The following is a 115,252-nucleotide window of genomic DNA, read 5'->3' on the forward strand; positions in this document are numbered from 1 at the left end:
GCTCTAGTCTCGACGGGCTAGTCAGAAGGTTGTAGTCTGTGTCCATGAGCTCGCAGTCGCGCAGGTCGAATTCGAACCCGTCGGGCAGATTGCTAACTCATATTGCCTCTGCATCGGTGTTAGCTGCCACACTGATATTTGAAATCAAATCGTCAGCCTATATTGGGCAAGGCGCCAGTTTTCTGGAATTTATTCCGGCTATTATTATTATCGCCTATCTCGAAGACCGCGTGGCAGCGCTTGCTGCGACCATTCTGATGGTGACTGTCGGCCTGTGGGCGCGAGGACACGATCACATTTCAAATGGAGATTGGGCACGCGCAATCCTGCTTCTGGTTTCGGGCGGGGTAATTGCCATGACGTTCCATCGCCTTCGGCAGGACTTGCGTGAGTTGCTGGAAGTCGCGGAGGCCAGGCTAGCTGCCGTCGAAGCGACAGAAAGCCGCTATCGTTGGGCCTTCGAACGTGCTGCCCTGGGATTCGCGAACACCAACGAGAAAGGTGAGTTGCTTCAGTCCAACAAACGCCTTTGCGAGATGACCGGGTACAAGGAGGAGGAGCTTGCCCAATTGCGGCTCGATACGCTCGCCCATCCGAACGACCGGCATACCTTGGCGCAATTGTTGGCAAGGCTGGGCAATGACATCTCTTCGTTCGTTTCCGAGGTCCGTCTGTTAAGAAAGGACGGTATGGCATTCTGGGCTCGGCTAACGCTTTCTTCGTCCGTGCCCAAGGGGGGACTCTCGGAGAGCATCTTCGTGGTGGTCGACGATATTTCGGAACGACGCGCTGTTCACGAAGCGCTTCGGGCTCAGAAGGAATGGCTGGACCTCGCTCTGTCTGCTGGACGCTTGGGCACGTGGCGCATCGACCTTAAAGACGGGACAGTCACGGGCTCGGACACGTTCTGGGACATTCTCGGCCTGGCCCAGGCCAATAGCCGCAGTTTGGAGGAACTGTCAGCTGTCGTCCATCCGGCGGACTGGCCAAAGCTGGCGGCATCGAGAAAGGCCGCACCATCGGTCACGAATTACGATGTTGAGATACGTGTCCGCCGACCGGACGGACATATCCGCTGGGTTGCGCTGCGCGGAAGGGAGGAAAGACATGATGATGGTGGACAGCGGCTTGGAGTGGCTGCCGACCTGAGCGAGAGACGACAAACCACGCTGCTGCGTGCCGCGGCAAAGAAGCGGGAGCGCATCATGCTCGAACAGCGTCATAGATTCGGCAATGTTTTCGCGGTGATCACGGCGCTCGTGAAGATGGTCGATGTTCCCGGAAACAACGTCGCCAAATACAAGGAAATGCTGATCGATCGGATACGCGCGCTCGAGGCAACCCATTTGCTTCTTTCACGCAACGGCAGCGTATCGGGGGCGATAAACGATCTCGTTGCGCAAGAGTTGCACCCTTATATGGGGACACGCGCCATATCGGTCAGCGGTCCGTCCGTGGCGATATCGGGAGGCGCCGCCGAGAGTTTTGCAATGATCGTTCACGAGCTTGCCACCAATTCCATGAAATACGGAGCGCTTGGCGATTCAAAAGGCCGGATCGACGTAAGCTGGACGTTCGCAGCTGAAGACACAGGCAGCGATGTCGTGTTCGAGTGGGTGGAATCGGGGCGGCGGCGGACCTCAAGTGTAGTCCGTCATGGGTTCGGTTCCATGATAATCGGAGTGGATGGAGCGCCGCTTGTCGGTCACTCTCCCAGGCTGGAAATATCGGACCAAGGGTTGCGGTATTCGCTGCGGCTGTCGCGCAAGGAAATCGGATTGTAGTGCAGTGCTACAATCGGAAGCAGATATCTAAAGGCGGGTGGCGCTGAGCGGCCTTTGAGATGGGCAGTGTTCTTTCCAAGAATGTCGTTGGCCCAAAGCTGCGCCGTGGCTTTGGGATATGCAGTAATATGCGTGAGGAGTCATGGGATGCCGTTGCACGTCCAAAAGGACGCGCGGCGCTCTAGCTGGCATGTCTCGAAAGCCAAGTCTTCAGCATAACGGCAGCCTCGGTCCGATTGCGTACCCCCAATTCACGCAGAACCGCAGCAGCGTGGATTTTCGTGGTCGCCTCCGCGATTTCCAGATCGCGCGCAATTTCCTTGTTTGAATAGCCTTCCGCCATCAGCTTGAGGACTTCCTTTTGCCTCGAGGTCAGCCTGCCAAGGTTGACGCCAGCGGTACGTCGCTGTGGGCCCTTCTCGGAGTGGGTATGCGCGTGGGTTGCTTGCGTTGCACCCGAGCGTGACAGAAGTGCGGGAACATAGATGCGCCCGGAGAGGATTTCATTGACGGCCAAAACAACCTCTTCGTCCGTCTGCGACTTTACGATGTAACCGTGAAGCCCGATCGACAGAGCCGTGAGTATTTCCGAGCGTGAATCGTTACCGGAAACGATCGCAAATCGCGTATCCGGATAGGCGGACAGGATCCCGCCGAGCACTTCTTGATTGAACAGGCCTGGCATATTCAGATCCAGGATCGCGAGATCCACGAACGATTGCTCCGCCAGCAAACTGAGCACCGCGTCGAAACAAGACGCTTCAAATATCTCTACACCTGGAATGCCTGCGGTCAGTGCCAATCGCAAGCCGCGACGATACAAGCCGTGATCGTCGGCGATGACGATTCGATACATTGAACTACCCCAACGCGTATCTGAATGGATTGAACGGTAATGGGCCTGAAGTCGTAGCCATTCACTCGTCGATTCATCCAGCCGACGCCGCGGCACCCCCAACACCACAAACGCCGAATTTCTAATATAATCTTAAATAACGGGAAACGCTCCTCTTTTTTTTGCCCCTTGTGAGCGAACCCGCCGAACGTCGTCGAACATACGTTCTGACCTTTTGGAAAGCTGACAGACCGGCTGGTCGTTCAGCACTGCCATAGATCCAAAGATATAGAACAGCAAAACGGCCGAATTGTTACCATTCGAATGCACGACGACATCCACCCCGACGGCCACATACCATCCAGATGCAATGTCCGGATCAGGGATCGGCGGGGAAATCTCACCGGTCTTCTACGGGAAATCTCACCGGTTCTTCGGAGGGGCAAAGAACGTGTTTCCCGGGTGCTGACCAAGGCAGGATAGCCGGCCCGTGACGATAGCGTTCAGGCCGAATGAACAAGGGAGGACCAGGATGAAAGCGGTGATTCAATGTGGAGGAATGGGAACACGCCTCCGCCCCTTCACATCGGTCTTGCCGAAGCCGCTCATGCCGATCGGCGCACGGCCGGTTCTCGAGATGCTTCTGAAATGGTTGCGACGCAACGGTATTCAGGAAGTCTATATTACAACCGGGTATCTCGGCCACTTGATCCGCACCGTGTGTGGAGATGGCTCGCAGTGGAACCTGAAGATTCGATATACGCAGGAGATGGAGCCGCTTGGCACCATCGGGCCACTGTCTTTGATCAGGGATGAACTGACGGAGCCGTTTATCGTTCTCAATGGCGACGTCCTTACGGATCTAAGCCTCAGTCGATTTGTAGCAGCGCACCGTAAGCACACCGATCCGGTGACGATCGCAACAGCCTGTCGTCTGATCAAGATGGATTTCGGCGTCATCGACGAAGTCGACAATACCGTGCAGGTCTTTCGCGAGAAGCCGACCCTCTCGCATCTGGTCAGCATGGGAATTTACTGCATGAACCCGGACGTTCTGCAGTTTATCCCATCCGGCATACCCTTTGGATTCGACGACCTGATGCTGCAGATGATGCAGAACGGCACAACCGTGCACGTTTACAAGCATGAGGGTCTCTGGCTCGATATCGGGCGCGTCGACGACTTCCAGAACGCACAGACCATTTCCTGGGAAGACCAGTCGGCCTCGATCGAGGTCACCGCGACGGCTGCATGATGAAGTCACGAGCTCGGTTCCCACAATTATCAGTCTAGGAGGTTGTGATGCTCTTGGTCAGTGCCCCGATCCTGGGTGTGCCGGAAAAGACTGCTTTGACCAAGGTCATCGACAGCGGCTGGCTGACGATGGGGGAGCAGGTACGAGCCTTCGAACAAGCTTTTGCCGACGTCCATGGTGCGGAGGATTGCGTCGCGGTCGGTTCTTGTACGGCAGCGCTTCATCTCATTTTGCACGCTCTTGGCATCGGACCGGGCGACGAGGTGCTGGTGCCATCCTTGACTTTCGTGGCGACCGCAAATGCGGTCCTCTATGTCGGTGCGACGCCGGTCTTCGTCGACATCGAGTCAGCCGACGTGCCGCTGATGTCGATCGTGGAAGCCGAAGCGAAATGCACGACCCGCACCAAGGCAATCATTCTCGTCCATTTCGCCGGCTATCTCGCCGATCGGGAACAATGGCAGAGGTTCGCCCGTGCCCGGGGGCTGCATATCGTCGAGGACGCGGCGCATGCACCGGGCTTGAAGGAGGTGGGGACATTTGGTGCCGCGGCCGCCTTCAGCTTCTACGGCAACAAGAACATGACCACGGCGGAAGGCGGGGCTGTGATCGCCAGGGATGCCGGTCTGCTCGAGACAATCCGCCAGGCGCGTGGACATGGGATGACCACCGGGACACGTCAAAGGCTGAACAGCCGCACCCCTCAGTATGATGTCACCATGCTCGGATTCAACTATCGCATGGATGAATTGCGGGCTGCGATCGGACTCGTCCAGCTGCAAAATTTGCAGGAGTGGAATGAGATCAGGCGTATCCTGGTCATGCTGTATCGCCGTCTCATAGCCAAGCATTGTCCGGCCGTGACCATCCCGTTCCACGAGCCGCGGACGTCGGCCTACCACATCATGCCTATCCTTTTGCCACGTTACGCCGACAGGCAAGACGTCATCGACGCACTGCGCGCGCAAGGGATACAAACCACTATCCACTACCCGCCGGTGCACCAGATGACGCTCTATCGTGAGCTTATCCCCGATACTCATTTGCCGCGCACCGAAGATTTCGCGCAGCGCGAGCTGACGGTACCGCTGCATCCGCAGGTCACGGCACCTTTGGTCGAAACGGTGGTTGTCGCTCTTGCCGCAGCGGTTAGCGGTTGCGCTCAGACAGGAACAGCCGCATGAATGCCCTGGACCTAGCCATTCACCGGCCTAACGTCTCAAGTGCCGCCCATGGGACTGTGAGACGAGCAATTGATCTCGTCATTGCTGCGGCCGCGGCGATCGTCTTTGCTCCGCTGATGTTGCTGATTGCCGTGGCGCTGCTGCTGGAAGGCGGTCGGCCCATCTTCTTTACGCAGACCCGCGTCGGGGCCGGTGCTCGCCCATTCCGCATGTACAAGTTCCGCAAGTTCAGCGTAAAATGCGATCCCGGTGGCTTGGCGCTGACCATGGCCGATGACAGCCGCATGACGCCGGTAGGACGGTTCCTCGCCGTCACCAAGTTCGACGAGCTGCCGCAGCTTTGGAACGTCTTCAGGGGCGAGATGGCAATCGTCGGGCCGCGCCCGGAGAGCCTTGTCTTCGCCGATTGTTTTCGCGGGGGCTTCGAGGGTATTTTACAATACAAGCCAGGCTTGCTTGGTCCAGCCCAGGTTCTCTTCCGGAATGAAGCGCATTTTTATCCGCGATCCGTGGACCCGTTACTGTTCTACCGCGAGGTCTTGTTTCCGGCCAAAGCCAGGCTTGACCTTTCCTATTATCCGCAACGCACGATCGTCTCCGATGTCGTCTGGATGGTGCGCGGCCTGCTGGCGGTGCTTGGCGTCGTTTCGCCGCCGCCGATCGGAACTTGAGAGCAGGTGGGACATCGGCGCTCTCGTGGATTTGCAAAGTCAGTGCCTCACGTCATAGGGGGAACGCTTGGGTCATGGCATACAAGGGCAGGAAAGTTCTGGTTACGGGTGCCGATGGGTTCATCGGTTCGCATCTCACCGAGGCGCTCGTCCGTAGCGGTGCCGACGTCACCGCGGTGGCTCTCTACAATTCCTTCGACAGCCACGGCTGGCTGGACGATTTACCGGACACTATACGAAGCCAGTTGAACCTCATCCGCGGCGATGTTCGCGACAGCGCGTTCGTTAATCGGATCGTGCGCGGCCAGGCGGTCGTGTTTCATCTCGCCGCACTGATCGCTATCCCGTATTCGTATGCCGCCGCCCAGTCCTATGTGGAAACCAACATCCTGGGCACGGTCAACGTCCTCGAAGCGGCGCGCCAATGGGAGACTGAGCGTGTGGTGCACACCTCGACAAGCGAGGTTTATGGCACCGCGCTGACAATGCCTATCAGCGAGTCCCACCCATTGCAGGGACAGTCACCGTATTCGGCATCCAAGATCGGTGCGGACATGATGGCGGAGTCCTACGCCAGATCGTTCGACATTCCCGTGGTTATCATGCGGCCCTTCAATACGTACGGCCCACGCCAAAGTGAGCGGGCCATCGTACCGACCATCATACGTCAGGCTCTCGATAAAAAATGCCCTGCGATCATGGTGGGAGACACAAGCCCGATCCGCGACCTTACTTTCGTGGAAGACACCGCGGCGGCGTTTTTGACCGCAGGTTCGGCCGAGCTCGAATTTGGCCATGCCTACAACGCCGGAAGCCAGCGCGCTGTGACGATCTCGGACATATTGGATCTGGTGATCGAGTTGAGTGGCTGCAAGAAACCAATTCACCGCGACGAGCGCCGGCTGCGGCCGCAGAATTCCGAGGTGCGTGCCTTGCTGGCCGATTCTTCGCTCCTCGAAAGCAAGACTGGATGGCGCGCCCAGACCAGCCTGCGCGAAGGCTTGGAGCGGACCATCGGATGGTGGCAAGGGCGCCTCAGCGAAGGCCGGGTGCGACACGAAATGGGCTACATGACATGACCTTTCGCCCGCGTGGGTTGGCTCCGCTGTTGATTGCGGCTGCCTTGTCGTTGGATTTGTCCACGGCCAGCGGCCGGCAAGACAGCGCGCCGACACAGTTTGTCGCGCCAGTGATGATGGATCTGCCCGATTATCTTCAACCCGCGACGGATCCAGCCTTCGGGACAGTTTTCATGCGCATCACCAAGCCTGGCGCTCTTGGCAATGGCGTCGTATGCGAGAAGAAATTTTGCAGCCACCGTTATTCCAGCTCCCAGGCATGGAATTCAGACCAGAGCCTCCTCGTCATCACCAACGGCTGCAATGGCATGTGCTTTTTCGACGGGCACACCTATGTCCCGCTTTTCCGTCGCGCTCGATCGGCTGAATGCGAATGGCATCCGCAAAATCCCGATCTGATGATTTGCGTTCAGGACCGGAAAATTTCGACCTGGGCGCCACGGACCAATCGCGAAGACGTGCTGTTCGTGTCGCCGAATTACCATGATCTTCAGTTCGGTCCGTCCAAAGGCAATCCTAGCCGCGACGGCGATCGCATAGCAGTGCGCGCGATCCGTGGGGATGGTGCGATGGTTGCCTTTGCCTATGATCTCAAGCAGCGCCGGAAATTTCCTGACATCGATCTTGCCCAGCTTGCCGGAACGGTCAGCGCCTGCTCGATCTCCCCGCTGGGAGCGAACATCCTGTGCTTTCAGAACGTGAACGAAGACACAGAACAGCGAGCTATTTTCTCCGTCGACGGGACGTTGCGGCAGAGGTGGACGGACCATCATCGGCCCGGCCATGGCGATATGACGGTCGATGACGACGGTAGCGAAGTTTTCGTGGGCATCAGCAAATCCGACCCTGACAAATATCACGTCATCAAAAGGAGACTGATCGACGGGAAGGTCACCTCGCTTATGAAATTTGGCGAAGCGGAGCATGCGTCCGCGCGGGCACTGGACAGGAGCGGCTGGGTGTTCGTGAGCTATGGCGGCAATCCCGATGAGATATCTGCCAATCGCGACTGGGCGCCATATGCGCGAGAGGTGATCGCGCTGCGCCTCGACGGCAGCGGTGAGGTTCGACGAGTTACGCAAACCCACAACGTCTCGTCCGACTATTGGAGCGAAACCCATGCCTCGCCGTCCCCCGACGGCTCACAGGTGATCTGGTCGAGCAACTGGGGCGTGCCTGGCGGGCCAGTCTACGAATTCATCACCCGTCTCGATTGGCCGGAAGAGTCGCGGTCGAACCAGAAGGAGATTGCCGCCAATGGTCCTCGTTAATCGAATCCTTCTTGTCGTGCTCGGCATGCTAGCCGCGATGGAAACGGCCGCTGCGGCGGAAGCACGGGTTCCTTATCGACTTTCCGCCGGCGATACCGTCGAGATAGGAATTGCCTCCATCTCTGAGCGAACGCAACGTGCGGTGGTCCAGATGGACGGCACGATCGCGCTTCCCGAAGTCGGGATGGTTTCGGTTGGCGGCCTGACTCCGGCCGAACTGCAGACACGCATGCAGACGATCTTGCCAACCAAGATATTCCACCAGCGGCTGCCTGACGGGCGGGAGCAAATGATCGTCATCAAGCCGACAGACGTGACCGCCGTGGTTGCAGAGTACAGGCCGATCTATGTGACTGGCGACGTGCTCACTCCCGGACAGCAGGCCTATCGCCCGCTGATGACCGTGCGGCAGGCGATTGCCGTGTCAGGTGGCTTCAGCCTTTTGCGGTCCCGGGCAAACCAGGTTGGCCCCGATCCGGTGGATCTGCGGCGCGATTATGAGTCGCTTTGGGGGGAATACACGAGAGACTATTTTCACAGCGCCCGTCTCCGCGCCGAACTTCAGGGTAAGTCGACTTTCGACATGCAGCCACCACAAGGGTCGCCCTTGTCGGCAGGTTTTGCGTCGGCGATCGCGCAGGCCGAAGCAGAAGGGCTGAAGCTCTCGTTGGACAATTTCCAGAAAGAGCAGAGCTTTCTCGACAAAAGTGGCAAGGATGCTGCAGCGCAAACCGAGACCTTGCTCGAGCGCGAGCGGGCCGAAGCGGATGGGGTGAAGGCGGACGAAGACGAACTGGCGCGCGTAAGGAAAGCGTTTGAGTCGGGAAATCTAACCAATACCCGGCTCGCCGACGTCCGGCGCGCTTTGGTGCTCTCTTCCAGCCGGGCACTCGAAACCTCGGTTGAACTTATGAGAGCACGACGTCAGCAGGACGATTTTGCCAGACAGCGCGAACGCAATGACAACCAAAGAAGGATCGGTCTGCTGACCGAGCTGAAGGATACCAACGTGCGCCTTGCCGATGTTAGCGCAAGACTTCGCGCCGCCAGCCAGAAGTTGCAGCCCACGGGAGCGGCCGCCCTGCCGTTGCCGGTTGCCGGCGAAAGGATCCAGGCCGAGGTTACGATCATTCGCAAGCTCGGCGAAGAATGGCGGAAACAGCTTGCCCAAGAAGACACCGAGGTCATGCCGGGAGACACGATCGAGGTCAGGTTCAGCAGCGCTCTCGAAAATGCGGCGACCCGATGAACCGGCCGGGCTGCCGGTTGAGAGTGTGGCAGCCCCCTTACTGCCTGAAGGCCCTGGAGAACTGGTCGGTAAGAGGCTTCATCAAGTAGGACCAGACACTGCGCTCGTCGGTTCTTATGTGGACTTCGGCGGGCATGCCAGGTTTGAGTATTTTCTCTCCAGTCAGGCAGGTCGCTTCATTCTCGACGTCGATGCGAGCCGAAAAATAGGAAAGCTGGCGTTGCTGATCCTTGATCAGATCCGCTGAGACGCGCTTGACCGAGCCTTCGCAAGCAGGTGTGGTGCCGGCGTCGAACGCCGGAAAGCGGATCGATACCTGCTGTCCGGGATGAATCTCATCGATACGCGACGGAGGAATGGAAGCGTCGACAACAAGGTTGTCGGAATCGGGCACAATCATCATGAGCACCTCTCCGGCGCCAATTACGCCTCCGACGGTGTGGACCGAGGATTCTTGTACCGTGCCCGACTGCGGGGCACGAATGTCTGTCCTGCCGAGTTCGTCTTCGGCCACCACCTTGCGCTCACTGAGTTCGGTCTGCTTGGCTTCCGTTTCGCGAAGTTCGTTGGTCACGTCGCTCCGCATTTGTTCGTCGAGCTGAAGCACCTGCAGGTCCGTTTCACTGATGTGAGCCTGTACCTCCGCTATCGCCGCGACAAGGCGTCCCGATTCGCCGCGAGTCCGGGTCTTCTCCAGGCTGACATTGCTCAACCTCTCCTTGGACACCAACTTCTTTGCATAGAGAGATTCGACATCTGCAAGGTTCTTGGTCAGCAGATCCAGAGACTCGTCGGTCGCAGACTGCTGCGATTTGAGGCCATCGATCTGACGTTCCAGCTGCTTCGAGCGGCTTTGCAATTGGGCTTTCTGGCCAGCCAGCGCCGCAGCACGGCTTTCAAACAAGGCACGCTCGCCACTGACAAGTGCCGCCACTTGCGGATCACCCATTTGAGCGCGAAGGTCGGGCGGGATCTGCATTTCCGGCAGACCCTGGCGCTCGGCCTCCAGTCGGGCCAGACGAATGGTGGCGCGATTGAGGTCCTCGGTGATTATCTGCAGGTTTGCTCGGGTCAAGGTGTTGTCCAGCCTGACCAACACGTCGCCGGCCTTCACATGATCGCCGTCCTGCGCGAAGATTCCGCCGATGGTGCCGCCGGTTTGATGCTGCACTTTTTTTATGTTGCTTTCGACCACCACAGTCGCAGGCGCAATCACCGCGCCGGCAATCTTGGTCAATCCCAACCAGAGCCCTCCGCCAAAGACCAACAGCAAGCTGGTTGCCAGGCCCAGGAGCAGATTGGCCCGGATGCCATCCGGATCTGGCTTCGTCTCCAACGAACGGCTCTCACCGCCGGCGGCGACGTATGACGACACGGTAACAGTGGAGCGATACCTCGCATATGCTCGGCCGCACCTTTGCGCGGCGGAACGACAATTTGTTGCCAGGCTCCGGACCAGATTACCCCAGGGTAGATTGGCTCGAATGCCATCCGACTCCGGCTTCGCCCCGGTCGGCTGGCCTTCGCCGCCAACCGCAGCATATGACGACATGGTCACGTTAGACACTAAGCAATACCTCACGCATGCCCGCTTGCACCGTGCTGCAGCGGAACGACAATGTTTGGCTTGTCCGGACGCGGGAAGGGCCGGACCACATTTGCCAGAACGTCTTCGCGCGAGCCGAACGAATGGAGCATCCCGTTCGACAGGACGAGTACCTGATCGATGTTGACGAGAGCGGAGGGGCGATGCGCAACGACGATCACGATACCGCCGCGCTGACGCACAGCCAGGATTGCGCCGGCCAAAGCAGCATCGCCGTCTGCGTCCAGATTGGAATTTGGTTCGTCAAGAACGACGAGGAAGGGATCGCCGTAAAGTGCCCTGGCAAGCCCGACGAGCTGCCTCTGCCCAGCCGAAAGGGCCGCGCCGCCTTCTCCGATGCGTGTTTGAAAACCCTGCGGAAGACGCATGATCATCTTGTCCACGCCCGCAGCCTTGGCAGCTGCCAGCACGCCTTTTGCGTCGCTTTTGCCACCGAACCTCGAAATGTTATCGGCGATCGTCCCGTCGAACAGCTCAACGTCCTGTGGCAGGTAGCCAATATGAATGCCGAGCAGTTCTGAGTTCCACTGATCGAGCGAGGCGCCGTCCAATCTTACCGTGCCACGAAGCGGCTTCCACGCCCCGACCAAAGCGCGCACGAGCGTGGTCTTGCCGGAGCCGCTCGGGCCGACGACCGCCAACCCTGCGCCTCTTGCCAAGCGGAAGCTTACATTGAAGATGGTTGGCTTCTGCAGGCTTGGTGGCGCGACAGTCAAATCTTCGACCGCAAGCTCCGCCTTTGGGCGCGGCAGTTCCATTGTCTCTTGCTGGCTAACAAAGGCATCCAGCGCTGCCGCCAGCTCGGAATAGCTCTTGCGGGTTGCCAGAAACCCTCTCCAGTTTGCGATGGCCACATCGACCGGCGCTAGTGAGCGGCCCAGCAAAATGGACGATGCAATGATCACGCCGGGCGAGGCCTCGCCCCCGATCACAAGGTAGGCACCAAGCCCCAGCACACATGATTGCAAGGCCATTCGCAGCGTCTTCGACAGTGAGCTCGCTGCGCCGACGACGTCCGAAAGCCGTTCCTGGTTCTTCAGATAAAGATGACTGACCTCGTTCCAGCGCCGGCTAAGCGGAGCAGACAGGCCCATCGCCTGAACGACCTCTGCATTGCGGCGGCCGGAATCGGCCAGCAGCCGCTGCGCGACGAGTGTTTCAGATGCACGAGCCGCAGGTTTGCGGCCGATGATCTCGGCAACCACCGTCAAAAAAACAACGGCGCATGCACCGAGCGTTGCCAGCACGCCAAGGGCGGGGTGCAGCAGATAGATGACCACCATATAAAATGGTATCCAGGGAGCATCGAATAAGACCGTCGGCCCCAGCCCGGAAAGAAAGCCACGTAGCTGGTCCAGATCACGAAGCGGGTGTATCCGGTTCGCATCCGGCCCGGCGACCAGGGGCAGGGAAAGCGAGGCTGCAAACGCCTTTTGCTGCAGATTTTTATGCAGGCGGCTGCCGATGCGGACCAACAGGCGAAGCCTCACGAAATCGAGGAGCCCATAGGCCGCGTAAAGTCCCAGCATCCCGACGGTAAATCCGATAAGAGTCGGCACGCTCTGCGAAGGCAGCACGCGGTCGTAGACCTGGAGCATGTAGACGGAGCCGGTCAAGGCGAGGATATTTATCAATGCGGAGAAAACGCCTACGCCGACGAGGCCGTGCACACAGCCAAACATTGCGGAGCGTAGATCGAGCGAGCGCTCTTTGGTCGACTTCATGATGCGCGCTCGTTGACGCGAAATTGCCGCGCAATCTCGTCGATTCTTTCGATGAGGGACAAACTTTAACCTTCCGGGAAGCAGCAGCTCCGCCCCGCTGCTGGAACATTACGAATTGCTTACATATGTGCCTTCTTTGATTAAAATGTAGCAAAATCGTGACGCCAGGCTGAGAATTCGGCAACTGGCTCGCCAGCCTGGGGATAACCGGCTCGAGTAAGGAGATATTCCTAATCATGACACGGCGCAGAAGCTTATGGTCATCTTTGTAGCATCAGGGCTTCAAAGCGTCTGAGGCGGGATTGGGTTTTGATTTTGTCGATCGAGAGTTAAGCGGTTTTAAGATACACTTTATCGGTGCGCCATTGTCGGCCACCAACGCCGGATAAAACGGGAGGTGAGTGTCGTGAGCGAAGAGATCAATGTCGCCGATGCCTATGGCAGGGGCCGCAGCACCTTCATGGGACTGCAGCTGCTCGTCTCGCCCGGTGCGCTTGTTCCTCGACCGGAAACGGAACTGCTCGGCAACGCCGCTCTCGATGTTCTGAGCCAACTGAACTTGCCGGTACCTCGCGTTGTCGACATGTGCTGTGGGGCGGGCAATCTGGCATGCGCCATCGCGCACCACGCCCCCACCGCGCGCGTGTGGGCAAGCGATCTTACCGACGGATGCGTGCAGGTCGCGCGCCGCAACGTCATCCATCTTGATATGGAGGAGCGGGTAACAGTGCTTCAGGGCGACTTGTTCAGCGCCTTCTCCGGCCTGGAGCTTGACGGGACGATCGATGTGGTCGTTTGCAACCCGCCCTACATTTCGGAAAAACGGCTCGAGGGCGACCGTTCGCATCTGGTCGAACTCGAGCCGCGTGAAGCATTCGCAGCCGGCCCCTACGGCCTGAGCATCCACATGCGGGTGCTGAAGGAGGCGCCGCGTTATTTGCGGCGCGGAGGCATCCTGCTTTTCGAGGTCGGCCTTGGCCAGGACCGGCAGGTCATGAGTTTGCTCGAGCGTTCCAAGGTCTATGAGAGTATCCGGGCAGTCACCAATCCAGCCGGCGAGGGCCGGGTGGTTGTGGCACATACAAAGGCGCAGGCATAAGCGCCACAGTCGCGGCAGGCTTCAGACGCGCTGTCGCGGCTTAAAACAGCCGGGGATTTGAAACAGAGCTGCGGGCTTTCGGCAATCAGTTTCTCTTGCGCATGACGTATCGCGCAATTCCCTGGATGGAATCGAGGTTCTCGGGCAGCAGCTCGCTGTCTTCGACCGTGATGCCGAAGGTCTCCTCGATGAAGCCGATAACCTCGAGCACCCCCGTCGAGTCCACGATGCCCTGGTCGAGAAGCGAGGTGTCGCTCTCCAGACTGTCCGGATCGGCTATATAGAAATTCGAGGCCAGGAAAGCGCGAATTTGTTCACTGAAGGTATCGGTTCTATCCTTGGTAGATAACATTGATTTCGCCTCCGGTACAAAAGATGAATGCTGATCAACTTCGCTTTGGTGCCGACTCATGACAGGGCCGTTTTTTTGAGTTTGCCCGTGTCGGTCATCGGCAGACTGGGTACGATGACGATGGACTTCGGAACCATGAAGTTTTCCAGCCGTCTCTGGCACTCTTTCTGCAACTGCTTTTCGCCGAGCATGCTTCCCTGCTCCATCACGACAAACGCCTTCACTGCTTGCCCGAGCATCTCGTCCGGAACGCCGATGACCGCGGCTTCCCGTACGCCGGCAATGTTCATCAACGCGTTTTCCACCTCCTTCGGCGCTATCTTCTCTCCGCGCGATTTTATGATCTCGTCGCCGCGACCGACAAAGTAGAGATAGCCCTCGGCGTCCATCCGGCAGTAGTCGCCGGTGTACAGGACCTGCTCACCCGGCAGCGGTCCGGGTTTGAGCTTTCTGGCTGTCGCCTCCGGCTTGCCCCAATAGCCCTTCATCACCGTCGCTCCGCGGATGACGAGCTGACCAACGACGCCGGGTCCGACCCGCCTGTCATGCTCGTCGACAATCCACATTTCCGTGTTGGGGATGGCGATGCCGACGCTCAACGGCTTTCGCTCCAGATCGTCCGGCGGCAGGTAGGTGCAGCGCTTGCATTCGGTAAGGCCGTACATCGAATAGATACGGGCGCCAGAAAACAGCTCCTGCAGCAGGAGAATGTGCTTGAGCGGCAGGGCGGCCGCAGTGTTGGTGACATAGCGAATGCTCGAAAAATCCTGATCCCTCAGAGACTTGAGCTCCCCGAGTGCGGCAAAGATGGTCGGTACGCCGGGAAAGCCCGTCACCCTTTCTTGCTTGATCAGCCCAAGGATCTGCGCCGGGAAGGCGAACGAGCGCTCAAGCACCAGCCGGGCGCCCGCGCCGAACGCCATGATCATCTGGTAAAGACCGTAGTCGAAGGCGAGCGGCAGGACATTGAGGATCACCTCGTCTTCGGCAAGCGCCAGGTACGAGGAAATCGAGGCGCATGCGGCGATCATGTTTCGATGCGTCAGCATCACGCCCTTGGGCTCGCCCGTCGAGCCGGACGTATAAATGATCGCAGCGAGATCGATGTCGATGCAGCGGCGCGCGGGCGGCGTGCTGCGGGCTGCCGCGACCGCAGTATCCCAGCGCACAGCATGCGGAAGTTCTTGCAGGTCGTTGCGTTCGATCGGCCCGGAGACGATCATGCGGCGCAACGATGGGCAATTCCGCGCCGGATCCCTGAAAATCGAGTGCAGGTGTTTGTCGGTGATCAGTGCCGTCGGGCGGCAATCGTTGAGCAAATAATCGAGCTTGTCGCTTTTGGTGAGCGGATTGACGATGCACACCACGGCGTTGGCCTTGAGCACCGCCCAGAAAGCGACGACGGCCTCGACAGTGTTGTCGGCGAAGATCACCACTCGATCGCCACGCGCAATTCCAGCCTCGGTCAAATGGTGCGCTATGGCGTTCGAGCGCATGTCGAGATCGCCATAGGTGACACGTTGATTGCCGCACACCAGGGCCACCTTGGCGCCGAGCCGGCTGGCAGAGTTGGTGAGATAGTCGTGCAGGAGGGGTACGGCGCCATGCATCATGCGAGCACCTCTTCACGATGCTCGCGGTCGATATCGATGCTGAGCTTGAGCGTGCGAGCCCCACTTGGACGGCTCGCGATAAATTGCCGATGGAGAAGCTGCGTCGACAGCACTCCGACCAGCGCCATATTGTCGGAGTTGGACAGGTCGCCGCCGCCGGCGCTGGCTTGGCACTTGCTCAGGAGCCGGGTAACCGATTTGGGATCGAAGACGTTCGCTTCGCGCAGCGCCGCCTCCGAAAGTGCTTCGCGAATGTAGACCGGAGCGCCATCTGCGACGAAGCAAAGCGCGTTGGGGGCCCGGTAAGGCTGTTTCTTGCGGGTGACGATTTCCGACGGCACGATCGGTTGCGCTACACGTTTCAGCACATGCTTTTCGTCGAGCACGCGCAGCTTGTAGGCGGCCGGAAGCGAATTCGCGAGCCTCACGAGTTCATGGTCGAGGAACGGGAAGCGCCCCTCGACGGAATGAGCCATGAGCATCCTGTCCCCTTGTGAGGACAGCAGGTAGCCCGACATCAGCGTCTGGATCTCGATATACTGGTCCTGCGCAAGAGAGCCCCATCGCGAAAACTCCGACGGCAGGCGGGCAAGCAGCTCGGACACGGCGTTATGGCGCTCCGTTTGGGCGCGCATGTCTGGCGAAAACAGCCGCTTGATGGCGCTTGTGGTACGCCAGCGCGTGCCATGCGCAAAACCAGGCGCACCACAGGCGTGGATGTCGCGCCCGAAGAACTGGCGTGCCATAGCTTGCTGCTGTACCGGCGAGCGGCTGAGATAGGGATAGAGGCGCTCCAGCAAACGGGAGCGTCGCTTCGAGGCGGGCTGGCGTCCCCAGAAGCGGCGGACCTTGCCTTCGCGGAACAAATCGTAGCCGGCGAACATTTCGTCGGCCCCTTCGCCGGTCAGCACGACCTTGATGCCATGCTGGCGCACCAGTCTCGAGAGCAGGAACAGCGGCGCCGGCGCGGTTCTTAGGATTGGCCGCTCGGCATGGTAGATAACCTCAGGGAAGATGCCAGCGATATCGCTGCGCGAAACAACCACCTCATGATGGTCGCTGCCGGCCACGCCGGCAACCAGGCGCTGGAAATGCGTCTCATCATATTCGGCGTCGGCAAAACGCAGCGAGAAAGTCTGGAAGCGCTCGCCCGCGAAGCGTCTCCCCAGCGTGGCGACCAGTGAGCTGTCGAGCCCGCCGGACAAATAGCAGCCAACCGGCACGTCGGCGCGTACTATCCTGAGCGCCGTCGCGGTCTCCAAGGCGCTGCGCACTTCCTCCACCGCGTCATCAAGCGAGCCGCTGAATTCATCATCGCCAGGCCCGTCAACCTCTGGATAGGCAGGCTTCCAAAAAGCCCGCTCGCGAACGACGCCGCGGTCATAAATGCGGACATGCCCAGGCGTGAGTTCGCTTACTCCTCCAAACACGCCTTGTGGCGGCGCGACAGTCCAAAGAGTAAAAGTCTGATCGATGCCGGCTGGATCGAACGCGCGGGGTATGTCCGCATCGGCCGCGAAAATGGCCTTCACCTCGCTGGCGAAGTAAAGCCGTCCGCCATGCTCGCAAAAGTGCAGCGGGCAGATGCCGAACCGATCCCGCGACAAGACGAGACGACCAGCCACGGAGTCCCAGATGGCGACTGCCCACTGCCCATTCATTCGCTCGAAGGCGGCCTCGCCCCAGGCATGATAGGCATGGACGATGACCTCGGTGTCGCTGCGTGTGCGGAAGCGATAACCGAGCGCGGCCAGGTCTTGTCGCAGCTCGACGTAATTGAAGATTTCGCCGTTGAAGACGATCCACATTGTGTCGTCCGCGCCGGCGAGTGGCTGCTGGCCGCTTGCGAGATCGATGACGGACAGGCGGGCATGCGCCAATCCTGCACGTCTGTCCCGGTAAAGGCCGCGCTCGTCCGGGCCGCGATGCGCCAGCGCGCCCGCCATACGTATCAGCGCATCCCGGGAAGGGGACGCCGCTGCGGCGCTCAGCGACACAATTCCGGCGATGCCGCACATCGCCTAGCCCTCGCCCATTGAAGAGGACACCAACGGCCGCGCGTGAAGATAACGTGCGGCGCGCCGCTTGCTGTCGATATCCTTGAAAACCTTCTGGACCTGCGCCTCGGTGAGGCCGGTTGCCTCAGCGATCTCTTCGCTGGCTATCCCGTGGTTCAAGCCGTAGAGGCACAGATCCATCAAATAATAAGGCAGCGCGAAGTAGAACTCCTCCTGACTCTGCGGCATCGAGAAGGTGTCCGTGGTGGGCGGTCTTCGCCGGACCTCTTCCTCCACCCCAAGATATTCCGCCAATTGATAGACCTGGGTCTTGTAGAGGTGGACGATTGGCATCAGGTCGGCAATTCCGTCGCCTTGCTTGACGAAGAAGCCCTGGTCGTACTCCAGGCGGTTCGGCGTGCCCGCTACCGCGTAGTTGAGGCGGTCGGCATGGTAGTATTCGGTCATCTTCCGCAGGCGCTGCTTGTAATTGGTTGCCGCGACGATCTGCAGATAGGCTGCCGACGGCAGACGCACCGTGTCGGTCCTGCCCTCGGGGTCCTGAACCGTGAGGCGCGTGATGTTGAGACCGTTGCTCTCGAGAACCGAGGCGAGCACCAGCTTGCATTTCCAGCCGTCCCCATATTCGGGAACGACAGTCTTGATTGCTTCGATCTGCCGTCTATAGGCGCCGATCGCTTCCAGGGCCGGCGTTATATCCTCCAGGACCGTATCGATAGCAAGCTGCGCGGCGACGGTGCGGCCGAGCCTTAGCGAGTCGCCGGAGGAATGGCGCTCCGGCATGAATATCCCGAGGACCTTGTCTTTTCCAAAGGCGCGAGCACACAACGCCGCGACGACTGAGCTGTCGATGCCGCCTGAGAGGCCGACAACCACCCCTCGACGTCGCAGCGTGCCAAAGACCTGCTGGCGCAAGATCTGGACGATACGATCGACTTCCGCGCCAGCCTCGAGCACCAGCGCGTCCTTGCCGAATGTTGAGATCAGGTCGATGGCTTGTACTCCAGTTTGCGAGACTCGGTTGGCGAATAGGTTTGCGCCACCGCTTTCTCGATAAGGGGACGGTTGGTGGCGAGGTGAGGCTCTATGACCAGGTCGATATGGGTGCCGACGATCGGAATCACGTCCAGATGGGCGAAAACGCGATCCCAGCCGATGGCCAGAGTCATTCCGGGTCGAGCACAGCGAAACAGGGTGCCGGTGATCGGCAGCGCCGGCTTCGGCTCTGTCAGCCATTGGAAGAAGGCCCGTGCCCGCAAAACCTCCTGCAGTTCCAGTTTGGTTCTAAAGCTCGTCGCATTGAATTGTCCCTGAGCGTAGCGATCGAGAAACCGGACCAGTTGCGCCTCTCGCCCCATTTTCACGGCGACTTTCGCGAGGGCGCGGCAAGCCATCCGGTAAGCGGATACGCGGTTGGTCCGGATTCGATTAAATGTGCGCGTAAACGTCTCCAAGTAGGCGCTTCGCTCGCCGACGAGGCTGGTGTCGAGTATGCCGACAAACTTTATGGTTCGCCCCGCGGCCAGCAGCCGCGCCGCCACTTCGAAAGCAACAGCGCCGCCGAGCGAATGGCCAAGAAGTCGTATGTTACCCGAAGGTTGAGTGCGGCGGATCTGCTCGACGGCGGCATCGGCCATGTCGGCGAGGCTGTTTTGCCCGCGCAGTATCAGAGCCAGGGCCGGATACCTGATCGGGGCAACGCGGGTGACCTTGCCCATCGCTGCTGCAAAGGCAGCAAGGCTCGGGCCATAGCCGACCGACCCCGGGAACAGAAAAAGAATGGGAGGATCGTGCTTCTCGGCGCGCGCGCTTTGGTCGCCTGCCTGTGCAGATACGACCGCCTTGACCATTTCGTCCAGGCTCATCCCGACGGTGAAGGCCTCAAGACCGAGTTCCTGCCCGATAGCGCTTTCGATTTCCATGACGCAGTGCAGCAGCTTCAGTGAATCTCCTCCGGCGTCGTCCCAGCGCCCTGCCGCCACCCGCGTATTAAGAATGCTGGTCCATGCCCGCTGGACGACCTGCTGCGCCGTCAGCTTGCCTCGCGGCTCGAGCGGACGCTCGATCGCTGCCGTCTCTCTGGCTGAAAGATCCATGTCTGCAAGTGTCGTGATGTCGACTTTGCCGCTCGGCAGACGCGGCATCTCGGCGATCGTGTGCAACCGCAGGGGACGCAGCGGCGGCGGCAGATTGGACCTGACAAGCTGGCGAAGCTCGTCTGAAAAGGCCGCTTCGGCCGAGCGCCGAGGAACAACAAAGGCGACAAGCTCATTCGCCGCAGCCACGATTGCCACAGCATCCGCAACAGAGGGTGCGCAACGCAGCACCCGTTCGAGCTCGGCTGGCTCGACGCGTCGACCATTGATCTTTACCTGGCGCCCCTTGCGACCGACGATGTGCAGTAGGCCTTGGTCATCAAGTCTAACGAGGTCACCCGTCGCGAAAATCCGAAGGCTTGGATCGTCCGGGTCTGATGTTGTCGGCACAACAGCCCCGTCCTCCCAATGGCCAAGCAAGACATAGGGGCTCCTGATCAGAAGCTCTCCGCTGCGGCCTGGTTGAACGCGGCGGCCCGTTTTGTCGACAATTGCAAAGGTGATGCCAGGCAGTAGCCAGCCAACTGGAACCGAATCTCCATGCTCCGGCCAGTCTCGCGGCAGGAACCATTGCGAGCCCGTGGTCTCGGTTGACGAGTAACCGATCTGGATGAGGCACGTATCGGAGACGGCCTTGCGCAGCAGGGCGATGTCGCTCCACGGCACCTTCTCGCCACCGATCCGGGCGACTCTGAGTGAATGAAATGCTTCCGCAGGTCCGTCTGCCATAAGCGCGCGAAGCAGTGCCGGCACCAGATAGGTGATTGTCACGCCCGCGGATCGCACCAGACGTTGCACGGCGCGCAAGCCGACCGCTTCGACTTCGACCAGATGCAAGGTGGCGCCGGTGAGAAGAGCCGCAAGAATCTCCCGGCACCCGGCGATTGTGGCGGGTCCGGTCAATGGCAGGAAAACATCATCCGAGTTGATGTGGCATGCATCGACATATTGCTGGACCCGGCACAGCAAGCTGCGCTGGCTGTTAACGATGCCTTTGGGCCGGCCCGTGCTTCCTGATGTATAAAGCACGATGGCGGGCGCATCGACCGAGGCGGAATAAGACTGAGGCACTTGCCCACCCTGCGAGGCCGCACTGGTCGACACATCGATCCAACTGACCCGGTGAGGCAAACGTTCGGGTCGGACATTGCCCTCGCCCAGAATAGCTGAGAGTCGCGCCCCGGCCACGATTTCAAGAATCCGCGAGCCAGGATCTCGTGCGTTGAGCGGCACCGAAGGGCGCCCAGCCGCCATGCTGGCCAGCATGGCGATGGGATACCAGGCTGAGTTGGCCTGAAGAATCCCTATCGCCTGTCCATCTGGGACGGCCGCCGCGATCTGGTAGGACAGCGTCTCGACTGACCGGAGAAGCTGGGAATAGGTCAGACGATTGGCGCCGTCGCTGATTGCAAGCTTGTCGGGGTACTGGCGGACGATATTTCTCAGGTGCTCGAAGGCCGCAATGTTGGCAAAATCGGCGCCCAATCTTTGAAATGGGCGCAGTATGGGACCACCCTGATCCAGTGGGTATTGTGGGACACTTGACCAATTATCGGAGGTCGTTGTCTGACAATCCACCGCTAGATCCTGATCCGCGACTTCTGATCCCAAATATGCCGAAGACATGAGTTGCCTACGCTAAGATTAGGGTCACTTATCGCCCCCCGCCCCGATCTTTTCATCGATCATTCTGATGATGCCCTTCGCCTGTTTCGCAAGCCGCGGGCCGAGCCAATCATGCCGAGCTCGCTGGCTGCCGTGGTGCGCATGACACGGCGAGCACTGGCGTTTGTGCCAAGTTGGCAACACCTGTTGGACACATGCCAAGGCGGGATCGAAGACCAAGGCGGGTTGAAGACGGAATTGCCGCTACGCAGGCATATTGCCTATTCTGTGGTTCTCCCGGGCGATACAGGCGATGCTTCGGTGTCGGAATAGCTGCCGGAGACGAAACAATATGCATAGATCTGTCCCCGATTTTCGTCGGTCACACGAATCCAATCCTTTTCCCACGTTCGGAAGGTAATACGCCCGCCCGTCATCATAGCTGCGGCTCTGAACGGACTCGGCGCGTTGACAACGCGCACCGATATAACATCGTCGCCGTCCATACGCTCGACGAGATACGTCTGCATGAAAGCTCCCCATGCCCCGCTAGATCACCCGCACTTTAACGACGGCTAATCAATTCGGTTGCAACGTGTTTTGCGAAACTTGGAGGCGATGGTTTCCATACCCACCGGCGCCGGGGGTCCCTCCCACTCCGTATCCGTCAGATTTTTCAGCGACGGGAAGCCAGTACAGGTGAAGGCAGGCTGATTCCGGCCATGCCGGCCTTCATGACCACTGCGCCGTGTCGACGATCCGTTGGAGCAGAAGGCCTGGTGCTGCAACGTCAATCGTATTTGGCCAGGAAGCGCCCGACGGCGGCGAGGCCGTCGTGCTTTTCCTCGACATGCGGCATGTGGCTGGAATTCGGGAAGACCAGGCCTTCGACGTAGGGGATAAGATCCAGAAAGGGCTGGACGCAGGCCTCGGTCGCTTCGTTGTAGAAGCCGCGGAAAACCAGGTCGGCGCCTCGATCCGATGCAGGCGGTCGACGATGGTCCAGTCCCGCATCGTGCCGATGACGTGGAACTCATTGGGACCATTTATGGTGTGATAGACGGTCGGATCTTCCTCGATTGCCGCGAATATCCGGGAGACCATTACACCGCGGTGCTGCGTTCCGCCGTGCCGATACCCGGCATCGACCGGGCGCGGCGTGGCCGGCTGGTGCTCAAGGGTGACCTGCCCAGCCCGATGAACCCACCCCTCGGGGTGCCGGTTCCACACCCGTTGCCCAGCTGCCACCCCGATCTGCCGCAGCGAGCGCCCGCTTCTCCAAAGCATCGGCGAGGGCCGCCTGGTCGCCTGCCATCATCCAGCCGACGGTTGACGAGGGGAATTCTCGTTCAACGATATCCGGACCGTCAGCCGTAATTGTTGCTTCGGCGAGAATAAAGGCCGATCTGGACGCCGCACGATCCGGCGCTATGTTGCGCTTCGGCGGCCGGGTATCGCGGATGCCTAATACTAAAGTAACTGTTCTCGCGTTGCCGAGCGATGTTACGATTTGAAGGACGGTGGCCGTACAGCGCTGCGTGATTTTGCGCTGGAGAGGATGGAATATGGGAGGCCGCTCTTCGTGCCGCAGCAGGCAGCCGCCGACATGTTGCTCGGTTGTCGACCATAAGGGAGGAAGTCACCAATGAAGCTATCGTACCTGGTCTCGGCCGCGCTTCTTGCAGCGACTGCGATGCCTGCTGCAGCCGCCGAGATTTCCGATGGCAAGGTCAAGATCGGCATTCTCAACGACCAGTCGGGCGTCTATGCCGATTTCGGCGGCAAGTGGTCGGTCGAGGCCGCCAAGATGGCGGTCGAGGATTTCGGCGGCAAGGTGCAAGGTGCGCCGGTCGAGATCGTCAGCGCCGACCACCAGAACAAGCCGGACATCGCCTCCAACATTGCGCGGCAGTGGTATGACACCGAACAGGTCGATTCCATCATGGAACTCACCACCTCCTCGGTGGCACTCGCCGTCCAGGGGATTTCCAAGGAAAAGAAGAAAATTGATATCGTCACCGGCGCCGCGACCACCGAGCTAACTGGTAAACAGTGCTCGCCCTATGGCTTCCACTGGGCCTACGACACGCATTCGCAGGCAGTGGGGACCGGTGGCGCTCTCGTCCAGCAAGGCGGCGACAGCTGGTTCTTCGTCACCGTCGATTATGCATTCGGATATTCGCTCAAGGAGCAGACCGCAAAGTTCGTCGAGAGCCATGGCGGGAAGGTGGTTGGCGAGGTGCGTTACCCGCTCGGCTCGACCGACTATTCATCCTTCCTGCTGCAGGCGCAATCGTCGGGCGCCAAGGTCATCGGCCTGGCGAATGCCGGCCTCGACACCTCCAACTCGATCAAGCAAGCGGCCGAATTCGGTATCGTGCAGGGCGGTCAGCGCCTTGCAGCGCTTCTCTTCACGCTGGCCGAGGTGCATGGGCTCGGTCTCGAGGCGGCGCAAGGCGTGGTGCTGACCGAAGGCTTCTACTGGGATCGCGACGACAAGAGCCGCGAGTTCGCCCAGCGGTTCTTCAAGCGCACCAACCGCATGCCGAATATGATCCAGGCCGCCACCTATTCAGCCGTGACACAGTATTTGAAGGCGATCGACAAAGCCGGCACCGATGGAACCGAGGCGGTCGCCAAGGAATTGCATTCGATGCCGGTGAACGACGTCTTTACGGCGAACGGCAAAGTGCAGCCCGACGGCAACATGGTTCACGACATGTATCTTTATCAGGTCAAGTCGCCGAGTGAGAGCACCAAGGAGTGGGACTATTACAAACCCCTCGCCACGATCCCCGGTAACGAGGCGTTCCTGAGCGCCAAAGAGAGCGGCTGTCCCACGGCCGGCGAGTGATTGGCGGACCGATGGCGCCGCCTGAACCGGATCGGCCGCAGGTAGTGCTTTCCGCCCGCGGTTTGCGGCGCGACTTCGCCGGCTTCGTTGCTGTCAGGAATGTCGATCTCGACGTCTACCACGGCAATATCCACGCGCTGATCGGACCCAACGGCGCCGGCAAGACCACCGTGTTCAACCTGCTCACCAAGTTCCTGCCGCCGACCAGCGGCAGGATCGAACTGCTCGGCCACGACATCACCCGCACCTCGCCGGCCAAAGTCGCGCGGATGGGCCTGGTGCGCTCGTTCCAGATATCGGCAGTGTTTCCGCATCTCAGCGTGCTCGACAATGTGCGCGTTGCATTGCAGCGACCGGGCGGGCTCAGCGTTCAGTTCTGGCGCTCGCTATCGGCGCTCGATAGATTGACGCCGCGCGCCGAGGAGCTTTTGCGGTCTGTCGGTCTCGACGATGCCAAGAACAGGCCCGCCGCCGATCTCTCCTATGGCAGGAAACGTGTGCTCGAGATCGCCACGACGCTGGCGCTCGAGCCGAAAGTGCTGCTGCTCGACGAGCCGATGGCCGGCATGGGGCATGAGGACGTGCGTACGGTTTCCGACATCATCCGCTCGGTTGCCAGGGATCGCGCCGTGCTGATGGTCGAGCACAATCTGACAGTGGTGGCCGATCTTTGCGACTGGATAACCGTCATGCAGCGCGGCGAAATCCTTGCCGCCGGCGACTACCCCACGGTCAGCCGCGACGAGCGGGTGAGGGTCGCCTATATGGGCACCGCCGATGACTGACGCCGCGCCGCTTCTTGCAGTCCGCGACCTCAACGCCTGGTATGGCGAGAGCCATGCGCTGCACGGCGTCGATCTGGAGGTCTTTCCAGGTGAAACTGTGACGTTGCTGGGCCGCAACGGCGTCGGCAAGACCACGACATTGCGCGCCATCATCGGGCTAATCCGCCAGCGGACCGGCCAGATTTTTTTCGACGGCAAGGATCTGATGCGCCTGCCATTGCACCGGACTGCGCAGCAAGGCATCGGCCTGGTGCCGGAGGAACGCGGCATCTTCGCGACGCTGACCGTGGACGAGAATCTGGTGCTGCCCCCGATCGTCGCCGAAGGCGGCATGAGCGTGGAGGAAATATTCGATCTTTTCCCCAATCTGAAGGAGCGCCGTAACAGCCCCGGCACCAGGCTCTCGGGCGGCGAGCAGCAGATGCTGGCGATTGCGCGCATGCTCAGAACCGGCGTGAAAATGCTGCTTCTCGATGAGCCGACCGAGGGCCTGGCTCCGGTCATCGTGCAGCGCATCGGCGATCTGCTGGCGACGATGAAAAAGCGCGGTATGACGATCCTGCTGGTCGAGCAGAATTTCCGCTTTGCCAGCCGCGTCACCGACCGTTTCTACCTGATGGAGCACGGCAAGGTCGTGGCGGCCTTTCCGGTCGGCGAACTGCCGGATCGCATGACGCTGCTGCATGAAGTGCTGGGTGTATGATGGCGCCATGACGATGATCTTCGGAATACCCGTTCAGGCATTCCTCGGCCAATTGCTGGTCGGCCTCATCAACGGCTCGTTCTACGCAATGTTGAGCCTGGGCCTCGCCGTCATATTCGGCCTGTTGCGCGTCATCAATTTCGCTCACGGCGCGCTCTATATGCTCGGCGCCTTCATCGGCTATCTGCTTCTCACCCGGTTCGGCATCGGCTACTGGCCGGCTTTGATCCTGTCGCCGCTGATCGTCGGCGGCTTCGGCGTCGTGGTCGAGCGCCTGGCGCTGTCGAGGCTTTACGACATCGACCCGCTCTACGGGCTGCTTTTCACCTTTGGCCTCGCGCTCGTGCTCGAAGGGGTATTCCGTTACTACTATGGCGTATCGGGAAGTCCTTATTCCGTGCCGCCGCTGCTCTCCGGCGGCACCAATCTCGGCTTCATGTTCCTGCCCAATTATCGCGGCTGGGTGGTGGTCGCCTCGATGATCGTCTGTTTCGGCACTTGGGCGCTGATCGAGAAGACCAGGCTGGGCTCCTATCTGCGCGCGGCAACGGAGAACCCCGGCCTGGTGCAGGCTTTCGGCGTCAACGTGCCGTTGCTGCTGACCCTCACCTACGGCCTCGGCGCCGCTCTTGCCGGGCTTGCGGGGGTTCTCGCCGCGCCGATCTATCAGGTGAGCCCGCTGATGGGATCTGACCTCATCATCGTCGTTTTTGCCGTTGTCGTGGTCGGCGGCATGGGATCGATCCTCGGGGCGATCGTCACCGGTTACATGCTTGGCCTCGCCGAGGGCTTGACCAAGGTTTTCTATCCCGAAGCCTCCAATCTGGTGGTCTTCGTCATCATGGCCATCGTGCTTCTGGTCCGGCCAGCCGGCCTGTTCGGAAGGGATGCCTGAGATGGCCGAACTGACACTTCGCGAGACGCGTGCCAAGAATTCCGCACGGCTTGAATGGGCGCTGGTCGGGCTCGGCATCCTGGCGCTGCTGGCGGCGCCTTTCTTCGTCTATCCGATCTTCCTGATGAAGATGCTGTGCTTTGCGCTGTTTGCCTGCGCGTTCAACCTTCTGCTCGGCTACACCGGCCTGTTGTCCTTCGGCCATGCGACGTTCTTCGGCGGGGCGGCCTATTTCACCGCATACGCGGTCAAGGTCTGGGGCTGGCCGCCGGAAGCGGGCATCCTGCTCGGCGTCCTGGGTGCCGCGCTGCTCGGCCTTGTGATGGGCTTCTTTGCCATCCGCCGGCAAGGCATCTATTTCGCCATGATCACGCTGGCGCTGTCGCAGATGTTCTTCTTCTTCTGCGTGCAGGCACCGTTCACCGGAGGTGAGGACGGCATCCAGGGCGTGCCGCGTGGTAGGCTGCTTGGATTGCTCGACCTGAACGTCTCGATCAACATCTATTATTTCGTGCTGGCAGTCTTCCTCATCGGCGTGTTCGCCATCTGGCGCATCATCAACTCGCCTTTCGGCATGATCCTGCGTTCCATCCGGGAAAACGAGAGCCGGGCCATTTCGCTGGGCTATTCCGTCGCTAACTACAAGCTGGCGGCTTTCGTCATGTCGGCGACATTGGCCGGGCTGGCCGGCGCGCTCAAGGCGATCGTTTTTCAGTTTGCCACGCTCACCGACGTCACCTGGCAGATGTCGGGCGAGGTGATCCTGATGACGCTCCTCGGCGGCATCGGCACCATGGTCGGGCCGATCATCGGGGCCAGTCTGGTCGTCGGCCTGGAAAACACGCTCGCCACCTCGAGTTTTCCGGTGACCATCGCCACCGGCCTGACCTTCATGGTCTGCGTGCTGGTTTTCCGGCGCGGTATTGTCGGTGAGGTCTATGCGCGGTTTCTCGGGCCAAAGGGTGACGCGAAAGACTGAACGGCTCAGTTCTGCCTCGCTACGCGATGCGTAAGCCTTGCGCGTCGAGAAGCACGCAGCCCAGAGGATCGAAGCAGACATCGACCATTTCGCCTTCACGCAGCGGCTGGCCGTCGATCAGCGTGTTGGCGCGCACCAGCGTGCCGGCGCCGATGTCGATCTCGTAGACCGCATTGCCGCCCAGATAGGAGGTCGAGACTATCCGTCCCGCCAGCCTGTTGGCAGCACCGACGGTACCGACGGTAAGCTTCTGCGGGCGAACGACGACGGTGACCGCGCTGCCGGTCGCGAGCGCCTTCGGCGCGGCCGCCTTTACGACATGGCCGCTGGCCAGCGCGATCGTCGCCATCTTGCCGTCCATCACAGTCACGCTGCCGGGCAGCATGTTGGCCTTGCCAAGGAAATTGGCAACGAATGCGGTGGCCGGCTGGTCATAGACCTGCGCGGGGGAGCCGATCTGCTCGATCAGGCCGGCATTCATGACGACGATGTAGTCGGACATCGACAAAGCTTCTTCCTGGTCGTGCGTCACGAAGATAGTGGTGATGCCCGTCCCCCTCTGGATTTTCTTGATCTCGACGCGCATGTCCTCGCGCATGTTGGCGTCGAGTGCCGACAAGGGCTCGTCCAGCAGCAGCACTTCCGGCTCGAAGACGATGGCGCGGGCCAGTGCGATGCGTTGCTGCTGGCCGCCAGAGAGCTGTGATGGCAGCTTTGTCTCACTGCCGGGCAGCCGCACCATATCCAGCGCCTTCTTGACCCGGCGCACGATTTCCGGTTTCGGCACGTTTCGATATTTCAGGCCGAATGCGACGTTGTCGAAGACGTTCTTGTGCGGAAAGAGCGCGTAGTTCTGGAACACCAGACCAATGTTGCGCTTGTAGATCGGGATATCGTCGACCCGCTTTCCGCCGATCGAGATCTGGCCGCTGGAGATGTCGACCAGGCCCGCGATCGATCGCAGGATTGTCGTCTTGCCGCAGCCGGACGGCCCGAGCAAGGTGACGAAACTACCTTTGCGGATCGCCAGTGAAAAATCGCGCACAGCGGCGAACTTGCCGTAAAAAATATCGATGTCGCGGAACTCGACCGCAGGCTTTCCTGTCGGTTGCCTCTCGCCTTGGGCAAGCGGGTCGCCAGCGGCCCCGGCCGAAGCCGGCCGGGGCTGCTGGTCGTGGCTGTTGTCGTCATGCACCTTTCGACACCCTGTCCCATTGCTTGGTCCAGGCGTCCTCGTTCTTCGCCCAGTAGAGCGGATCGGCGAAGGTCAGCGACTTCATCGATCCGGTCGGGTCGAAGGCCGGAAGTGCCGCGATCTTGTCGGTCAGCTTCACCTTGGTCGGGTCAAGCGATGGCGGATAGTTCTGGCCCTCGGCGACGGCGATCGACGTTGCCGGATCCAGCATGAAGTTGATCAGTTCCTCGCATTCGGCCATCGGCGAACCCTTGAGCACCAGCATATCCTCCATCCATGCGTATGAGCCGGCAGGGTCGAGATAGCCGATCGGCTGGCCCTGCTGCTGCAGGGCGGCGACACGTCCTGACCAGGCGTCGGTGACGACGATCTCGTTTCGGGACAGGAGGTCCATCAGTTCCGCGCCGGAACTCCAGAACTTCTTGGCCAGGTCGCGGGTCTCGCGAACCTTGGCCCAGATGGCATCCATGTCCTGGATGTTGTTGGGATCCTGTTTCGTCTGCAGCGCCGCATACCAGACGCGCGTCGTCATATCGGCGTAGCCGCCGATCTTGCCGGCATATTTCTTGTCGGTAAGCAGGTTGGCGCCCTTTTCCTTTGCTTCCTCAGGTGAGATGACCTTGTTGTTGTAGGCGATGCCGGTGGTGCCGTAATCATAGGGCACAGCCGACAGCTTCGGCGTGATCTTGCGGAACGGCTCGATCATGGCGGTCAGCACATTCGCCATGTTCGGGATGTTCGCCTCGTTGATCTCCGAATTGAAACCGCCATTGACGTATTTGATGTAGTAGTTGACGCCGGAAGAATGGACGATCTGGAAGTCGCCCGGCTTCGACGTCTTGATCTTGGTGATGATCTCGTTCTCGTCGCCGAAGGTGCCCTGGACGACCTTGACCTTGGACTTGGCGGTGTAGGGCTGGAACGCGTACTTATCGATCGCTTCCTGCACCACGCCGCCCCATCCGTCGAAGCGCACTTCCGAAACCGCGGCTAGCGCCCGTCCCATCCAGGGCATGGAAAGTCCGGTGGCGGCGGCAGCGGCGGCCGTCAGCGTCAGGAATGATCGCCGGCTGATGTCGCCATCGGCATATCGTTCGTTGAGCCGTTCCAATCGTTTGGTGGTTGTCACTTTCATTTCCGTTCTCCCATTTTCATTTTCACTTGCCTGCCTTGAACCAGGTGAGGCTTTGCAGGATGAGCCCGCCAGCCAAGGGAATGCCGACCGTCAAAAGGATCATGACGGTTCCGAGCGCGTTCACCTCGGGGCTGATCGAGATCTTCAGCATCGAAAGGATTTGCGTCGGCATGGTCTCGACGCCCGCCGGCCGCCAGAACAGGCTGGCCGAAGTGTTGTCGAACGAAATGGTGAAAGCGAGCAGGACGCTGGCAAGCACTGCGGGAATGAGCAGCGGCAGCGTAATCTCGCGGAATGTCGACACACGCGGCGCCCCGAGCGACAGCGCCGCCTCCTCATAGGACCGCTTTATGCCGACCATGCGCGCCTGGACGATCAGCACCACGTAGGGGAGCGTGAGCAGAATGTGGCCGAGCACCAGCAGCGTCATGCTGCGCGGCTGGTCGACGGCTTTGATCATGACCAGGAGGCCGACGCCGAGTATCGTTTCGGGGACCAGCGCGGGAAGAATGACAAGCGTGTTGATCGCCTGCTTGCCACGAAACTCGAAGCGCACCAGCGCCAATGCCGCCATGATGCCGAGCAGCGTCGTCACCGTCGCCGTTACCAGGGCAATCCACATCGATGTCCGGAAGGCGTCGAGAACCGGCTCGTTTGTGAGGAGCTTCTCATACCATCTCAGGCTGAAGCCGGTGAGGGGAAAGCCGCCGAACATCGAGGCGTTGAAGGAAAGCACTACCGTGGCGAGGATCGGCGCAAACATGAAGATGTAGACGCACACCGTGATCGCGCCGGTCAGCCGCCACGCCCATCTGCCTTCGCGATCGGGATGATCCGCTCTCATGCGCTGAGGCCCTTCATGATCTGCGACAGGCCCATATAGCGGCTGTAGGCGGCCGCGGCCGCGCCGAGCAGGACGAACAGGACGATGGAAAGCGTGGCGCCCATCGGCCAATTGAGCTGCCCCATAATGGTATCGTAGATCAGGTTGCCGAACAGCGCATCGCGGCTGCCGCCGAGCAGCTGCGGCGTCACATAGGAACCGGCCGCCAGCACGAAGCAGAGCAGCAGCCCGGCGCCCAGCCCCGGCATCGATAGCGGCAGGGTCACTTCGCGGAACGCCTGCGCGCTGGTACAGCCCATCGAGCGGGCGGCGGCGATCAGCGTGCGGTCGATGCTTTCCAGGCTGACATAGACGTTCAGGATCATGTAGGGCAGCAGAAAATGCAGCAGCCCCATGATGACGGCGCCCTCGGTGTAGAGCATCGGCAACGGCTCGTCGATGACGCCCAGCCTGATGAGCGCGACGTTGATCAGCCCCTGTTCGCCGAGGATGTGGATCCAAGAGAACGTCCGGATGGTGAAGCTGATCCAGAACGGCACGATGAGCAGCAGCAACAGCAGCCATTTGTGCCTGAAGGTCGTGGCCCAGATGAAATAGGCGGGGAAATAGCCAAGGATCGCGCAGATCACCGCGGTGATGGCGCCGACGCGAACGGTCTTCCAAAGAAAGCCGTGATAGTAGCTGTCGGTGAGGAATTCCTTCCAGTTATCGAAGGTCAGCACCGCCGACTCAACTCCGGCGGTGACGAAGGTGAAAAACGTGTAGACCGTCATCATCGCGATCGGCAGCAGCAGAAGCAGGGTAAGCAGTATAAGCACAGGCGCGACGAGGACCCAGGCCAGTCGCTGATCGTATAATTTCCACCCTTTGGTCACGACCCGTCCACACCAATTTATGTGCAAGCCGCCATCACCGGGGCTCGGCTCGGGACTAGATTGGGCGATCGGCGTTCAGGTGTCCACTCTGCATGTGACTCCAGCATAAACTCTGTGCAGGGCCACCGCGCGACCCTCGCGCTGCCGGATTCAACAAATTGCCCGGCGTTCCGCCTGCGCATTGATTAAATCAGCTATCTCGATATACAGGGTAAATTTCGGGTATGGATTTCGCATGGGCCGGGCAATTTCATGAGTCGCAATTTTCTGGTGATTGAACCTGAGGAAGGCATTGCCGTGCTCAAGGGGCTTGCCTCCTCGGCGCGGATCTCGATGCTGAAACTGCTGCATGAGAAGGGGCCGATGAATATCAACGAAATCGCCGCCGTGCTGTCGCTGCCGCAGTCGACCGTCTCGACCAACATCCAGGTGCTGGAGGATGCGGGGCTGATCCGAACCGAGAACCTGAAAGCGAAGAAAGGCAGTCAGAAAATCTGTTATCCGACGGCCGAAGAAGTGCTTGTCGTGTTCAAGAGCGAATACCGTGCGGTCAAGAACGATGCGATAGAAGTGTCGATGCCGATCGGGCTTTACACCGGCTTCGAGGTTACCGCGCCCTGCGGCCTTTGTTCGCCGGACGGCATCATCGGCTTGCTCGATGTTCCCAACACTTTCCTTGATCCGGATCGCATGAAAGCCGGTTTGCTGTGGTTCATGCGCGGTTATGTCGAATACCAGTTCCCCAACAATGCCAAGCTTGCCAATGCCGAGATCACCGGACTCGAAGTGGCGATAGAGCTGTCTTCGGAAGTGCCGGGCACCAGCGCCGATTGGCCCTCGGACATCACGCTGACGATCAATGGTGTCGATGTCGGCACCTGGACGTCACCGGGGGATTTCGGCGACAAGCGCGGCGTCTTCACGCCCTCCTGGTGGAAGCTCAAGGGCTCGCAATACGGAAAGCTGAAGAACTGGCGAATTGCCAATGACGGCACCTATGTCGACGGTCTCAGGATTTCCGAAACCGGCCTCGCCGCACTCGATCTGAAGAGCCATCATTCAATCCGCGTCCGTATCGGCGTCAAGGACGATGCCGAGCGCCCCGGCGGGATCAACATTTTCGGCAAGGGCTTTGGAAATTACGATCAGGACATCCTGCTCAGGATCAAAACTGGTTGATATCATGAAACCGGGTTCTGAAGATAACTTAGCAATTTCAACTAGCTGGCTTTCTGCCGTGCCAAAGCGTTCGTCTAATTGTCCTACATTTGGGTATTTTGGCTTGACGAAGGGCTGTCAATCCCGCTTTGATATCGGGCAAGATGATTTAAATCATCATTTTTGATATCGATGGGAGGAATGCATGAAGGCAGCCGTTACGGCTCATCCGCATTATGTTGTCTCGGAAATCGATCCGAGGCTCTACGGATCCTTCATCGAGCATCTCGGGCGGGCAGTTTACACCGGCATCTATGAGCCCGGCCATCCGACAGCGGATGTCAACGGCATGCGTCAGGACGTCATCGATCTCGTCAGGGAACTCAATGTTCCGATTGTGCGCTATCCCGGCGGCAATTTCGTCTCGGCCTACAATTGGGAAGACGGCATTGGCCCCAAGGAAGAGCGCCCGGTGCGGCTCGACCTCGCCTGGCACACGTCGGAAAGCAACGAAGTCGGCCTGCATGAATTTGCCGATTGGTGCACCTGCGCCAACACCGAGATGATGCTTGCCGTCAATCTCGGCTCGCGCGGCCTCGACGAAGCCCGCAACCTGCTGGAGTACGCTAACCATCCCGGCGGCAGCAAATGGAGCGACAAGCGCATCGCCAACGGCCGCAAGGAGCCCTTCGACGTCAAGCTCTGGTGCCTCGGCAATGAAATGGATGGCCCCTGGCAGATCGGCCACAAGACCGCGGACGAGTATGGCCGCCTGGCGCATGAGACGGCCAAGGCCATGCGCGCCTTCTCCAAGTCACTCGAACTGGTGGTCTGCGGCTCTTCGAACGCCAAGATGCCCACCTACCCTGAATGGGAAGCGACGGTTCTCGACCATACCTACAACGAGGTCGACTACATCTCGCTGCACATGTATTTCGACAACGAAGCCAACGACGCTCCGAACTATCTCGCCATGAGCGAAAAGCTCGACGCTTACATTGTCTCGGTCGCCGGCGTCATCGACTATATCAAGGCCAAGAAGCGCTCCCACAAGCAGGTTTACATCTCGTTCGACGAATGGAACGTCTGGTACCATTCCAAGGAGCAGGACAAGAAGATACTCGGCGGCAGCGACGGTTGGCCGTTCGCCCCGCCGTTGCTCGAAGACATCTATAATTTCGAGGATGTGCTGCAGGTCGGCCTGATCCTCAACACCTTCATCCGCCGTTCCGACGTCGTCAAGATCGCCTGCCTGGCACAACTGGTCAATGTCATCGCGCCGATCATGACCGTTCCGAATGGTCCGGCATGGCGGCAGACGATTTTTTATCCCTATCTGTTTGCTTCCAACTATGGCCGCGGCAATGCGCTGGATCTCAAGGTGGAAAGCCCGACCTACAGATCCAGCGTTGCGGGCGACGTCGCCTATGTCGATGTTGCCGGCGTGCACGACAGGCAAACCGGCCACGTCACCTTCTTCGCCGTCAACCGCCATTCGAGCGAGGCAATCGAAACAGTGGTCGACCTCTCCGGCTTCGGCGCGGCGGAGATCGTCGATCACCAGGTGATGGCACACGCCGATCTGAAAGCCGTCAATTCGGCCGAAAACCCTGGCAATGTCAGCCCCAGGAAGGGTGAGGGCGCCGCAGTCGCCGGCGGCAAACTAAACCTGTCGCTGCCGGCGTATTCCTACCAGTTCATACGCCTGAGGCTCTGAGTTCGGGCGGATCATCGAGAAAGCGCAAACGCTGAGGAGGAGCGTCGACGTGACGGCCGATATCGAGATCAGGAACGTGAGCAAGCAGTTCGGTGCCATGACGGTGCTGGATCATCTGTCGCTCTCCATAAGGGCACGCGAGTTCATCGTGTTCCTGGGGCCGTCCGGCTGCGGAAAATCGACGCTTCTTCGGATGATCGCCGGTCTTGAAGCTGTCGATAGCGGCGAGATTGCAATCAACAACGAGCGCATCGATCATCTGCCGCCGGGCAAGCGCGGCATTGCGATGGTGTTCCAGTCCTATGCGCTTTATCCGCATATGACGGTGCGCGACAATATGGCCTTCGGCCTTGCGAATATCGGCGTACCAGGCAAAGTCATCGAGGCGCGCATCAACGAAGCCGCCCGCATCCTCGAAATGCCGCATCTGCTCGATCGCAAGCCGGGCCAGCTCTCCGGCGGTCAGCGGCAGCGCGTTGCGATCGGCCGTGCGATCGTCAAGGAGCCGAAGGCCTTCCTGTTCGACGAGCCGCTCTCCAATCTCGATGCGGCGCTGCGCACCCGAACCCGCATCGAGCTTGCCCAGCTTCACCAGCGGCTGCAATCGACGATGATCTTCGTCACCCACGACCAGGTCGAGGCAATGACGCTGGCCGACCGCATTGTCGTCATGAACAATCGCAAGATCGACCAGATCGGTACCCCTATGGAGATCTACGAACGCCCGGCGACCAAATTCGTCGCGGGTTTCGTCGGTGCGCCGGCGATGAACTTCGTCGATGCGATACTCGACAGATCGGGCAAGAACGCCACGGCCAGATTTGCGGACGGCATCTCGGTGCAGACCGAGATCGCCTCCAGCCAATTGACCGACGGCAACTACACTTTCGGCATCCGTTCGGAAGACGTGCGCATCGTTGCCGCCGGACAGGGCAATGCCGACGGCGTCGTCGATGTGCTCGAGCGGCTCGGCGAACGCACCCTGATCTACGCGCGGCTGGGCGATGGCCAGCAGATCGTCGGCTCCGATGCCGGCAACAGCCGCGTCGCCGTAGGCGACAGAATCGGGCTCGCCTTCGACGGCCAGAAATCGCATCTGTTCAACGAGACCGGCCGCGCCTGGCACGCGAGGGAGGCCTGAGATGGTTGACCGGCTGGCGATGTCCCCGACCGCGACGCTTGCTGTCGGCGTCAGAGCCGCTACCGCCGACATCTATGCGCCGCAATGGCGAAACTTCATTTTCGTTGCGCCATTCTTGTTCTTCTTCACCACGCTGCTGCTCTTCCCGCTGCTCTGGGGGATGTGGCTGAGTTTCCACAAGGCCGACACGTTTTCGTCCGGAAATTTTGTCGGTCTCGGCAATTACGCCAGGCTGTATCACGACAAGGTCTTCTTGCAATCGATCTGGAACACCTTCTACTTCGTGCTTCTGACCGTGCCGACGCTGGCGCTGATCGGCCTTTTCCTGGCGCTTTGCCTCAACCGCCGCACGCGCACTGCCGCGGTTTTGCGGACGCTGTTCTTTTCCTCGTCGGTGCTGTCGGTCACCATCGTCACGCTGATCTGGCGCATCGTCTTCATTCCGAATGTCGGCCTGTTGTCGACGATCTACGGATGGTTCGGCGCAACCGCACCGGCCTTCATTTCCGATCCCAGCCTTGCGATGATCGGCATCGCCATTGCCACCATCTGGTGGTGCATCGGCCTGCCGATGATGCTCTTTCTCTCGGCGCTCCAGCAGATTCCACAGGATATTTACGAGGCGGCAGCGCTGGACAATGCCAATCGCTGGCAGACGCTACGCTCGATCACGCTGCCGTCGATCAAGCGGACCTTCATCCTGGTGATCATCATCCAGATCGTGCTGCAATTCCAGCTGTTCGGTCAGGCCTGGCTGATGACGCGCGGCGGTCCGAACAACCTGACCAAGCCGATCGTGCTCTACATCTACGATACCGCATTCCGTCGCTGGGATCTCGGCCTGGGTGCCGCGGCATCGGAAATCCTGTTCATCCTCATCCTGGTCGCGGCCATGGCCCAGTACCTGGTGACACGCAGCAGGGGAGACCAGGCATGAGCGCCACAGCTTCCATCAAAGGCCGGGCATTTGGCGACCATTTGTTATTGGCCCTGGTCATCCTGCTTTCGATCGTCATGATCGCGCCGGTTCTGTGGGTCATCGGCCTGTCGCTCAAGGACAATACGGAGCTGATGGCCGATCCGAACTCGGTGTTTCACGCGCCCTATACGCTGAAGAACTACATCAACACCGTCGGCACCTCGTCGGTGTTCATCTGGGTGCGCAACAGCATCATCGTCTCGGGCGGGTTGACGCTCGGCACGTTGATCCTGTCGTCGCTCGCCGGCTACGGCTTTGCGCGGCTGAATTTCCCCGGCCGAGATGTGCTGTTCGTGATCGTGCTGTTCGGCCTGGCGGTTCCGGAACAGGCGGTGCTTGTCGCCCGCCACCAGATCTTCAGCATGCTGAAGTTCCACAACACCTATCAAGGGCTCATTCTGCCGGGCCTTTCGGCTCCGTTCGGCGTCTTCCTGATGACCCAGTATTTCAAGGCCATCCCGAAGGAGCTGGACGAAGCCGCCATGCTCGATAACGCCAGCCGGCTCAGGATTTTCTGGAAGGTGCTTCTGCCGCTCACGCTGCCTGCGCAGGCGACGCTCGGCATCTTCACCTTTCTCGGCGCGTGGAACGACTACTTCTGGCCGCTGATTTCGGCGACGAGGAAGGACATGTTCACGCTGACGGTCGGCATGGCCTCGACCCAGACCAATTTCGCCCAGTCCGAAGGCATCGGCTTCCTGATGGCGCAGGCGGTGTTCGCCGGTGCCCCGATCCTGATCGTCTACCTGTTCTTCCAGAAATACATCGTCACGGCGGTCTCCGGCGCTGCGGTGAGATAACGAAGATAGCCTGACGGCCGGGGGAATGCGCAGCGATTGAAGCACGAAAGCCAATCCAGGGTGGAGCGGCGGAAACTCAGTAGGAGGAACTGATATGAAACTGAAGAAAATACTGTTTGCCGCAGTCTCTGCGGGCGCAATGCTGCTCGCAGCTCCAAGCTTCGCGGCCACGGAACTGAGCGTGCAGCGCTTTTTCGGCGCCTGCGATGCTGATTTCGGCACCAACACCGATGCCACCAAGGCCGTTGGCGAATGCGGCATCATCACCTCGCTGATCAACAAGTTCAACGCCGACAATCCCGATGTCCACGTCAACGTCACCACCGTGGAATGGCCCGGCTATGATCAGCTGACCGCCCAGTTCGCTTCAGGCGACGCTCCGGACATCGTCACGATCCATGAATCCGTACTGTCGGATTATCAGTCGAAGGGGCTGTTGATGCCGCTCGACGATCTCTTGAAGTCGGTCGGCGTGACACCCGACGCCTTCACCGACGCGGCACGCAATGGCGCCACCAAAGACGGCAAGATCTATGGTCTGCCGATCGACAGCTGGACGATGCTCTATCACGTCAACATGGATCTTTTCAAACAAGCCGGCCTCGTCAATGCAGACGGCACGCCGATTTTTCCAAAGTCGCCCGAGGAACTGCTCGCCCAGGCCGAACAGTTCAAGCAGAAGACGGGCAAGCCTTATTTCGTCCAGAACCTGGCCAATGAGACTGCACTCTACACACGCAACCTCTACACCTATCTTTTCCAGCAGGATTCCGATTTCTTTGCCGATCCGAAGCATGTGAAATTGAATACGCCGGAAGCCAAGAAGGTCGTCGAGATGTACAAGGCGATCTTCGAGAAGGGCTACACCACCAAGGATCTCGACTATGGCGGCTCGATCAACGCCTTCCTTGCCGGCGAGGGTGGTGTCCATCTCAACGGTACGTGGGTGGTCGGCGATTACAACGCCCAGTCCGAGACCAAGGGGACGGCGCTCAACAAGGGCGGATATGCGGTCTATCCGTATCCGCAGCTGTTTGGCGGCGCCCATGCGCAATATGCCGACGGCCATACCTGGGCCGTTTCGCAGAAAGACCGCACGCCTGAACAGATCGCGGCTATCGGTAAATTCCTGAAATTCTTCGCCGACAACGACTTCGAATGGTCGCGCACCGGCCACTTGCCGGCCTACAAGGCCGTCATCACCTCGGACGCCTTCAAGGCACTGCCGCATCGCAACGCGATCTCTGCGGTCGCTGATCTCGGCAAGCCGCTGCCGTCCGCCGTACAGCGTCAGTTTGCGATCCAGGACATTATCGGCGAAGAGATGAGTGCAGCAATCAGTGGCCAGAAGGACGTCGACACCGCCCTTGCCGACATGGAAAGCCGCGTCAACGAATTGCTCGCCAACATTTGACCACGGGTTTCGAAAGGCCCTCCCAAGGCACCCCGCGGCTGGAAACGGCCGCGGGGTTTTGGTGAGGAGTGGTTATTGTCCTCGAATTGCGAGAACTTGCCGGTGGCGACCGGCTCAAGCACACCAACCACGGCGCCGCAATTTCGGCAGCAGCCGACGCAAGCCCTGACCGGAGAGTTTCGTTAGAACGCCGCGGCCATGGGCATTGCGACTTTGTTGGGGATCTGGATGTCGATCTCCAATCTCGACGTCGTTTCGCCGTGATCCATGCTTACCTGCAGGAAATCCTGGTCGACCTGAACATGCCGGGCGATCACCGCCATGATCTCCTCCCGCAACACGGAGACGAGATCGGGCTGGTTGCGGCTTCGACGCTCGTAGGCCAACAGCAGTTGCAAGCGCTCGCGCGCCACGGGCGCGCTGCCGCGGCGCTTGAAGATATCGAGCAGGTTCATGCTGCCCTCCTTCCCAACAGCCGGTCGAGGAGGCCCCTCCGTTCGAAAGGCAGAATGACCGGCAGGTCCTCGCCCTCGAGTCTTCTTGCCGCGTCGATATAGGCGCGTGCGGCGGGGTTGGTGTTTTCGCTGAGCGTAACCGGCGCGCCCACATTGGATGCGCGCAGCACGTCCTGGCTCTCGGGAATTATTCCCAGCAGAGGCGTGGACAGGATCTCGAGAACGTCATCAATGCTGAGCATCTCGCCGCGGGCAGCGCGGGCAGCGTCGTAGCGCGTGACGAGGACGTGTTTGGCAATCGATTCACCTTGCTCGGCTTTCATCGTCCTGGAGTCGAGCAGGCCGATGATGCGATCGGAATCGCGGACCGAACTCACTTCCGGGTTGGTAACGATTACCGCCTCGTCGGCAAAGCGCATGGCAAGTTGCGCGCCCCGCTCTATGCCGGCCGGGCTGTCGCAGAAGACGTAGTCGAAAACCGATCGCAGCTTGTCGATGACATCGGCGACGCCTTCCTCGGTGAGAGCATCCTTGTCGCGCGTTTGCGAGGCCGGCAGCAGGAACAGCGTTTCGAGCCGCTTGTCACGGATCAGCGCCTGCGAGAGCTTGGCGGTTCCCTGAATGACGTTGACGATATCGAAAACAACGCGCCGCTCGGCGCCCATGATCAGATCGAGGTTGCGCAGGCCGACATCGAAGTCGACGAGGGCCACCCGCTTGCCGGTTTTGGCGACCGCGGCGCCGAGAGCGGCCGTCGAGGTCGTCTTGCCGACACCCCCTTTGCCGGATGTGACAACCACTACCTTGCCCATATTTGTGCCTCCAATGTTGTTAGTTGAGCGGTGCGACGCAAAGTGCGCCGTCCTCGAGAAAGGCCTGTACCGGCCTTCCTCGCGAGGAGGCGTCCATCTCCTCGGCGGTGCGGTACCAGCCGTCTACCGCCAGCAGTTCGGCTTCATTTTTCCGGCAAAAGATGCGAGCTGCGGGATTTCCCGTGGCGCCGGCGAACGCACGTCCACGCAACGTGCCGTAGACGTGGATCGATCCTCCGGCGATGATCTCGGATCCGGAACTGACGGATCCGACAATGACCACATCGCCATCGGGGTGAAAGATCGACTGGCCGGAGCGGATCGGTGCCTTGATCATCAATGAGTTCGGCGCCTGCGGCTCTTCCGTCTTGGCCTCAGCGGCTGCCTTCGGGTTCGGCTGCGCGTAAAGCGTGTCAGGGGTGGCCTCCTTGGTGCCAACGAGGAGCGGCGGCAGATCGGCATCAAGAGCAACATTGCCATCGGCCTCGATCGCGTAGATGCGAATCCCGCGCTCCGCGAGCTGTGAGACCAGATCCCGCATCTCGCCCACCTCGGGCTTGAGCATATTCAGATCGAGCACGACCGGACGGCCGGCAAAGAAGCCGGGAGAGTTTTCGGTCCAGTGATCGAGGCTTTGCAGCCATTCCCGTAGCGGGGCCTCAGGGGTGAGGGTGAAGGCTACAAACGAGCGCGCTCGAAAGCGTATGGACTTGTTTTGGATGGGAGCGACGCAGGTCACAGAGGCGAGTCCTTACTGATTGGTTAAGGCTAGCCCGGCATGGTTAACGAAAAGTTAATGGCGGCTTCTCGAGGCCTTGGCGGAGGCATTCTTTTTGCCTCCGATCGTCCCGCCGGCGCCCTGCTTCCGGTGCACGACGAGGTCCTCCTCGCGGCTGCCTGGAGGCGCATCCAGTTCACGAGGTCGGCCGACCGGTATAAGATTGCCGTGAACGCCGGGCTTATTAAGGAGTTATCGGTTTGACAAGCGTTGCCAGGGGGTCTGTCGCAGATCGCGGTCGCGTTACCTATGACCTTGGCGCGACCGCCATCTTTGCTTCCAAATCAGACCCGCGCTTTCACTATTGCCTGTATGTGCCTCCCGCGGTTGGAGAAGGGGCCAAAGTCGACCTGATGGTTGCTGTCCATGGCACCGGCCGCACCTCTTTTCTTGGATTCCGCGACGCGTTTTCCGAGTTCGGACGCTGGAACGGCTGCGCCGTGTTGTGTCCGCTGTTTCCGATCGGCGTTCTCGGGGACGATGCCCGCAGTGGGTACAAATATATGCTCGAGGGCAACATACGCTACGATCAGGTGCTGCTCGCCATGATTGAGGAGGTCAGCGCCAAATACAGTCAGGATTGGAGCCGCTTTGCCATGTTCGGATTTTCCGGCGGCGGGCATTTCACGCATCGTTTTGCTATCCTGCATCCCGACAGGCTCTGGGCGGCCTCAATCGGCGCGCCAGGCTCGGTGACCTTACTCGATCCGACGCATGACTGGTGGGTGGGCATTCGCGATCTGCCGGAGAAGTTCGGCATCACCTTCGATGCCGCAGCGCTGGCAAAAGTGCCTTTCCAGATGATCATCGGCGACGCTGACCTGGAGACTTGGGAAATCACTCATGTCCAAGGCAGCACCCATTGGATGCCAGGCGCCAACGATGCCGGGCGAACACGGCCGGAACGCCTCAGGGCATTGTGTCGATCGTTCGAGGAGGCGGGTGCGCGCGTGCGTTTCGATTTGCTGCCAGGCGTATCTCATGAACGGGACGCGGTTCTCGATTCCGTCAAGGACTTCCTCGCCCAGCAACTCAAGGAACGACGGGACGCCTCACCATGAATCGTTGCGCTTCAGCTTGTGAAGAGATTACGGCAATCAAAACCCGACCGCGTCGATCGCATCCAACAGCGATCTGCTGGCCGTGCGCGACAACTAGAGCAACGCTTCGTAGCGATCGCCGATCTTGTCGACTGTGAAATCCAGCGCCCTGTTTCTCAGCACGGCAGCAGGGATGGGGTGATCCAGCATTTCGGCCATCGCCTTTGCCAGGGCTGCGGCATCACCGACCGGTACCAAGGTGCCGAAGCGGCCGTCACCGAGTATTTCGCGCGGGCCATGCGGAGCATCGGTAGAAATTACGGGGACACCTGCAGCCATGGCCTCGACCAACACGTTGCCAAAGCCTTCGCTCGTGGATGTAAGGACGAACAGATCGGCTGCGCCATAGCAAGCTGCGGGGTCGTTGACGTAGCCGGCAAAGAGCACGTGCGCGCCGATGCCGGTCTCTTCGGCATAGGCGTGCAATTCGGCAGCCAGCGGACCTTCGCCGAAGATGACAAGCCGGGCAGGGCGGCCGGCGCGCAGGGCAGCGAAGGCCCGCAGCAAAGTCCGGTGGTCCTTGACCGGCACCAGGCGTCCGGCGGTGGCGATGACCGAGCCATCGCCCATCGCCGCCAACGCTGCCTGCCAGGCATAGGAAGTCCCCTGCGGTGCTTCAGCCGGCGGCAGCGGGTTGTTGATGACGACGACCTTGGATTTGGGGAAGCCGCGGGCGATGATGTCACGGCCGACACCCGCCGAAACGGCGATGGCTTTGGTTGCACGCGCGCCAACCAGCGCGGAAAGCCCGATCGCCAGTCTCGCGCCGAGGCCGCTGGCAGGCAGCGAGGCGGCGGCGTGGAAACTTGGAAAGAATTTTGCCCGGCTTCTGGCCAACATGAGTGACAGCGCCATCACCAGATTGGCGAATTCCGGGGCACTATAGACCGCATCAGGATCAAGGCGGCGGAACAAATTTGCGCTTCGCACGATGCCTTTCAGCGTCGCCGACTTGGCGTAACCCTCGCCGCGCAAGAGAAGGCCGAAGTCGACCAGATGCACGGCAGCGGAACGCAGCGCGGCGTTAGGGCCTTCCGCGTTCCAGGTAAAAAGCGTGACCTCGTGGCCACGCGACGCCAGTTCATTTGCCATCAGGACGAAGACACGTTCGGCGCCGCCGCCCCTCAGGCTGGCGATGTGGAAAACGATGCGCTTCACCATGCCTTGCTTCAGGCTCGGCTGGCGGCAAGGCCTGATCGGTTCGGCGGCCGACGCATGTCGCGGATGATGCCCATGCCGATGGCCAGCAGCATGCCCAGGGCAAAGCCTGCGAACGCTCCTGCGCCTGCTACCAGGGCAGTGCGCGGGGGCCATGAGCGCGCGGGCGGGGGCACCGCGGTCGAAATCACCTGTACGTTTGTCGTGTCGATCTGCTCGCGCTCGCTGATTTGGCGTGCACGCGACAGGAAGCTCTCATAGACGGCTCTCTTCGAGGCGGCATCGCGTTCAAGTTCACGCAGGGCGACTTCGGACTCGCTGTCGGTGAAAACATTGCTCTTCAGATCGTTCATCCTGGCGTTGAGAGAAGCCAACGAGGCCCTGGCCTTGTCCAGGCTGGCCTTTGCCGTGCCGACGGTGCGGGTGAACTCGGCCCGGAGTTGCGAGTTGACGGTCTCGAGTTCCGTCCTGAGCCTGACAATCGTCGGGTGGCGAGGACCGAAGGTCATCGACTGTGAATCGATCTGCTGCCGCAGGCTGTTTGACCTGTCGCGCAGCGCTGCGAGCGCTTCCGAAACCGTGGGGTCGGGATTGGCCCCATTGATGCCGGAGGCAACCAGGGCGTCGTAGCTTGCCTGCGCGGCGATGACGCGCGATTGCGCATCGACGATTTCGCCATTGAGTTGCGTCAGCGTCTGCGAACTGACAAGCTGGCCATTGCTGGAGGACAGATTGTGGCTGCGCCTATAGCTCTCGACCTTCTCTTCGGCAGCCTGCACGTCGCTCTTGAGTTGGCCAAGCCGGCTGTCAAGGGCTGCCGCGGCACGGCTGGCGCCGGCAGCTTCGGCCTTGGCCAGTTCTTCCTGGAAGTTTTTGACTATGGCCTGCGAGATCAGGATCGCCTTGGCGGTGGTTTCCGCAGATACAGAGAGGGTTGTGACGAACGATGTCGGGTCCGCGATGGCGTCTACCCGGTCCGCCAGATTCTTCAAGGCGATGAGCCTCGGGTCGGGCTTCGCCACAGCGCCAGACGAGGATATGCTCCGGTCCGGATCGAAAAACTCGGGATCGTGAGTCAGATTCAGTTCGTCCACCACACGGGATAGCACGTTGCCCGAGGTCAGGATGCGCTGCTTGCTGCGCGTGCTGAGCAACTGGCTATCGACCTGGCCCGGTTGCGAGTAGAGGTCGTTTTCCACAACCTGCAAATTGGAAGGGTTGATGAGGACCTCCGTCGTGACGGTGTAACGCTGCTTGCTCAGCAATGCATAGGCGCCGCCGACAATGCCGCCGATTACCGCCAGCATGAACGCCAGGGCGAGGCCGGCCCGCAGCCAGACGAACAGGCGTCGAAAATCGAGCTCGAGGAAATCGCCGATCTTGTCCAGGGTCACCGTGGCGACAGGCTCCGGAGGTTGCGGCGTCACCGGTGCGGAGCTTAGCGCCGCGACTGGGCCATGCTGTTGCAGCAATGCCCTGCGCCGTGCATTGGCAATACGCTCGAATGCACTGTTGTTGGAAGCCGTCGCGGAGATAGGGGGGGTGCCGGAACCGGCAGGCATGGTGACAACCCTTGTTAAATCATTACGCTTGGCCTGCTCTACAGAAACATCGTTAACATCTTATTTTCCAAGTTGGCCCATTTGCCGTTCATACCCATTCGTCCGGTGGACGTTGAAGGGATCCGTTGCCCAGAATCTGGTGCGAATCCTTGCCATCGCCGGACTGGCGCCCGAACCGGGTGCGTGATTTTCATGAAATCGGTAACGCGCACTTAACGGCGCGCTTGTATTGAAAGCATCGCAACGCCTTTTGGATGACAACTGAAGCACTGACCGCGACCTGCAGGATGGCATCAGTCGCCTGCAATTGCAGGAGGGGAACGTGAACAAATTCCATTCGATCCAGTATCTTCGCGCCTGCGCGGCCTTGCTGGTTCTGTTCGCGCACGCTTTTTCTTACCAGATCGGCATCGACAATCCGATTATCGTGACCGCGGGGCGCCTTGGCGTTGTTCTGTTTTTCGTCGTTAGCGGGTTCATAATGGTCTATATTACAGGAAATGGTGTTTTCTCTGCTCCAACCTTCCTGAAACGCCGGGCGATCCGGATTGTCCCCCTCTACTGGCTTTTCACAAGCGTCGCCGCACTTCTGGCCGCTCTTGCACCAAGTCTCTTCCAGACGACTGTGTTTACGTGGCCCCACTATCTCCAGTCGCTCTTCTTCGTTGTCCACGAAGCGCCCGAACGAGATGGCGTCAGCCCAATTCTGGCACTCGGCTGGACGCTCAATTATGAGGTCTATTTCTATATCGCATTTGCGGCGCTCGCGTTCCTGTCAGTGACCGCGCGCGTAATTGTGCTGACGGTCTTTTTCATTGCGATGTGGCTGGCCGGGCTGGTGATGGCTCCCACCAACCCTGTTATCCAGTTCTATCTGAACGCTTCTCCGGTGGCGTTCGTCATCGGCATGTGGATAGGCCGGCGCTATCTGGATGGCGGCCTTGTTTCCGGCACACGCCATGCCTGGCTACTCGGCCTCATGGCCGCTGCAGGTGTGGTGCTTGCATTCGTCGATGACGGCACGCCGCTGATGAGCCAGATCAGCTTCGTAGGGCAGGTAATGTGGGCAGCCAGCCTGCTTCATCTTGGCCTCATACTGGAACCGAAACTGAAGCACTGGAGCCTGCTCGAAGAGCTCGGCGACGCCTCCTACGCGCTTTACCTGTCGCATATCTTCGTGATCGGCGCCGTGGCCTATTTGGCCAGGCGCACCATCGGCTACGAACATCCGGCGACGGTGTTGCTGGTCTCCGTGGTCAGCATCGTGACGGCCTGCATAGCCAGTCTGGCGATCCACCAGATGATCGAGAAGCCGATTCTTCTCGCTCTGAACGGCAGAAGAACGATCAGAAACACATCGCTTCCTTACGCTGTCACGGGGAACAAATAGGGAGACCGTGCAAACGTACGGGCATCGAATTTAACGGTTGTGGCAAACGCATGGCCCGGCGCATATTTCGCCGGCACACACATGCCGCCTCCCTTCGGCGGCCCCTTGAATGGATCTCGTTGGCCGGCATGCCGTTTGAACATCTTCATCTGGATGGGACCATGAGCTATCCCGCTGCCGCATCGGAACGATTGTTGTCCACCCAGGCGCGCCGTCAAAATGCGCTGTCGCTGCTGTTTTTCCTGTGCGCGGCGTTCGCGTTCCTGCTTCGCTTTACGGTATCACCGCAGGTGATGAACATGGTCGTCGACTATACGGCCCAGGGAGGCTCGTTCTACGAGAAGCTGCATTTCGGCACCTATGCGATCTTCCTGCTGCTTGCTGTCGTTCTTTTCAGCCGACCGTTTCTGCTGCAGGGCGACGAAATTGGAATATTCAAAGCGTTGGTCCGCTATTCGGTGCTGATGTTCGCGCTGGTGCCTTATCTGTTCGCTACCGGCCGCGCGGGCTCCTCCGGGTTCATCATCGATACCTATCTGGTGGCCGGCGCCGCAGGCCTGTTGATGCTGGCATTAAACGCGGAGTCGCGGCGGGCGCTGGGCGACGTCGTGCTTGGAATGGCCATCCTCAGCGCCGTGATCGGCACGATCGAGGCCGTGACTCAACATCGATTTCTGCCGTACGGTATCAACGAACTGCAGTTCAGGCCGATCGGCCTGGCAGCCCACCCGCTGTCACTGGGTGCGCTCTGCGCCACGGTCATCGGATTCGTACCGCTGACGCGCTGGCGCATATGGGTGCGGGTGGTGGCGATCTTCGTATTGGTCGTCGGTTGTGCTGCATCGGGCGCTCGCGCCGCACTGCTGCTCGCTGCCGGAGAAATCCTCATTCTACTGCTGTTCGTGCCTTGGCCGGGCCTGTCGCTCAAGTATGAGCGGCAGGCCAAATTTGTCGTGCTGATGTTCACCGTGACGGGTGGCGCGATGCTCGTAGCGATGCTGTTTGCGGGCGGTCTGCTGAACCGGTTCAGCAACACCATCTTCGACCAAAACTTTATGGCCCGGGTGACGATCTACCAGGTGTTCGGACTTGTCAGCTGGAAAGACATCCTGTTCGGCATGAACGGCGACGAACTCCTGAAGATCGTCAACGAGAAGCTGCATCTCCCGTTCATCGAGAGCGCGCCGGTGGTCATCGTCATGCTCTTCGGTCTGCCCATAGCCGTGCTCTTTACAGTGTTGATATTCTGGTTCATTTTTCGGCTGCTGCGCGGGGCGCCGCTGCCTGCCTGGATAGGCACCATGACCTTCTTGCTTGCCGCGCTGTCGAACAACGCACTCTCTTCAAAGTCGCCGGAGATTGCGATTATGGTGGTGTTGCTGCTTGCCTTCAGAAAGCAGCCCTATCGGGGCCAGTTCGAAAGCATTCCTTCGGCCGCTGCGTCCCACCCAAACCCGGCTGGATCTCGTTAAGCCCCGACCTCAGATCCGGTCAGCCAGCGCTGTCCACGACCTCGACACGTCCCGCGCGGTTGAGCGTGTGAATGCCCGCGCGGGCCCATGCCGGCCCCGGATCGATTGGGCGGGGCAGTTCGAAACGGATATCGAAATCATCAAGCCGATCCAGTCGCATTAACCCCAGGCCGCCACCATAGGCTCTTGAGCCGTTTTGCACCGGCAGCAGCAGCGAGCCCTCCTGGCGGATAAAGGCGCCGCCCGGCCGAGTGGCGGAGTGGTCGACCGCGACGGGATTGAGCGCGTGCGCAGCCCACGGCCCACGCAGCGCCGGGGCGGAATAGACCGCCATCGTGTCAGACGCGCTACCGTGACCGAACCGCTCAGTCCCCAACAGCCAGAAGCGGCCGTCGGATTCGAGCAGCGTGGCGTCGTTGAAATCCCTGTTCGTCATCAGCACCGTATCGCGTACCCAGCGATCCGGAAACTGCACGGCACGGTAGAGCACCAGTTCGCGCGCCGTAGCGCTTTCCGGGATCATGAAAATCTCGCCGGAGCGAGCGAACACCTGCGGATATGACAGGTGGTGTGCTTCCTCCAGCACCACCTTCGGCACGCCGAAAGTGCCGTCGGTGCCGAGTTCGGCTACCGAAATCACGCCGCGGCCCGTGGCATAGGGAAATTCCTCGACAAACAGAAAATGGCGGCCGTCGCGCTCGAGAACGAACGGATCGGCGTAGAAGCGCTGCCCGTCATCGGCAAGCACGGTGAACGGCTTACCGTCGAGTCGTCCGGTCTCGGCGACGCCTGGACCGTCGATCAGCCGGTAAGCAACCTGCCAATAGAAGGGGCGCCGACCACGTCGCAGTTTTTGCACCGCGCGGTCGACCATTCCCCTGCCGAAAAAGGGCAGATAGTGCCTGATAAATCCGCCTTTCTGCAGGGGCGGCGCCGGGCTCTCAATAATCGGCGCAAGTTTGCCCGCGGAAAAGCGGGCGACACATTGGGCGATCAGGGAGATGGCGCCGGCGAGCAGGTCGTTGCTGGTCCGGGAGAGCCATAGCCGATCGCTGATCATCGGCCGCGCCCTGGCGACGGCAACGCCGTCGAGGCGCGCGGTGAGTTCGGGCAACCGCCCGCTCGCCAGCATCTCGGTCATGCCCGCGGCAAAGCTGCTGTGGCCGCAAAATTCGAGCGTCAGGACAGGCGTGCCCCGTCGGGCGGCGATAGCGGTAAGATCGACTACAAGATCGACTGGGCCGGTATCGCCGGATCGCAACGGCTCGGAACGGCTTGCCAATGAGGGGCCGAAGCGCCGGCCCTCGAGCGCCAGCACATCATCCATTCCGCGCGCATTGGGTTCAGGCGTCGGCGCGCGGCTACTCGAAACCGCATGTCCAGCCGCACTCAACCGCGCCAGAAGCTCATTTTCCCAGCGCCGGGATGCGTCGGCGTGGCCGATGATTAAAATATTAGTCAATCCAATATATTCTTTTTCAAGACTACTACCGTAGACTACTTGTCAGCCCAACCTTTCACAAGAGTTAAGCCGGGAGAACGCGGCCTTGGTTGTTAATCATATATTAAGAATTGAGATCACGAAGGCGCTTCTCGACGCTATTATAGCTCGTGCGGGCAATAGTCGGCATGTCCCGAAGGCTGCAGGCGACCAGGATCAGCGATGAACGTCCTTTCACGTCCAAAACTGCCATCGAGGCAGAAACTGCTGATCGTGTTCGGCACGAGGCCGGAGGCACTCAAATGCTTTCCAGTGGCGCGCGCCGCCCTTGCTCATCCAGGCTTCATCACCGAAATATGCATAACCGCCCAGCATCGCGAAATGGTCGACCAGGTTGTCGAGCTGACCGGCCTGCCTGTGCATCACGATCTCAACATCATGCAACCCGGCCAGTCGCTGTTCGACGTGACCTCGCGCGTGCTCCTTGGCATGGCCGAGGTGCTGGACAAGGCCAAGCCCGATATCGTCATGGTGCAGGGCGACACCACCACGGCGATGGCCGCGGCTCTGGCTGCCTTCTACAAGCGTATCCCGGTCGCTCATGTCGAAGCAGGATTGCGCAGCCACAACGTCAACTCGCCGTTTCCTGAAGAACTGAACCGCAAGATTGCCGGCGACATCGCCACCTGGCATTTTGCGCCGACCGTTCAGGCGCGCGACAACCTCATCGCCGAAGGAAAAGCCGAAAGCACCATCTTTGTGACCGGTAACACGGTGATCGATACACTGTTGCATTTTTCAAGCGCGATCGATGCCGACAGGCTGATGAACGCGAAGCTCGCTGCCCGCTTCCCTTTCCTCGACCCTTCCAAGAAGATGATCCTCGTCACCGGCCATCGCCGCGAGAATTTCGACGGCGGCATCCAGCGCATCTGTACGGCGTTGAAGGGATTGGCGGCGCGCGGAGACGTGCAGATCGTCTACCCTGTCCATCCAAACCCCAATGTGCGCTCAGTGGTCAACGCAGAGCTGGAAGGCGTGCCGAACATCCACCTGGTCGAGCCGCAGGACTATCTGCCGTTCCTGTACCTGCAGAAGCAGAGCTATCTGGTGCTTACCGATAGCGGTGGCGTGCAGGAAGAAGCGCCTTCACTCGGCAAGCCGGTGCTGGTAATGCGCGAAAATACCGAGCGACCCGAGGGGATCGTGGCCGGCACCGCCCGTCTTGTCGGCACCGATGTCGAGAAAATCCTGTTCAACGCCAATCGCCTGCTCGACGATCAGGCTGCCTATCGCGGCATGGCGGAACGACACAACCCATATGGCGATGGCCGGGCCAGTAACCGGATTGTTGAGGAACTGCTGCATCATGGCTGAAATCAAAACCGTTTCCGTAATCGGCATGGGCTATATCGGCCTGCCGACCTGCGCCATTTTCGCCAGCCGCGGGCTCAACGTCATTGGCGTCGATGTCAACGGAGCGGTGGTCGAGAAGGTCAACCGCGGCGAAATCCACATCGTCGAGCCGGACCTTGACGGTCTGATCCAGAAGGTCGTGGCGAACGGCAAGCTCATGGCCTACAGCACGCCGCAGCCGGCGGACGCCTATATCATCGCCGTGCCGACCCCGATGACCCACGACCATAAGCCGGACGTGACCTACGTGCTCGCGGCGGCACGAAGCATCGCCCCAGTGCTGAAGCGGGGAGACCTTGTGGTATTGGAGTCGACATCGCCGGTCGGAACCACGCGGATCATGACCGGGCTGCTTGCCGAATCGCGGCCCGATCTCAAATTTCCTGTCCAGCATGGCGAAGATGCCGATGTGCTGGTCGCCTATTCGCCCGAGCGCGTGCTGCCGGGAAAGGTGCTGACCGAGCTGATCAACAATGATCGCTCGATCGGTGGATTGTCACGCAAATCGTCGGAACGGACCGCGGCACTCTATGCGACCTTCGTCACTGGCGACCTGTTCATGACAACGGCCGAAAGTGCTGAGCTGGTGAAACTGACGGAGAACGCGTTCCGCGACGTCAACATCGCCTTTGCCAACGAGCTTGCAGCAGTGTGTCAGGATCTGTCTCTCAATGTATGGGAAGTGATCGATCTCGCCAATCGGCACCCTCGCGTGAACATCCTCCAGCCGAGCCCGGGCGTTGGCGGTCACTGCATTGCGGTCGATCCATATTTTATCATCGATGCCGCACCCAACAGCACGCGGCTGATGGCTTCGGCACGCCGGATCAATTCCGAGCGGCCCATGTCGGTGGTCAGGGATATCGAGGCCTTGCTCGATCCCTCCCGCAAGCAGACGATCGCCTGTCTTGGCCTCAGCTTCAAAGCCAACATCGACGATTTGCGCGAGAGCCCGGCCGTCGAAGTGGTGAAGCTTCTGTCCGATATCCCCAATGTGAAGATCATTGCGGCTGAACCCAACACAAATGCGCTGCCGCACGAGCTGGAGGGCAGGGGCATCGTGTTCACCGATGCTCTATCGGCCATCGACAAATCCGATATCGTCGTCCTCCTGGTCGACCATCGGCAATTCAATCTGGTCGACCCCGAAGCGCTCAAGGACAAGAAGCTCGTCGATACGAGGGGCCTGTGGACGTGGCGCAAGGCGCGCAAGCCGGACGCCCGCATCGAAGGCAAGAAACCAGAGATCGCACAAGTGCCGCTTGCAAGGGAGCAGGCCGCATGAACGCGCACGCCCCGGCTTGGGCGCAGCATTCCCTGTTGGCATCACGGCGCCGGGAGTTCCTTGGTGCACCTATCCATGCGCTGACCATGGCAGAGACGCTGGCCATCGCCGAAGAGGCGATGACCCTGCGGCGGCCGCTGCATCATGTGGTGGTGAACGTCGCCAAGCTGGTGACCATGCGCCAGAATGCCGAACTGCGCGACGACGTGGCCGGGGCGGACGTCGTCAATGTCGATGGCATCGGCGTGCTTTGGGGCGCCCGTTTGTGCGGCGTCGCGTTGCCCGAGCGGGTGGCGGGCGTCGACATCATGATCAATCTGCTGAGCCTCTGCGCGATGCGTGGATTCAGGCCGTATCTGGTGGGGGCCGAACAGCACGTTCTCGATGCGGTCGTAGCGAGACTTGCCAATGACCATCCGAGCCTCAGCATAGCGGGAACGCGCAACGGCTATTTCAAGCCGGAGGACGAGGCTGGGATCGTCGCGGCGATCAACGCCTCGGATGCCGACTGCCTGTTGGTGGCCATGCCGACACCGCGCAAGGAACGTTTTCTCAAACGCTACCGCGATGAACTCGCCCCAAGCTTCGTGATGGGCGTGGGCGGCAGTTTCGACGTCTATGGCGGCAAGGTTGCCCGTGCGCCGAGGCTGATACAAGCGGCCGGCCTGGAGTGGCTGTTCCGCGTCGTCCAGGAGCCGCGACGCTTGTGGCGCCGCTACTACGATACCAACACTGCCTATGCCGGGCTGCTCTGCCGGGAGTTCTGGGAGCGTCGCTGGCGCCGAAACGCCGGTTTATAGATTCGCGTTCCCTCACAAAACAGGCGTCGGCCCTGGACTTCCCCTTACGCGATCCGCAGCCGCGCCCGCAGCTGGGCGACGAATTGCGTCGCTGCTACAGGATGGAACAACGAGGTCAGCCCGAAGAAGACCGCAGCGCCGGCGGTGCCGCCGGCGACAAGCGAGAAGATCGCCGGCACGTCGCCGGCCACCATGCTGGCAAGCTTGGCGGCCACCCCCGTGCTGAGCGAGATGATTACCGAAACACCGATGTCGCGCCACGGCACCGGCACCGGCGTGAGCCGCTCGCTGATGACAATGCAGGTTATGGAGCCCACTACCGAGCCGCCCGCAAGCGCCAAAGCCGCACCGATCTCGGCCATCGGGGGGATCAACAGCAGGGACAATGCGATTGTTGCCACCGAGCCGAAGAGGTTGGCGATGATCAGCAGCCACGGCCGCTTGTGCGCGTGCACCACCACGCCATAGACGAAGCTGGTGAGGTTGGCGCACAGCACGCTGAAGGCAATGATTGGAAACAGCAGGCCGAAGCGGCCGTGATATTGCGAGGGCAGCATGAGCTCAGTGATATCGCCGCTGAGCGCGACCAGCATCGCTGCAATAGGCAGGCAAAGCCGCATCATCAAGGCCATCAACTGCGACAGCAACCGACCCGATGCCGCGGGCCCGTCCTCGTCGAAGCGGCTGACCACCTCGGGAAAGGCGCCCATGTTGATGGCGTTGGCGACCATATCGATCGGTTGGCGGGCTAACGCATAGGCTGCGGCGAAGATCGCCACGGCGCTGGCATCGTAATAGAACTTGAGGAACAGACGCTCCGCGCTGTTGAGCCCAAACCCAACCAGCGCCATGATGATCAGCGGCACACCGAGCGCAAAGAAGTCTCTGTGGGTGAAACGCGGCGGACCGGTAACAACGCGTCGGGATGCCATGATCCCCGCCACGATGCCGGCAATCAAGGCGCCGAGGCTCGAACCGAGCGACACCGTCAGAAAGCTGTCCTGAAAGACAAGGATAGCGCCGATCGGTAACGCGAGTTGCAGCAACGCACGCAGGGCTTCTAGCATTGAATAGACCGAATGGCGCTGCTGCATCTGCAGCACCGTCAAGGCGAAGCGGCTGATGGATCCGGCGACCAGATAGCCGCAGACCGCGATCGCGAACTCGACCCAGCGTTCAGGCACGATCACCGCCGACGCGCCTATCGATATGACCAGCGCCAGGGCCGTGGTCGCAAGCAACACCTGCCCCGCCAGCATCAGGCTGCCGCCGCTGACCTCGCCCTTGCCGCCAAGCCTGAGCAAGGCGATGCGCAGCCAGTTGGTGACGGCAATGTCGGTCATTTCACCGACGGTCACCACCAGGGTGAGCAGGCCATACTCGGTCTGGTCGATCAAACGCGTCACGACGACCAGCAGGAGCAGCGCCGAAATTCGCGTCAGCAGGATCGCCGGAGCATAAATGAGCGTGGAACGGAGCAGCAAGGGCGTGTCCCTGGAAAACTCACCTTCGACTAGCCGCCGACTGGCGGAAAATCCAGCGCGATGACGGCGAAGGGTGAACAGATTCAGTTTGAACTAAAAGATTTGCCGTAAACCTTATTGGGAACGTTTGCTTTGCAGTTACCCGGTCTGTGTTATTTAGGGTACCATCATGTTGCAGCGCCTCATATCCGATCGAAAAATACATGTCCTGGTCGCGACGCCGTCGGGCGTTTCGGGGCAGGGCGGCATCGACCGCATCATGGGGGCGCTGAAGCAGGAGTTCGAACGGCAAGAAATCGCCGACATCGATGTGTGCTTCCTTGCCAGCCGTGGCCCGGGGCATGTCGGACTTTCGATCTTCTATATGCTCGGCTTTTGCCTACGGATGCTTAAAGCGCGTGTGGCTGGACGTGCCGATGTCATTCACATCAACATCTCAGTTTCCGGCAGCACCTACCGCAAGATGGTGATCGCCGCCTGCGCACGGCTGCTGTCGATACCCTATGTCCTGCATTTGCACGGGGCGCAGTATCAGACATTCTGGAAAGCCGACCGCGGTGTCATAAGCCGCCGTATCAAAGCTCTGTTCGAGCACGCCGATCGGGTGATCGTTTTGGGCAGGCTTTGGCGCGATTTCGTCGCCAGCCGGGCGCCGGGCGCAGCCGGCAATATCGTGATCGTGCCCAATGCGACCGAAGTCCCCTCGCTGGCGCATGTCGGCGGCGGCGACCATGTGCATATCCTGTTCCTGGGCCGCATCGGCGACCGCAAGGGCGTACCGCAATTGCTGGAGGCACTGCACCGCATGAGCCCTGTCAAGAATTGGCGCGCCACGATTGCCGGCGATGGCGAAGTCGAGGCGGCACGGACAAAGTCAGCCGCGCTGGGGATTGCAGACCGGATCGCCTTTCCGGGTTGGGTGGGACCGGACGATGTCGCATCGCTGATTTCTTCGGCCGATATTCTGGTTCTTCCCTCCTTCGCCGAAAATCTGCCGATGTCGGTGATTGAAGGCATGGCAGCCGGTTTGGCGGTGGTGGCGACCCCGGTTGGCGCGGTCGAAGACATAATCACCGACGGGCAATCCGGGCTGCTGGTGCCGCCAGGCGATGTTACAGCGTTGACCGACGCGTTGAGCTGCCTCGTGGAGGACCCGGCACTGAGGGCAAGGCTTGGTGCCGGTGCCATGGCCGTGCATCGGGAACGGCTTGAGCTCGCCCCGTTTGTCGGCGCAATCTGCGATGTCTGGCGGTCGGCCGCGTCAAGCCGTCAACCGGTCAAGCGCTGAGGCCGACGATCGCGGCGGCCCTTCGAGCCTGAATTCGCGGTGGAATATCTCCAAATTCAACAGCGCCCATATCAGCTTTTCGTGGTCGGCGGCACGCGTGGTGTGTTCCGAGACGATTTGATCAAGCTGTTTCGGACTCAGATAGCTGCGAATGACGGAGTGAGGCGAGCAAAGATGGTCATGCACGTAGTTCCTCATCGATCCGCGAAACCATTCGGCGACCGGTACCTTGAACCCGACCTTGCGGCGGCTGAGAATTTCCTCCGGAAGGATGTTAGCCATGCTGTCGCGCAGGATCTGCTTGCTGTGCAACCAACCCAGCCTGTAGCGATCGGGCAACTTGCTGACGAACGAAACCAGGTCGCGATCGAGGAACGGCATTCTTCCTTCGATTGAACCGGCCATCATCATGTGGTCGCCTCGTTCCAGGAGATTGTCAGGCAGCCATGACGTCTGATCGAAAAACAGCACGCGGCGAAGATGGGAGGCCGCAGCGCTTGACGAGAACGGAAAGTCGTTGTGCTCATGACGGCGACTTGCGGACGCACCGATCAGGCAAGCGCGCTGCTGCGCGGAAACGGCTCCAAACCAGGAGACCATCCGGGCGGCAAAGTCCCTTTCGCCCGCGGTGCGGGCAAACGTATCGACCTTGGCCGACGCGCCCGGCATCGCGCGTACCACAGGGGAAAGGACGTTATCGTGCAGCGAGGCTGGGACAAGCGACTGGTAGATCCCGGCCAGTGATTCCGCGCGATGCTTGGGATAGCCGCCGAGAATCTCGTCGGCTCCTTCGCCGGTGAGCACCATCTTGACGTCTTGCGAGGCTCGCTCCGACATCAGGTAAATTGGAATATCGCTGCTTTGCGAAACAGGTGCCCCGCGTTGGCGAACCATCGCCGGCAGGTGATCCATCAGATCGCCTGGCTGGATTACAAGTTCGCAATGATCGGTCTTGAAATGATCGGCAACGCGCCGGGCGAATGCAAATTCGCTATAGGCTGCGTCGTCGAACCCGACAGAAAATGTGCGAATGGGCGTGGCGCTGTGCCTGGCCATCAGCGCGACGATAGCCGAGGAGTCGAGCCCTCCGGAGAGAAAGGCCCCAAAAGGTGCATCGCTGCGCATCCTGATCTCGACGGAATGGTCGAGCAGTTCCAGAAATCGCCGCTTGGCGGTTTTTCCGTCGATCCGCTCGGTCAGGGCCGCCTGGTCCGGAGGCGTATAGTAGCGCGTTTCCTTGACTACCCCTTGCGACCAGACAGCATAGCTTCCGGGATTGAGCTTGCGGATCTGTTTGAAAAGCGTGCGCGGTCCGGGCACATAACGCCAGTTCAGATACTCGTGCACGGCATCCAGATCGAGTTCCTGAGCATCTTGCTGCGATGACAGCAATGCGTTGATCTCCGAGGCAAACAGCAGCAATTTTTCGCTTTGCATGAGGTAAAGCGGCTTTTCCCCGAAGGGATCCCGGGCGAGGATCAATTCCTGCCTCTGAGCATCCCAGAGTGCAAAGGCGAACATGCCGCTCAGCCGGTCGAACATTGACAAGCGCCACTGATCGTAGGCTCGGAGCAGCACCTCGGTATCGGAGCGCGTTCGAAATTGATGGCCAAGGCCGATCAGTTCCTGGCGCAACTCGATGTAGTTATATATCTCTCCGTTGAAAATTATTTTGAGACGGCCGTCCTCAATCTGCATCGGCTGATTTGACTCAGGCGCCAAGTCAATGATCGCCAGGCGGCGATGGACCAATGCCAATTGTTGCTCGCCGGTATTCAGGTCCAATATCTCGGTGCCTTCGGCATCGGGACCGCGATGCCGCAATGCGTTTGACATTCTGGCGGCCCGCTCTTGTGGATTTTTAGCCCTTCGACCGATCCATCCGGCAATTCCACACATTGTTCCCCCTAGGCGCGCGCATTCCTCACTTCAGTACAACAAATGTGTTAAACACTTCGTGCCGACACAACCCGACCGGGAGAAAGCTGCCACGGGCCATCCTCGATGGAGCCTGGCGGTCAGGGGTTGCCACCGGTTGTTCGCTGGTGAGGGCGAGTGACGGCACCTATGGCAGGCCCAATGCCTGCAGCATCTCCGGGTCGGGTACCGGGGGGCCATCGGGCAGCATGAGGCTCATCCCATAGGGATTGGAGAACTCCCAGACAGACCATGGGATCGCAAAGCGTTCGGCCTCTCCGCGCACTGCCTTAAGATAGCGCGAACGGTCGGCCTCAAAGGCGCCCATGCGGCCGTCCGCGGACATGAGGATAGCGCCGAATTCGCCCATGAAGAGCCGCCGACTGGGGATGCCATGGCCTTCAGCCCAGTCGACAGCCTGGCGAAAGCTCGCCTCCAGTTGGCTCTGGCCCCAGTTCTGCTCGAAATACCTCGCGATTGCTTGGCGCGCGGTGGCCATGTTCATGACCTGCTCGACCCTGCTCAAGCCGGCAGCCTCCATCCGCGCTCTAAGGGTTTGGGTCACCACTTCGGGTGTACTGCTGTCGGCCGGCCAGGGAAGTCCCGAAGCAAAGCTGATTGTGTCATCGGGCCGCTGGTGGGTGAAGCTGTGCGGCTCATACATATGGAAGCTGTAATAGAGGTTTGGGTCATCAAAGCCGGGGCTGAGGTTGACCAATCCGGCAATGCTGCCGCCGCAGGCGCCGGTTGCAACGATGGTAAGTTCACTGCTGACCGCTCGAATGTCGTGGACGGTCCCTGCCATGATCCGCTGCCAGTCATCGCTGCCGCTCGCATCGCAAGGGTAGTATGCGGGCTCGTTGTAAGGTTCGAGGGCGACTTTGTCGGTGCCTATCTTGACCAGCATGGCGGCGACCGCCACAACCATTTGACGATAGCGGGCAACGCCCTCGCTGTCGGCGCCGCCATAGATCATCTCCATGCTGTAGTCGGGAACCTGAGTGACGCCATGCAGGTCGAAAACCACCTTGAGGCCGGTCGACGTGATCCGCTCGACGGCGGCGGCAAGTATGTCCAGCGCCTGTTGCCGCTTGGCGCCCTCGCTGGCAAGCAGCGGGCCGGGATCGACGCTCAGCCGGACGAAGTCGAAGCCCATCGATCGGATGTGGGCGAACACCTCCCCGGACGGCCAGTCGGTGAGCGGCCTGCTTTCCGCAAGCCACTCCTTTTCGCGGCGATAGGGCGGCCAAACGTAGGTTCCGTCTTTTTCCACCGGCGACCAGTTGAGCCACTGATGCACGCCAACGCCGCGCTTGAGAGCGATGGGCGCTGCGTCGGCAGCCACAAGCAAGGCGAGCACCCAGGCAACAACACACGCCGCTTTTCGCATCGCTCTCTCCGTATGGTCGCCGGAGATATTAACCGCAACGAACGGGAAAGAAGATTGCCGGCGCGCAGCTTTTCGACGGCATGGTATACAACGACCGAAACGTTGACGGGGCGTGCATGAGAATCGGCTGGTACATCAACCGATTGCGCAGCATGGGACCGGCCGAGGTGCTGCACCGGCTGGGCGAGCAACGTCGAAGGATCGCGTCGCGCCGCCGCGATGATGGGTGGGAGCGCTATCCATCGCCGCGGTTGCACCCAGTGCTGCCCGGATTTCGCCATGCTGCGCTGGCAGCGACCGACGCCCAACGGCAAGCCATAGCGGCGGCCGCGCAAGAGATGCTTCAGGGCCGGTTTTCTGCACTCGGGCGGACATGGCCAAAGCGTGAGCCCGAACTGTTGTTTCCTGCCGAGCTTTGGCGTCTTGATCCAGTGACCGGCAGGCTTTGGCCTGGCCCCGAGGCTCATACTTTCGACATCGATTTTCGCCACGGCGGCGACCTTGGCGATATAAAATATGTCTGGGAGATCAACCGGCTGCAGCAATTGCCGCCACTGGCTGCACACCTGCTCCTCGGCGAGGACGATCGATCCCGGAGTGCCATCGAGGCGGCAATCGGTAGTTGGCACTCCGCCAATCCACCGTTCCGAGGCATCGGCTGGGCGTCCGGCATCGAAGTAGCGCTGCGGGCCATCAGTCTGATCGTCACCCTGGACCTCGTCGGCGACCAGCTTGACCCAGCGACGCTGCGGAAAGCTGGTGAGATACTAGCGGCAAGCGCCTATTGGCTGCCGCGGTTTCCGTCGCGATATTCCTCCGCCAACAACCATCTGGTCGCAGAGTTGGCCGGCGAATATCTGGTCGGCCTGGCGCTCGGGGCCGGATCCGAAATCGCCCGCGGCGCCCTCCTGAATGAGACGCACAAGCAGATACTTGCCGATGGCGCAGGTGCCGAGCAAACACCGACCTATGCAGCCTTCAGCGCCGAACTCATCTTGCTCTGCGCCGCCGCGGCACGCCAGGCGGGAACGCCGTTTCCCTCGGCTGTCGAAGCGCGTCTGGGCGCCTTCGCTAATTTCGTCGGCTGGCTGCCACAGAAAGCCGCCCGCTTCGGCGACGACGATGAGGGCCACGTGCTGAAGCTGGGGGATGAGCCGAACTATATCCGATCCGTCGCGTCCGCCATCCAAGGCTTACTGGGGACGCCGGGCAACGCGCCGGAGCCCGACGACTTTCGTTCGCTTTTCTTTGGTGCGCCGTCGGGTCCGGCGCCCGCGGTGCAGGGCTTGCAGACATTCCCGCAAGGCGGGCTCTCAGTCTGGCGCGGAGCAATGAATGGCCGCAATGTCGAACTGACGTTCGACCATGGACCGCTCGGATATCTCTCGATAGCGGCGCACGGCCATGCCGACGCGCTGTCGCTCACCCTGTGCATCGACGGTGAGCCGGTGCTGGTCGATCCAGGCACCTGGCTCTACGGCTCGGGAGGCGCATGGCGCGACTGGTTCCGCTCCACACCGGCGCACAACACGCTGAACATCGAGGGCAAGAGCCAAAGTACCATCGCTGGAAATTTCAACTGGTCGCACAAGGCAGTCGCAGCGCTGGTGGAGAGCGAGCCGGGACCGCACTGGAGGCTGAGCGCCCGGCATGATGGCTATAGAAGCCGCTTCGGCGTCGTGCATCAGCGCACTTTGGCGCGCCAGGCCGATGGCATCCTCATCACCGACCAACTGCTCGGCGGCGGGCGTCAGTCCGAGATCGTCTTCCAACTGGCCGCCGGCCTCCATGCCGACCGGCACGAAGATACGGTCACGGTATTGCGCGGCGACGAGGCGCTGTTGGCCATCCGCTTTCCTGACGCTGCGCTCGACGTCGGCGCTGGCGGTGACATGCCTGGGCAGGGCGGTTGGGTTTCACTGCGCTTTGGCACCAGGCAGCAAGCCGAACGCCTCGCCTGGCACGGTGAAGTGGGTGAAGCCGGAATCCATATCCATCTTGCCCCAATTCACCCGCCACAACGGCAAAAAAAAGCGCCAACGTAGAGTTGCGGGGCGAGTTCCAGCCGTATTCGACATTAATTACGTTTGGACATTTAGCGGTTTCGTTACCGTTGATCTGCTAGTCTCGCACCATCCAGCCTGCTTTGCCCGCTGCGTCCGCAACAGCCACTGGTTGCAGGCGGCGTAGCGGGTTTGCCGGGAATTTTGTGCTTTGCTATTCGCCAGATCGCCTTCGTACGACCCCAGACTGCCTTCTTACGACCAGGAGCCGCTGCAACGATGTTTTCCGAATTTGCCAGAGCGATTGTGGAAAAGCTTTCGAACGTCAATCTGACCACGCTCGGCCTGCTTCTCCTCACCGCACTGGGCAGCGCGGTGATCGCCTACTGGCGAACTGCCGAACATAAGTCCCTCAGGGATTTTTTCGACTTCGCCTTCCCCCAGGAAGTCATCCTGCACCCGTCGGCGCGAGCTGACGCCCTGTTCTGGATCACGAAACGGGCGATGATGCCTTTCCTGCTTATTCCCGCCGGCGTCACCTTCGTCGTCGCGGTGGGCTATGGCACACGCGAGGCAATTGGCTGGCTCCTTAACATCCACGCGCCGCTTCTCGGCGGCCCGGCGGGACCAGTGACGATCGTCATCTTCACCGCAACCATGCTGGTCGCCTATGATATCTCATACTACCTCTACCACGTCGCCCAGCACCGTTTCCCGTTCCTGTGGGAATTGCACAAGGTACATCATTCGGCCGAAGTGATGGTGGGGATCACCAAGGACCGGGTTCATCCGCTGGACGATCTGATGAACCGCATGTGGGATGGCGTCATTCCGGGCATCTGCTTCGGTATCTGGAGCCTGATCGCACTCGATCCGGTAGAGGTCGCTATCTTCGGCATCAACGTCTACGTCATCCGTAACATCCTGATGATGGACTTTGTTCGTCATACGCATCTCAAGATCTCGTTCGGCCCGTTGAACAACATCATCCTGTGTCCGCACTGGCACCAGGTGCATCACAGCATCGACCCTCGTCATTATGACAAGAATTTCGGCCTGCTTTTTTCGTTCTGGGATCGTCTGTTCGGAACGCAATTTGTCCCGGAACCGGATGAAGACCTGAAATTTGGCCTGATCGATCGCGATGTGCGCGATTATCAGTCGCTCTTTGGGCTCTACATCCTGCCGCTCAAGAAGATGGCAAGGCATGTCATGCGACTGTTTCACAGGCGGCCCAATGTAGTCGCGCAGCCACAGGACAGTTCTCCTTCATGAACACTGTTGTTTCCATCGACGTCCTAGGCGCGGAGCGCCTGGAAATCGTCCGTTCGGCGGATCGTCTGGCTGCGGTCGAAGCCGCTTGGATGGACCTTTGGCATCGTACCGACGGGCTGATCTTTCAAAGCCATGCCTGGATTTCGGCATGGTGGAGTACCGTACAACGCCGTGACCAGCGCGCGTTGCGGATCGGCCTGGTCTGGAAGGGCGAGAAACTCGTTGCTGTCGTTCCGCTGGCGATCGGCAGGCGCAGGGGGCTGCGGTTTCTCGAATGGGCGGCCGGCAGCTATACCGACTATGGGGATATTCTCGTTGCTCCGGAATGCTCGTTATCGGCGCTGCAGGAGCTATGGACGCAACTCTGCGATGCAGGTGGCTTCGATCTTGCCTTGATCAGTCGTCTCTCGCCGGATGCGGCGGCCCGCAAAATTTTCACGCCGGGAGCTTTCGGCGGCATCAGGCTTCGTCACTTTCACCGAACGGAAGTCAGCTATCGCGTTGCCGGACAATGGGAAAGCGGAGCGGCATGGTTCGCGGACCAGTCGAAAAAGACGCGCCAGAACTATCGGCGCGGCATCAAAGCGCTGGAAGAAACCGGAGAGGTGAGATTTCGCCTGCTTGCCCCCGACGAGCCGCTGCAACCGGTACTGGAGCGCCTCGCGGCCTTGAAGCGGAAATGGCTGACCGAGCGCATGCGTGAGTCAGACCTGTTCGAAGAGGGCGTGCCGGTACTCGCCGCGCTCGTCGATGCGTTGGCGCGCGCCGGCGTGCTGCATATCTTCGTCCTCGAATGCAATGGCGTGATGGTCGCGGTGTCGATCAACTTCGTCCAGCACGACGTGATGATGGCCTTCGTGACGACATTCGATCCGGATTTCGGCCGGGCGTCGCCGGGTGTGATCCTATTGATGGATTACGTGCAGTGGTCGATCGATCACGGCTTGAGCATGGTCGATTTCCTCTGTGGCGCAGAGTCGTTCAAACACAAATTCTCAACGCAGGCGGTTACACTGGAATCCGTCATCGGGACGCGCACGGCACAGGGTGCGCTTGCATCTCTTGCCGATCGTGTCCTCCAGACCGTCAGGCAAATGCGCGAGCGTTCATCGGCACTACCAAAGGGACGCGATACCCCCACTCAAGCCGAAGCAGCCTTGGACTAAAGCGCGTCGCGTTCGATCGGCCTCATGCGACGCGCGTTAGATTCTCGTTGTATGCATGTCGTTATCGCAAAACCGCTGCACAGTTTTGCGCGACATGCTTTAGAACGGTCCATCGTTTCACGGAAACGCCGAACAGCTCCATCTTTTTTGACGCAATTGCGGACGAAAACCGTTCACACTTTTTCTGGAATTGCTCTAGCGGCCCGCTGGCAAAAAAAGCTCAAATGAAGCGCGGTATCGGTCCGTTTTGCGGCGTGGCGCGGTCGCCGAGGTCGAGGAAGATTTCGTCGATGTAGCACCATCCCCAGCCTTCCGGCGGATCGTAGCCTTCGATGACAGGATGGCCGGTTGCCCGAAAATGCTTGGTGGCATGACGGTTGGGCGAGTCGTCGCAGCAGCCAACGTGACCGCATGTGCGGCAGAGCCGCAGATGCACCCACTGCGAACCGCTCTTCAGGCATTCCTCGCAGCCGAGCGCGCTCGGCGTCACGTCGCGAATGTCCCCGGCGTGCCTGCATTCGTCTGCCATCATACGCTCCTGACCAGTTGTGGCGCCACGGCTAGGCTGCCGTTTCGCGCGAGATATGCATGCAGCGCCGCTACCACCTGGGCGCCTTCGCCGACGGCAGCGGCGACGCGCTTGATCGAGCCGGAGCGCACGTCGCCGATGGCGAACACGCCGCCGCGGTTCGTCTCCAGTGCACCACGTTCCTGGCCAATGTCAGGCCCGGTGCGAACGAAGCCCTTCGTGTCCAACGCCACGCCGCATTGCGCCAGCCAGTCGGTGTTCGGATCGGCGCCGATGAACAGGAAGAGGTGGCGGATCGGACGTGTTGTCTCGGTGTCGCGGTTGCGCCAGCGCACTTTGCCAAGATTGCCGTCGGCGCCTTCCAGCGCCGTGATCTGCGTCTCAGCCAGCACTTCGATGTTCGGCTGTGCGCTGACGCGCTCCACCAGATAGCGCGACATGCTCGCATCCAGGCTGCTGCCGCGCGCCAGCAGCCATACCTTCTTCACATGCGCCGCCAAATAGACAGCAGCCTGTCCAGCCGAATTGCCGGCGCCGACCAGGGCTACCTCTTGCCCGGCGCAAAGCCGCGCTTCGATCGGCGAAGCCCAGTAATGCACAGAGGTTCCCTCGAATTGCGCCAGGTTTGCCATGTCGAGGCGGCGATAGCGCGCTCCGCTGGCGATCACCACTGACCGTGCCCGCACGGTCTCCCCGCCGCCGACGGCGAGCGTGTAGTGGGCACCGGACGTGTCGCTTGAGCTGCCCAGCAGCTTCGCCTCGTCCGGTATCACCATCTCGACGCCGAATTTCTGCGCCTGGTTGTAAGCGCGCGCCATCAGCGCCATTCCCGAAATGCCGGTCGGAAAACCGAGGTAGTTCTCGATGCGCGAGGAGGCACCCGCCTGTCCGCCGAAGGCACGGCAATCGAGCACGATCGTCGACAACCCTTCGGAAGCCGCGTAGACGGCCGCAGCGAGGCCGGCCGGTCCGGCGCCGACAATGGCCACGTCGTACAGCTTGCCGGCGTCGATCGGCCTCACCAGGCCGATGCAGCGGGCAAGCTCGTTCTCTCCGGGGTTGAGCAGCAGCTTGCCGTTTGGACAAAGCACGATCGGCAAATGGTGGATATCGACATGGAAGCGTTCGATCAGGGTCCTGGCGCAGGGATCGGCAGCCGAATCGAGAACGCGATGCGGCTGACCGCTGCGAGCCAGAAAACCTTGCAGCCGCAATACGTCGCCGCTGTCGACCGGTCCGACAATGATCGGGCCGGCTGTGCCGCTCTCGAGCAGGCCGATACGGCGCAGGATCAGCGCCCGCATGATGCGCTCGCCGAGGTTTGCTTCCTGCACCATCAGGTCCCTCAGCCTTTGTGAGGGAATGACGAGCGCCTCGACCGGCTCGATCGCCTCCACATCCACCAGTGAGGGCCGGGCTGAAAGCTGCGCCAACTCGCCAACGAAATTGCCTGCACCGTGCGTGACGATTGTTTCGCGCCGGCCGAAGCTGCCCCCCTGGATGATATCCACCTTGCCGGACAGGACCACGATCAGACCGGGCGCCAGCTCGCCGGCTTTAACGATCTGTTCGCCTGCGGCATAGGACACGGCTTCGCCGAAACGGCCGATGCGGTCCAGGTCCGCCTCAGCCAGCGCTGGAAACATCTGATCGCGACGGGCAATGGAGATCGGATTGGCGGGTTGAGACATGGTTCGAACCTATCGCCGGTTTCCGACAGTTTGAAGCGGTTTTTTGCGGCTTGCGGCCGGTAGGAACCTAGCCCGCCTGTCGGTAAACGCTGTGCCCTTCGCTTCGCAGTTCACTGACGGCGGCCGTGCGACGGTGTCGTCGCGACGTGCCTCACAATCCGTTGCATCTCCTTGATTTGTTTGATTTGCGCATCCCGGCAAACCCGGCGCATGCTGCTTCAGCCGGCATCTACCTAAGCCGGCCAGGCCCGGCGGGCCGTCCTGTGTCAAACTCTCGGCCGCCGGGCTTCTGGACAGCAGAAAACGGCCTGTGTCCGAGCGCTCCGCAAACTGGCCTGCGGCCTGTTGTTCGGCGAGTGCTCAGGCAGCTACCTGAAGCACAATCTTGCCGCGCGTGTGCTGCTTCTCGAGCTGTTCCTCTGCCCTGGCGACTTCCTCAAGAGGATAGATTGCCTGCACGAATGGCCTGACCTTCCCGGCGTCGATGAGGCGGCTGATCTCGGCAAGCTGCGCCGCGTTAGGCTTGGTAAAATAGGAAACGCCGCGAGCCCGATGCAGGCGGGCCTTCTCCGCCGACGGTTCGGAAAGCGTTGAGACGAGCGTCCCGTCGGGCTTGAGCACGTCCCACGAGCGGTCCTGTGTTTCACCCGCTACCAAGTCGAAGACGAGGTCGACGTCCTCGACAACCTCCTCGAAGCGCTGGTTCTTGTAGTCGACCGCCTGGTCGGCGCCAAGCGCGCGGACGAAATCGAAATCCTGCGCGGACACGGTCGTCGCGACAAACGCGCCCGCGGCCTTTGCGAACTGCACCGCCAGGTGACCGACGCCGCCGGCGCCGCCATGGATAAGGACCCGCTGCCCGGATTTGAGGCCGCCGTGATCGAAAAGGCCTTGCCACGCGGTAAGGCCCGCAAGTGGCACCGCGGCGGCTTCGGCGTGGCTTAAGCGTTGCGGCTTCGCCGCCGCCTCCGTTGCCTTGACGACGACATATTCGGCGTTGCCGCCGCGGTCGTTGCCCAGCATGGCATATAGCGGATCGCCCTTCTTCAGCGTATGGGCCCGCGTGCCGCACAGTTCCACCACGCCGGACACGTCGCGGCCGAGCGTGACGGGCAGATCCGCGCCCGAAGAGCCCTTGCGAACCTTGTAGTCGACGGGATTGACGCTTGCCGCGTAGACCTTGAGCGTGACCTCGTCGTCATGGGGCTGAGCCAACGGAACCGCGTCCAGCGAAAGAACCTCCGGTCCACCAAAATCGTGGATACGGACGGCCTTCATAGTAATCATGGCTTGCTCCTCGTCGGGTTGAGTCCAATTCGCCTCTGAACTGTTTCGCCGGCAGGCCGGCGTCTATCAAGCCGGCGGTTCGGTCGTGGCAAAGGCCGGCCGGTGGCGCGCCGTCAGTGTATCGTTTGCGAATGCTCGCCGCCGGGTTGCGAGATGCCGCTCAGCGCTTCACCTGCTGTCGCGGTCTCGCTGTTGGTGGCGAGGTCGCCCAGCGAAACGATGCCGACCAGGCGCTTGTCACGGTTTAGCACTGGCAAGCGGCGCACTTTCAGGTCAGCCATGTTGCGCAGAACATCCTCCGCGTCTTCGTCTTCGAAGCAATACCTGACCTCGGTGCTCATCACTTCCCGTACCTTGGCGTCAGGTGTCTTGCCTTGGGCGACGCCGCGGATTGCGATGTCGCGATCGGTTACCATGCCGACAAGCCGATCGTTCTCGCCCACCGGCATCGCGCCGGCGTCGAGGCGACCCATCATTTCTGCCGCATCGCGCAGGGTTTGCTGCGGACTGGCGATCTCGACGTCCTTTGTCATGCAGTTGCCAACTTTCATTTTAACCTCCGTTGGTTGCAGGGCCCGCCGCCGAATTGCGTGATGGAAGGGTGAATGAGCGCCAGCGCAAAACGTTCCATGGCAAGACCCGTTTCGAGCGCTCCGCCAAATCACCCTTGCCATCCTCCACTCCGACCGCCTTCAGGCGGTCGGCCCGGGAAAGGTCGGCTCCGAAGGAATTTCGGAAGGCGTGCCAGGAGGAACTCCAAGTGGCTCCTGGTCCGGCGTCGGAATTGGATCCGGCGAGGGCGGGGGTACGCCTGGAGGTTCTCCCGGCGGAGTCTCCGGCGGGGCAGGCGGCCGGGCCGGCTCCGGATTGGGATTGTCCGGCAGTGGATTCGGGTTATTCGGATCGGGGTTGTTCATCGATCACTCCCCTGACATCTGTGGCCTGATCTCCGCCAGAGCGGAGTGCGGCCGCGGCGAGCGGGCTCTCTTGTCCTAAACCGAGGGGAAGCAAAAGCGTTCCCTCACCTGGTGCCAAGCGGGGCCAATCTATCGGGCGGTTCCCAGGCTGGCATACATTCCGTTGGTGCGGAATTGCGTCGGGTTGATGCCGTAGAGGCGGCGGAAGACCTTGGAAAAATAATTGGCATCCTCGAAGCCGCACATGATGGCGACCTCCTTGACCGGCAGGAAATCGGCCTTGGTCAGCAACTTCGCCGCGCGCTGCAGTCGCTGCTGCAGCACGAATTCGGCGGGCGGAAGTCCCTCGCTCTCGGCGAAGCAGCGCGAGAAATGCGCGCGGCTCAGGCCGCTGATCTCGGCGAGATCGGCAACGCGGAGCGGCCTGTCGAGATTGGCCCTGACGTGGTCGATGACCGGCTGCATGGCGCTCTTGTCGTCGGTGACGGCATGCGAGCCGAAGACATCGTCGTAGAGCGCCATGGCGGCTTCATAGGCGACGGCCGAGGCGGCTCCCGGCGAGACCGCGCCCGTGATCAGGCGTACGCTGCAATCCGCGAGATGATCGATCGTCGAGGGCTGCAGCCGCAGCACCGGACCGACGGCGGCAAGGATCGACTTGTGGATGCGCAGTGCCTCCTCGCCGTTCATCGATATCCAGAAGAACTCCCAGCGTTCGCCCTTGGCCAGCCAGTAACGGTGGTTGTGCGGCACGAGAACCAGCAACGTATCGCCCTTTTGCAGACGGTAGTTCCGGTTCTCGTAGCGCAATCGGCCGGTGCCGCTGATCGTATGCTGGAGCACGGTAAACGGCGTCTGGCCGCGCTTGCGCCCATCCCAGTCGTAGACCTCGTTCTCGCGCACTTCATAGCCGGTGCTTGTCGGCATGGTGTGTAGGCGCTGGCGCCCGCGCGGCAGCGATACCGTCCTGCCCGCCGGCCCGATGTCGATCAAGTTCCGCAGCACAAAATTACCCCTAAAAGCATAATCCTTCTCTGGTCGCGTGCCGAATTAGGCGCATAATCCCTCGAGAAAAGCAAAAGAAACCGCGGTCAACGAGCGGATGGGAGGAAGTGCCGGATTCCAGCCTGCATAATGTGGCAGGCGGGCCAGGCCTCTTTTCGCCGCCTTTGCCCTAGCGTTCGATCAGGTCGAGGTGAGGCTGATGAGTTTCAAGATCGTGATTATCGGTGCGGGAAGCGTCGGGTTCACCAAGAAGCTCTTCACCGACATTTTGTGCGTTCCTGAATTCAGGGATGTCGAATTCGCACTGACCGATCTCAGCGAACGCAACCTCCAGATGATCAAGTCGATCCTCGACAGGGTCGTCGAATTCAACAGGCTGCCGACCAAGGTTACGGCAACGACCGACCGCCGTGCCGCCCTCGAGGGTGCCCGCTACATTATCAGCTGCGTTCGCGTCGGCGGTCTCGAAGCCTATGCGGACGACATCCGCATTCCCTTGAAGTATGGCATCGACCAGTGCGTCGGCGACACGATCTGCGCCGGCGGCATCCTCTATGGCCAGCGCAACATTCCGGTAATCCTCGATTTCTGCAAGGATATCCTCGAAGTCGCCGAGCCTGGGGCGAAATTCCTAAACTACGCCAATCCGATGGCCATGAACACCTGGGCGGCGATCGAATATGGCAAGGTCGATACCGTCGGCCTTTGCCACGGCGTCCAGCATGGCGCGGACCAGATCGCCGAAGTGCTCGGCGCCAAGTCGCGCACCGAGCTCGACTACATCTGCTCCGGCATCAATCATCAGACCTGGTTCATCGACCTGCGTCTCAACGGCCGCAAGATCGGTAAGGACGAACTGGTTGCCGCCTTCGAGGCGCATCCGGTCTATTCGCAGCAGGAAAAGCTGCGCATCGATGTCCTGAAGCGCTTCGGCGTCTATTCGACCGAAAGCAACGGCCATCTTTCCGAATACCTGCCCTGGTATCGCAAGCGGCCGGACGAAATCACCCGCTGGATAGACATGTCCGACTGGATCCACGGCGAGACCGGCGGCTACCTTCGTTATTCGACCGAAACACGCAACTGGTTCGAAACGGAGTTCCCGCAATTTCTGGAATCCGCCGCCAGGCCGATAGACCCCGCCAAGCGCTCCAACGAGCATGCCAGCCACATTCTCGAGGCGCTGGAGACGAACCGCGTTTATCGCGGCCATTTCAACGTCAAGAACAACGGCATCGTCACCAACCTGCCGCAGGACGCCATCATCGAGTCGCCCGGCTTCGTCGATCGCTTCGGCATCAACATGGCTGCAGGCATCACGCTGCCGGAGGCCTGCGCCGCCACTTGCACTTCCTCGATCAACGTCCAGCGCATGTCGGTTCATGCGGCGATCTCAGGCGATATCGACCTGCTGAAGCTCGCCGTCCTGCACGATCCGCTGGTCGGCGCGGTTTCGACGCCGGAAGAGGTTTGGCAGATGGTGGACGAAATGGTCGTCGCCCAGGCCCGCTGGCTGCCTCAATATGCCGATGCGGTGCCGGCCGCGAAGGAGCGGCTTTCCAAATCCAGGATCAAGACCCGTGAATGGGCCGGAGCGGCACGGCGCGACGTCCGTTCGATCGAGGAACTACGTGCGGAAAAAACGGCTCTCAAGCAGGCCGTCTGAATTTCGCCAGGACGGATCGCGGCAAGCTTTCGGGAGGAATTTTCGGCACCGCACCCGGAAGTACATTCGTTCGAGGAGAAATGGAGCGGCGTCAACGCGCTCCTGAACAACAGGGAGGAGAGACGATGAGGAATTTCCGAAACATTGGCATTCTCGCCGGGCTGGCGCTTAGCGTCTTGGCCTCGGCCCTGAACGCGTATGCATCCGAGCCGACCGTGCCGCCGGTGCCCGCGCAATTTCCGGCCGAGGGAAAGATCAAGTACGTCGCGCGCGACTCCATCCTGGAGTTCAAGGCACTTCCGGAATACCACGAACCCGATTGGGTCACCGACAAATACGTCAAGGCAGGCAAGCTGCCGCCGGTCAAGGACCGGTTACCGAAGGAGCCGCTGGTCTTCAAGACCGGCAATATGCCGGACGGCGTCGGTGTCTACGGTGATACGATGCGTCATGTCATCGGCGGCCGGCCGGAGGGCTGGAACTATGGTGCCGGCCAGACGCAGGGCTGGGGCGGCATCGACATCGGCCTTTCCGAATGCCTGACGCGCACCGCGCCGCTGTTCCAGGTCGAGGCCAAGGACACGGAGCCGCTGCCGAACCTCGCCAGGAGCTGGGACTGGTCCAAGGACGGCCACACGCTGACGATGCATCTGGTCGAGGGCGCGAAATGGTCGGACGGCGTTCCGTTCAACGCCGACGATGTGATGTTCTACTGGGACGACGAGGTGATCGACCCTAATGTGTCGCCGCTGAACGGTGCCACGCAGGAGACCTTCGGCGTCGGCACGACGCTGAAGAAAATCGACGACTACACCGTCGAGTGGACGTTCAAGGACGCCTTTCCGAAACAATACCTTTACGCCATGGCTTACGGCACCTTCTGTCCGGGCCCGTCGCATATCCTCAAGCCGCAGCATCCGAAATATTCGAAGAACACCTACGAGCAGTTCAAGAACGCCTTCCCGCCGGAGTATATGAACATGCCGGTGATGGGTGCCTGGGTGCCGGTGGCATACCGCCCCGATGACATCATCGTCATGCGTCGCAATCCGTACTATTGGAAGGTCGACGAGAAGGGCAACCAGCTGCCGTATCTCAACGAGTTGCACTACAAATTGTCGACCTGGGCCGACCGCGACGTTCAGGCGGTATCGGGGGCGGGAGACTTCTCCAATCTGGAGCAGCCGGAGAACTTCGTCGCCTCGCTGAAGCGCGCGGCACAAAAGGACGCGCCGGCACGGCTTGCGTTCGGTCCGCGGCTGATCGGCTATAATCTGCGCATGAATTTCTCAGCCAATGGCTGGGGTAACCCCGACGAGCGCGGACAGGCGATACGCGAGCTGAACCGCAACGAGGATTTCCGCAAGGGCGTCACCATGGCGCTCGACCGCAAGGCGCTCGGCGACTCGCTGGTCAAGGGTCCGTTCACTGCCATCTATCCCGGCGGCTTCTCCTCGGGCACGAGCTTCTACGACCGGAAGTCGACGGTCTACTACCCCTTCGATCTCGAAGGCGCCAAGGCGGAACTCGCCAAGGCAGGCCTAAAGGACACGGACGGCGACGGCTTCGTCAATTTTCCTGCCGGCACCGCCGGCGGCAAGAATGTCGAGATCGTGATGCTCGTCAACAACGATTACACCACCGACAAGAGCCTCGCGGAGGGCGTCGTCGGTCAGATGGAGAAGTTAGGTATTCGCGTTGTCCTGAACGGGTTGAACGGTACCCAGCGCGATCAGGCCAATTACTCCGGTCGCTTCGACTGGCTGATAAGGCGCAACGAAACGGAACTCACCTCGGTCGTGCAGAACACCGAGCAACTGGCGCCGGTCGGCCCACGCACCAGCTGGAACCACCGCGCTCCGGAAAACGGCCAGGTAGATCTGATGCCCTTCGAGAAGGACCTTGTCGATATCGTCAACAAGTTTGTCTCGGCGCAGGACAATGACCAGAGGGCCAGCCTGATGAAGCAGTTCCAGAAGATCTCGACGGAACACGTCTATACCGTCGGGCTCACCGAATATCCCGGCGCGCTGATCATCAACAAACGTTTCTCCAATATCCCGCAGGGAACGCCAATCTTCATGTTCAACTGGGCCGAGGACTCGATCGTCCGCGAGCGGGTCTGGGTGGCCGCCGACAAGCAGCAGAAATATGAGCTGTTTCCCGAACAGCTTCCCGGAAAGCCCGGGGACAAGGGTCCGACGAACTGAGTTTCCTCCCCTGACTTGAAAATTCCCGGCCGCGCTGCTGGCGCGGCCGGGACAAAGCCAGCGGTGAGGGATAACTGAGAATCTGAGCGAGGAGCAAAACGGTCGATGCTGCGATTTCTGCTTATGCGCATAGCATCCGCAATACCGGTTCTCGCCATTTTGAGCGTGGTTACCTTCGCGATCATCCAGGCACCGCCGGGTAACTATGCCGACTATATCCGCTTGCAGCTCATCAACCAGGGTGGAGCCTCCTTTGCCGAGGCCGATGCTCAGGCGAAGGCTTACAGCGTGGAGCACGGCCTCGATAAGCCGGTTCCGCTCCAATACCTGAACTGGATCGGCGGCATCATCACCCGCGGCGATTTCGGCCACAGCCTGTATTACAACAAGCCCGTCGCCGACGTGGTTGGCGAGCGGCTGCCGCGCACGCTGCTGCTTGCGCTTGTCTGCCACCTCTTGGCTTCGGTGCTGGGCATCGGCTTTGGTATCTGGGCGGCGACCAGGCAGTACAGCTGGATCGACAGTACGCTGTCAGCGATTTCCTTCCTCGGAATGACGGTACCGCGCTTCCTGATGGCGCTGATCATCGTCTATCTGCTGGTCTTCCAGTTTAACGTCTCCGAGATCGGCAGCTTCCTTTCGCCGCAATTTGGCGGGGCGCCGTGGTCCTGGGCGAAGTTCGTCGATCTCGTCCGGCATGTCTGGCCGGTTGTCGCCATCGCGACCTTCGGCGGGCTCGCCTACAACATGCGGGTGATGCGCGGCAATCTGCTCGACACGCTGAATGCGCAATATGTCGAGACCGCTCGCGCCAAGGGCCTCAGCGGCGGTGCGGTCGTCATGCGCCATGCGGTGCCCAATGCGCTGCATCCGCTGGTCATGTATCAGGGCGTGGTGCTGCCCTATATGCTGACCGGCGAGATCGAGACGGCGATCATCTTTGCCCTGCCGACCGTTGGCCCGGCGATCGTCGGCTCGATGGCGGTTGGCGACGTCTATGTCACGGCGACCTTCATGATGGTGCTGTCGGCGACGCTGATCGTTGGCAACATCATCGCCGACATGCTGCTCGTTATGCTCGACCCGCGTGTGCGCCAATATGCAGGGTCCTGAGATGCTTGCCTTCGAGCCCTCGCTGCCGCCGCTTGCCGAGGAATCGGCCAAGATCAAGCCGCGCGGCAATGAGAGCTACATCGCGCTCGTCTGGCGCCGCCTGAAACGGTCCTGGACCGGCATGGCCGGGCTCATCCTGGTCGCGTTTCTGGTGCTGCTGGCGGTGTTTGCCGACTTCTTCGCACCGATGGATCCCAAGGTGACCGATGTCGGCTTTGCCCCGCCGCAGATGATGAGCTTCCATGACAAGGATGGCAACTTTGTCTTCCAGCCACGCGTCTATGCTCTGGCGGATTCGGAAGACCTCGACCCGGTTACCTTCCAACCCGTCGTCGGGCCGGACTACGACCATCCGCGGCTGCTCGGCTTCTTCGTCAAGGGAGCGGAGTACAGACTGCTCGGCCTGCTTCCCGCGAACCGGCACTTCTTCGGCTCGACCGACGGCCAGCCGGTGCATTTCCTTGGCACCGACAAATTCGGCCGCGATGTGCTGGCTCGTGCGATCTATGGTTCGCGCATCTCGTTGATGATCGCATTGACCGTGGTCTTCATCGTCACCGTGATCGGTACGACAGTCGGCATGGTGTCGGGCTATTTCGGCGGCACATTCGATGTCTGGGTCCAGCGCTTTGTCGAACTGGTGCTCGCATTTCCGCAATTGCCGCTTTATCTGGCGCTGACGTCGCTTGTTCCGGTGACGGCGCCGACGAATGTCTTCCTGGCCTTCGTCATCGTCGTCATGTCGGCGCTCGGCTGGGCGCAGATGTCGCGCGAGGTGCGCGGCAAGACCCTGGCGCTGGCGCGGATCGACTACGTCCGTGCGGCGATGGCGGTCGGCGCCACAGATGGCCGCATCATCATGCAGCACATTTTTCCAAACGTGATGAGCCACGTCATCGTTGCCGTCACATTGGCGATCCCCAGCGTCGTCCTGCTCGAATCCTTCCTCGGTTTTCTCGGCTTCGCGGTAAAACCGCCGCTGATCTCCTGGGGCCTGATGCTGCAGGACACCGCGACCTATTCGGTCATCGGCACCTATCCCTGGATCCTCTCGCCGGTCGGCTTCGTGCTTATCACCGTCTTCGCGTTCAACGCGCTTGGCGATGGATTGCGCGATGCGGTCGATCCGTATTGAGCGTGACATGATGCAACACGCGCTCGTCAAATCCTTCGCACCGCCTGTCCGGCTCGACCATGACGGCCGTTCGGAAAAACCGGTCATCGATGCCCGCAACATCGCCGTCGATTTCAAGGTCGAACACGGCATGATCGAAGCCGTCAAGGACATTTCCTTCCAGCTCTATCGCGGCGAGACGATCGCCATTGTCGGCGAGTCGGGATCGGGCAAGTCGGTGACGGCGCGCACCGTCATGGGACTGTTGTCGAAACGCGCGGTCGTGTCGCCGAAATCGACCGTCGAATACAACGGGGCGAACATCCTGAAATATTCCGAGCGTGCGCGGCGCAAACTGCGCGGCGACCGCATCTCGATGATCTTTCAGGAGCCGATGAGTTCGCTCAACCCGATCTACACGATCGGCAGCCAGATCGTCGAAGCGATACGGGTGCATCGCAAGATGAGCCGCAGGCAGGCCGAAGCAAGAGCGCTCGAACTGCTGCAGCAGGTGCAGATTCCTGAACCCCAGGCGCGGCTGAAGCAATACCCGCACCAGCTTTCCGGCGGCCAGCGCCAGCGTGTGATGATCGCCATGGCGCTGGCCAACGATCCCGATGTGCTGATCGCCGATGAGCCGACGACGGCGCTCGACGTCACGGTTCAGGCGCAGATCCTCAATCTCATCCGAAACCTGCAGAAGAAACTGCGCATGGCGGTGATCCTGATCACGCACGACCTGACCGTGGTGCGGCAGTTCTCCGACTATGTCTACGTCATGCAGCATGGGGAGATGCGCGAGCACAATGTGACGGAGAGGCTGTTCGCCAATCCGCAGCATCCCTACACCTGTCACCTGCTTGCCTCCGAGCCGCGCGGCCAGGCAAATCCGTTGCCGGAAGGCGCCGACGTCATTCTTGAAGCCAAGGATGTGCGCGTCTCGTTCATGCTGCGGCATGGCACGTTCATGAGGCCGGACCTGCGCGAACTCGTCGCCGTCGACAGTCTCAGCCTGACCCTTCGGCGGCACGAGACGCTGGGTCTCGTCGGCGAATCCGGATCGGGCAAGACCACCTTCGGCGAGGCGTTGCTCAGGCTCAACACCACGGACAGCGGCGAGATCTATTTCGATGGCCAGCCGATCCATGGCTGTTCACGTTCGCAGATGCGGCCGTTGCGGTCGCGCATGCAGGTCGTCTTCCAGGATCCGTTCTCGTCGCTCAACCCACGCATGACGATCGGCCAGATCATCGAGGAAGGGCTGGTCGTCAACCGCATCGGCGCCACCAGGAACGATCGGATCGAGCGGGTGCGCGAGGCGCTGATCAGCGCCGGCATGCCCGGCGATATCCTGTCGCGCTTCCCGCACGAGTTTTCCGGCGGCCAGCGCCAGCGTATTGCGATTGCCCGCGCCGTCGCGCTCGAACCGGAATTCATCGTACTCGACGAGCCGACATCGGCGCTGGATCTCTCCGTCCAGGCGCAGATCATCGAATTGCTGCGCAAGCTGCAGCGCGAACGGGGCCTGAGCTACATCTTCATCTCGCACGACCTCAAGGTCGTTCGGGCGCTGTGCCACCGCGTCATCGTCATGCAGCACGGCAAGATCGTCGAAGAGGGGCCGGTCGACGAAGTCCTGTCCCATCCCAAAACCGCTTACACCGAACGGCTGGTCAAAGCCGCTTTCGAGGTAGCCTGATTGCTTATGCCGGAGGTTGTTGTGGCAAGAAATCCCAAGGTCGCTTTCATCGGAGCTGGCTCGACGGTGTTCATGAGGAACATCGTCGGCGACATATTGCAGCGTCCGGCCTTATCCGGCGCGACGATCGCACTGATGGACATCAATCCGCAACGGCTCGAGGAAAGCGCAATCGTGGTCGGCAAGCTGATCTCGACGCTCGGCGTGAGGGCCAAAGCCGAAACCTATTCGGACCAGCGCAAGGCGCTGGCGGGCGCCGATTTCGTCGTCGTCGCCTTCCAGATCGGCGGCTACGAGCCCTGCACCGTCACCGACTTCGAAGTTCCGAAGAAATACGGTCTGCGCCAGACCATCGCCGATACGCTCGGTGTCGGCGGCATCATGCGCGGCTTGAGAACCGTGCCGCATCTCTGGAAGATCTGCGAGGACATGCTTGCAGTCTGCCCGCAGGCGATCATGCTGCAATATGTCAACCCGATGGCGATCAACACCTGGGCGATCGCTGAGAAATACCCTGACATCAAGCAGGTGGGCCTCTGCCATTCGGTGCAAGGCACGGCGATGGAACTGGCGCATGACCTCGACATTCCCTACGAGGAGATTCGCTACCGCTCGGCCGGCATCAATCACATGGCCTTCTACCTGAAGTTCGAGCACCGCCAGCTGGATGGCTCCTATCGCAACCTCTACCCGGATCTGCTGCGCGCCTACAGCGAAGGGCGGGCGCCGAAGCCGGGATGGAATCCGCGCTGCCCGAACAGAGTGCGCTACGAGATGCTGAAGCGCCTCGGTTACTTCGTCACCGAGAGCTCCGAACATTTCGCGGAATACACGCCCTATTTCATCAAGGACGGGCGCGACGACCTGATCGAGAAATTCGGTATCCCGCTCGACGAATACCCGAAGCGCTGCATCGAGCAGATCGAACGCTGGAAGGGGCAAGCGGAAGCCTATCGCTCGGCTGACAAGATCGAAGTGGAGCAGTCGAAGGAATATGCGTCCTCGATCATGAACTCGGTCTGGACCGGCGAGCCGTCGGTGATCTACGGCAACGTCCGCAACAACGGCTGCATCACGTCATTGCCATATAATTGCGCGGCCGAGGTGCCATGCCTCGTCGACGCCTCCGGCATTCAACCCACCCTCATCGGCGACCTACCGGTGCAGCTCACCGCGCTGATCCGCACCAATATCAACGTCCAGGAGCTGACGGTCCAGGCGCTGATGACCGAGAATCGCGAGCACATCTATCACGCGGCGATGATGGACCCGCACACGGCGGCCGAGCTCGACCTCGACCAGATATGGTCGCTGGTCGATGATTTGCTGGTTGCGCATGGCAATTGGCTGCCGGCCTGGGCGCGTGGAGCGCGCAGCGTTCGGGCGGCCTGAGTATCGGATACAGCTCGCGAGCAACCGTCGGCTGATAGGAAGTCATCGACGGCGCGCGGCCCTGGTGACGCGAGGCTGGCAGTCGGCTGAGCGAGTTGCACGCGATACGCGTTCAGTTCATGCGAACTTCCGGTTCGGCCAGCAGCGGAATCTCCAGGCCACGCCGCAAGCCGGTCGCTACGACCGATACCCTGAATTTTCCGGCGAGTGCCTTGTCGAAGATGGCGCCGACGATGATGTCGGCATCGTTGTCGACCTCCTCGCGGATGCGGGTAGCGGCTTCGTCGACCTCGAACAGCGTCATGTCCATGCCGCCCGATATCGAGACAAGGACGCCCTTGGCGCCCATCATCGAAGCTTCGTCGAGCAGCGGGTTGGCGATTGCCGCTTCCGCCGCCTTCTTGGCGCGGCCTTCTCCTGCGGCTTCTCCGGTTCCCATCATGGCGCGGCCCATGTCGCGCATCACCGACTTTACATCGGCGAAGTCGAGATTGATCAGGCCTTCCTTGACGATCAGATCGGTGATGCAGCCGACACCCGCATAAAGAACCCGGTCGGCCATGGCGAAGGCGTCGGCGAACGTGGTTCTGGCGTCGGCGATCCTGAACAGGTTCTGGTTGGGGATGACGATGACGGTATCGGCGCTTTCGCGCAGGCGCTCGATGCCCTCGTCGGCAGCGTACATGCGGCGCCTGCCTTCGAAGACAAATGGCTTGGTAACGACGGCGACGGTCAGTATTCCGGCTGCCCGTGCTGCCTGCGCTATGACAGGCGCGGCACCGGTGCCGGTTCCGCCTCCCATGCCGGCGGTCACGAAGCACATATGCGTTCCAGCAAGGTGATCCATGATCTCGTCGATGGATTCCACGGCCGCGGCACGGCCGACCTCGGGCAGGGACCCGGCGCCGAGACCTTCGGTGATATGAGCGCCCAACTGGATCAGCCTCGTTGCCTTCGACATGGCAAGGGCCTGGGCATCGGTGTTGGCGACGATGAACTCCGCGCCCTGCAGGCCTTCGGCGATCATGTTGTTGACGGCGTTGCCGCCGCCGCCGCCGACCCCGACGACGGTGATCTTGGGCCTCATCTCCGAGATTACCGGCCTCGTCGCGGTGTTCATTGCCGTTCTCCCTGGATACGCCGAGTGGTCGCTGGAAGCTTGTTCCGGGCGCACTGCGAAAACTTTGAACCGGGCAGTGCGAATCAGGACAGCCCAGAATGCAGGGAATCAGAGCGCGGAGCGGGCTGCAAGTGCGCGATGTGCCTCATAGGCGACTTGCGCCTGAAAGTTCACGCAATGCGCCTTGATACAGTGCAGATCGTTGCGCGGGCGCCGCACGCTACAAGTTCGGCGCGAGGCACTGCGCGACATGGTCGGCAATCGCCAGGCAGGAGGTCAGGCCGGGGCTTTCGATGCCGAACAGGTTGACCAGGCTATCCACGCCGTGCACCGCCACGTCCTGGATGAAGAAGTCGGCATTGGCCTCACCGGGACCGGACAGTTTTGGCCGGATGCCGCTGTAAGCGGGCTGCAGGCTGTCATCGGCCAGGTCCGGCCAGTATTTGCGGATCTCGCTGTAGAAGCGCTCGCCACGAGCCGGGTCGACGCGATAGTCGAGTTGATCGATCCATTCGACGTCCGGCCCGAAGCGGGTGACGCCGTCGAGATCGACCGTCAGATGAACACCGAGCCCGCCGGGTTCGGGCACCGGATAGACCAATCGCGAGAACGGTGCCCGGCCGATCACCGAAAAATAATTGCCCTTGGCATAATGGAGCTTTGGCACGAATTGCTGATTGAGCCCTTCTAGCGAACCTGCAAGTGCTGCCGCGCCAAGCCCGGCGGCATTGACGAAACGCGGAGTGGTGATTTCGAAGCGCTCGCCGCCTGCAGCGTCCACCGTCTCGAGCACGACGCGGCCCGCTTCGATGCGGCCGGAGGCGATGCGCGTGTTGAGACTAAGTGCCGCCCCGTGCGCTTCGGCATCAGCCAGCAAGGCGAGCATCAGGGCATGGCTGTCGATGATCCCGGTGGCCGGCGACAGCAACGCTGCCGTACACCTAAGGCTGGGCTCCAGCGCATGCGCCTCGGCTTCGCGCAACGGCACCAGGTCGCCGGCGCCGCAAGCGCGTGCATTGGCCCGGATTGAGGCGAGCACCGGCTCCTGTTCGGCATTTGTGGCAACGATGAGCTTGCCGCAGCGCGCGTGCGGGATCGCCCGCTCCTCGCAATAGCGATAGAGTCTTTCCCGGCCGGCCACGCAGAACAGGGCTTTCAGCGATCCAACCGGATAGTGGAGGCCGGCATGGATGACCTCGGAGTTGCGCGAACTTGTCCCGGTGCCGATAGCGTTCTCGGCTTCCAGGACCAGCGTATCGATGCCGCGCTGCGCCATCTCTCGCGCGATCGCCAGGCCTACAACACCGGCGCCGGCGACAATGCAGTCGACATGGTCCACGGTTAGGTCAAGCCGAAGTTCTGCATGCGTCCACCCATCCGCTGGCCCTGTCGAAAGCGCTTGACACTATACCGTTCGAGAAAGATGCATCAAACGGCATAACGCACGGGGACCTGCCGAGCCGGACCGGGGGCAGGACTGTTCCGCGTGCAGCACAGGAGCCGTCATGGACGCACGACCGAATTCACCCGAAGCCCGCGACATAAGCTTTCACATGCATGGCTATACGAATGCGCGCAAGCATCAGGAGTCGGGGCCGCTCGTCATCGAGAAGGGCGACGGCATCTATGTCGAGGACCTTGCCGGCAACCGCTATATCGAGGCGATGGCGGGGCTCTGGAGCGTCGCGGTCGGTTTTTCGGAGAAGCGGCTGGTCGATGCGGCAGTACGGCAAATGTCGAAGCTGCCTTACTATCACGATTTCGGCTCCAAATCGCATTCGCCGCTGATCGATCTCGCCGAGAGACTGGTGCAGATGGCGCCGGTGCCGATGAGCAAGGCGTATTTCACCAATTCCGGTTCCGAGGCCAACGATACGGCCATGAAGATGATCTGGTACCGGTCGAATGCGCTCGGCCAGGCGGCGCGCAAGAAGATCATCAGCCGCAAGAAGGGCTATCACGGCGTCACCATCGCCTCGGCAAGCCTGACCGGACTGCCCAACAACCACACCTCCTTTGACCTGCCGATTGCCAATGTGCTGCATACCTCGACGCCGCACCATTGGCGCGAGGCGCTGCCGGGTGAAAGCGAAGAGCTGTTTTCGACGCGGCTTGCCGACGAGCTGGAAACGCTGATCCTCGCCGAAGGACCGGAAACCATCGCCGCCTTTTTCGGCGAACCGATCATGGGCGCCGGCGGCGTCATCGTTCCGCCTTCCGGCTACTGGGAGAAGATACAGGCGGTGCTGTCGAGATACGACATCCTGCTGGTCGCCGACGAGGTGATCTGCGGCTTCGGCAGAACAGGTGAGATGTTCGGCTCGCAGACCTTCGGCATCAGGCCCGACATCATGGTGCTGTCGAAGCAGATCTCTTCGTCCTATCTGCCGATCTCAGCCCTGCTGATCAACGACAAGGTGTTCGAGCCGATTGCCGACGAAAGCAATCGTATCGGCACCTTCGGCCACGGCTTCACCGGCGGCGGCCATCCTGTTGCGGCAGCGGTCGCGCTCGAGAACCTGAAGCTGATCGAGGAGCGCGACCTTGTCGGCAATGCGCGTGCGGTCGGCGCGCATATGCAGAAGCGGCTGCGCACGCTCGCTTCGCACCCGCTTGTCGGCGAGGTGCGTGGCATCGGCCTGATCGCGGCGGTCGAACTGGTCGGCGACAAGGCGAACAAGGCGCCGTGGGGGAAGACCGGTGAACTGGGCGGGCTCGTCAACGGCTTCATGCAGCAGAACGGCGTCATCTCGCGCAATATGGGCGATGCGCTGGCTTTCTGCCCGCCGCTGATCATCACCGAGCCGCAGGTCGACCAGGTGATCGACGCGTTTGAACGGTCGCTCGAGGCCGCCGCCAAGCAGGTGCGACCACAAAGCTGATCAGGCTATTCAGCGGCCGATGGCATCCGGTACGACCACCAGCTTGCCGACGAAATCCTTGGCGATGAAATCGGCCTGGGCGCGATGGAAATCGGAGAGCTTGTAGACGCCGCCGACCAGCGGCCGGATCTTCTTCTCCTCGATGTAGCGCACGATGCGGCGGAAATCCGCCCGTGTGCCCTGGCTCGAGCCATGCAGTTGGAGCTGTTTCAGATACATGGTGCGCAGATCGAGCTGCACGACCGGGCCGGCAATCGCGCCCGCCGTCGTGTAGCGGCCTTCGGGCCTGAGGATGCGCAGCAGGTCGTTGAAGATCGCGCCGCCGACGAGGTCGGCCACCACGTCGATCGGCCGGCCGCCGGTCGCCTCGTTGACGGCGGCCGGCAGATCGGCAACGCCGCGGGTGATCACCGCCTCGGCGCCGATGTCACGCACGGCCTGTTCCTTGCCCTTGCCGGCAACCGCATAGGGAATGGCGCCGCGTGCCCGCGCCAGCTGCACGATGCCTGAGCCGACGCCGCCCGAGGCGCCGGTGACCAGCACGCGCTCGCCGGCTTTCAATGCGGCGCGTTCCAGCATCTGCTCGCCGGTGAGATAGGCGCAGCAGAAAGTGGCAAGTTCGACGTCGCTCAGATCGGTGCTGACGACATGGGCGTTCTCGGCCGGCACTGTCTGGTACTCGGCATAGCCGCCGTCGCGGCCGTGGCCCATATAGTCGATGTCGGCGAGTGAATCGTCGTCGCGATTGTAGATGGAGAAATCGACCATCACCCGCTCGCCGATGCGGGCCGGCGACACGCCGTCGCCGACGGCAACGATGTTGCCGACCGTGTCGGTGCCCTGGATGCGCGGGAAGGTCAGTGTGTTGCCTTGCCGCCGCCATGTCGAGACGGCGGCTGCATCCTCCTCAGTGCCATAGGCGCCCTGGCGCACCCAGACATCGGTGTTGTTCATGCCGCAAGCGGTGACCTTGACCAGCACCTCGCCCGGAGCGGGCGAGGGCACTTGGACGTCGGTGCGGTAGACGAGCTTTTCCGGCCCGCCGTGCCCGATCAGCTGCACGGCGGCCATGGTGGTGGGGAGGGTTTTGGTCATGGCATTCATGTCGGTTCTTCAGATGCTGGCAAACACGCTCTTCACCGCGTCGGCCGTCTTGGAGACGACGATGTCGGCCTCTTGCCGTGTCAGGCAGAGCGGCGGCGCGAAACCGAGAATGTCGCCCTGCGGCATGGCGCGGCCGATGACGCCGCTTGCCGCAAGGGTGGTCGCGACCTGCGGTCCGATCTTTTGCGAGGCGTCGAAGAACACGCGGTCGTCCCGGTCGGCGACGAACTCGATTGCCGCCAGCATGCCGTCGCCGCGCACCTCGCCAACGTTTTTGTGGCCGCCGACGGCTTTCGTCAGCTCGGCGCGGAAATAGGCGCCGGTCTCGCCGGCGTTCCGCACCAGGTCCATCTCGTCGATCAGTTCCAGGTTGGCGACGCCGGCGGCCACGCAGATCGGATGCGCCGAATAGGTCCAGCCATGGCCGAGCGAGCCGAGCTTGTCGGAGCCTTGGACGAGCACCTGCCACACCTTGTCGGAGACGATGACGCCGGAGAGCGGCGCATAGGCCGAGGTCAGGCCCTTGGCGATGGTGATCAGGTCGGGCTTGATGCCGTAGTGGTCGGAGCCGAACATGGTGCCAAGCCGGCCAAAGCCGGTGACGACCTCGTCGGCGACCAGCAGCACGTCGTATTTCTTCAGCACCGCCTGGATTTTTTCCCAATAGCCGGCCGGCGGCGGCACGATGCCGCCGGTGCCGAGGATCGGCTCGCCGATGAAGGCGGCGACCGTTTCCGGCCCTTCGGCGAGGATCATCTCCTCGAGCTTGTCGGCGCAGTATTGCGAAAACTGCTCTTCACTCAGCGAGCGGTCGGCGCGGCGGAAATAGTAGGGCGCCTCGGTGTGCATGACCGGCGCACGCGGCAGGTCGAAGGCGTTATGGAACAGGTCGAGGCCGGTCAGCGATCCGGTCATGATGCCGGAGCCGTGATAACCGCGCCAGCGCGAGATGATCTTCTTCTTCTCGGACCGGCCGAGCACGTTGTTGTAGTACCAGATCAGCTTGATGTTGGTTTCATTGGCGTCTGAACCGGAGAGCCCGAAATAGACCCTCGACATGCCTTGCGGCGCTCGGTCGATGATCATCTTGGAGAGCGTGATCGACGCCTCGGTGCCGTGCCCGACATAGGCATGGTAATAAGCGAGATTCTTGGCCTGCGCGGCGATGGCGTCGGCGATCTTCTGGCGGCCATAACCGACATTGACGCAGTAGAGTCCGGCGAAGGCATCGATGCTCTTGCGCCCGTTGTTGTCCCAGATGGTGACGCCTTCGCCGCCGGCGATCACACGGGTCGGGCTCTCGCCACGCGCGTGGGTGCCCATATGGGTCGAGGGATGGAAGAAGTGATCGCGGTCCCAGGCGGCGAGTTCGTTTGACTGGTCGAGCATTTTTCTACTCCTGAGGGAAAGTGTCGGGCGCGGCTCACGCCACGTCGAGGCAGAGATATTTGAGATCGGTAAAGGCTTCGAGCCCGTGACGCGAGCCCTCGCGGCCGATGCCGGACTGCTTGACGCCGCCGAAAGGGATCGGCGCGCCGGTGATCTTGACGCGGTTGATGGCGACCATGCCATAGTCGAGCGCGCGGCCCATGCGCAATTGCCTACCGCCGTTTTCGGTGACGACATAGGCGACGAGGCCGTATTCGGTGGCATTGGCGCGGGCGATGACTTCCTCTTCGCTGTCGAAGGGCGTCACGGCAGCAACCGGACCGAAGGTTTCCTCGCGCATGATCAGGGCGTCGTCTCTCACGTCGGCAAGCAGGGTCGCCTGGTAGAACAGCGGCCCGGCGGAATGGCGCTTGCCACCGGTCAGGCAGCGCGCGCCTTTGGCGAGCGCATCGGCCACCTGCTCCTCGACCTTCTTGACGGCGCGTTCGTGCATCAAGGGTCCGATTTCGGTGTCGTCAGCCAGGCCATTGCCGGTCCGCAATGCCTCGACGCGTTTGGCGAAAGCAGCGCAGAACCGATCGTAGAGCGGACGCTGGACATAGATGCGGTTGGCGGCGAGGCAGTCCTGGCCGGAGGTCGCGAATTTGGCGTCGACCGCAATGGCGACAGCCTTGTCGAGATCGGCGTCGGCGAAGACGATCAGCGGCGCATGACCGCCGAGTTCCATCACCAGACGCTTCATCGTCGGCGCAGTCTGCGCGGCGATCAGCCTGCCGATCTCGGTCGAGCCGGTGAAGCTCATGGCGCGAACGCGCGGGTCTTCGCACATCCGCCCAACGATAGTCGAAGCCCTGCCGGTGAGGACGTTGAAAACGCCAGCCGGCAGGCCGGCGCGTTCGCCAAGCTCGGCCAGCGCCAGTGCCGACAGCGGCGTTTCCGAGGAAGGATGCGCGACGATGGTGCAACCGGCGGCAAGGGCGGCAGCCGCCTTGCGGGTCAGCATGGCCGCTGGAAAATTCCACGGCGTGACGACGCCGACGACGCCAAGCGGCTCGCGCCGCACCATCATCTCGGTATCAGGCAGATGGCTGGTGACGCTTTCGGCGTTGAGACGTTTGGCCTCCTCGGCATACCATTCGACAAAAGAGGCGGCATAGTCGATCTCGCCGAGCGATTCCTTCAGCGGCTTGCCTTGTTCGAGCGTCATCAGCAGAGCCAGGTCATTCTTGGCGGCGACGATCAGATCGAACCATTTTCGCAAGATTTTCGACCTTTCCTGCGGCAGCAATGCGCGCCAAGCAGGAAAGGCGCGCGATGCCGCATCGATCGCCAATGTCGTCTGCCGGGCATCGAGCGCGGCAACAAAAGCGACGGTAGATCCGGTGGCCGGATCGGTCACCTCGAAACTCTCCGCGGTCTCGCTCGCGGTCCAGTGGCCAGCGACATAGGCGAGTTCGCGCAGCAGCCGTCGGTCGGCGAGGCGATCAAGTGCTTCATGGCGCTGCGAGCGGGCAAAATGTGCGGACATCATCGGGCTCCCGGTTCGGGTAATGCCGCAAGACTATCTCTGCCGCGTAAACAGAGAGGCTGTTTGCGTGCCTGCACGTAGAGAGATTGTCTCTATTGCCCTGCCCAGCCAGACGATCTCTCCGGCATCAGGAAGATGCCGGCCACAGATCCGCCACTGGCAGCACACTCTCCTCCTTCACCGTCTTGGTGACGATGTAGGTGAAATAGCGGTCGATGCCGATCTCGCGTTCGAGCAGAGTGTCGACCAACCGCTGATAGGCATCGATGTCGCGCGCCATCACCTTCAGCAGGTAATCGACGCCGCCGCCGACAGACCAGCAGGCGACGATCTCGGGGATGTCGCGGATGACGCGCTCGAAACGGTCGAAATCGGCCTGGCGGTGGCTGGCCAGCGTCACCTCCATCAGCACGGTAGCGACCGGCGAGATGGCGCGCACGGCGATCCTGGCATGGTAGCCCGAGACGACGCCGGCCTTTTCCAGCTTGCGCAGCCGCATCCAGCACGGCGTCGGCGACAGGCCGACTTTCTCGGCCAGCGCCAGCTTGGTGATGCGCCCGTCGCGCTGGATGGCGTCGAGGATCTTGAGATCGATCGGATCGAGTTTCGCTGCAGCCATGATCACCCACTTCCAGTGCCTGACACCATGACGACGCATTATTTCGATTGTCAATTGCACTGATTTCGATCTCTAATAAGTCATGACATTTTGGCGACCAGATCCCGCTCTTATCCGGCGGCCGGCATATCAATCGCTCGCCGACCAGTTCGCGCGGGCCATCCATGACGGGCGTCTGGCCACTGGCGCGCGGCTGCCGACGCACCGGCAACTGGCCGACGATCTGAAACTTTCCGTGCAGACGGTCAGCCGAGCCTACGAGGAATTGATCCGCCGCGGGCTGGTTTCCGGCGAGGTCGGCCGCGGCAGCTTCGTGCAGACGCAGCGCCGCGAGCCGGAGCCGCCCTATCTGCCGGAGCGGCTGGGCGAGGTCATCGACCTCTCCATCCTGAAGCCGGTCTGCGAACCGATGCATCTGGAGCGGCTGAGGCAGGCGCTGGGCTGGCTCGCCGAAAACCTGCCGTCGAGCTCGGCGCTGTCGTTCAGGCCGAACATGGTGTTCCCGCGCCACCGCGCGGTGGGTGTCGAGTGGCTGCGGCTCTGCGGCCTCGACGCGTCGCCGCAGAACATCAGCCTGACCAACGGCGCCACGGCCGGGATGACGGTAGCGCTGATGAGCGTGGCGCCGCCCGGTTCGACCGTTGCCACCGAAGCGATCGGCCATCACACGCTGATCCCGCTGGCGCGCTATCTCGGCTTCAATCTCGAGGGTCTGCCGATCGACGACAATGGGCTGATCCCGGAAGCGCTCGACGAGGCCTGCCGGCTGTCCGACATCCGCGCCGTGTTCGTGCAGCCCTCGGTGATCAACCCGACGGCAACGCTGATGGATGCCGCCCGGCGCGAGCAGATCGCGGCGGTTGCGCGCAGGCACGACATCGCCATCATTGAGAACGACGTGCTCGGCCCGCTGGTCGAGGACCGGCCGCCGCCGCTCGCGGCGTTTGCCCCCGAGCGCACGCTCTATGTCACCTCCTTCACCAAGATCGTGGTACCCGGCCTGCGCATCGGCTATCTCGCGGCACCCGATCGTTATGTCGCCGCGGTTGCCAACCGCCACCTGGTCTCGAACTGGATGGCGACTCCGATGGTGGCCGAGATCGCCAGCAAATGGGTGACCGACGGCACCGCGATGGAACTCGTTCGATGGCAGCGCCTGGCTTTGCGGCGGCGTCTGGACATCGCCGCCGAGGTGCTTGCCGGAGTGGATTATCGCGCTCATCGCGACGGGCTTCACGTCTGGCTGCGGCTGCCCGAGGATCGCGGCGAGGAAAGCTTTGTGTCCCAGGCGCGCCTGCAGGGCGTGGCGATTGCGCCCGGCACGTCGTTTCGCATTTCGCAAATGCCTTGGCATCCAGCTGTCCGGATTTCGCTGGGCTCGACCACGGAGGGGGAACTGCGTGCCGGTCTCGGCGTTGTCACAAAGCTTCTGCTCGGGGATCCCGAGCATCTCCTGCTTGCCATCTAGGCAACAAATGGCGGGGAATTGTGCGGAATTCGAAATATTGTCATGATATTATTTTCTTGATTGACATGATTTGCTGCGATCCGCATCGTTAAAGGCATAGCTTCTCCAGCACGGGAAATTCATTGTCGGCGCCCATCATCAAGATCGACGGCATTTCGAAAAGCTTCGGCACCTTCAAGGTGCTGGACGGCCTCTCGATGCAAGTCATGCCCGGCGAGAAGCTGGCGCTGATCGGCCCATCGGGTTCGGGCAAGACGACGATCCTGCGTATCCTGATGACGCTTGAGCGCATCGACAGCGGCCACATCCAGGTCGATGGCGAACAGCTGTACCACATCGAGCGTAACGGCCGGCTGCTGACGGCCGATGAACGGCATTTGGCAAAGATGCGCCAGAAGATCGGCATGGTCTTCCAACTGTTCAATCTGTTTCCGCACAAATGCGTCATCGACAATGTGACGCTGGCACCGATGCTGACCAAAGGCGTGCCGCGGGCCGCCGCCGAAAAGCGGGCGATGGAACTGCTCGACATGGTCGGCATGGTCGACAAGGCCAAAGCGATGCCGGCGCAGCTTTCCGGCGGACAGAAGCAGCGCGTCGCGATTGCCCGGGCGCTGGCGCTGTCGCCGAAGATCATGCTGTTCGACGAGGTCACCTCGGCGCTCGACCCGGAGCTCGTCGACGAGGTCCTCAACGTCATGCGCAAGCTCGCCGCCGAGACCGACATGACCATGCTGCTGGTCACCCACGAGATGGGTTTCGCCCATGACTTCGCCGACCGGGTGCTGTTCTTCGATCGCGGCAGAATAGTCGAGGAAGGCAAGCCCGACGAGATTTTCCGCCATCCCAAACAGGAGCGTACGCAAGGTTTCCTGAAGAAGATCATTGCGGCCGGACATCGGGTCTGACTGCCATGCGAGGCGGCGACGCCTCAAGCAAGCCAAGAAGACAGACAAACAAGGAGTTGGGAACAATGAAGAAATTTGCCATTTTGGCCGGCGTCGCCGGTATTGCGCTGGCGGCGGTGCTGGCCGCCTCGACGGCCGGCTCGGCCGACGACAGCAAGCTCGAAGAGCTCAAGGCGCAAGGCTTTGCCCGCGTCGCCATCGCCAACGAGCCGCCCTATACGGCGGTCGCTGCCGACGGCAAGGTTTCGGGTGCGGCGCCTGACGTTGCCCGTGAAATCTTCAAACGTCTTGGCGTCAACGATATCGTCGCCTCGATCTCGGAATATGGCGCCATGATCCCCGGCTTGCAGGCCGGCCGTTTCGACGTCGTCACCGCCGGCCTGTTCATGAAGCCGGAACGTTGCGCTGCGGTCGCCTATTCGGAACCGGTGCTGTGCGACGCCGAGGCGATGCTGGTGAAGAAGGGCAACCCGAAAGGCTTCAAGAGCTACGAGGACGTCGCCAAGGACACCAGCGCGACGATCGGCGCACCGGGTGGCGGCACCGAGGAAAAGCTGGCGCTAACCGCAGGTGTGCCGCGCGAGCGCGTCATCGTCGTGCCGGACGGCCAGAGCGGCCTGAAGATGCTGCAGGACGGCCGCATCGATGCTTATTCACTGCCCGTGCTGTCGATCAACGACCTGGTCAAGAAAGCCAATGATCCGAACCTCGAAGTCATCGCGCCGGTGGTCGGTGCGCCGGTCTATTGCGACGGCGCAGCCTTCAAGAAGGGCGACGAAGCGCTGCGCGACGCCTATGATGTCGAGCTGGCGAAACTGAAGAAGTCCGGCGAGTTCGCCAAGATCATCGAGCCTTACGGCTTCTCGGCGGCGGCGGCAATGTCGACGAGCCGCGACAAGCTCTGCTCGGCGAAATAGGCGGGTCTTCCTTCTCCCCGTTCACGGAGAGAAGGAGGCCCGAAGGGCCGGATGAGGGGCAGCACAAAGTTCTGCCAAGCTGGCTCTGCCCCTCATCTGCCTGCCGGCATCTTTTTCCCGTGAACGGGGAGAAGGAGGCTGAAGCCAACGTCTCGCTGGACATTCAACGCGGAAACTCTCGACCCAATGACCCAATGGTCCGGCTATTTCGGCCTGATATTGCAAGGAGCACTCGTCACCATCGAGTTGACGCTGATGGGGTCGGTGCTGGCCTTGGTCATGGCCTTTCTTGCCGGGCTGGGGCGGCTGTCGCGGTTTTTCGTGCTGCGCGCGCTGGCCACCGCCTATATCGAGTTCTTCCGCGGCACCTCGATCTTCGTGCAGCTGTTCTGGGCCTATTTCGTGCTGCCTTTCGCCGGCATTTCGCTGACGCCGCTGCAGGCCGGCGTGCTGGCGCTGGGCCTCAATGTCGGCGCTTATGCGGCGGAAGTCGTGCGCGGCGCCATCAAGTCGATCGGCCGCGAACAATATGAGGCCTGCACCGCGCTCAATCTCGGCCGCTGGCAAGCCATGCGCCATATCATCCTGCCGCAGGCATTGCTGGTGATGCTGCCGACCTTCGGCAACAACGCCATCGAGCTGCTCAAGGCCACCGCCGTCGTTTCGCTGATCTCGCTTGCAGACCTGACCTTCCAGGCGCAGGTGGTGCGCTCGCAGACCGGCAATACACTGGTGCCGTTCAGCACCATCCTCGTCATCTATTTCGTCCTGGCGCTGCTCATCTCCTGGGGCGTGCGGTCGCTGGAACGCCGCATGGCTCGTGGCCTCGACGGGGTGCGCGTATGATTGATCGGGCCTGCTAATGGAATGGGATTGGGATTTTGTCCGGCAGATCCTGCCGACGCTGATCGAGGGGGTGAAGATCACCATCCTAGCGACGCTGCTCGGCTCGGTGCTGGCGGCCGTCGTCGGGTTGGGCATTGCGTTGGCGCGCCGTTCGCCGAACCGGGCTCTGTCGCGCACCGTCGGTTTCATTGCCGAGTTCATCCGTGGCACGCCGCTGTTGGTGCAGCTCTATTTCATCTTCTACGTGCTGCCGGATTTCGGCGTCCTGTTGCCGCCGTTGGTGGCGGGCGTCATCGGTCTCGGACTGCATTACGGCACTTACACCGCCGAGGTCTACCGCGCCGGCATCGACAATGTGCCGCGCGGCCAATGGGAAGCGGCCAAGGCCTGCAATCTGAATGCCACGCAGACCTGGACGCACATCATCATTCCGCAGGCGATCCCGCCGATGATCCCGGCGCTTGCCAATTATTTCATCGCCATGTTCAAAGAGACGCCGCTGCTGTCGGCGATCACCGTGCTGGAACTGATGAACCAGGCCAAGAGCGTCGCCAACACCTATTATCGGTATATCGAACCGATCACCTTGGTCGGCGCCTTCTTCCTCGCCATCAGCCTGTTCTCGGTGGTGCTGCTGCGCTGGTTGGAACACCGTTATGGGCGGATCGAACGATGAGCGCTGCACCCGATATCCACCTGCGCTCGGTCCGGCCGCCGCTCGATGCGCGTCCGCTGGAAAAGCGGGTCGGCCTGATCATCCTTGCCACCGACCATACCAGCGAACCGGATTTTCGCCGCATGGTGGCAAGCGACCGCATCGGCGTCTATGTCGCGCGCATCCCCTACGCCAATCCGACGACGCCGGACAATTTGCGCAAGATGCAGCCGTCACTGACGGCGGGGGCGGCCCTCATCCTGCCCGACGAGCCGCTCGATGCGATCTGCTATTCCTGCACCTCGGCCTCCGTCGTGATCGGCGATGCCGAAATCGAGGCGGCGGTGCAGGCCGCCAAGCCCGGCGTGCCGGTGGTCACGCCGCCGATGGCCGGGGTGCGCGGCCTGAAGGCGCTGGGCGCCAGGACGGTCAGCATCCTCACTCCCTATACGGTCGAGACCAGCCGACCGATGGTGGCCTATTTCACCGAGCATGGTTTCGAAATCGCCAGCTTCACTTGCCTCGGCTTCGAGGATGATCGCGAGATGGCGCGGATTGCGCCGAAATCCTTGGTCGATCTGGCCCGTGATGCGATGGCCTCGCAGGCCGACGCGCTGTTCGTGTCCTGCACGGCGCTGCGGTCGGCGGCGGCAGTTGTCGGCATGGAAGAGGCTATCGGCCGCCCCGTCGTCACCAGCAACCAGGCGACGGCCTGGAATTGCCTGCGGCTTTGCGACGACGACGAGCCGCGCCCTGAATTCGGCCGTCTGATGACGCTGCCGTTGAACTGATTGATGAGCCATGACCGCTTCCCAGATAAGCCTCCCCGATATCCGCGCCGCGCGCGAGCGTATCGCAGACAAGATCGAGCGTACGCCGACCGTTCCTTCCCGGAGTCTTTCCCAGCACTTGGACGCTCCTGTTTATCTCAAGCTCGAACATCGGCAGACCACCGGCGCCTTCAAGCTGCGCGGTGCCTCGAACGCTATCGCTTCGCTGACAGAAGAGGAGAAGGCGCGCGGCGTCGTCGCCGCCTCGACCGGCAACCACGGCCGGGCGCTTGCCTATGCCGCACAACTGCAAGGCATCCACGCGACGATCTGCATGTCGCGGCTGGTGCCGCAGAACAAGCTGGACGAGATCCGTCGGCTCGGCGCCGAGATCCGCATCGTCGGCAAAAGCCAGGACGATGCGCAGCGGGAGGTCGAACGGCTGGTCGCGGAAGACGGGCTGATCATGCTGCCGCCCTTCGACCATCCTGCCATTGTCGCCGGGCAAGGCACGCTCGGGCTGGAGATCATCGAACAGGTTCCTGATGCCGCCCTTGTGCTGGTGCCGCTGTCTGGCGGTGGGCTGGCGGCTGGCGTTGCCGCTGCCGTCAAGGGCGTCAGCCCGGCGACGAAGGTGATGGGCGTTTCAATGGCGCGCGGTGCGGCGATGAAGGCGAGCCTCGACGCCGGGCATCCGGTGCTGGTCGAGGAACTGCCGACGCTGGCGGACTCGCTCGGCGGCGGCATCGGCCTCGACAACCGGCTGACCTTCTCGATGTGCCGCGACCTGCTCGACGATGTGATCCTGCTCAGCGAGGACGAGATCGCCACCGGCATCCGCCATGTCTATGAACAGGAGCGCGAGATCGTCGAAGGCGCCGGCGCGGTCGGCATCGCAGCCGTGCTTGCCGGCAAGGTCAGGGCGAGCGGCCCGACGGTGCTCGTGCTGTCCGGCCGCAACATCGACATGGCACTGCACCGCAAGATCATCTGCGGCGAAGCAATTGCGGAGAGCGCAGCATGAGCCGGATGACGATCCTCACCGAAGCTGAATTGCGCAAGATCGTGAAGCTCGATCTTGATGCCGTCGCCTGCGTCGAGAACGCGTTTCGGGCGCTCGCTACCTTGCCGGTGGCGATGCCGCCAATCCTGCGGCTGGACATTCCAGAGCATCACGGCGAGGTTGACGTCAAGACCGCCTATGTGCCGGGCATCGACGGTTTTGCGATCAAGATCAGCCCAGGTTTCTTCGACAATCCGAAGCTCGGCCTGCCCAGCGTCAACGGCATGATGGTGCTGCTGTCGTCCAAAACCGGATTGGTCGAGGCGCTGCTGCTCGACAATGGCTATCTCACCGACATCCGCACCGCCGCCACCGGTGCGGTCGCCGCCAAACATCTGTCGCGGGCGGACTCCTCCATCGCCGCGATCTTCGGCGCCGGTGTTCAGGCCGGACTGCAGCTCGAGGCGCTGATGCTGGTGCGGCCAATTACGGAAGCCCGCATCTGGGCAAGGGATGCCGCCAAGGCCGAAGCTGCGGCAGACGCATTGTCCGAAAGACTGGGCATCGCCGTTCACGCCGAGCCCGACGCGGCAAAGGCTGCGGCCGATGCCGACATCATCGTCACCACGACGCTGTCGACCGAGCCGCTGATCAAGCCCGGCTTCGTCTCCGCCGGCCAGCATATCACTGCCATGGGCTCGGATGCCGAGCACAAGAACGAGATCGCGCCGGCGATCCTGCGCATGGCCGATCTCTACGTTGCTGACAGCGCCAAGCAGACGCGGCGCCTGGGCGAACTGCACCATGCTATCGCGGCGGGCGTGATGGCGGCCGATGCCGAAATCACCGAGCTTGGCCACATCATCGCCGGCGAAAGGCATGGCCGGCGCTCGGACAGCGACATCACCATTGCCGATCTGACGGGCACAGGCGTGCAGGACACGGCAATCGCCACGCTCGCCCGCGACCGTGCGCGTGCGGCCAAGACCGGTACGATTTTCGAAAGCTGATGCTGGCCGCAAGGCCCAACAAACGAGGACCAAGAACAATGCAGCCAAATTTGAAATTCTCGCGCGGCGAATATGCGGAGCGCCTCGCCAAGACGCGGAAGGCGATGGAGGCCAAGGGCGTCGATCTGCTCGTCGTCAGCGATCCGTCCAACATGGCCTGGCTGACCGGCTATGACGGCTGGTCGTTCTATGTGCACCAGGCCGTCATCGTGCCGCCCTCGGGCGAGCCGGTGTGGTACGGGCGCGGCCAGGACGCCAACGGCGCCAAGCGCACCGCCTATCTCGCGCACGACAACATCGTCGGCTATGCCGACAACTACGTGCAGTCGACCGAGCGCCATCCGATGGATTTTCTGTCCGGCGTGCTCTCCGATCGCGGCTGGGGGAAGCTCAGCATCGGTGTCGAGATGGATAATTACTGGTTCTCCGCCGCTGCCTTCGCATCGCTGCAGAAGCACTTGCCCAATGCCCGCTTCGTCGATGCTACGGCGCTGGTCAATTGGCAGCGCGCGGTGAAGAGCCCGACCGAAATCGACTACATGCGCAAAGCCGCCCGCATCGTCGAAGCGATGCACCAGCGCATCGTCGACAAGATCGAAGTCGGCATGCGCAAATGTGATCTGGTCGCCGAGATCTACGATGCCGGCACGCGCGGCGTCGACGGCGTCGGCGGCGACTATCCGGCGATCGTGCCGCTGCTGCCGTCGGGCGCCGACGCATCGGCGCCGCATCTGACCTGGGACGACCGGCCGATGAAATCGGGCGAGGGTACCTTCTTCGAGATCGCCGGCTGCTACAACCGCTATCACTGCCCGCTGTCGCGCACCGTTTTCCTCGGCAAACCGACGCAGGAATTCCTCGATGCCGAAAAGGCGACGCTGGAAGGCATGGAGGCGGGACTTGCCGCCGCAAAGCCCGGCAACACATGCGAGGACATCGCCAACGCCTTCTTCGCGGTGCTGAAGAGATACGGCATCGTCAAGGACAACCGCACCGGCTACCCGATCGGGCTTTCCTATCCGCCTGACTGGGGCGAACGCACGATGAGCCTGCGCCCAGGCGACCGCACCGAGTTGAAGCCCGGCATGACCTTCCATTTCATGACCGGCCTGTGGCTTGAGACGATGGGCTTGGAAATCACCGAGTCCATCCTGATCACCGAGACAGGCGTCGAGTGCCTGGCCAATGTGCCGCGCAAGCTGGTGGTGAAGAGTTGAGCCCGATGTCAAGCCTTCGCCCGTCGCCGATCACGCCGACCGTCAATTTCGAGCGCGACGGCGTGCAGCACGGTTTCCTGCGCCTGCCTTACAGCCGCGACGATTCAGCCTGGGGATCGGTGATGATCCCGATCTGCGTCATCCGCAACGGCAACGGGCCGAGCGCACTGCTCACCGGCGGCAACCATGGCGACGAGTATGAGGGGCCGCTGGCGCTCTTCGATCTCGCCCGTACGCTCGACCCGAAGCAAGTCAGCGGCACGATCATCATCGTGCCGGCGATGAACTATCCGGCGTTCCGCGCCGGCACACGCACCTCGCCGATCGACAAGGGCAATCTAAACCGCAGCTTTCCCGGCCGGCCCGACGGCACGGTGACCGAGAAGATCGCCGATTATTTCCAGCGCGAGCTTCTGCCCCGTACAGACATCGCGCTCGACTTCCACTCCGGCGGCAAGACGCTCGACTTCGTGCCGTTCTGCGCCGCCCACATCCGGCCCGACAAGGTGCTGGAAGCGAAGGGTTTCGCTGCGGTTGAAGCCTTCTCCGCACCCTGGTCGATGAAAATGCTGGAGATCGACGCGGTCGGCATGTTCGACACTGCCGCCGAAGAGATGGGCAAGCTGTTCATCACCACCGAGCTTGGCGGCGGCGGGACTTCGCGCGCGGAAACGGTGCGGATCGCACGTCGCGGCGTGCTCAACGTGCTGCGTCATGCCGGCATCGTCGCCGGCGCGGTCGAGATGCAGCCAACCCGCTGGCTCGACATGCCGTCCGGCGATTGCTTCTCGTTCGCCGAGGACGACGGGATGATCGAAACCATGATCGATCTCGGCGAGCCGGTGGCAGAGAACCAGGTGCTGGCACGTATCCATTCCATAGGCCGCACCGGCGGCGCGTCGCAGGAGATCCGGGCCAAAATGTCCGGTCTGTTGGCGGCGCGGCATTTTCCGGGGCTGGTCAAGGCCGGCGACTGCGCTGCCGTGGTCGCCGTGCTGGTCGATTGATGGTTAGGAAGCCGATGTCGGGAACGGCTCGGTCCTGCCTTTGGGGCGATCGCCGATGGCAAAGACGGCGCTCGCCTCGCTGACGATCGAGACATGATCCTTGGCGGCTATTCCGGCGGCCGTACTGTCGCCGCGCATGATTGCGGTGACGATGGCGTCATGCTCCTGCCATGACTGGGCCAGCCGGCCGGGCAGCATGAACTGCGCGCGCCGGAACGGCGCCAGGCGGCCGCGGGTCATGACGGTCAGTTCATAAATGTGCTTGCTGTGGGCGCCGCGATAGAGCCGGGTGTGGAATTCGGTGTTGAAAAGCTCATACTCTTCTTCGGCACCGAGCTGCACCAAGCGCGCCGAGGCCTGGTGTTCGGCCTCCAGCGTGCGGCGCTCGCCGGCCGTCATGCGCTCGGCCGAGAAGCGCGCGCAGATCGCTTCAAGCTCGGCCATGCTCTCGAACATCGAGGCGAGGTGCTCCTGCGTCACCACGGCGACCGTGGCGCCGCGGTTCGGCCGCCTTTCGACCAGTCCCATGGCACTGAGCCGGCTTAGCGCTTCCCTGATCGGCGTGCGTGAGACGTCGAAGCGGGCGGCGAGCGAGGCTTCGTCGAGTTTTTCGCCGGGACGCAGGAAACCGGTGACGATCCGGTCGCTGATCGCCCTCACCATCTGATCGACGGTCGTGCCCGACCTGATCAAATTGCGCTTTCCCGACACGTCTCCTCCGTCCAGTCTTTTCGCCAGAGCCGCAAGCCACTCACCGGCTTCGATTCCTCCGCAGCTCTGTATGCCTATGTTTTAGCCTTCATGTCAAATTGACGACTTTGGAGGCAAAAAGTGTATGCAATTGCTCCGGCTTTGTGCAGTCCACATCGGCACGCTCATTGATATTGCTGAATAAATCCAATTTCTGAAACTGGCATGCTGATTGCATACACTTCTTTCATTGAGGTGTTAACCGGCCCCAAAGGCCCCATAGAGGGAGCATTCAATGTCCGAGAAATTCATGCTTAGCCGCCGCGACCTGCTCAAGACCTCCGCCGCCGGAGCGGCGCTCGGCCTTGCGTCCGCATCGTTTCCGATCAGCAGGGCCTTCGCGGCGACGGCCACCGTCGGCTTCATCTATGTCGGGCCAAAGGACGATTACGGCTACAACCAGGCGCATGCCGAAGGCGCTGCCACGCTGAAGGGGATTGAAGGCATTTCCGTGGTCGAAGAGGAGAACGTGCCTGAGACCGTCGACGTCCAGAAGACGATGGAATCGATGATCAATCTCGACGGTGCGTCGCTGATCTTCCCGACCTCGTTCGGCTATTTCGATCCGCACATGCTCGCCATGTGCGCGAAATTTCCCGACGTGCAGTTCCGCCATTGCGGCGGCATGTGGAACAAGGACAAGCATCCGATGAATGCCGGTTCCTATTTCGGCTATATCGGCATGGGCCAGTATCTTAACGGCGTCGTCGCCGGCCACACCAGCAAGTCCAAGAAGCTCGGCTTCGTCGCGGCAAAGCCGATCCCGCAGGTGCTGCTCAACATCAATTCCTTCCTGCTCGGCGCGCGCTCGGTCGACCCGACCATCACCTGCCAGGTGATCTTCACCGGCGAGTGGTCGCTGGCGGTCAAGGAGGCGGAGGCCGCCAATGCGCTGGTCGACCAGGGTGCCGACGTCATCACCTGTCATGTCGACAGCCCCAAGGTGGTGGTCGAGACGGCGGCCGGGCGTGGCGCCTTCGTCTGCGGCTATCATGCCAACCAGAGCCCGCTGGCGCCGGAAAAATACCTGACCGGCGCGGAATGGAACTGGGCCAAGGTCTACAAGATGTTCGTCGACGATCTGGTGGCCGGCACGCCGCTGCCCAATTTCACGCGCGGCGGCCTGGCCGACGGCTTCGTCAAGATGAGCCCGCTCGGCCCCGCCGTCGGTGACGCCGCCCGCAAGCAGTTCGACGGCACGCTGGCCGAAATGATGAAAGGCGGATTTTCCGTCATCAAGGGTCCGCTGAAGAGCAACAAGGGCGTCGTCGTCGCGACCGAGGGCCAAGCCTTCGTCGAGACCGCGCTCGAACTCGAAAGCATGGACTACCTGGTCGAGGGCGTCGTCGGTTCGACCGCCTGAACCGGATCGGAGACGGGGCCATGGCAGACACGGTCGGCACTGCGGGCGCACCGGCGCTGTTTGGCGCCAGGAATTATCCGGCGGCGCTCGAATGGGCGGCGCGGCGGGCGGAAGCCTTCGTCATACCGCTCGCGGCGCTGATCGTCGGCATGGCGCTGTTCAGCGTATTTATCGCGCTGGTCGGCAAATCGCCGGTGCAACTCTACGAGACGATGTGGCGTGGCGGCTTCGGCTCGTGGTTCTCGATCCAGAACTCGCTGTCGCGGGCAGCACCGCTTTTATTGGCAGCGCTCTGCGTGGCGCTGCCGGCACGACTTGGCCTTGTCGTCATCGGCGGCGAAGGCGCGATCGTGCTGGGCGGCGTTGCCGCCGCCGCCATCGGCGTGGCAGTGAATGGCGCGCCGGCTTTTCTGGTCATCCTGCTGATGGGCGTGGCGGGCGTGGTCGCCGGCGGCATCTGGGTCGGTGCCGTCGGCGCACTCCGCCACTACCGCGCCGTCAACGAAACCATCTCCAGCCTGCTGATGGCCTATATCGCCATCGCGGTGATGAACCATCTGGTCGAAGGGCCGCTGCGCGATCCGGCCTCGCTCAACAAACCCTCGACCGAGCCGCTGGCGGATGCCTACCGCATCGGCAACATTCCAGGCATGGACGTGCACTGGGGCCTTGTCCTCGGTATCGTCGCCTGCGTCCTGTCCTGGCTGCTGATCGAAAAGACGCGCTGGGGGTTTGCCGCCCGCATTGCCGGCGGCAATGTCAGGGCGGCCCAGGTGCAGGGGCTTGCCGTCGGGCCGCTGATCGTCGGCTTCACCGGGCTCGCCGGCGGCTTTGCCGGGCTAGCCGGCATGCTGGAGGTCGGCGCGGTGCAAGGCAGCGCCAACGCCTCGCTCGCCGCCGGCTACGGCTATACGGGCATCCTCGTCGCCTTCCTCGCCCGCCACAATCCGCTCGCCATCATCCCGGTCGCTTTCCTGCTCGGCGGCATCGGCGCTTCCGGCGGGCTGATCCAGCGCCGCATGGACCTGCCCGACGCCACCGTGCTGGTGCTGCAGGGCATGCTCTTCGTCGTCATCCTGTTTAGCGAAACCTTTTACGGCCGCTTCAAGGTCTTCAATCCCGATCTGTGGAAGAGGGGCTCCTGATGGACGCGACCGAGATCGGCCTGTGGGGCGTGCCGCTCGCCATTCTCGGCGGCGCCATCCGCGTTTCGACGCCCTTCATCTTCGTCTCGCTTGGCGAAGCCATCACCGAGCGCTCCGGCCGCATCAATCTCGGCCTCGAAGGCACGCTGGTCTTCGGTGCCATGACCGCCTATGCCGTCGCGGTGATGACCGGCTCGCCATGGCTCGGCCTGCTGGCTGCCGCAGGTGCCGGTCTTTGCTTCGGGCTGTTCCACGGCTGGATCTGCAAATTCCGCGGGGTGAACGACATCGCCATCGGCATCGCGCTGATGCTGTTCGGCTCCGGTCTCGCCTTCTTCTTCGGCAAGCCGTTCATCCAGCCCTCGGCACCAGACCTGCCGGCCATCGCCTTCGGTGGCTGGTCGGATATCCCGCAGGTGCAGGCGGCGCTCAACGTCAACATCCTGTTCCTGATTGGTGCCGCACTTGCCGTGTTCCTATGGTGGGCGTTCCGCAACACGCGTGCCGGCCTGATCGTGCGCGTCGTCGGCGACAGCTCCGATGCGGCGCGCGCCATGGGCCTCAATCCCAACACCGTGCGCCTGCTTGCGACAGGTGTCGGCGGTGCGCTCGCCGGCATCGGCGGCGCCTATCTGTCGCTCTATTATCCCGGCAGCTGGACCGAACGCATCTCGTCGGGGCAGGGCCTGATGGCGGTGGCGCTGGTCATCTTCGCGCGCTGGAATCCGCTCGGCTGCTTTGCCGCGGCACTATTGTTCGGCGGTGCGGGCGCGCTAGGCCCGGCGTTGCAATCGGTCGGGGTCACGCAGGGCTACTACCTCTTCTACGCCGCGCCTTACATCCTCACGCTCATCATCATGATCGCCACCTCGTCGCCGAGCCGCTCGCTTGCCGGCGCGCCGGGCGAATTGTCGATCACCAAATGACTGGAGTTTTTCCGATGAACGCCAGAGCCGAGATCACCCAGCGCTACATCGATGCCGATCCCTATCCATGGCCCTATAATGGCGAGCTGCGGCGAGACAATACGGCGCTGATCATCATCGACATGCAGACCGATTTCTGCGGGCCGGGCGGCTATGTCGATCATATGGGCTACGATCTTTCGCTGGTGCGGGCGCCGATCGAGCCGATCAAGTCGGTGCTCGCAGCCATGCGGGCCAAGGGCTACACCATCATCCACACGCGCGAGGGCCACCGGCCTGATCTCGCCGACCTGCCGGCCAACAAGCGCTGGCGCTCGCGCCGCATCAATGCCGGCATCGGCGACCCCGGACCTTGCGGGCGCATCCTGGTGCGCGGCGAACCCGGCTGGGACATCATCCCCGACCTCTATCCGGCGGCGGGCGAACCGATCATCGACAAGCCGGGCAAGGGCTCGTTCTGCGCCACCGACCTCGAACTGATCCTGCACCAGCGCGGCATCGAAAACATGGTGCTGACCGGCATCACCACCGATGTCTGCGTCCACACGACGATGCGCGAGGCCAACGATCGCGGCTTCGAATGCGTGATGCTGGAGGATTGCTGCGGCGCGACCGATTACGGCAACCATCTTGCCGCGATCAAGATGATCAAGATGCAGGGCGGCGTGTTCGGCGCGGTGTCGAACTCGGCATCCTTCGTCGCGCAGCTGCCGTGAGGACACGATCTTGAGCGGAAGCATCGGCAAGAAAGCCGTCGGCGTCGAGACCATCGGCATGACCATGCGCTTCGGCGCCTTCACCGCGCTGGACGACGTCTCGATAAAGGTGCCGGCGGGATCGTTCCATGCGCTGCTCGGCGAAAACGGCGCCGGCAAGTCGACGCTGGTCAAATGCATGATGGGTTTTTATCACCCGACCGCCGGCGACATGCTGGTCGAAGGCCGCGAGGTCGCGATCGCCAGTCCCAAGGACGCTTCGGCGCTAGGGCTCGGCATGGTCTATCAGCATTTCACGCTCGTCCCGTCGCTGACCGGCGCGGAGAATTTGGTTATTTCGCGCGAGAAGGTGCCCGGGGTCATCGACTGGCGCAAGGAGCGCGCCGCACTTGCGCAATTCATGCAGCGTATGCCGTTCAAGCTGCCGCTCGACGTCAAGGTGGCCGAACTTGCGGCCGGCGAGAAGCAGAAGCTCGAAATCATCAAGCAGCTCTATCTCGGCCGCAGTTTCCTGGTGCTCGACGAGCCGACCTCGGTGCTCACTCCCGGCGAAGCGCAGGAGGTGCTTGGGCTGGTGCGCGACATGACAAGGAGCGGCGACCTTACGGTGCTGATGATCTCGCATAAATTCCACGAGGTGACGGCATTTGCCGACGACATCACAGTGCTGCGCAAGGGCAGGCTGACCGGAACCGGGAAGGTCTCCGAACTCTCCCACAAGCAGATGGCGGCGATGATGATCGGCGACCAGCCGATTTCAGCGCTCGACAGTCGTGCTCCGGTGCCGGCCGGGGCCCGGCAGGTGCTGACGGTGAAGTCGCTGAAGGCGCCCGACCGCACCGGCTTGAAAACCATCGACATCCGCGAACTCGATGTTAAGTCCGGCGAGATCGTCGGCGTTGCCGGCATCTCCGGCAACGGCCAGAAGGAGTTTCTCGAAGTCCTTGCCGGACAGCGGGCGCGCAATGCCGGCGACATTCTGGTGAAGGGCTCGCCCTATGGCGCCAGCCGCAGCGAGGCGCGCACGCTCAATGTCCGCTTCATTCCGGAGGAACCGTTGCGCAATGCCTGCGCACCGAAGATGACGGTCGCGGAAAACATGGCCTTCCGGACCTTCGACCTCGATGAGGCCGGCAAGCCGGTCAGTTGGATCAGGATGAGCGCGATCAGGGACTACGCGGCCCGTCTGGTCGAACAGTTCAAGGTCAAGACGGCATCCCTAGCTTCGCCGATTTCGTCGCTGTCGGGCGGCAATGTGCAGCGCGCGGTGCTGGCGCGCGAGCTGACCGGCGAAGTCGATCTTCTGATCGTCTCCAACCCGTGTTTCGGCCTCGACTTCTCCGCCGTGGCCGAAATCCGCGCCCGTATCATGAAGGCGCGCAATGCCGGCGCCGCGGTGCTTCTGATGTCGGAAGACCTCGACGAGCTGCTTGAACTTTCAGACCGCATCTTCGTCATGTCGGACGGTGCGCTGGTCTACGAGACGCCGATCGCGCAGGCGAGCGTACAGACGATCGGCGAGCACATGGCGGGACATCATTGATGGCGGAGATCGAGGCGCTGCCGTTTCCGTTCGCCTTCAAGCCTGAGACGATGGCGCTGGTCGTCATCGACATGCAGCGCGATTTCGCCGAGCCGGGCGGCTTCGGCGCCAGCCTCGGCAACGACGTCAGCCGGGTCACGGCGATTGTGCCGACGGTGAAGAGGCTGATCGAGGGGTTCCGCACCGCCGGCCTGCCGGTGATCCACACGATGGAGTGCCACAAGGCAGACCTTTCGGATCTGCCGCCGGCCAAGCGCAACCGCGGCAACCCATCGATCCGGATCGGCGACGTCGGTCCAATGGGTCGCGTGCTGATCGTCGGCGAGCCGGGAACGGCGATCCTCGATGAACTTGCGCCACTGCCCGGCGAGATCGTCATCGAAAAACCCGGCAAGGGCGCATTCTATGCCACCACCTTCGGCGACGACCTAAAGCGGCTCGGCGCACAGCAACTGGTCTTTGCCGGAGTGACGACGGAGGTCTGCGTGCAGACGACGATGCGCGAGGCCAACGACCGCGGCTATGAATGCCTGCTCGCCGAGGATGCGACGGAGAGCTATTTTCCCGAGTTCAAGGCGGCAGCGCTGGCCATGATCAGGGCGCAGGGCGCCATCGTCGGCTGGACCGCAACGACCGATCAGGTGCTCGAGGGAATTTCCAATGCCTAACATTGCATACCGGGCTCTCATTCAGGGGGGCTGGCGCGACCTGCCGTTCGAGCATTTCCGCGATGGCATTACGGTGCATTGGCTGCTCAAGGGCGGACCGACGGAACCGTCGGTGGCGATCCTGAACTACCGGGCGGGCGCCGGCGTGCCGCGTCATCGCCATGCCGGGCTGGAAACGATCATCGTGCTGGAAGGCACACAGAGCGACGAGAACGGCGATTATGCCGCGGGCAGCGTGATCCTGAACCCGGTCGGAACCGAGCATTCGGTGTGGACAAAAGACGGCTGCGTCGTACTCATCCAGTGGAACCTGCCGGTAGTCATTCTGGACGAGGCCAAATGAGCGACATCCGCTTCGATATAGCGAGCTTGCACGCCGCCTATCAGGCCGGCGTCGGCATCGGCGAGGTGATCGATACGATCCATGCGCGGCTTGCGACAGCCGACGATCCGGGCATCTTCATTCATCTGGCGAGCAGGGCGGAGATGCTTGCCGAAGCAGAAAAGCTCGGCCCATTCGACCCCCTGGCAAAGCCGCTGTGGGGCGTACCATTCGCGGTCAAGGACAACATCGATGTCGCCGGCATGCCGACGACGGCAGCATGTGCGGAATATGCCTCCTTGCCGGTAAAAGACGCCAACGTCGTCGCACGCCTCAAGGCCGCCGGCGCGCTGGTCGTCGGCAAGAGCAATCTCGACCAGTTCGCCACCGGCCTCGTCGGCGTGCGCACGCCCTATCCGATCCCGAGGAACGCGATCGATCCAAAACTGGTGCCGGGCGGCTCTTCGTGCGGCTCGGCCGTGGCGACGGCACGCGGCATCGTCTCGTTCGCGCTCGGCACCGACACCGCTGGCTCGGGGCGCATACCCGCCGGCCTCAACAACATTGTCGGGCTGAAGCCGAGCGTCGGCGCGCTGTCGGCTGCCGGCGTCGTGCCGGCCTGCCGGACACTCGACTGCGTCTCGGTGTTCGCGCTCACCGTCGACGACGCCTACAGGGTGTTCGAGATCGCGGCGGCAAAGGACAACGCCGATCCCTATTCGCGCGACTTCGCCATTCAGGCCCTTGCCGCGCGCCCGCCGGTGCTGACGGTCGGCGTGCCGGCCAGGGCCGACTGGACGTTCTTCGGCGACCAGGCGATGCAGGCGGGCTTCGAGGCCGCTCTTGCCGCGCTGGAAGAGCTGGGCTGCAGGCTGGTCGAAATCCCGTTCGGCGATTTCTACGCCACCGCCAATCTGCTTTACGAGGGCGCCTGGGTGGCGGAGCGTTACGCCGCGATCAAGGACTTCATGGAAGCCAACGAGGCGGCCATGCATCCGGTGACGCGGCAGATCATCGGCGGTGCGCGAAAGCTTTCGGCGGTGGACGCTTTCAACGGGCTCTATGCCTTGCAAGGCTATAAGGCCAAGCTCGCGCCGGTCATCGCCTCGGTCGACTTATTCTGTGTGCCGACCGCGCCGACGCATTATACGGTTGAAGCGGTGTTGGCTGACCCCATCGTCACCAACAGCCGGCTCGGCACCTACACCAACTTCGTCAATCTGCTCGACTTGTGCGGCATTTCGGTGCCGAGCGGAACTCGTAGCGACGGTTTGCCGATGAGCGTCACCTTGCTTGCCGCGGCGGGCAAGGACCATCTGACGGCGTCGCTTGCGCGCGATGTGCATGCGGCAAGCGGCCTTTCGCTAGGCGCTACCGGCTGGCCGCTGCCGCCGCGTGGCAATGCTCGCGCGGACGTGGATGAAGGCACGATCGAGCTGGCCGTGGTCGGCGCGCATCTGTCGGGGATGGCGTTGAACGGCCAGCTGCAGCAGCTCGGCGCCATGTTCGCGCGGGCTGCGAGAACGGCGCCGCTCTACCGGCTTTACGCGCTTGCCGGCCAGTCGGTGCCGCGACCGGGGCTCGAGCGGACCTGCAATGGCAAGGGGACAGCGATCGAGGTCGAAGTCTGGCGGCTCTCGCCGCAAGCCTTCGGGCGCTTCGTCGCCGCGATCCCGCCGCCGCTCGGCATTGGGACGCTTCTGCTCGACGATGGAACGTCGCCAAAAGGCTTCCTCGTCGAAAGTGCCGGCCTCACCGATGCAAAGGAGATCTCGCATTTCGGCGGCTGGCGCAGTTTCATGGCGGATCAGCAGCTGCGGAGCTGACGCTATCACTCGACCTTTTGCCGGAACTTCGAATGGACTGCTGAGTAATCCAGAGCGGAACGTATAAAGTCGCGCTGGTTGAAAACTTCGATGCCTTCGCAGCATATGGGCGGATGACAATTCGACGTGGAATCTTTCCCTTTATCATTGGAACTGGCGTCGGTTCGCTTGGTGGACTGATTGGGCTTGGCGGGGCAGAGTTCCGCCTTCCGTTCCTGATTGGCCTGTTTCGCTTTGCCGCCCTCGAAGCTGTGATCCTGAACAAGGCGACCAGTTTGGTCGTCGTCGCCACGGCATTGCCGTTCCGAGCAGCGGCGGTGCCGCTGCCTTCCGTCGCGGCGCAATGGCCGATCATACTCAATCTGTTGACCGGCAGCCTTCTAGGCGCTTGGTTCGGAGCAGGATGGGCAACGAAATTGAAGTCGCAAACGCTCTACAGGGTGATTGCCGGTTTGCTGGTGTTGATCGCTATCGTTCTGGTCTTTGGTCACGACCCGAGCGCGACAGGCAAACCGCTGTTCAGTGGTGCGGCACTGATCGTCGCCGGCATCATTGCCGGCTTTGCAATCGGCATCGTGGCATCTCTGCTAGGCGTGGCAGGAGGCGAGCTTCTTATCCCGACACTGGTTCTCCTGTTCGGCGCCGATATTAAGCTGGCGGGCTCTCTGTCGCTTGCGGTGAGCTTGCCAACCATGCTCGTGGGCTTCACCCGCTACAGCCGGGATCAAAGCTTTTCAGTGATCGGCAGGAACAAGACGTTCTTGCTTGTCATGGCAGCGGGTTCAATTGTCGGAACGTTCATCGGGGGCTTGCTGCTCGGCATTGTGCCGGAGCAAGTCCTCTTGCCAATCTTGGCCGCAATCCTGATCATTTCGGCATATAAGATCTGGCGGCACAACTAGGCACAGAAACTGACCCAGGACCGATGGTCGAATCTTGCCGGCTGGCGTCCAGCCGGCCATCACTCGACCCTTTGCCGAAACTTCGAGTGACAGCTCGAGCAATCCTGCAGGATGAGATGCAGGAGGTGCTCCGCCGGCAATTTAGTGGAATCGGCTTCCGCGAGTGATGGTCGCTTGCCAAGCAGGCTGCCACCGCCCATCGCCAGGCCGGACCCCATTCTCATGTCGTCGGTGATGCGCGGCGGCGCCCGCTCGGCGTCGGAGGCCAGAGCGCGGGCCAGCGTCCCGATATGACGAGCCAGTGCTTCGAACTCCGCGCGGGCGGGGTCGATATCCGGCTTGGCGCCTGAAGGCGCACCCAACGTCGCGCGGGGGAATTCGGCAATCAAGGCAGGGCCGGTGCGGGCGCGGATGGTCTCGGCCGCCGCCTTGAAGGCTGCGGCGTCGTATGCCCGCTTGCCGTCGAACATCCCGGCGATCGTCTTTGCCGCCTCGGCCATTTCCTTCATCGAGGTCTGGCGAGCCTCGATGATCGCATCACGGTCCGAATGGGCGGCGGCGAGCACGACAGAGACGCAGGCAAGCGACAGCACTGTTGCAGCAGCTGCGAGCCTCACTGCGCCATGCCTTGTCCCGCCAGCTCGTCGATGATCGGGCAATCCGGCCGCTCGTCGCCGTGGCAGTGACTGACCAGATGGTGGAGCAAGCCGCGCAATCCGACCAGTTCGGCGATCTTCCTGTCGATCTCCACCAGCTTGGCTTTCGCGATCGCCTTCACGTCGGCGCTGTCACGTTCCCTGTCCTGGTACAGCGAGAGCAACTGGCGGCATTCGTCGACCGAAAACCCCAGGCTTCGCGAGCGCTGCAGGAAGCGCAGCCGGTGAATATCGGCCGTCGAGTAATCGCGATAGCCATTGTCTGTCCGGGCCGGATGCAAGAGCCCGATGTCCTCGTAATAACGGATCGTCTTGGACGGCAGGCCGGATTTTTCGGATGCGATACCGATGTTCATGGCGGAAATCTCCTTTGTCAGAGGAAATAGACCTTCCAGTAGATGGAAGGTCAACATGATGTGGCGATTTTGGATGCCCGACGCAACCGCCCACCGGCTCCAACCGTTTGCCTGCCAACAGCACGTGCTGAACCTTCGGGAAGAAATCAGTTTTCGGAAACGTTTATCGAACAGCTCAATCCGGTGTTCGACATCGGTGTCAATAACCAAAGACCCTCCGGCGGCACACCGTGCATACGCCGAGGAGACAGAATATGTCCGTCAAAGCCTATATCAACCGGATCGCGACAGCGGTGCCGGAGCACGAGGTTCATCAATTCTACCTGCGTTTTGCGGCCTCGATGCTCGCGGCCGATCGCCGGAGGATCTTCGAACGCATGGCCGATCTTGCCGGCATCGAGCACCGCTATTCCTGCTTTGCGCCGGCGTCCGACCCCGAGGGACCGTCCGCCGACCTAGCGGGGACGTTCATCCGCGGTGCGTTTCCCGGAACGGCGATGAGAATGGCAATGTTCGACGATGCAGCACCTGTTCTGGCGCAAAAGGGCATCGACGGATTGCAGCTTGGCGACGACGCCTCCCGCATCACCCATTTGATCGTCACCACCTGCACCGGTTTTTCGGCGCCGGGCATCGATCTCGAACTGGTTGCCCGGTGTGGGCTGCCGGATAGTGTCGAACGCACGATGATCGGGTTCATGGGTTGCTACGCGGCAATCAACGGCCTCAAGCTGGCCCACCACATCGTCCGCTCCGACCCACAGGCCAAGGTCCTGCTGGTCAATATCGAGCTCTGCACGATGCATCTGCGCGAAACCACTGAACTCGAAAAACTGCTGTCGTTCTGCCTTTGGGGTGACGGCTGCGCGGCCGCGCTCGTGACCGCCGAGCCGGCCGGCATCGAGCTCGATAGCTTTCACTGTCTGGTGGCGAGGGAGCGGCGGGAGCTGATGCGCTGGAACATTCGCGACCACGGCTTCGAAATGGTTCTTTCCGGCCAGGTTCCGGCAGCCATTCATGAAGCGTTGCGGAGCAACCAGGCCGCCATCCTCGGCGGTCGATCGGCGGAAGACATCGACCTTTGGGCCGTGCACCCGGGTGGACGTTCGGTTCTCGACGCCGTCGAAAGGGCCCTGAAACTGGTGTCCACCGCGCTGGACCCATCGCGCGAGGTGTTGCGCCGGTATGGGAACATGTCGTCCGCGACCGTCATGTTCGTGATGAAGGAGATGTTGAAGGCGCCACCCGGCCTGCTCGGGTGCGGCATGTCGTTCGGACCAGGATTGACGGCGGAAACCATGCTCTTTCGAACGGTGTCATGAGCGGCCTGGAGCGTCGGCAGCTTGCGCCGGAAATCCTCGACGGACTTGCTGCCGACGATCCGCGAGCGCTTGTCGCGCGCCGCGACCTTCGTCGCATCAATATGCTGATGTTTCAGGCGCCGATCATGACGTCGTTGCTCAGGAGGTTCGTGCCAAAACCGCCACGCCGCATCCTGGAGATCGGCGCCGGCGATGGCTCCTTCATGCTGGCGGTGGCGCGGCGCATGGCCAGGCATTGGCCCGGGGTCGAACTGGTAATGCTCGACCGCGTCGACCTTGTCACGGCGCAACTGCGCGGTGATTTCGACAGGCTGGGATGGAAGGCCGAAGGCGTCACCGCCGATGTCTTCGACTGGGCAGGAAAGATCGAGGGCGTGCGGTTCGATGCCATGACCGTCAATCTGTTTCTGCATCATCTCGACGATGCGAAGCTCGTGCGTCTGTTTTCGCTGATCAGGCCGAAAGCCCCGTTGCTCATCGCGACAGAGCCGCTGCGGGCGAAACTGGCGCTGGCCGCGACCCGTCTTCTCCCGGCAATCGGCGCCAACGACGTCACACGAAACGACGCGGCTCAGAGCGTGCGTGCCGGCTTTCGCGGCAGCGAGCTTTCCGGCCTCTGGCTTGCGGCCAACGGCAAACCGGTCGAGGAACGGCGCGCTGGCCTGTTTTCCCATATCTTCGTCGGCGCCAGCGCCAGTAACGAGCCATGACGCGATTGTCGACCCATGATGCGATCATCATAGGCGCCGGCCCGGCGGGCACATCTGTCGCGCTCACGCTGGCCCGGCGCGGATGGGCCGCGGCCATTGTGGAGAAGACCGCATTTCCGCGCCGCAAGGTCTGCGGCGAATACATCTCGGCAAGCAATCTTGCGCTTCTCGACCAGCTGGAGATCGGCGATGCCTGGCGTGCCAATGCCGGCCCCGAAATCCGCCGCGTCGGTTTGTTTTCCGGTGAGACCTCCGTCGAGGCTGCAATGCCTGGTGCAGGAGCTGGGTCTCGTGCGAAACACGGCTTCGGCCGGGCGCTCGGCCGGGACATTCTCGACTCTCTGCTTCTACAGGCGGCGCGATCGGCGGGCGTCGAAATCTTCCAGCCCTGCCGCGCCGTCGCCATCGACCGGGATGGTGAGATGCAACGTGTACGAGTTCAGGCCGGGGATGAAGCGGTGATGTTGCGTGCGCCGGTGATTGTCGCCGCACACGGCTCCTGGGAGCCGGGACCATTACCCAGCCAGCTCGCAAAGACCAATCGGCCGTCGGACTTGCTCGGCTTCAAGGCGCATTTCACCGGGTCGTCGCTCGCACCGGATTTGATGCCTCTGCTGGCTTTTCCCGGCGGCTATGGCGGCATGGTCTCGGCGGATCATGGACGGTTGTCGATCTCGTGCTGCATTCGCCGCGATGTGCTCGCGCGGCTGCGTAAACAACATGACCCCGAACACCGGAGCCATGTGTCAGCCGCCGATGTGGTCTCGCGCCATCTCATGAATTCATGCCGGGGCGTGCGAGACGCCCTGGAACCGGCGCACCTCGACGGCCCGTGGCTTGCCGCGGGTCCGATCCGGCCGGGAATTCGCTCCTGCTACGAACAGGACATCTTCCGGGTCGGCAATGCAGCCGGAGAGTCTCATCCCGTTATCGCCGAGGGCATCTCGATGGCGCTTCAGTCCGGCTGGCTGCTGGCTAGCGAACTCGCATCCGCGCCAAGTGGCCAAGCGGGGCGCGAGGCCGCCGCCAGACGCTACGAGGCGGCCTGGAAAAGACTGTTTTCGACCCGGGTCTACGCTGCCGCTGCTATTGCCGGAATTGCCCTTCGCCCCGGCAGCGCCACCGCGATGGCGGCGATCGTCCGGAATTTCCCGCAGGCGCTGACATTGGGCGCGCAACTGAGCGGCAAGACCAAGCCGGTTCCCGGCTTTGCCTGACGAGCGGCGCGCATGAGGGCACGCCCAAAACAGGGTGACCATCCTGTTTTGGCTCGCAGGTGTTTTGGTGACAGACGTGCCATGTTCGGCCTAGGCTGGCCTCAAAGCCTGCGAGATCGAGACGGTCGAGGAACGGGACGCCCAGCAATAACATTAACGCCATCACATCGGGGCAGACTATGCAGCAAGCCATTACGTCGGACGGCCTTCGCCGGGTGGTGCTTGTCGTCGCGCTGCTGAACCTCGGTTACTTCGGCATCGAATTCGCCGTGGCGCTGGCGATCGGCTCGGTGTCGCTGTTCGCCGACAGCGTCGATTTTCTGGAAGATGCCTCGGTCAATCTCCTGATACTGCTCGCCATGGGCTGGTCGCTGCGTGCCCGCTCGCGGGTCGGCATGGCGCTGGCGCTTATCCTTCTGGTGCCCGGCCTGGCGACGCTGTGGACCGCGTGGGAAAAGTTCAACATGCCGGTGCCGCCGCAGCCGGCAGCGCTGACGCTGGCGGGGTTGGGCGCCTTGGCGGTCAACCTGTCGTGCGCCTACATGCTGGCGCGCTACCGCCGTCACAGCGGCAGTCTTACCAGGGCGGCATTCCTTTCGGCCCGCAACGACGCCGTCGCCAACATCGCGATCATACTGGCCGGGTTGATAACTGCCTTCCTATGGCGCTCGGCATGGCCGGATTTGATCGTCGGCCTCGGAATTGCGGCGCTGAACGCAGACGCGGCGCGCGAGGTCTGGGAGGCAGCGCGGGAGGAGCACCGAGCCGGTTCGTGAAGCCCAAACGCCCAGCGCGCTGCCGGATTGCCAATCCGCCAATGCGGGCCCCTATACCGGCCAGCAGTCAGCCAGAAACTTGCGCGATCTCTAATATAATCGCACCCTTTCAAAGCGGTCGGAGGGAGAACCGCTCATACGTAAAAATCGGGCGGAAAAACCATGAACAGCATGAGCCTCACCACACTTGGACGAAGTCGACCGGGTCGAAGCGGTGAAACGATGAACCGCTCTAGGCCACGCACGTCATCAAAAGGCCCGCGCTCCGAAAAGGACGCGGGCCGGTTTTCGTCGGCATGCGCTAGGCAGGTATCAAGACGGCGATGCGGTGGATGCCGACCACCTTGCTGGTGTTGGCTGCCGCGTCGGTCTTGCCCTTGGAGCAGGTATATACGTCACCTTCCTTGAGCTTGAATTCCTTGTCGGCTTTCTTGATCGTGAATTCACCGGCGGCAATGGTGCACACCATGTCGTTGTCCATCACCATTGCAGGGGCGGCTGCTCCCGGCTGGAAGACCACATCGACAATTGAGATGCTCTTGTAGGCGGGGATGTCGGAATTGCCGGTGCCGACCTCGACCACCCTGACGCCGGGGGCTATCTCCTTGCCTTCCTTCGGGCCGTATTTCTTGACCTTTGCAGCAGCCGCCAGCGTGAACAAAGGCGTTACCGCTGCCGCCGTCACGCCGAGCGCAATTGCAGACCTGCGATTTAGGGTTTTCATGGCATCCTCCCATTATATTGGCCACGCACCAATGCGCATGACCACAATACATTAGCACATATGCAGGTAATTGCAGCACGACGTTTCGGAGCTTCCGGGAGCGAGACCGCCCCTCGGTCGAATGCGACCGAATAGCAAACAATTCCATGCTATGCTGGCGAGCCATCAAACGGGCGACGGGGGATAGCAATGTTGGAAACGGACAAGGTGTTCGCTGGCTCAATTCCGGAAAACTACGACCGCTACATGGTGCCGTTGATTTTCGAGCCGTTCGCCGCAGATCTTGCACGACGAGCAGCGTCCTTGTCGCCAAGCGCCGTTCTGGAAACCGCTGCAGGTACCGGGGTTGTCACCCGCGCATTGGCGCCAACACTGTCCGCCGATGCAAGCTATGTCGTAACCGACCTCAACCAGCCGATGCTCGACTACGCCGCTTCGCGGCAAGCTCCCGACGATCGCATCAAATGGCGTCAGGCTGATGCTCTGGCGCTACCGTTCGAAAATGCGGCCTTCGATCTCGTTTGTTGTCAGTTCGGTGCGATGTTCTTTCCCAACCGCTCATCTGCCTACCGCGAAGCCCGGCGAGTCCTAAAGCCCGGAGGACATTTTCTATTCAGCGTATGGGATCGCATCGAAGAGAATGTATTTGCGAACGATGTGACGAATGCTCTGGCGAGGATTTTTCCGAACGATCCGCCGCGCTTTCTGGCACGCACGCCGCATGGCTACCACGATACGGCACTGATCCGTAGCGAGCTGGAGGACGCAGGTTTTTCCGGTGTGGTGATCGAGACGAGGGCCGAACAAAGCCGGGCCTCCTCGCCGCGCCTTCCGGCCGTTGCTTATTGCCAGGGCACTCTCCTTCGCAACGAAATCGAGGCCAGAGAGGCGGGGAAGCTGGACGCTGCAACCGACTATGCCGCAGCCGCCATTGCAGACAGGCATGGCAGCGGCAAGGTTGCTGCCAAAATTCAGGCTCACATAGTGATGGCAGTGGTCTAGGTGCTGGATATCCCGCTCCGGCACTTGGCGACATTCAGCTGCTGCGCGGCAAACATCTTGCCGCTGTCCCGAAATCTCAGACGGTAACCGTTCATTCGCCCGAGTGGCAGGTCGACAAGTGCCGGGTCGATAATCACCGGTCTGATCGATCGCCGGGGCTCGATGACGGTGGCTGCCGGCCGCAAGATTCTGGTCGGCCCGGCTTCACTTTCGCAGCCATGGCCGACTCCGCCCAGCAAGGTCTAGTCATTTCGCTTTCTTGACTCGGCCGACAAAAACGGGCAGCAAAGTCATCATTGGACGGCAGTTTTGCCAACTATGCAGGTTTTGGAGGGCGTTTTTTGGTGTGACCGTCGCCCAATCGGCGGTCGGTAGAGGGATTGGTTAACCAACTTTGTCCATCTTTTGAATCAATCGGCAACAGACGCGAAGCGTGCTGGGGGCACCAGGCGAACTGTGAATGTCACGGCTGCGAAATCCGCTAGCCGGCATCGGCCGATTGAGAGTGGTTGAATGGCGTTTGTAAGTGCGAAAACCCGGGGTGACAGTCCTGCAACTGGATTGACTTCGATGAGGCCCGGCCTGCGCTGGGTCGCGGTTCCGGCCGTCGGCGCAGCCATTGCTTTATGGTCGGTGGCGACCTTGGCCGGCCTTTATTCGATGGGAACCTCGCTCACCGCGGCCTCCAACGGTCTCCCGCAAAGCCTGCTCGCGCCGCGCACCATCGCGCTCGCCGATCCTCGCCGCAGCCTTGCAAAGGCGCAGGCCCCGACATGGGCCGCAGCAAACGCGGCGCTGTCGGCCAAGCTGCTGCAGCACGGGTGCGATGCCAACTGCCTGCTGTCAGCTTCGAACTTCGTTCACCAGGGAAAATCGGCGCGTCTCAAGCGCAATACGGTGCCGCTTGTCGCCGATGCATCGCGGCGATCGAGCTTCGACGACGTGGTGGCCAAAGCAGGGCTGTCGCCGCAAAAGCTTGCCGCCGCCTTTGCCCGTGCCGGCTCACCCGTCATGCTCGCAAGCCTGCCGGCCGCCGCCCGGTTCGCCGAGCCGGTACGCATACCCGACCCGAACGGCCCGGCATCCGTGCGCTTCGGGCCGGCGGTGGCGGAGATTGAACGTTCGTCGCGCCTGGCGCTGGCGCTGGCGAATACATTGCCCGAGCAGATGATCGACGTGCTTCCGGCAGCCGTCGTGGCAAGCGAGCCGGCAGCTTCGCAAGGGCCGCAAGAGCCTGAGGTCCAACTGGCCTCGCTGCCGCCGCAGGACGACATGCCCGACAGCGTTCCGCTGCCGACCCTGCGTCCGCAGGCGGACATCGATGAGCCGGCGCCCCAGGCTCAAGCCTCGAAAGACCGGGCGCCAAAGGATCAGGCATCAAAGGCCCAGGCATCAAAGGCCCAGGTAGCAAAAACGGAGCCGCCCCAGAAATCCAGGGCCCAGGCATCCAGGGCGAGCAAGGTCCAGACGGCCGACGCTCCGCCGGTCGAGACGCTACCCGGCAGCCTGTCGCCTCGCAATTCGTCACAAGCGGCAGTGCCGGCCGTGTCGGGCAAACGGTCGAAGACGCAGGGCGGCGACATGCTGGCCTATGCCAAGCCCGACATGCCTTCCGGCGGACTCGGCGGAGCCTTCAGGAACCTGTTCACCACGCCCAACATGGGCAGCGGCGTCGCCGTCTACGACATCTCGGCCAAGACCGTCTATATGCCCGACGGCTCACGGCTGGAGGCACATTCGGGACTGGGCGCGATGGTCGACCAGCCGCGCTACGTTCACAAGAAGAATGTCGGTCCGACGCCGCCCGACACCTACAATCTGACGCTGCGGGAATCGCGCTTCCACGGTGTCGAGGCGATCCGTCTGACGCCGGCCAGCGGCAGCAACAAATATGGCCGCGACGGCCTGCTCGCCCACACCTACATGCTGCGCGGCGGGCGCGCCGAATCCAATGGCTGCGTCGTCTTCAAGGACTATGCCCGCTTCCTCGCCGCCTACAAGAAAGGCAAGATCAAGCGCCTTGTCGTCGTGCCGCGCCTGTCGAAGCCGCTGACACGCGTCGCCCAAGAGGGGCCTGTTGCGCAGTAACCGGGGATGTTTGGATGGGGCGGGATCGCAGGGATTTCGCTCGTCTTTGTGAGCTCCGCCCCCTTGT

General features: G+C 61.6%; 100 protein-coding genes. 63 read left to right on the plus strand and 37 right to left on the minus strand.

Annotation, left to right across the window (positions count from 1 at the left end; genetic code table 11):
• Positions 1-44 precede the first annotated feature (44 nt).
• Positions 45-1,784, plus strand: a complete 1,740-nt coding sequence (locus NKJ12_RS20725) for a PAS domain S-box protein (RefSeq protein ID WP_352507237.1) — start codon at positions 45-47, stop codon at positions 1,782-1,784.
• A gap of 181 nt (positions 1,785-1,965) precedes the next feature.
• Here NKJ12_RS20725 and NKJ12_RS20730 read toward each other — a convergent pair whose 3' ends face one another.
• A complete protein-coding gene (locus NKJ12_RS20730; RefSeq protein WP_352480474.1) occupies positions 1,966-2,640 on the minus strand; it encodes a LuxR C-terminal-related transcriptional regulator in 675 nt (224 codons plus the stop codon).
• 511 nt (positions 2,641-3,151) lie between these two features.
• Between NKJ12_RS20730 and NKJ12_RS20735 the strand changes: the two genes are divergently transcribed.
• The 6 genes from NKJ12_RS20735 (at position 3,152) to NKJ12_RS20760 (ending at position 9,328) form a co-directional block, all read left to right on the plus strand.
• Positions 3,152-3,874, plus strand: a complete 723-nt coding sequence (locus tag NKJ12_RS20735; RefSeq protein WP_023675619.1) for a nucleotidyltransferase family protein — start codon at positions 3,152-3,154, stop codon at positions 3,872-3,874.
• A gap of 47 nt (positions 3,875-3,921) precedes the next feature.
• Entirely contained in the window at positions 3,922-5,058 is a 1,137-nt protein-coding gene (locus NKJ12_RS20740) for a DegT/DnrJ/EryC1/StrS family aminotransferase (protein WP_352480475.1), read from the plus strand.
• Positions 5,055-5,729, plus strand: coding sequence for a sugar transferase (locus tag NKJ12_RS20745; protein WP_352704735.1), 675 nt, complete (start codon positions 5,055-5,057; stop codon positions 5,727-5,729). The genes NKJ12_RS20740 and NKJ12_RS20745 overlap by 4 nt, the downstream gene beginning before the upstream one ends.
• A 74-nt stretch (positions 5,730-5,803) precedes the next feature.
• Positions 5,804-6,808: an SDR family NAD(P)-dependent oxidoreductase gene (locus NKJ12_RS20750; protein ID WP_352480477.1), complete on the plus strand. Its 1,005-nt coding sequence runs from the start codon at positions 5,804-5,806 to the stop codon at positions 6,806-6,808.
• Positions 6,805-8,079 (plus strand): hypothetical protein, encoded by a 1,275-nt coding sequence (locus NKJ12_RS20755; RefSeq protein WP_352704736.1) that lies wholly within the window; start codon positions 6,805-6,807, stop codon positions 8,077-8,079. The genes NKJ12_RS20750 and NKJ12_RS20755 overlap by 4 nt, the downstream gene beginning before the upstream one ends.
• Positions 8,066-9,328: a polysaccharide biosynthesis/export family protein gene (locus NKJ12_RS20760; RefSeq protein WP_352704738.1), complete on the plus strand. Its 1,263-nt coding sequence runs from the start codon at positions 8,066-8,068 to the stop codon at positions 9,326-9,328. The genes NKJ12_RS20755 and NKJ12_RS20760 overlap by 14 nt, the downstream gene beginning before the upstream one ends.
• 37 nt (positions 9,329-9,365) lie before the next feature.
• On the opposite strand, the gene NKJ12_RS20765 is transcribed toward NKJ12_RS20760, so the two are convergent.
• Together NKJ12_RS20765 and NKJ12_RS20770 are read right to left on the minus strand one after the other, a co-directional pair.
• On the minus strand, positions 9,366-10,664 hold the full coding sequence (locus NKJ12_RS20765) for an HlyD family type I secretion periplasmic adaptor subunit (RefSeq protein ID WP_352507233.1): 1,299 nt from the start codon (positions 10,662-10,664) through the stop codon (positions 9,366-9,368).
• A gap of 242 nt (positions 10,665-10,906) precedes the next feature.
• Positions 10,907-12,658 carry a type I secretion system permease/ATPase gene (locus NKJ12_RS20770; RefSeq protein ID WP_352507232.1) on the minus strand — a complete coding sequence of 584 codons (1,752 nt, stop codon included), beginning with the start codon at positions 12,656-12,658 and terminating at the stop codon, positions 10,907-10,909.
• Between the two features lie 406 nt (positions 12,659-13,064).
• Between NKJ12_RS20770 and NKJ12_RS20775 the strand changes: the two genes are divergently transcribed.
• Positions 13,065-13,757 carry a N5-glutamine methyltransferase family protein gene (locus tag NKJ12_RS20775; protein WP_352480482.1) on the plus strand — a complete coding sequence of 231 codons (693 nt, stop codon included), beginning with the start codon at positions 13,065-13,067 and terminating at the stop codon, positions 13,755-13,757.
• A gap of 85 nt (positions 13,758-13,842) precedes the next feature.
• Here the strand turns inward: NKJ12_RS20775 and NKJ12_RS20780 are convergent, their stop codons facing one another.
• The 6 genes from NKJ12_RS20780 to NKJ12_RS20805 form a co-directional block, all read right to left on the minus strand.
• Positions 13,843-14,109 carry an acyl carrier protein gene (locus NKJ12_RS20780; protein WP_254819389.1) on the minus strand — a complete coding sequence of 89 codons (267 nt, stop codon included), beginning with the start codon at positions 14,107-14,109 and terminating at the stop codon, positions 13,843-13,845.
• A 56-nt stretch (positions 14,110-14,165) separates the two neighbouring features.
• Positions 14,166-15,722, minus strand: coding sequence for a class I adenylate-forming enzyme family protein (locus tag NKJ12_RS20785; RefSeq protein ID WP_352507231.1), 1,557 nt, complete (start codon positions 15,720-15,722; stop codon positions 14,166-14,168).
• The gene (gene asnB, locus NKJ12_RS20790) at positions 15,719-17,740 is read right to left on the minus strand and encodes an asparagine synthase (glutamine-hydrolyzing) (protein ID WP_352507230.1); all 2,022 of its coding nucleotides are present in this window, start codon (positions 17,738-17,740) and stop codon (positions 15,719-15,721) included. Before asnB (NKJ12_RS20790) ends, NKJ12_RS20785 begins: the two co-directional genes overlap by 4 nt.
• A gap of 3 nt (positions 17,741-17,743) precedes the next feature.
• Positions 17,744-18,727, minus strand: coding sequence for an NAD(+) synthase (gene nadE / locus NKJ12_RS20795; protein WP_352507250.1), 984 nt, complete (start codon positions 18,725-18,727; stop codon positions 17,744-17,746).
• A complete protein-coding gene (locus NKJ12_RS20800) occupies positions 18,724-21,462 on the minus strand; it encodes an AMP-binding protein (protein ID WP_352704741.1) in 2,739 nt (912 codons plus the stop codon). Before NKJ12_RS20800 ends, nadE begins: the two co-directional genes overlap by 4 nt.
• Positions 21,463-21,722: 260 nt before the next feature.
• Positions 21,723-21,971: a hypothetical protein gene (locus tag NKJ12_RS20805; protein WP_352507228.1), complete on the minus strand. Its 249-nt coding sequence runs from the start codon at positions 21,969-21,971 to the stop codon at positions 21,723-21,725.
• A 218-nt stretch (positions 21,972-22,189) separates the two neighbouring features.
• Between NKJ12_RS20805 and NKJ12_RS20810 the strand changes: the two genes are divergently transcribed.
• The 7 genes from NKJ12_RS20810 to NKJ12_RS20840 all read left to right on the plus strand — a co-directional run bounded on the left by NKJ12_RS20810 (position 22,190) and on the right by NKJ12_RS20840 (position 27,657).
• On the plus strand, positions 22,190-22,498 hold the full coding sequence (locus NKJ12_RS20810) for a hypothetical protein (protein ID WP_352704743.1): 309 nt from the start codon (positions 22,190-22,192) through the stop codon (positions 22,496-22,498).
• A 195-nt stretch (positions 22,499-22,693) separates the two neighbouring features.
• Positions 22,694-22,774 carry a hypothetical protein gene (locus NKJ12_RS32290; protein WP_502895561.1) on the plus strand — a complete coding sequence of 27 codons (81 nt, stop codon included), beginning with the start codon at positions 22,694-22,696 and terminating at the stop codon, positions 22,772-22,774.
• Positions 22,775-23,086: 312 nt separating this feature from the next.
• Positions 23,087-24,295: an ABC transporter substrate-binding protein gene (locus NKJ12_RS20820; RefSeq protein WP_352507226.1), complete on the plus strand. Its 1,209-nt coding sequence runs from the start codon at positions 23,087-23,089 to the stop codon at positions 24,293-24,295.
• A gap of 11 nt (positions 24,296-24,306) precedes the next feature.
• The gene (locus NKJ12_RS20825) at positions 24,307-25,080 is read left to right on the plus strand and encodes an ABC transporter ATP-binding protein (RefSeq protein WP_352507225.1); all 774 of its coding nucleotides are present in this window, start codon (positions 24,307-24,309) and stop codon (positions 25,078-25,080) included.
• Positions 25,073-25,783 (plus strand): ABC transporter ATP-binding protein, encoded by a 711-nt coding sequence (locus tag NKJ12_RS20830; RefSeq protein WP_352507224.1) that lies wholly within the window; start codon positions 25,073-25,075, stop codon positions 25,781-25,783. The genes NKJ12_RS20825 and NKJ12_RS20830 overlap by 8 nt, the downstream gene beginning before the upstream one ends.
• 7 nt (positions 25,784-25,790) lie before the next feature.
• A complete protein-coding gene (locus NKJ12_RS20835) occupies positions 25,791-26,678 on the plus strand; it encodes a branched-chain amino acid ABC transporter permease (RefSeq protein ID WP_254819527.1) in 888 nt (295 codons plus the stop codon).
• A 1-nt stretch (position 26,679) separates the two neighbouring features.
• A complete protein-coding gene (locus tag NKJ12_RS20840) occupies positions 26,680-27,657 on the plus strand; it encodes a branched-chain amino acid ABC transporter permease (protein WP_352704745.1) in 978 nt (325 codons plus the stop codon).
• 19 nt (positions 27,658-27,676) lie between these two features.
• On the opposite strand, the gene NKJ12_RS20845 is transcribed toward NKJ12_RS20840, so the two are convergent.
• From NKJ12_RS20845 to NKJ12_RS20860, 4 genes are read right to left on the minus strand one after another with little or no spacing between them, the layout of a single operon-like run.
• The gene (locus tag NKJ12_RS20845) at positions 27,677-28,852 is read right to left on the minus strand and encodes an ABC transporter ATP-binding protein (protein ID WP_352704747.1); all 1,176 of its coding nucleotides are present in this window, start codon (positions 28,850-28,852) and stop codon (positions 27,677-27,679) included.
• Complete coding sequence (locus NKJ12_RS20850; RefSeq protein WP_254819524.1) at positions 28,845-29,987, minus strand: extracellular solute-binding protein; 1,143 nt, start codon at positions 29,985-29,987, stop codon at positions 28,845-28,847. Before NKJ12_RS20850 ends, NKJ12_RS20845 begins: the two co-directional genes overlap by 8 nt.
• 22 nt (positions 29,988-30,009) lie before the next feature.
• Complete coding sequence (locus tag NKJ12_RS20855; protein ID WP_352704749.1) at positions 30,010-30,831, minus strand: ABC transporter permease; 822 nt, start codon at positions 30,829-30,831, stop codon at positions 30,010-30,012.
• The gene (locus NKJ12_RS20860; protein WP_352704751.1) at positions 30,828-31,706 is read right to left on the minus strand and encodes an ABC transporter permease; all 879 of its coding nucleotides are present in this window, start codon (positions 31,704-31,706) and stop codon (positions 30,828-30,830) included. The genes NKJ12_RS20855 and NKJ12_RS20860 overlap by 4 nt, the downstream gene beginning before the upstream one ends.
• Before the next feature lie 252 nt (positions 31,707-31,958).
• Between NKJ12_RS20860 and NKJ12_RS20865 the strand changes: the two genes are divergently transcribed.
• The 6 genes from NKJ12_RS20865 (at position 31,959) to NKJ12_RS20890 (ending at position 38,915) form a co-directional block, all read left to right on the plus strand.
• A complete protein-coding gene (locus NKJ12_RS20865; RefSeq protein ID WP_352704753.1) occupies positions 31,959-32,885 on the plus strand; it encodes an ArsR/SmtB family transcription factor in 927 nt (308 codons plus the stop codon).
• Positions 32,886-33,069: 184 nt separating this feature from the next.
• Complete coding sequence (gene arfA / locus NKJ12_RS20870) at positions 33,070-34,581, plus strand: arabinosylfuranosidase ArfA (protein WP_352704755.1); 1,512 nt, start codon at positions 33,070-33,072, stop codon at positions 34,579-34,581.
• A gap of 49 nt (positions 34,582-34,630) precedes the next feature.
• Positions 34,631-35,722: an ABC transporter ATP-binding protein gene (locus NKJ12_RS20875; protein WP_352704757.1), complete on the plus strand. Its 1,092-nt coding sequence runs from the start codon at positions 34,631-34,633 to the stop codon at positions 35,720-35,722.
• 19 nt (positions 35,723-35,741) lie between these two features.
• Positions 35,742-36,659, plus strand: coding sequence for a carbohydrate ABC transporter permease (locus NKJ12_RS20880; RefSeq protein ID WP_352704851.1), 918 nt, complete (start codon positions 35,742-35,744; stop codon positions 36,657-36,659).
• A complete protein-coding gene (locus NKJ12_RS20885; RefSeq protein WP_352475707.1) occupies positions 36,656-37,501 on the plus strand; it encodes a carbohydrate ABC transporter permease in 846 nt (281 codons plus the stop codon). Before NKJ12_RS20880 ends, NKJ12_RS20885 begins: the two co-directional genes overlap by 4 nt.
• A 94-nt stretch (positions 37,502-37,595) precedes the next feature.
• The gene (locus NKJ12_RS20890; protein WP_352704759.1) at positions 37,596-38,915 is read left to right on the plus strand and encodes an ABC transporter substrate-binding protein; all 1,320 of its coding nucleotides are present in this window, start codon (positions 37,596-37,598) and stop codon (positions 38,913-38,915) included.
• Positions 38,916-39,097: 182 nt separating this feature from the next.
• Here NKJ12_RS20890 and minE read toward each other — a convergent pair whose 3' ends face one another.
• The 3 genes from minE to minC are packed head-to-tail and all read right to left on the minus strand — an operon-like array spanning position 39,098 to position 40,921.
• Complete coding sequence (gene minE / locus NKJ12_RS20895) at positions 39,098-39,370, minus strand: cell division topological specificity factor MinE (protein WP_023677151.1); 273 nt, start codon at positions 39,368-39,370, stop codon at positions 39,098-39,100.
• A complete protein-coding gene (gene minD, locus NKJ12_RS20900; protein WP_254819515.1) occupies positions 39,367-40,182 on the minus strand; it encodes a septum site-determining protein MinD in 816 nt (271 codons plus the stop codon). Before minD ends, minE begins: the two co-directional genes overlap by 4 nt.
• A gap of 19 nt (positions 40,183-40,201) precedes the next feature.
• A complete protein-coding gene (gene minC / locus NKJ12_RS20905; protein WP_352704761.1) occupies positions 40,202-40,921 on the minus strand; it encodes a septum site-determining protein MinC in 720 nt (239 codons plus the stop codon).
• A 239-nt stretch (positions 40,922-41,160) separates the two neighbouring features.
• On the opposite strand from minC, the gene NKJ12_RS20910 reads away from it, so the two are divergent.
• Entirely contained in the window at positions 41,161-42,021 is an 861-nt protein-coding gene (locus NKJ12_RS20910) for an alpha/beta hydrolase (protein WP_352704763.1), read from the plus strand.
• A gap of 93 nt (positions 42,022-42,114) precedes the next feature.
• Here NKJ12_RS20910 and NKJ12_RS20915 read toward each other — a convergent pair whose 3' ends face one another.
• The gene (locus tag NKJ12_RS20915) at positions 42,115-43,221 is read right to left on the minus strand and encodes a glycosyltransferase (protein WP_352704765.1); all 1,107 of its coding nucleotides are present in this window, start codon (positions 43,219-43,221) and stop codon (positions 42,115-42,117) included.
• An 8-nt stretch (positions 43,222-43,229) separates the two neighbouring features.
• Positions 43,230-44,780, minus strand: coding sequence for a GumC family protein (locus NKJ12_RS20920; RefSeq protein ID WP_352704767.1), 1,551 nt, complete (start codon positions 44,778-44,780; stop codon positions 43,230-43,232).
• 322 nt (positions 44,781-45,102) lie between these two features.
• Between NKJ12_RS20920 and NKJ12_RS20925 the strand changes: the two genes are divergently transcribed.
• Both NKJ12_RS20925 and NKJ12_RS20930 read left to right on the plus strand, forming a co-directional pair.
• Positions 45,103-46,170: an acyltransferase family protein gene (locus NKJ12_RS20925; RefSeq protein ID WP_352704769.1), complete on the plus strand. Its 1,068-nt coding sequence runs from the start codon at positions 45,103-45,105 to the stop codon at positions 46,168-46,170.
• A 161-nt stretch (positions 46,171-46,331) separates the two neighbouring features.
• Positions 46,332-47,642 carry a VpsF family polysaccharide biosynthesis protein gene (locus NKJ12_RS20930; RefSeq protein WP_352704771.1) on the plus strand — a complete coding sequence of 437 codons (1,311 nt, stop codon included), beginning with the start codon at positions 46,332-46,334 and terminating at the stop codon, positions 47,640-47,642.
• A 19-nt stretch (positions 47,643-47,661) separates the two neighbouring features.
• On the opposite strand, the gene NKJ12_RS20935 is transcribed toward NKJ12_RS20930, so the two are convergent.
• Positions 47,662-48,960 (minus strand): glucosamine inositolphosphorylceramide transferase family protein, encoded by a 1,299-nt coding sequence (locus tag NKJ12_RS20935; protein WP_502905722.1) that lies wholly within the window; start codon positions 48,958-48,960, stop codon positions 47,662-47,664.
• 345 nt (positions 48,961-49,305) lie between these two features.
• Between NKJ12_RS20935 and wecB the strand changes: the two genes are divergently transcribed.
• From wecB to NKJ12_RS20950, 3 genes are read left to right on the plus strand one after another with little or no spacing between them, the layout of a single operon-like run.
• Positions 49,306-50,460, plus strand: coding sequence for a non-hydrolyzing UDP-N-acetylglucosamine 2-epimerase (gene wecB / locus NKJ12_RS20940; protein ID WP_352507206.1), 1,155 nt, complete (start codon positions 49,306-49,308; stop codon positions 50,458-50,460).
• The gene (gene wecC / locus NKJ12_RS20945; protein ID WP_352704775.1) at positions 50,453-51,784 is read left to right on the plus strand and encodes a UDP-N-acetyl-D-mannosamine dehydrogenase; all 1,332 of its coding nucleotides are present in this window, start codon (positions 50,453-50,455) and stop codon (positions 51,782-51,784) included. Before wecB ends, wecC begins: the two co-directional genes overlap by 8 nt.
• Complete coding sequence (locus NKJ12_RS20950) at positions 51,781-52,584, plus strand: WecB/TagA/CpsF family glycosyltransferase (RefSeq protein ID WP_352704777.1); 804 nt, start codon at positions 51,781-51,783, stop codon at positions 52,582-52,584. The genes wecC and NKJ12_RS20950 overlap by 4 nt, the downstream gene beginning before the upstream one ends.
• 44 nt (positions 52,585-52,628) lie before the next feature.
• Here NKJ12_RS20950 and NKJ12_RS20955 read toward each other — a convergent pair whose 3' ends face one another.
• On the minus strand, positions 52,629-54,068 hold the full coding sequence (locus NKJ12_RS20955; RefSeq protein WP_352704779.1) for a lipopolysaccharide biosynthesis protein: 1,440 nt from the start codon (positions 54,066-54,068) through the stop codon (positions 52,629-52,631).
• A 169-nt stretch (positions 54,069-54,237) separates the two neighbouring features.
• On the opposite strand from NKJ12_RS20955, the gene NKJ12_RS20960 reads away from it, so the two are divergent.
• A complete protein-coding gene (locus NKJ12_RS20960; RefSeq protein WP_254819504.1) occupies positions 54,238-55,356 on the plus strand; it encodes a glycosyltransferase family 4 protein in 1,119 nt (372 codons plus the stop codon).
• On the opposite strand, the gene asnB (NKJ12_RS20965) is transcribed toward NKJ12_RS20960, so the two are convergent.
• The gene (gene asnB / locus NKJ12_RS20965; RefSeq protein ID WP_352704781.1) at positions 55,330-57,255 is read right to left on the minus strand and encodes an asparagine synthase (glutamine-hydrolyzing); all 1,926 of its coding nucleotides are present in this window, start codon (positions 57,253-57,255) and stop codon (positions 55,330-55,332) included. The genes NKJ12_RS20960 and asnB (NKJ12_RS20965) overlap by 27 nt on opposite strands.
• 166 nt (positions 57,256-57,421) lie before the next feature.
• A complete protein-coding gene (locus NKJ12_RS20970) occupies positions 57,422-58,663 on the minus strand; it encodes a glycoside hydrolase family 5 protein (protein WP_352704783.1) in 1,242 nt (413 codons plus the stop codon).
• Positions 58,664-58,779: 116 nt separating this feature from the next.
• Between NKJ12_RS20970 and NKJ12_RS20975 the strand changes: the two genes are divergently transcribed.
• From NKJ12_RS20975 to NKJ12_RS20985, 3 genes are all read left to right on the plus strand, one after another.
• On the plus strand, positions 58,780-60,708 hold the full coding sequence (locus NKJ12_RS20975) for a heparinase II/III family protein (protein WP_352704785.1): 1,929 nt from the start codon (positions 58,780-58,782) through the stop codon (positions 60,706-60,708).
• Between the two features lie 237 nt (positions 60,709-60,945).
• Complete coding sequence (locus NKJ12_RS20980) at positions 60,946-61,941, plus strand: sterol desaturase family protein (RefSeq protein WP_352507198.1); 996 nt, start codon at positions 60,946-60,948, stop codon at positions 61,939-61,941.
• Positions 61,938-63,107, plus strand: a complete 1,170-nt coding sequence (locus tag NKJ12_RS20985) for a GNAT family N-acetyltransferase (protein WP_352704787.1) — start codon at positions 61,938-61,940, stop codon at positions 63,105-63,107. Before NKJ12_RS20980 ends, NKJ12_RS20985 begins: the two co-directional genes overlap by 4 nt.
• A gap of 220 nt (positions 63,108-63,327) precedes the next feature.
• Here the strand turns inward: NKJ12_RS20985 and NKJ12_RS20990 are convergent, their stop codons facing one another.
• The 5 genes from NKJ12_RS20990 to NKJ12_RS21010 all read right to left on the minus strand — a co-directional run bounded on the left by NKJ12_RS20990 (position 63,328) and on the right by NKJ12_RS21010 (position 68,458).
• Positions 63,328-63,639: a UBP-type zinc finger domain-containing protein gene (locus NKJ12_RS20990; protein ID WP_352589492.1), complete on the minus strand. Its 312-nt coding sequence runs from the start codon at positions 63,637-63,639 to the stop codon at positions 63,328-63,330.
• On the minus strand, positions 63,636-65,327 hold the full coding sequence (locus NKJ12_RS20995; protein ID WP_352704789.1) for an FAD-dependent oxidoreductase: 1,692 nt from the start codon (positions 65,325-65,327) through the stop codon (positions 63,636-63,638). The genes NKJ12_RS20990 and NKJ12_RS20995 overlap by 4 nt, the downstream gene beginning before the upstream one ends.
• 360 nt (positions 65,328-65,687) lie before the next feature.
• A complete protein-coding gene (locus NKJ12_RS21000) occupies positions 65,688-66,614 on the minus strand; it encodes an NADP-dependent oxidoreductase (RefSeq protein WP_352704791.1) in 927 nt (308 codons plus the stop codon).
• A gap of 113 nt (positions 66,615-66,727) precedes the next feature.
• Positions 66,728-67,165, minus strand: coding sequence for a CBS domain-containing protein (locus tag NKJ12_RS21005; RefSeq protein WP_352472517.1), 438 nt, complete (start codon positions 67,163-67,165; stop codon positions 66,728-66,730).
• 495 nt (positions 67,166-67,660) lie between these two features.
• The gene (locus NKJ12_RS21010) at positions 67,661-68,458 is read right to left on the minus strand and encodes an AraC family transcriptional regulator (RefSeq protein WP_352704853.1); all 798 of its coding nucleotides are present in this window, start codon (positions 68,456-68,458) and stop codon (positions 67,661-67,663) included.
• 277 nt (positions 68,459-68,735) lie between these two features.
• Between NKJ12_RS21010 and NKJ12_RS21015 the strand changes: the two genes are divergently transcribed.
• The 6 genes from NKJ12_RS21015 (at position 68,736) to NKJ12_RS21040 (ending at position 77,730) form a co-directional block, all read left to right on the plus strand.
• Positions 68,736-70,202, plus strand: coding sequence for an alpha-glucosidase/alpha-galactosidase (locus NKJ12_RS21015; RefSeq protein WP_352704793.1), 1,467 nt, complete (start codon positions 68,736-68,738; stop codon positions 70,200-70,202).
• A gap of 125 nt (positions 70,203-70,327) precedes the next feature.
• Positions 70,328-72,412, plus strand: coding sequence for an ABC transporter substrate-binding protein (locus NKJ12_RS21020; protein WP_352704795.1), 2,085 nt, complete (start codon positions 70,328-70,330; stop codon positions 72,410-72,412).
• A 105-nt stretch (positions 72,413-72,517) separates the two neighbouring features.
• A complete protein-coding gene (locus NKJ12_RS21025; protein ID WP_352704797.1) occupies positions 72,518-73,525 on the plus strand; it encodes an ABC transporter permease in 1,008 nt (335 codons plus the stop codon).
• Between the two features lies 1 nt (position 73,526).
• On the plus strand, positions 73,527-74,660 hold the full coding sequence (locus NKJ12_RS21030; protein WP_352704799.1) for an ABC transporter permease: 1,134 nt from the start codon (positions 73,527-73,529) through the stop codon (positions 74,658-74,660).
• Positions 74,661-74,670: 10 nt separating this feature from the next.
• Entirely contained in the window at positions 74,671-76,338 is a 1,668-nt protein-coding gene (locus tag NKJ12_RS21035; protein ID WP_352704855.1) for an ABC transporter ATP-binding protein, read from the plus strand.
• A 21-nt stretch (positions 76,339-76,359) separates the two neighbouring features.
• Positions 76,360-77,730 carry an alpha-glucosidase/alpha-galactosidase gene (locus NKJ12_RS21040; protein ID WP_352507188.1) on the plus strand — a complete coding sequence of 457 codons (1,371 nt, stop codon included), beginning with the start codon at positions 76,360-76,362 and terminating at the stop codon, positions 77,728-77,730.
• Positions 77,731-77,842: 112 nt separating this feature from the next.
• On the opposite strand, the gene ftsZ is transcribed toward NKJ12_RS21040, so the two are convergent.
• Together ftsZ and NKJ12_RS21050 are read right to left on the minus strand one after the other, a co-directional pair.
• A complete protein-coding gene (gene ftsZ, locus NKJ12_RS21045) occupies positions 77,843-78,850 on the minus strand; it encodes a cell division protein FtsZ (protein WP_023677189.1) in 1,008 nt (335 codons plus the stop codon).
• A 220-nt stretch (positions 78,851-79,070) separates the two neighbouring features.
• Positions 79,071-80,189, minus strand: coding sequence for an NAD(P)/FAD-dependent oxidoreductase (locus NKJ12_RS21050; RefSeq protein WP_352704801.1), 1,119 nt, complete (start codon positions 80,187-80,189; stop codon positions 79,071-79,073).
• 166 nt (positions 80,190-80,355) lie between these two features.
• Between NKJ12_RS21050 and NKJ12_RS21055 the strand changes: the two genes are divergently transcribed.
• The gene (locus tag NKJ12_RS21055) at positions 80,356-81,732 is read left to right on the plus strand and encodes an aspartate aminotransferase family protein (protein ID WP_352507186.1); all 1,377 of its coding nucleotides are present in this window, start codon (positions 80,356-80,358) and stop codon (positions 81,730-81,732) included.
• A gap of 9 nt (positions 81,733-81,741) precedes the next feature.
• Here NKJ12_RS21055 and NKJ12_RS21060 read toward each other — a convergent pair whose 3' ends face one another.
• The 4 genes from NKJ12_RS21060 to NKJ12_RS21075 form a co-directional block, all read right to left on the minus strand.
• Entirely contained in the window at positions 81,742-82,836 is a 1,095-nt protein-coding gene (locus tag NKJ12_RS21060; RefSeq protein ID WP_352689620.1) for an alcohol dehydrogenase family protein, read from the minus strand.
• Between the two features lie 9 nt (positions 82,837-82,845).
• Positions 82,846-84,225, minus strand: a complete 1,380-nt coding sequence (locus NKJ12_RS21065; RefSeq protein ID WP_352689619.1) for an aspartate aminotransferase family protein — start codon at positions 84,223-84,225, stop codon at positions 82,846-82,848.
• Positions 84,226-84,259: 34 nt separating this feature from the next.
• Positions 84,260-85,753 carry an NAD-dependent succinate-semialdehyde dehydrogenase gene (locus NKJ12_RS21070; protein ID WP_352704803.1) on the minus strand — a complete coding sequence of 498 codons (1,494 nt, stop codon included), beginning with the start codon at positions 85,751-85,753 and terminating at the stop codon, positions 84,260-84,262.
• 127 nt (positions 85,754-85,880) lie between these two features.
• A complete protein-coding gene (locus NKJ12_RS21075) occupies positions 85,881-86,372 on the minus strand; it encodes an Lrp/AsnC family transcriptional regulator (RefSeq protein ID WP_352704805.1) in 492 nt (163 codons plus the stop codon).
• Positions 86,373-86,454: 82 nt separating this feature from the next.
• Between NKJ12_RS21075 and ehuR the strand changes: the two genes are divergently transcribed.
• From ehuR to doeB, 10 genes are all read left to right on the plus strand, one after another.
• Entirely contained in the window at positions 86,455-87,840 is a 1,386-nt protein-coding gene (gene ehuR / locus NKJ12_RS21080; protein WP_352704807.1) for a MocR-like ectoine utilization transcription factor EhuR, read from the plus strand.
• 122 nt (positions 87,841-87,962) lie between these two features.
• Positions 87,963-88,748 carry an ectoine/hydroxyectoine ABC transporter ATP-binding protein EhuA gene (gene ehuA, locus NKJ12_RS21085; protein ID WP_352704809.1) on the plus strand — a complete coding sequence of 262 codons (786 nt, stop codon included), beginning with the start codon at positions 87,963-87,965 and terminating at the stop codon, positions 88,746-88,748.
• A 65-nt stretch (positions 88,749-88,813) separates the two neighbouring features.
• Positions 88,814-89,665, plus strand: a complete 852-nt coding sequence (gene ehuB, locus NKJ12_RS21090; protein ID WP_254819482.1) for an ectoine/hydroxyectoine ABC transporter substrate-binding protein EhuB — start codon at positions 88,814-88,816, stop codon at positions 89,663-89,665.
• 186 nt (positions 89,666-89,851) lie between these two features.
• Complete coding sequence (ehuC, locus tag NKJ12_RS21095; protein ID WP_254819481.1) at positions 89,852-90,511, plus strand: ectoine/hydroxyectoine ABC transporter permease subunit EhuC; 660 nt, start codon at positions 89,852-89,854, stop codon at positions 90,509-90,511.
• Positions 90,512-90,527: 16 nt separating this feature from the next.
• Positions 90,528-91,187 carry an ectoine/hydroxyectoine ABC transporter permease subunit EhuD gene (ehuD, locus tag NKJ12_RS21100; protein ID WP_352704811.1) on the plus strand — a complete coding sequence of 220 codons (660 nt, stop codon included), beginning with the start codon at positions 90,528-90,530 and terminating at the stop codon, positions 91,185-91,187.
• Positions 91,184-91,957, plus strand: a complete 774-nt coding sequence (eutA, locus tag NKJ12_RS21105; RefSeq protein WP_352704813.1) for an ectoine utilization protein EutA — start codon at positions 91,184-91,186, stop codon at positions 91,955-91,957. Before ehuD ends, eutA begins: the two co-directional genes overlap by 4 nt.
• A gap of 10 nt (positions 91,958-91,967) precedes the next feature.
• A complete protein-coding gene (gene eutB, locus NKJ12_RS21110; protein WP_352704815.1) occupies positions 91,968-92,960 on the plus strand; it encodes a hydroxyectoine utilization dehydratase EutB in 993 nt (330 codons plus the stop codon).
• The gene (locus NKJ12_RS21115) at positions 92,957-93,949 is read left to right on the plus strand and encodes a cyclodeaminase (protein ID WP_352704817.1); all 993 of its coding nucleotides are present in this window, start codon (positions 92,957-92,959) and stop codon (positions 93,947-93,949) included. The genes eutB and NKJ12_RS21115 overlap by 4 nt, the downstream gene beginning before the upstream one ends.
• Positions 93,950-93,987: 38 nt before the next feature.
• Entirely contained in the window at positions 93,988-95,166 is a 1,179-nt protein-coding gene (gene doeA, locus NKJ12_RS21120; protein WP_352704819.1) for an ectoine hydrolase DoeA, read from the plus strand.
• 5 nt (positions 95,167-95,171) lie between these two features.
• A complete protein-coding gene (gene doeB / locus NKJ12_RS21125; protein WP_352704821.1) occupies positions 95,172-96,173 on the plus strand; it encodes a N(2)-acetyl-L-2,4-diaminobutanoate deacetylase DoeB in 1,002 nt (333 codons plus the stop codon).
• 3 nt (positions 96,174-96,176) lie between these two features.
• On the opposite strand, the gene NKJ12_RS21130 is transcribed toward doeB, so the two are convergent.
• Positions 96,177-96,836: a GntR family transcriptional regulator gene (locus NKJ12_RS21130; RefSeq protein ID WP_352704857.1), complete on the minus strand. Its 660-nt coding sequence runs from the start codon at positions 96,834-96,836 to the stop codon at positions 96,177-96,179.
• 322 nt (positions 96,837-97,158) lie between these two features.
• Here NKJ12_RS21130 and NKJ12_RS21135 point away from each other — a divergent pair, with 322 nt between their 5' ends.
• The 9 genes from NKJ12_RS21135 to NKJ12_RS21175 all read left to right on the plus strand — a co-directional run bounded on the left by NKJ12_RS21135 (position 97,159) and on the right by NKJ12_RS21175 (position 106,334).
• Positions 97,159-98,286: a BMP family ABC transporter substrate-binding protein gene (locus NKJ12_RS21135; RefSeq protein WP_352704823.1), complete on the plus strand. Its 1,128-nt coding sequence runs from the start codon at positions 97,159-97,161 to the stop codon at positions 98,284-98,286.
• A 20-nt stretch (positions 98,287-98,306) separates the two neighbouring features.
• Positions 98,307-99,431 carry an ABC transporter permease gene (locus NKJ12_RS21140; RefSeq protein WP_352704825.1) on the plus strand — a complete coding sequence of 375 codons (1,125 nt, stop codon included), beginning with the start codon at positions 98,307-98,309 and terminating at the stop codon, positions 99,429-99,431.
• Positions 99,431-100,357 (plus strand): ABC transporter permease, encoded by a 927-nt coding sequence (locus NKJ12_RS21145; protein WP_352587285.1) that lies wholly within the window; start codon positions 99,431-99,433, stop codon positions 100,355-100,357. Before NKJ12_RS21140 ends, NKJ12_RS21145 begins: the two co-directional genes overlap by 1 nt.
• A 14-nt stretch (positions 100,358-100,371) precedes the next feature.
• On the plus strand, positions 100,372-101,073 hold the full coding sequence (gene biuH, locus NKJ12_RS21150) for a biuret amidohydrolase (protein WP_352704827.1): 702 nt from the start codon (positions 100,372-100,374) through the stop codon (positions 101,071-101,073).
• A 10-nt stretch (positions 101,074-101,083) separates the two neighbouring features.
• Positions 101,084-102,616 carry an ABC transporter ATP-binding protein gene (locus tag NKJ12_RS21155; RefSeq protein WP_352704829.1) on the plus strand — a complete coding sequence of 511 codons (1,533 nt, stop codon included), beginning with the start codon at positions 101,084-101,086 and terminating at the stop codon, positions 102,614-102,616.
• Positions 102,616-103,284: a cysteine hydrolase family protein gene (locus NKJ12_RS21160; protein WP_352704831.1), complete on the plus strand. Its 669-nt coding sequence runs from the start codon at positions 102,616-102,618 to the stop codon at positions 103,282-103,284. Before NKJ12_RS21155 ends, NKJ12_RS21160 begins: the two co-directional genes overlap by 1 nt.
• Positions 103,277-103,627 carry a cupin domain-containing protein gene (locus NKJ12_RS21165; RefSeq protein WP_352475666.1) on the plus strand — a complete coding sequence of 117 codons (351 nt, stop codon included), beginning with the start codon at positions 103,277-103,279 and terminating at the stop codon, positions 103,625-103,627. The genes NKJ12_RS21160 and NKJ12_RS21165 overlap by 8 nt, the downstream gene beginning before the upstream one ends.
• Entirely contained in the window at positions 103,624-105,432 is a 1,809-nt protein-coding gene (atzF, locus tag NKJ12_RS21170; RefSeq protein WP_352704833.1) for an allophanate hydrolase, read from the plus strand. The genes NKJ12_RS21165 and atzF overlap by 4 nt, the downstream gene beginning before the upstream one ends.
• 113 nt (positions 105,433-105,545) lie before the next feature.
• The gene (locus tag NKJ12_RS21175) at positions 105,546-106,334 is read left to right on the plus strand and encodes a sulfite exporter TauE/SafE family protein (RefSeq protein WP_352704835.1); all 789 of its coding nucleotides are present in this window, start codon (positions 105,546-105,548) and stop codon (positions 106,332-106,334) included.
• A 59-nt stretch (positions 106,335-106,393) separates the two neighbouring features.
• Here NKJ12_RS21175 and NKJ12_RS21180 read toward each other — a convergent pair whose 3' ends face one another.
• Positions 106,394-106,951 carry a cytochrome c gene (locus NKJ12_RS21180; protein WP_352704837.1) on the minus strand — a complete coding sequence of 186 codons (558 nt, stop codon included), beginning with the start codon at positions 106,949-106,951 and terminating at the stop codon, positions 106,394-106,396.
• Entirely contained in the window at positions 106,948-107,346 is a 399-nt protein-coding gene (gene cueR / locus NKJ12_RS21185) for a Cu(I)-responsive transcriptional regulator (protein ID WP_352704839.1), read from the minus strand. The genes NKJ12_RS21180 and cueR overlap by 4 nt, the downstream gene beginning before the upstream one ends.
• A gap of 254 nt (positions 107,347-107,600) precedes the next feature.
• On the opposite strand from cueR, the gene NKJ12_RS21190 reads away from it, so the two are divergent.
• The 4 genes from NKJ12_RS21190 to NKJ12_RS21205 all read left to right on the plus strand — a co-directional run bounded on the left by NKJ12_RS21190 (position 107,601) and on the right by NKJ12_RS21205 (position 111,371).
• Complete coding sequence (locus NKJ12_RS21190; RefSeq protein WP_352507106.1) at positions 107,601-108,668, plus strand: type III polyketide synthase; 1,068 nt, start codon at positions 107,601-107,603, stop codon at positions 108,666-108,668.
• Positions 108,665-109,378: a methyltransferase domain-containing protein gene (locus NKJ12_RS21195; RefSeq protein WP_352507107.1), complete on the plus strand. Its 714-nt coding sequence runs from the start codon at positions 108,665-108,667 to the stop codon at positions 109,376-109,378. The genes NKJ12_RS21190 and NKJ12_RS21195 overlap by 4 nt, the downstream gene beginning before the upstream one ends.
• Complete coding sequence (locus NKJ12_RS21200) at positions 109,375-110,595, plus strand: NAD(P)/FAD-dependent oxidoreductase (protein WP_352689615.1); 1,221 nt, start codon at positions 109,375-109,377, stop codon at positions 110,593-110,595. Before NKJ12_RS21195 ends, NKJ12_RS21200 begins: the two co-directional genes overlap by 4 nt.
• A 179-nt stretch (positions 110,596-110,774) precedes the next feature.
• Positions 110,775-111,371, plus strand: coding sequence for a cation efflux transmembrane domain-containing protein (locus NKJ12_RS21205; protein ID WP_352507109.1), 597 nt, complete (start codon positions 110,775-110,777; stop codon positions 111,369-111,371).
• A 301-nt stretch (positions 111,372-111,672) separates the two neighbouring features.
• Here NKJ12_RS21205 and NKJ12_RS21210 read toward each other — a convergent pair whose 3' ends face one another.
• A complete protein-coding gene (locus NKJ12_RS21210) occupies positions 111,673-112,095 on the minus strand; it encodes a hypothetical protein (RefSeq protein ID WP_352507110.1) in 423 nt (140 codons plus the stop codon).
• A 189-nt stretch (positions 112,096-112,284) separates the two neighbouring features.
• On the opposite strand from NKJ12_RS21210, the gene NKJ12_RS21215 reads away from it, so the two are divergent.
• Entirely contained in the window at positions 112,285-113,097 is an 813-nt protein-coding gene (locus NKJ12_RS21215; RefSeq protein WP_352507111.1) for a class I SAM-dependent methyltransferase, read from the plus strand.
• Positions 113,098-114,804: 1,707 nt separating this feature from the next.
• The gene (locus NKJ12_RS32295) at positions 114,805-115,185 is read left to right on the plus strand and encodes a DUF2778 domain-containing protein (RefSeq protein ID WP_502905723.1); all 381 of its coding nucleotides are present in this window, start codon (positions 114,805-114,807) and stop codon (positions 115,183-115,185) included.
• Positions 115,186-115,252: the final 67 nt, after the last annotated feature.

The sequence above is a fragment of the Mesorhizobium sp. M0195 genome (assembly GCF_040322115.1).
Classification (GTDB): domain Bacteria; phylum Pseudomonadota; class Alphaproteobacteria; order Rhizobiales; family Rhizobiaceae; genus Mesorhizobium.

Bases quoted from the DNA above. Each gene is read 5' to 3' on its own strand.
- ehuC (WP_254819481.1), top strand. From the start codon at position 89,852: ATGACCCAATGGTCCGGCTATTTCGGCCTGATATTGCAAGGAGCACTC.
- eutA (WP_352704813.1), top strand. From the start codon at position 91,184: ATGAGCGCTGCACCCGATATCCACCTGCGCTCGGTCCGGCCGCCGCTC.
- NKJ12_RS21010 (WP_352704853.1), bottom strand. From the start codon at position 68,458: ATGCCGACAAGCACCGGCTATGAAGTGCGCGAGAACGAGGTCTACGAC.
- NKJ12_RS21055 (WP_352507186.1), top strand. From the start codon at position 80,356: ATGGACGCACGACCGAATTCACCCGAAGCCCGCGACATAAGCTTTCAC.
- NKJ12_RS21035 (WP_352704855.1), top strand. From the start codon at position 74,671: ATGCAACACGCGCTCGTCAAATCCTTCGCACCGCCTGTCCGGCTCGAC.
- NKJ12_RS20785 (WP_352507231.1), bottom strand. From the start codon at position 15,722: ATGATGCATGGCGCCGTACCCCTCCTGCACGACTATCTCACCAACTCT.
- NKJ12_RS20825 (WP_352507225.1), top strand. From the start codon at position 24,307: ATGGCGCCGCCTGAACCGGATCGGCCGCAGGTAGTGCTTTCCGCCCGC.
- doeA (WP_352704819.1), top strand. From the start codon at position 93,988: ATGCAGCCAAATTTGAAATTCTCGCGCGGCGAATATGCGGAGCGCCTC.
- minD (WP_254819515.1), bottom strand. From the start codon at position 40,182: ATGGGCAAGGTAGTGGTTGTCACATCCGGCAAAGGGGGTGTCGGCAAG.
- eutB (WP_352704815.1), top strand. From the start codon at position 91,968: ATGACCGCTTCCCAGATAAGCCTCCCCGATATCCGCGCCGCGCGCGAG.
- ehuB (WP_254819482.1), top strand. From the start codon at position 88,814: ATGAAGAAATTTGCCATTTTGGCCGGCGTCGCCGGTATTGCGCTGGCG.
- NKJ12_RS20820 (WP_352507226.1), top strand. From the start codon at position 23,087: ATGAAGCTATCGTACCTGGTCTCGGCCGCGCTTCTTGCAGCGACTGCG.
- NKJ12_RS21075 (WP_352704805.1), bottom strand. From the start codon at position 86,372: ATGGCTGCAGCGAAACTCGATCCGATCGATCTCAAGATCCTCGACGCC.
- NKJ12_RS21025 (WP_352704797.1), top strand. From the start codon at position 72,518: ATGCTGCGATTTCTGCTTATGCGCATAGCATCCGCAATACCGGTTCTC.
- asnB (WP_352704781.1), bottom strand. From the start codon at position 57,255: ATGTGTGGAATTGCCGGATGGATCGGTCGAAGGGCTAAAAATCCACAA.
- NKJ12_RS21145 (WP_352587285.1), top strand. From the start codon at position 99,431: ATGGACGCGACCGAGATCGGCCTGTGGGGCGTGCCGCTCGCCATTCTC.
- NKJ12_RS21200 (WP_352689615.1), top strand. From the start codon at position 109,375: ATGACGCGATTGTCGACCCATGATGCGATCATCATAGGCGCCGGCCCG.
- NKJ12_RS20770 (WP_352507232.1), bottom strand. From the start codon at position 12,658: ATGAAGTCGACCAAAGAGCGCTCGCTCGATCTACGCTCCGCAATGTTT.
- ftsZ (WP_023677189.1), bottom strand. From the start codon at position 78,850: ATGAACACCGCGACGAGGCCGGTAATCTCGGAGATGAGGCCCAAGATC.
- NKJ12_RS20850 (WP_254819524.1), bottom strand. From the start codon at position 29,987: ATGAAAGTGACAACCACCAAACGATTGGAACGGCTCAACGAACGATAT.
- NKJ12_RS20930 (WP_352704771.1), top strand. From the start codon at position 46,332: ATGAGCTATCCCGCTGCCGCATCGGAACGATTGTTGTCCACCCAGGCG.
- ehuR (WP_352704807.1), top strand. From the start codon at position 86,455: ATGACATTTTGGCGACCAGATCCCGCTCTTATCCGGCGGCCGGCATAT.
- NKJ12_RS21005 (WP_352472517.1), bottom strand. From the start codon at position 67,165: ATGAAAGTTGGCAACTGCATGACAAAGGACGTCGAGATCGCCAGTCCG.
- NKJ12_RS20780 (WP_254819389.1), bottom strand. From the start codon at position 14,109: ATGTTATCTACCAAGGATAGAACCGATACCTTCAGTGAACAAATTCGC.
- NKJ12_RS20840 (WP_352704745.1), top strand. From the start codon at position 26,680: ATGGCCGAACTGACACTTCGCGAGACGCGTGCCAAGAATTCCGCACGG.
- NKJ12_RS20740 (WP_352480475.1), top strand. From the start codon at position 3,922: ATGCTCTTGGTCAGTGCCCCGATCCTGGGTGTGCCGGAAAAGACTGCT.
- wecB (WP_352507206.1), top strand. From the start codon at position 49,306: ATGAACGTCCTTTCACGTCCAAAACTGCCATCGAGGCAGAAACTGCTG.
- NKJ12_RS21135 (WP_352704823.1), top strand. From the start codon at position 97,159: ATGTCCGAGAAATTCATGCTTAGCCGCCGCGACCTGCTCAAGACCTCC.
- biuH (WP_352704827.1), top strand. From the start codon at position 100,372: ATGAACGCCAGAGCCGAGATCACCCAGCGCTACATCGATGCCGATCCC.
- NKJ12_RS20960 (WP_254819504.1), top strand. From the start codon at position 54,238: ATGTTGCAGCGCCTCATATCCGATCGAAAAATACATGTCCTGGTCGCG.
- arfA (WP_352704755.1), top strand. From the start codon at position 33,070: ATGAAGGCAGCCGTTACGGCTCATCCGCATTATGTTGTCTCGGAAATC.
- NKJ12_RS20725 (WP_352507237.1), top strand. From the start codon at position 45: ATGAGCTCGCAGTCGCGCAGGTCGAATTCGAACCCGTCGGGCAGATTG.
- NKJ12_RS21015 (WP_352704793.1), top strand. From the start codon at position 68,736: ATGAGTTTCAAGATCGTGATTATCGGTGCGGGAAGCGTCGGGTTCACC.
- NKJ12_RS21065 (WP_352689619.1), bottom strand. From the start codon at position 84,225: ATGCTCGACCAGTCAAACGAACTCGCCGCCTGGGACCGCGATCACTTC.
- NKJ12_RS20730 (WP_352480474.1), bottom strand. From the start codon at position 2,640: ATGTATCGAATCGTCATCGCCGACGATCACGGCTTGTATCGTCGCGGC.
- NKJ12_RS20855 (WP_352704749.1), bottom strand. From the start codon at position 30,831: ATGAGAGCGGATCATCCCGATCGCGAAGGCAGATGGGCGTGGCGGCTG.
- NKJ12_RS21195 (WP_352507107.1), top strand. From the start codon at position 108,665: ATGAGCGGCCTGGAGCGTCGGCAGCTTGCGCCGGAAATCCTCGACGGA.
- NKJ12_RS21000 (WP_352704791.1), bottom strand. From the start codon at position 66,614: ATGATTACTATGAAGGCCGTCCGTATCCACGATTTTGGTGGACCGGAG.
- NKJ12_RS20890 (WP_352704759.1), top strand. From the start codon at position 37,596: ATGAAACTGAAGAAAATACTGTTTGCCGCAGTCTCTGCGGGCGCAATG.
- NKJ12_RS20970 (WP_352704783.1), bottom strand. From the start codon at position 58,663: ATGCGAAAAGCGGCGTGTGTTGTTGCCTGGGTGCTCGCCTTGCTTGTG.
- NKJ12_RS21060 (WP_352689620.1), bottom strand. From the start codon at position 82,836: ATGAATGCCATGACCAAAACCCTCCCCACCACCATGGCCGCCGTGCAG.
- asnB (WP_352507230.1), bottom strand. From the start codon at position 17,740: ATGTGCGGCATCGCCGGAATTGTGTCGCTGAGCGCCGCAGCGGCGTCC.
- NKJ12_RS21070 (WP_352704803.1), bottom strand. From the start codon at position 85,753: ATGTCCGCACATTTTGCCCGCTCGCAGCGCCATGAAGCACTTGATCGC.
- NKJ12_RS20980 (WP_352507198.1), top strand. From the start codon at position 60,946: ATGTTTTCCGAATTTGCCAGAGCGATTGTGGAAAAGCTTTCGAACGTC.
- NKJ12_RS20865 (WP_352704753.1), top strand. From the start codon at position 31,959: ATGAGTCGCAATTTTCTGGTGATTGAACCTGAGGAAGGCATTGCCGTG.
- NKJ12_RS21165 (WP_352475666.1), top strand. From the start codon at position 103,277: ATGCCTAACATTGCATACCGGGCTCTCATTCAGGGGGGCTGGCGCGAC.
- cueR (WP_352704839.1), bottom strand. From the start codon at position 107,346: ATGAACATCGGTATCGCATCCGAAAAATCCGGCCTGCCGTCCAAGACG.
- NKJ12_RS21140 (WP_352704825.1), top strand. From the start codon at position 98,307: ATGGCAGACACGGTCGGCACTGCGGGCGCACCGGCGCTGTTTGGCGCC.
- NKJ12_RS21205 (WP_352507109.1), top strand. From the start codon at position 110,775: ATGCAGCAAGCCATTACGTCGGACGGCCTTCGCCGGGTGGTGCTTGTC.
- NKJ12_RS20805 (WP_352507228.1), bottom strand. From the start codon at position 21,971: ATGCAGACGTATCTCGTCGAGCGTATGGACGGCGACGATGTTATATCG.
- NKJ12_RS20760 (WP_352704738.1), top strand. From the start codon at position 8,066: ATGGTCCTCGTTAATCGAATCCTTCTTGTCGTGCTCGGCATGCTAGCC.
- NKJ12_RS20885 (WP_352475707.1), top strand. From the start codon at position 36,656: ATGAGCGCCACAGCTTCCATCAAAGGCCGGGCATTTGGCGACCATTTG.
- wecC (WP_352704775.1), top strand. From the start codon at position 50,453: ATGGCTGAAATCAAAACCGTTTCCGTAATCGGCATGGGCTATATCGGC.
- ehuD (WP_352704811.1), top strand. From the start codon at position 90,528: ATGGAATGGGATTGGGATTTTGTCCGGCAGATCCTGCCGACGCTGATC.
- NKJ12_RS20920 (WP_352704767.1), bottom strand. From the start codon at position 44,780: ATGCCTGCCGGTTCCGGCACCCCCCCTATCTCCGCGACGGCTTCCAAC.
- NKJ12_RS21030 (WP_352704799.1), top strand. From the start codon at position 73,527: ATGCTTGCCTTCGAGCCCTCGCTGCCGCCGCTTGCCGAGGAATCGGCC.
- NKJ12_RS21020 (WP_352704795.1), top strand. From the start codon at position 70,328: ATGAGGAATTTCCGAAACATTGGCATTCTCGCCGGGCTGGCGCTTAGC.
- NKJ12_RS21210 (WP_352507110.1), bottom strand. From the start codon at position 112,095: ATGAAAACCCTAAATCGCAGGTCTGCAATTGCGCTCGGCGTGACGGCG.
- NKJ12_RS20750 (WP_352480477.1), top strand. From the start codon at position 5,804: ATGGCATACAAGGGCAGGAAAGTTCTGGTTACGGGTGCCGATGGGTTC.
- NKJ12_RS20745 (WP_352704735.1), top strand. From the start codon at position 5,055: ATGAATGCCCTGGACCTAGCCATTCACCGGCCTAACGTCTCAAGTGCC.
- NKJ12_RS21175 (WP_352704835.1), top strand. From the start codon at position 105,546: ATGACAATTCGACGTGGAATCTTTCCCTTTATCATTGGAACTGGCGTC.
- atzF (WP_352704833.1), top strand. From the start codon at position 103,624: ATGAGCGACATCCGCTTCGATATAGCGAGCTTGCACGCCGCCTATCAG.
- NKJ12_RS20830 (WP_352507224.1), top strand. From the start codon at position 25,073: ATGACTGACGCCGCGCCGCTTCTTGCAGTCCGCGACCTCAACGCCTGG.
- NKJ12_RS20835 (WP_254819527.1), top strand. From the start codon at position 25,791: ATGACGATGATCTTCGGAATACCCGTTCAGGCATTCCTCGGCCAATTG.
- NKJ12_RS21115 (WP_352704817.1), top strand. From the start codon at position 92,957: ATGAGCCGGATGACGATCCTCACCGAAGCTGAATTGCGCAAGATCGTG.
- NKJ12_RS32295 (WP_502905723.1), top strand. From the start codon at position 114,805: ATGCCCGACGGCTCACGGCTGGAGGCACATTCGGGACTGGGCGCGATG.
- NKJ12_RS21215 (WP_352507111.1), top strand. From the start codon at position 112,285: ATGTTGGAAACGGACAAGGTGTTCGCTGGCTCAATTCCGGAAAACTAC.
- NKJ12_RS20975 (WP_352704785.1), top strand. From the start codon at position 58,780: ATGAGAATCGGCTGGTACATCAACCGATTGCGCAGCATGGGACCGGCC.
- NKJ12_RS20800 (WP_352704741.1), bottom strand. From the start codon at position 21,462: ATGTCTTCGGCATATTTGGGATCAGAAGTCGCGGATCAGGATCTAGCG.
- NKJ12_RS20880 (WP_352704851.1), top strand. From the start codon at position 35,742: ATGTCCCCGACCGCGACGCTTGCTGTCGGCGTCAGAGCCGCTACCGCC.
- minE (WP_023677151.1), bottom strand. From the start codon at position 39,370: ATGAACCTGCTCGATATCTTCAAGCGCCGCGGCAGCGCGCCCGTGGCG.
- NKJ12_RS21130 (WP_352704857.1), bottom strand. From the start codon at position 96,836: ATGGTGAGGGCGATCAGCGACCGGATCGTCACCGGTTTCCTGCGTCCC.
- NKJ12_RS21190 (WP_352507106.1), top strand. From the start codon at position 107,601: ATGTCCGTCAAAGCCTATATCAACCGGATCGCGACAGCGGTGCCGGAG.
- doeB (WP_352704821.1), top strand. From the start codon at position 95,172: ATGTCAAGCCTTCGCCCGTCGCCGATCACGCCGACCGTCAATTTCGAG.
- NKJ12_RS20995 (WP_352704789.1), bottom strand. From the start codon at position 65,327: ATGTCTCAACCCGCCAATCCGATCTCCATTGCCCGTCGCGATCAGATG.
- NKJ12_RS21160 (WP_352704831.1), top strand. From the start codon at position 102,616: ATGGCGGAGATCGAGGCGCTGCCGTTTCCGTTCGCCTTCAAGCCTGAG.
- NKJ12_RS20990 (WP_352589492.1), bottom strand. From the start codon at position 63,639: ATGATGGCAGACGAATGCAGGCACGCCGGGGACATTCGCGACGTGACG.
- NKJ12_RS20950 (WP_352704777.1), top strand. From the start codon at position 51,781: ATGAACGCGCACGCCCCGGCTTGGGCGCAGCATTCCCTGTTGGCATCA.
- NKJ12_RS20735 (WP_023675619.1), top strand. From the start codon at position 3,152: ATGAAAGCGGTGATTCAATGTGGAGGAATGGGAACACGCCTCCGCCCC.
- NKJ12_RS20915 (WP_352704765.1), bottom strand. From the start codon at position 43,221: ATGGTGAAGCGCATCGTTTTCCACATCGCCAGCCTGAGGGGCGGCGGC.
- NKJ12_RS20985 (WP_352704787.1), top strand. From the start codon at position 61,938: ATGAACACTGTTGTTTCCATCGACGTCCTAGGCGCGGAGCGCCTGGAA.
- NKJ12_RS20755 (WP_352704736.1), top strand. From the start codon at position 6,805: ATGACCTTTCGCCCGCGTGGGTTGGCTCCGCTGTTGATTGCGGCTGCC.